We start from the raw sequence: 114009 nt of genomic DNA on the forward strand, positions 1-114009 counted from the left end.
GGCGTGAACTGCCTCCAAAAGAAGTGTGTTTCTCAGGCGGCCGAGCCGCACCTCAAGAAACCCCAGCGCCTGCGGAGCGTGCCTACTCGCCCCGCGGGGCAAGCACCTCGTTCGCGATGCTTTGCTGTTTCGGGGCCACCCTCAGTACCCGTATTCGCGCCGCGCCGCCTCAGGCGTCAGCAGCCCATCGGCCACGTCGCGCTCCACCAGCGCGCGGTCGCGAGTGCGCGGGTCGCCCATGCCCCCGCCGCCCGGCAGCTTGAGGACGAGATGGCGCCCCTTAGGGACAATCTGAAAGCCCTTAGTCCGCAGCACCGTGCCGTTGGGGTCGTTGAGCCCGACCCAGCCCCCAGCCCCATTGCCGCCGCCCTGCCTGCCCTTCGGCGGGTTCGCGACGCGGTCGAAGATGGCGTTCACCGCGAACTCGGCATCGTTCTTCGCGCTGATCTCCATGATCTGGCCAAAGCCACCGCGCGTGCGACCGGGGCCCGCGGAGTCTGGACGGAGCTCCTTGCGCCAGAAGATGACAGGGGCGACGTTCTCCGTTGCCTCCACGGGCATGGTCCGGACGCCGGAAGGGAAGGCGATCCCATCCAGCCCGTCCTTACCGGGCCGGGCGCCCGTGCCGCCGCTATTGAAGGTAATGATCTCGAAATCATCGACCTCGGCCGCTTGGCCGCTCACCTGGGCACCGCCGCGCAAGGGCGGGTTCCACAGGGCGGAGGAGCCTTCGGCATTGACCCGGTCTGGCACGAAACCTTCGAGGCAGCCCATCATCAGGTCCGGCAGAAGCTGGCCGACCACGTGGCGCACGCTGACGGGGTAGGGCCGCGGTGCATTGAGGATGCAGCCCTCGGGGATGGACATGCGGAAGGGCAGAAGGCTCGCCCAGTTATTGGGAATCTCGGGCGCCACCACGCACTTGATGCCGAAGCAGGAATAGGCCCGGCAATAGGCGGGCGGGACGTTGATGCCGCGGGTAGACAGGCCGGATGTGCCCGCGAAGTCCACCTCGATCCCGTCTTCCTTCACCTCCATCGCCGCCTTCAGCGTCACCGGCGCCTCGTAGCCGTCGGAGCGGATCTCGGCCGAATGGCGGCCGAGCGGCAACTTGGCGATCTCGGACAGGGTGGCGCGCAGGCTGCTCTCGAAGATGAAGTTCGCGAGGTCGTCCAGCGAGTCCATGCGGTACTCGGCCATCATCTCGGCAAGGCGACGGGCGCCCGCGTCGTTGCAGGCGCAGAGTGAGTAAACGTCGCCCTCCAGCTCCACTGGCGTACGCGACCCCGCACGAAGGATGTCGAAGAAAGTCTCGTTTGCGCGACCTTCGTCGAAGCACTTTACGATCGGAATATAGAGCCCTTCCTCGAAGACGCTCCGTCCCTCGGGGCCCATACCAAGGCCGCCAATGTCGATGATATGTGCCGTGTTGGCGAAGAGCCCGATGATCTTCCCATCATGGAAGGCGGGCGTCACCACCGTCAGGTCGTGCAGGTGCCCGGTGCCGAGCCAGGGATCGTTGGTGATGTAGTGGTCGCCCGGCTTCATGATGTGAGCGGGGAACTTTGCCAGGAAATGCCCCACCGACTCCGCCATGGAGTTCACGTGGCCCGGCGTGCCGGTGACGGCCTGCGCCATCATCCGGCCCTGCAGGTCGAAGATGCCTGCGGAGAGGTCGCCCGCCTCGCGCACCGTGGTGCTAAAGGCGGTGCGGATCATGGTCTGCGCCTGCTCCTCTACCACCGCGATCAGGCGGTTCCACTGGATCTGGCGGTTGATGGCCTGCATCGCGTCCATCACGCGGCCTCCTTCACGAGTTCCAGGTACCCCAGCCCATCCATCCGGCAGGTCCAACCTGGCCCCACCAGCGTGCTCGTCTCCGCCTCTGCCACGATGCAGGGGCCTGTCACGACAGCGCCCGGCGCCATGGCAGTGCGATCGTAGATGGCCCAGTCCGCCACCTGCCCGGACGCCGTGTCGCGCACGCGCTGCGTCCGGATCGGCGCCGGGCCGGGCGCGTCGGTGACTTCGGCGGCGGGCAGCACCTTCTCTATCACGGTCGCGACGGTGACGGCGAAGCTGAGAACCTCAACGTCGCTGCCGGGCACCGGGCGGTCGTAGAAGCGCGCATACTCCGCATCATAGGCCGCGCGGATGGAAGCAACGTCCTCCGAAGTCAGTTCGCGCGTGGGCAAGGGAACCGCGATCTCATGTCCCTGCCCCACATAGCGCATATAGGCGATCCGGGCTTCGGTCGTCTCGGCGCCGAAGCTGCCCTGCGCCACGACGGAGGACGCCTCGGCCGCCATGTCCGCCAGCAGCGCGTTCACTCCCACGAGGTCGAAGGACGCAAAGCGCGTGTAGAGGCTTCGCACCACCTCATACGCGACCGGGGCGCGCAGGAAGCCGATGGCGCTGCCCACCCCGGCCCCGCTGGGCACCAGGATGCGGTCCACGCCGATCTTCTCGGCCACGCGGCAGCCATGCACCGGGCCACCACCGCCAAAGGCGATGATGGCGCGGCCCTCATAGGATTTCGCGCTCTCGATGGCATGGACGCGGGCGGCGTTGGCCATGTTCTCGTCCACCACCTCGACGATGCCGAGGGCAGCCATGCCGGGCTCCAGGCCCAGCCCCTGCCCCACATTCGTCGTGACCGCGGCCTCGCTGGCCTTCACATCCAGACGCAGGCTGCCGCCCGCGAAGCTTTCCGGATCGTAGCGGCCGAGCAGGAGGTTCGCGTCCGTCACGGCCGGGCTGGTGCCGCCGCGGCCATAGCAGGCCGGGCCTGGGTCGGCGCCCGCGCTTTCCGGCCCGACCTGGATGCGGCCCAGGCTGTCGAGATGGGCGAGCGATCCGCCGCCCGCGCCGATCTCAACCATCTCGATCACAGGGATGCGGAGCGGCAGGCCGGAGCCCTTGCGGAAGCGCCCGACCCGCGCGACCTCGAAGGTGCGGCTGGCCTGGGGCGCGAAATTGTCGATCAGGCAGACCTTGGCCGTGGTCCCGCCCATGTCGAAGGACAGGACGTGGCTCAACCCGCGCTGCCGGGCCACATGGGCGGAGAAGATCGCTCCGCCCGCCGGGCCGGATTCGACGAGGCGGATCGGGAAGCGCGCGGCGGTGGCGATCGTGGTCAGCCCCCCGCCCGACAGCATCAGGAAGAGCGGCGCCGTCATGCCCATTGCGCGCAGCCCGTCCTCCAGCCGGCCCAGGTAGCTGGCCATCAGCGGCTGGACATAGGCATTGGCGGCGGTGGTGGAGAAGCGCTCCCATTCCCGCATCTCCGGGCTCACCTCGGAGGAGAGAGAGACGGGAATTCCGGGCAGCTCCTCGGCCAGGATGGCGGCGGCGCGGCGCTCATGCGCCGGGTTCACGAAGGCGTGGAGGAAGCCGACGGCAATGGCTTCGATCGACTCCTTGCGCAGCACGGGCACCAGGGCGCGCAGCGCCGCCTCGTCCAGCGGGCGCAGCACCTTGCCGGTGTTGTCCAGCCGCTCCGGAACCGGCAAACGCCAGCGGCGCGGCACGAGCGGTTCCGGCAGGCTGATGTTGAGGTCGTACTGGTCGTAGCGGCTCTCATTGCCGAGAGCCAGGACGTCACGGAATCCCTCCGTGGTGATCAGCGCCGTCCGCGCACCCTTGCGCTCGATCAGCGCATTGGTCGCGAGAGTCGTGCCGTGGATCACCAGCGACAAATCGCCGGCCGCAAGCCCGGCCTTCTCCAGCACCACGCGCACCCCTTCCAGCACGCCCTGCTCGGGCGCACGGGGTGTGGTGAGGACCTTAGCCGTCCAGCGCTGGTGGTGCTCCTCGCCGGTCCGTGCCTCCAGCGCCACGTCGGTGAAAGTGCCGCCGATATCGGCGGCGAGGCGCACGTCGCTCACCATCCGCGGACGATCCCCCCGTCCACGCGCAGGATCGAGCCGGTGATGTAGGCCGCCTGCTCGGAGCACAGGAAGGCCACCATGGGACCGTATTCCGCGGGGTCGCCATAGCGGCCGGCGGGGATGGTCTTCGAGCGTTCGGCGATCACCTCGTCCACGCTCTTGCCTTGGCGCTTGGCAAGGCCGCTTGCCGTCTCGATCGAGCGGTCGGTGCGGATCGCGCCGGGGGCGACGATGTTGCAGGTGACGCCCTCATGCGCGACCTCGGCGCTGAGCGTCTTCATCCAGCCCATCAGCGCGGCGCGTAGCGTGTTGGACAGCACCAGGTTGGGCAGGGGCTGCACCATGCCGGTGGACCCGACATTGATGATGCGTCCCCATTTCTGGGCCCGCATGCCGGGCAGCACCGCATTGGCGACGCGGATGGGCGACAGGACGATGCGCTGGAACCAGGTGGCGAGAAGCTCCTCCGTCACCTCCAGCGCCGTGCCTGGGGGCGGGCCGCCATGGTTCTGCAGCAGGATGTCCACCCCGCCCATGGCGTCCTGCGCACCCTTCGCCAAGGCGTCCATCTGGGCGCCGTCCGCCACGTCGGCGACAATGCCGACGGCGCTGGAGGCGCCACGTGCCTTCAACTCGCCGCAAACGGCGTCCAGCGCCGCCTGATCGCGGCCGGAGATGACGAGGTGTGCGCCCTCCGCGGCCAGAGCGTCGGCCACGGAGCGGCCCAGCCCCTTCGAGGCGCCCATTACCAGCGCGCGGCGGTTCTTCAGTCGCAGGTCCATGCCCGTTGCTCCCGGAATCTCTGGCGGCGGGGACCGTGCCGCCCCTGGCCCCCTCTGTCCAGCCGGGTCTGCGGATGTATACGGCAGGGACATCCAAGGAGCGTCCCCCATGCCGAAGCCCGTCCTGCTCGTGACCCGAAAGCTGCCCGACCAGATCGAGGCCCTGGCCGCGGAGCGCTTCGATGCGCGGCTGAACCCCCAGGATGAACCCTGGTTCCGCGACGGCGCAGAGATCGCACGGCGGGTGGCAGAATGCGGCGCAGCGGGCATCCTCTGCGCGGCGGGCGACCCGCTGAACGGCGCCGCCATTGCTGCCCTGCCCGCCTCGGTCAAGGCCATCGCCACCTTCAGCGTCGGCTATGACCACATCGATGTGATGGCGGCGCGCGAGCGCGGCATCACCGTCACCAACACGCCGGAGGTGCTGAGCTTCGCCACGGCCGAGACCGCCATGACTCTGATGCTAATGGCCGCCCGCCGCGCAGGCGAGGGCGAGCGCATGGTCCGCGCGGGCAAGTGGGAAGGCTGGGCCCCGACCCAGCTGATGGGCGTCACGCTGGAAGGCAAGAAGCTCGGCATCCTCGGCATGGGGCGGATCGGGCGGGAACTGGCGCAGATGGCACGCGGCTTCCGGATGGAAATTCACTACCGCGACATCAATCGCCTCCCGGCCGATCTGGAACAGGGCGCGATCTACCACGACAATGACGACAGCTTCCTGGCCGCGATCGACGTGATCTCCATGCATGTGCCGGGCGGCGACGCCACGCGGAAATGGCTGAACAAGGACCGGCTGTCCAAGATGAAGCGCGGCGCGCTGGTGGTGAACAGCGGCCGCGGCGGCAGCGTGGACGACGCTGCGCTGGTGGAAGCGCTGAAATCCGGCAAGATTCGCGGTGCGGGGCTCGACGTGTACGAGGGTGAGCCGAAGGTCTTCGAGGGATATATGAAGCTAGAGAACGTGGCGCTGCTGCCGCACCTGGGCAGCGCGACCATCGAGACGCGCGATGCCATGGGCCGGCGCGCGCTGGAGAATCTGGAGGCGGTGCTGATCAAGGGCAGCCCGGCCCCGCATGAGGTCCGCTAGGCGCTGCGGACCTGACGGAGGAAATCGGCGGATTTTTGCTCCAGCTGCGCCGCTTCCCCCGACAACTCACCCGAAGCGGTGAGCATCTCGCCTGCGGCGCGGCCGTTCTCGCCGGCCGCAGTGCGGACATCCTCGATCCGCCGGGCCACGGTGCCCGTGCCCTCCGCCACCAGTGCCGCGGACCGCGCGATCTCTCGGGTCGCGGCGCCCTGCTCCTCCACCGCGGCGGCGATGGCGGTGGTCACCTCGTTCATCCGTTCGATGATGCCGGAGATGTTGCGCAGCGCACCCACCGCTTCCTGGGTGGTGCCCTGGATGCCGCCGATCTGCGCGGCAATTTCCTCCGTGGCCTTTGCGGTCTGGGCGGCGAGATTCTTCACCTCGCTCGCCACCACGGCGAACCCCTTCCTTGCCTCGCCGGCCCGTGCCGCCTCGATGGTCGCATTGAGTGCGAGAAGGTTGGTCTGGCCCGCGATGTCGCAGATCAGCCGGACGACATCTCCGATCTTGGCCGCGGCCTGGGCGAGGCCCTGAACCGTGCCGTCCGTGGCCCGCGCTTCGGCAGCGGCGGCCCGCGCAACCTCGGCGCCCTCGGCGCCTTGGCGGGTGATCTCGGCGACGCTGGCCGCCAGTTCCTCCGCGCTGGCCGCGACAGCCTGCACATCGGCCCTTGCGCGGCCCGATGCCTCGGCCACCGCGTCAGCCTCGCGCCCGGAATGTTCGGCGAAGTGGGACAGGCTGCGGGCGGGTTCCTGCATGCGCCCGGCTGCGGCGGAGACCCGGCCCACCACCTGGCCGACCTCCTCCTCGAAGCGGTCCGCTAGGCGCGCCTGCGCCGTCACCTCGGTCCAGAGCATCATCGGGCCGACGTAATGACCCTGCCCGTCGCGGATGGCACTGACCTGGATGTCCACCACCTCGCGTCCCACCAGGATCGGGGCACGGTGGGGCAGCTTGTCCGGATCGGCGAGGACGGCGCGGATGTGCTCCGGCTTCTCATGGAAGCAGTCCAGGCTCTTCCCAACCGGCTCGCCAGCCAGGGCCGGAAGGCCTTCGGACGCCCTCTGCAGCGAGGCGCGAGCCTGGGGGTTCACGTATTGGATGCGGAACTCGCCGGATGGCTCAGCCATCATCACGCCGACGCTCATCTGCTCCAGCATCTGGGACTGGGCGAAGGCGCGATTCACGGTCGCGCGAAGCTCCTCCAGTGCCTGGGCGATGCGGCCGATCTCGTCCGTGCGGTCGCGGTCGCCCACCGGCTTCGAGGCTTCTCCGGCCGCGATGGAGCGGACGGCGTCCGCCAGCCGGCGAAGTGGCGTACCGATCGCGCGCGAGGTGAGCCAGGAGGAGAGCAGGAGGATTGCCGCCACCACGCCGCCCACCATCCAGACGGAGCGGATCATCCCCGACATCGCGACCGTCGCTTCGGCGGCGCGGGCCTCGGCGGCCGCTGCGAGGTGCCCGTTGGCCTGTTCGCTCACGGTCAGAAGACGTTCGCGCGCCGGTTGGATCGTGCCGGTGCGGATCTCCAGCACCCGGCTGGCCAGGGCGAGCATCGCTTCCGCCTCGCGTGCTAGCGTCTAGCCCGTGTCGGCGAGCCGGCGCATGTCCGACTGAAGCGGCCCCTCGGAGACGGAGACGAGGCGGCGGGCATGGACCCTGCCTTGCGCGACCGCCCGCCGCACGCGCGTAGCAGCCTGCGGGTCATCGGTCGACAGGAAGCGCTGGATGCCCAGCCGCGTCTCATTCACCGACGCGACAAAGGTGTTGAGGATGTCGCGGACTTCCTCCCGCGCGTCGCCATTCAAGGTGAACGGTAGGTTGGCGGAGGCCGACTCCAGCGCTTGGTCGAAGAGCGGGAAGGCGGGGAAAAACCCGCGGTCGCGGCGCGACACCGTCTCGATCCGCGTCTCGACGCCGCTGGTGAAGGCACCCGCGAGGGATTGCAGCTCCATCCGCGCAGCGGCCAAGGCGCTGCCCGCTTGGCCTTCGCCCGCGGCGCGTAACGCATTCTCCATATGGGCCCCGGCCGCCTCCATCGCATTCCGGAGGGCCTCCGCCTCACGGAAGATGGTTTCGGGACTTTGCGCAATGAGGATGCCCCGCCAGGCAGTGTTCGCCGCCATGGCCTCCCGCACCATGGCGGCGGCGGATTGCTGCGCGCCCACGGCGGCGCGCTCGCCCGACTGGGCCTCGGCGGCACGCCGCCCTTCCTGCACGACGAGGAATACGAGCGTGCCGAGCAGGGCCATGGCCACGGCGGCACTGACGGCGAGCTTGCTCGCGACGGACAGGTTGCGAAGGAATCTCATGCGGACCTTCTCTGGTGCTGTGCCGCACAGGATGCGGCGGCAAGCTTAAGGTCCGGTGAAGCCTCGACAGGGCCGAGGGTGCGCCGCATAAGCGTGAAAGCCGAAACTGGGGGAACCCAAGCATGTTCTTCGACTTCGAGGCGCTTCCCGCTGCCGATCGCTACAAGCTCGTCGTCTCGACCGTCGTGCCCCGCCCCGTCGCCTGGGTGGTGAGCCAGGACGAGGCGGGCGTCCTGAATGCCGCCCCCTATTCCTTTTTCAATGCGCTGACGGATGATCCCGTCGTGATCGCCATTGGCTGCGGCCCCCGGCCGGACGGAGCGCGTAAGGACACGCTTGGCAATATCCGCGCGACCGGCGAGTTCGTCGTCAACCTCGTCAACGAAGCGACGGTGGAGCGGATGAACATCACCGCCATCGATTTCGGCCCTGAGGTGAATGAGCTCGAGGAGGCCGGGCTGACGACGACCGCATCCTCGAAGGTTAAGCCGCCGCGCATCACCGAAAGCCCGGTGGCGCTGGAGTGCAAGACCTTTCAGCTGATCACGGTCGGGCATCACACCATCGTGCTCGGCCAGGTTCTTGCGATGCACATCGCCGACGAGGCCATGCTGGATGTCGAGCGGAAGTATGTGGACACCCCGAAGCTCGGCCTGGTCGGGCGCATGCATGGCCGCGGCTGGTATGCCCGGACCACGGACCGGGTCGAAGTTCCACGGATTGCGCTGAAGGACTGGCAGTCCCGCAAGGGCGAGTGACGCGAGCTTCGGGGCCGGTCGTTCCCTCCGGCCCCGTCCCGCGCTATAGCGCGGCTGAATGCGAATGCTTCTCAATCACGGACGATGAGCTCAGCGCTGCGTCCTTTGTCGCGCCAGCGGCGGCCGCTGCTGCCCTTGCTGGCGGCGGCGTTGCTGCTCCTGCCGATTGCGGCGGTGCTCGTCTCCGCCACGACTCCGACCGGGGCGGTCTGGTCGCATATCGCGCACACCTTCCTGCCAGAGATGCTGGGCAACACGGCCCTGCTTGGCATGCTGGTGGTTGTCCTGGCGGGGGCGACCGGGGCGGTGACGGCCTGGCTGGTCACGGCTTGCCGCTTCCCCGGGCGCGACGGACTGCAGGTGATGCTGCTGCTGCCAATGGCCATGCCCGCCTATGTCGCCGGATATGCCTGGACTTGGCTGATGGACGTGTCCGGTCCGGTGCAGTTCGCGCTGCGCGGAGCCACCGGCCTCTCCTACGGCGCCTATTGGTTCCCCGAGATGCGTTCCCTGCCCGGCGCGGCCCTCGTGCTTGCCATGGTGCTATACCCTTACGTCTTCCTGCTGTGCCGCGCCGCCTTCCTGGCGCAGAGCACCTGCTTGGTGGAGGTGTCGCGGACGCTGGGTCATTCGCTCGGCCGCACCTTCCTGTCGGTCGCCCTGCCGCTGGCGCGCCCTGCACTGGTGGGGGCCAGCGGCCTCGTGCTGATGGAGACGCTGGCGGATTTCGGGACGGTGCAGCATTTCGGCATCCGGACCTTCACGACCGGCATCTACGAGGCGTGGTTCGGCATGGCAGATCGCGGCGCCGCCTCGCAGCTCGCGGCGGCGCTTTTGTTCTGCGTGGCCCTACTCCTGGCGCTGGAGCAGGCGACGCGCGGCGGCCGGCGCTTCCACCCCATGACGACGCGTCATGCGCCGTTCCAGCCCGTCCCCCTGCATGGCGCGAAGGCAGCTCTAGCCGGTATCGCCTGCCTGCTCCCGGTGCTGCTGGGCTTCGCGGTCCCGGCAGGGGCGCTGCTGGCCCTGATGGTGGAGGCGGGTGATCCGCTTGCTCCCTCGCGCTTCCTGCCCTTCCTGACCAACTCGCTGACCCTGGCCGGCATCACCGCAGCCTTCGCCGTACTGATCGCATCCTGGCTTGCCTGGTCGGCGCGGCTATCGGGCGGGAGAATGGCGCGGCTGGCCGGACGGGCGGCGGGGCTCGGTTATGCCATCCCTGGGTCAGTGATCGCCGTCGGGGTGCTGGTGCCCTTTGGCCTGTTCGACAACGCATTGGATGCCTGGATGCGCGCGCGCTTCGGCGTTTCCACCGGCCTGCTGCTCTCGGGCACGCTGGCGGCGCTGGTCTTCGCCTATCTGGTGCGGTTCCTGGGCGTCGCGCTTTCGGCGGTGGAATCCGGGCTGGCGCGGTTGAAGCCGACTCTGGGAATGGCAGCTCGCACCCTGGGCTGCGCCCCTGGCGAGGCGGTACGGCGCGTGGAGATCCCGCTGACGCGCGGTGCCCTACTGACAGCCGGAATCCTGGTCTTCGTCGATACGATGAAGGAATTGCCGGCGACGCTGATCGTGCGGCCCTTCGATTTCGATACGCTGGCGGTCCGGGTCTACAATCTCGCGAGCGACGAACGATTGGCCGAGGCTTCCACCTCGGCCCTTCTGATCGTCTTTGCGGGTCTGCTTCCCGTCATCGCGCTGACCCGGGCGATGCGGAAACACTGATCTCTCAGTCTGCGTGCTGGTCCGGTGCGGGGGCGGAGTTCAGCTGGATGTAGCGCGGCAGGCCGATCTGCTCGATCAGCGTAAATTGCGCGTGGAGGAAGTCCTCGTGCTTCTCCTCATCCGCCAGGATGCGCAGGAGCAGGTCGCGGGAGACGTAGTCGCGGACCGACTCGCAATAGGCGATGCCCTCGCGCAAATCCTCCATCGCCTTTTCTTCGATCTTCTGGTCGGCCTCCAGCACCTCACGCACATTCTGGCCGATCAGGATGTGGTTGAGGCGCTGCACGTTGGGCACGCCGTCGAGGAAGAGGATGCGCTGGATGAGGTCATCCGCGTGCTTCATCTCCTCGATGCTTTCCTCGTACTCGTGCTTGCCGAGGAGGGTGACGCCCCAGTGGTTCAGCATCCGGGCGTGCAGGAAGTACTGGTTGATGGCCGTCAGCTCGTTGGTGAGCTGTGTGTTCAGGTGCTCGATGACCTTGGGGTCGCTCTTGGGCATCGCATGGGTCCCTTCCGTTCAGGCGGCCTTGGCCGACTCATCCCGGATCATGGACAGGATCGTGCCGGTGCAGCAACCGCATTGGGCGGATTTCCCGCAGGCGCAGTAGACATCCTTGGGACGGTCCGCGCCGCCGGCGATGGCGGCGCGGATATCCTTGTCGGTCATGGCATTGCAGATGCAGACGACCACGCGGGCCTACCTCCAGCCGGCGCGCTGCATCACGCGCAGCGCTTCGGGGGCATTGGCCAGCAGCTTGGCGCCATCTGGCGTCTCGGCCTTGAAGCGGCCGAGGGAGACCAGGAAGGGATGCGTCTCCGCCTCGGTCGCGGCCGGGTATTCCATGTTGCCAAGGGCGAAGATGCGCTGCGCGTCCGGAGTGGTCAGGAAGTCCAGGAAGCGACGGGCGTTCTCGGCATTCGGGGCGGTGCGCACCAGGGCGGCGCCGCTGATGTTCACATGGGTTCCGCGGTCGCCCTGGTTCGGGAAGATCACGGCCACGCGGCCGGCCAGTTCCCTGTCCTCGGCACGCTGCGAATTGTTCAGCAGCCCTAGGTAGTAGGTGTTGGCCAGGGCGATGCGCCCCTGCCCAGCCAGCATGGCGCGGATCTGGTCCGTGTCGCCGCCAGAGGGCGGGCGGGCCAGGTTCGCTGCGACGCCTCGCGCCCAGGCCTCGGTCGCCGCCTCGCCATTCGCCGCCAGGAAGGAGGAAGCGAGGGCGATGTTGTAGCCATTGCCGGAGGAGCGGATCAGGAACTGGCCGCGGAAGCGGGGGTCGGCCATGTCCTCATAGCGAGCGAGGCCCTCGGGCGCGCCGCGGGCGCGGTCGTACATCAGCACGCGGGCACGGCGGGACACGGCGAACCACATCCCCTCCGGTCCGATCAGCTCCGCCGGGATGCGGCTGGAGATGGCGTCGGAGCGGACCGGTTGGGTCAGGCCCATCTCGGCCGCGCGGGCGAGGCGCGAGGCGTCCACCGTCAGGATCACGTCGGCCGGAGAATTGGCGCCCTCGGCGCGGATACGCTCCAGGAGCTGGTCCGCATTGGCCTCGATCAGGCGGATGCGGATGCCGGATTGCTGCGCGAAGGTCTCGTAGAGCGCTCGGTCGCTGTCGTAGTGTCGCGAGGAGTAGAGGTTCACCACCCTCTCTTGCGCGGAGGCGAGGCGCGGGGCGGCCAGAGCGGCCGGAATGGCGGCGAGTAGGCTACGGCGAAGCATCGAATCCCTCCCGGGGAACGCGTCGCCATAGCGTATGCCGAGATTGCGAAGCGTTCGCAAGTGGAAATGCGAAAGATTCGCAATCTCATAGGGGCAGGCTAATCCGGGATGGTCGCCATCAGAGTTTCCAATCGGTCCGCCTCGCTGGCCGGCTTGTCGCGGCGGATGCGGGCGATGCGGGGAAAGCGCAGCGCGACGCCGGATTTGTGCCGGCCGGAGCGCTGGGCCGCATCGAAGGCGACTTCCAGGACCAGCTCCTTCTCAACCTCCCGCACCGGGCCGAAGCGTGCCGTGGTGTTGTTGCGGATCCAGCGGTCCAGCCACAGCAGTTCCTCGTCCGTATAGCCGCTATAGGCCTTGCCGATAGGCACCAACTCCTCCCCCCGCCAGAGGCCGAAGGTGAAGTCGCTATAGAAGGAGGACCGCTTGCCGTGGCCGCGCTGGGCATACATCAGCACGGCATCAATGGTCAGCGGGTCCCGCTTCCATTTCCACCACAGCCCCTTCACCCGGCCGGGGACATAGGCACTGTCGGCGCGCTTCAGCATCAGCCCTTCGATGGACGCCGCCCGCGCCCCGTCGCGGATCGCTGCCAGCTCCTCCATCGAGGAGAACGGGATCAGCGGCGACACATCCATCAACGGAGGGCGCTCCCGCGCGAACCAGGCCTCCAGCCGTGCCCGCCGCGCGTCGAAGGGCAGGCTACGCAGGTCCTCCTCCCCGTCCATGAGGATGTCGTAAAGGCGGATCATGGCCGGGTGCTGCTGCTGCAGCTTGGCGCCTGGCGCCTTGCGGTTCAGCCGCTGCTGGAGATCGGCGAAAGGTGCGACCTCGCCCTCCCGCACCACGAGCAGCTCCCCGTCTAGCACGGCGTGGAAGGTCAGGGACGGCGCGAGATCCGGAAAAGAGGCGGACACGTCCTCGCCACCGCGGGACCAGAGCCGTGCCCCGCCGGGGCCGCTCGTCACCTGGACGCGGATGCCGTCCCATTTCCATTCCGCCCGCCAGTCCGCGGCATGGAGGGCGGCGAAATCCTTCTCTTCCAGCGGATGCGCCAGCATCAGCGGGCGGAAGACAGGGGCACCATTCGGGTCGGGGCGCGGCCCCTTCCCTTCCAGCCAGCGGAAGAGCGGGATGTAGGGCGGGGCGACGCCGTGCCAGACCTCCTCGATCTCATCCAGCGCGGTGCCCGACCATTCGGCCAGCGCCGTCTTCGCCAAGCGGGCCGAGGCGCCGACGCGCAGTCCGCCCGTCACCAGCTTGATGAGGGCGAAGCGGGCGGAGGCATCGAGCACGTCCAGCCAGGAGGCGATGAGTTCCGGAAGATCGGCCTTGGAGGTGAGTTCCAGCAGCTCCACCACCTCGGCGAGGCCGGGGGGTGGCTGGTTGGCACCGGGGCGCTCGGGCCAGATCAGCGCCACCGTCTCGGCGAAGTCGCCGACGTAATCATGGGAGAGGGCCAGCAGCGTCGGATCGGTCCGGCCCGCGACGAGGTCCCGAACCAGGGCGGGCTTCGCCGTCTTCAGCGCCAACTCTCCCGCCAGGGCGGCGAGCCCGACGCCGCGATCCGGGTCCGGCGCGGTGGCGAACCAGTGGCGCAGCAGGCGCAGCTTGCCGTTGCGTGAAGGGGTGTAGACCAAGGATTCCAGTAGGGAAGCGAAGAGCTTGACGCTCATTCCCCACCTCCCGGCTCATCCTCGATCTCATCGTCGCCCAGCCCGACGAGGTGCAGGGCACGGCCGCGCTGACCGCGCTGGGCCAGAGCGTGGATCAGCGCCTCATCGCGACCATGGGTGATCCAGATTTCCGGCGCCTGGACCTCGGCGCAGGTGTCCAACAACTCGTCCCAATCGGCGTGGTCGCTGATGACCAGCGGCAGTTCCACCCCGCCCTGGCGCGCGCGTTGCCGGACCCGCATCCAACCGGAGGCGAGGCAGGGCACCGGCTCCGCAAGGCGCCGGGCCCAGCGATCCTGGATGGCGGAGGGCGGCGCCAGGACGATGTTCCCCACGAATAGCGCCTTGTTGGCGACCGTCGCCGGTTCCAGCGGGCCGAGTGGCACGCCCAACTCCTCGTAGAGGCGGCACAGCTTCATCAAGGCCCCGTGCAGCGGCACCGGGCGATCCCATCCGGCCTCGCGCAGCAGGGCGATCAGGCGTTGCGCCTTGCCCAGCGCGTAGCAGCCGATGACATGCGTCCGCTCCGGGAAGAGCGCGACCGAGTGGAGCAGCTTGCCGATCTCCTCCGCCGGGTCGGGATGGCGGAAGACCGGGAGGGCGAAGGTCGCCTCGGTGACGAAGACGTCGCAGGGCACCGGCTCGAAGGGGGCACAGGTCGGATCGGAGCGGCGCTTGTAGTCACCGCTCACCACGGCGCGGCTGCCTTTCCACTCCATTACCACCTGGGCCGAGCCGAGCACATGGCCCGCAGGGCGCAGCGTCACGCGGACGCCGTTGATCTCCAGGACCTCCCCATAGGGAATTTCCTGCTGGACGCGCCCTGCCCTGTCCTTGCCCATTCGGGCACGCATGATTACCAACGTCTCGTGCGTCGCCAGCACGGCGCCGTGGTCGGGGCGGGCGTGATCGCTGTGGCCATGGGTGATGACGGCGCGCGGCACGGGCCGGACCGGGTCCACGAAGAAATCGCCCGGCTTGCAGTAGAGGCCTTCGGGCCGGGTGCAGAGCCAGGTTTCGGGATGGGGTGACAGCATGTGATAGGGTGAATGCGCCTTTGCCGCCCTCGGTTCCCCGCCTATATCGTGGCGGTGCCCGGAACATTGCCCGAACGTTTTGAGAGTTGGTTCGCGGCTCGCGGCTGGCAAGCCCGGCCACACCAGCTTGCCATGGTCGAGGCAGCCCAGGCCGGCCGCTCGGCGCTGCTGATCGCCCCGACAGGCGGCGGCAAGACCCTGGCCGGCTTCCTGCCCAGCCTGATCGAGCTCGCCGAGACGCCCGCTGAGGGGCTGCACACCGTCTATGTCTCACCCCTCAAAGCGCTGGCGGTAGACATCGCCCGCAACCTGTCCGCCCCGATCGAGGAGCTTTCGCTGCCTATCCGGGTCGAGGCGCGAACCGGCGACACGCCCGCAAACCGCCGTGCCCGGCAGCGCGCCGCCCCGCCACAAATCCTGCTGACCACGCCGGAAAGCCTCACTCTTCTCCTTTCCCTGCCCGAGGCGAGGGAGATGTTCGGTGGACTACGCCGCGTGGTGGTGGACGAGGCGCACGCCCTGGCCGGCACCAAGCGCGGCGACCAATTGTCTCTCTGCCTTGCCCGGCTGGAGAGCATCGCCCCCGACATGGCCGTCGCGGGGCTTTCGGCAACGGTGAACCACCCTGACGCGCTGCGGGAGTGGCTGCGGCCGGGCGGCGACGTGACGCTGGTGCGCGGCGCGGGTGGCGCACCGCCGGAGATCGGCGTCCAGCTTCCCGCCGGACGGCTCCCCTGGGGTGGCCACATGGGCCTCGCCAGCGCACCGGAGATCATGGCGCGCATCGCCCAAGCCGGCGTGACGATCGTCTTCGTCAACACCCGCGCCCAGGCCGAGCTGGTTTTCGCCGCGCTGTGGCGGCTGAACGATGCGGCGCTGCCCATCGCCCTGCATCACGGCTCGCTCACCATCGAGCAACGGCGGAAGGTCGAGGCGGCGATGGCGGCCGGGACGCTGCGCGCCGTGGTGGCAACAGCCTCCTTGGACCTTGGGATCGACTGGGGCGCGGTGGATCAGGTGATCCAGGTCGGCGCCCCCAAGGGTGTCGCGCGCCTCCTGCAGCGCGTGGGCCGCGCCAATCACCGCATGGACGAGCCGAGCCGCGCCTTCCTCGTCCCCGCCAACCGCTTCGAGGTGATCGAATGCCGCGCCGCCATCGAGGCCGTCGCCGCCGGGGAGTTGGATGGCGATCCGCCGCGGCCTGGTGGGCTGGATGTTCTGGCGCAGCACGTGCTGGCGATGGCGTGTCACGCGCCCTTTCACCCCGACGCGCTCTATGAGGAAGTGCGGCGCGCCGGCGCCTATGCCGAACTTTCGCGGCGCGACTTCGACGATGTCGTCCGCTTCGCCGAGGATGGCGGCTATGCCCTGCGCTCCTACGATCGCTGGCGGCGGCTGTTCCGCGATGCGGAAGGCCTCTACCACATCCGCGGCGATGGGGTGGCGCGCATCGTGCGGATGAACCTCGGGACCATCGTGGACACGCCGCTGCTCAAGGTACGGATGCGCGGCGGGCCGATGCTTGGCGAGGTGGAGGAGTGGTTCATCACCACCCTCGTTCCCGGTGACGCCTTTCTTTTCGCCGGGCAGGTTCTGCGTTTCGAGGGGATGAATGGCGTCGTGGCCGAGGTGTCGCGCGGCAGCGCCAGCGATGCGCGCGTGCCGACCTACGCCGGCGCGAAGCTGCCGCTTTCCACGCATCTTGCGGCGCGTGTGCGCACCATCCTGAACGACCCGAAGCGCTGGCGCGAACTTCCCAGCGAAGTACAGGACTGGCTGCGGCTGCAATCGCTCCGCTCCCGCCTGCCGGGAAGCGATGACCTGCTGGTGGAGAGTTTCCCGCGCGGCGGGCGCTGGTTCATGGTCGCCTATGGCTTCGAGGGGCGCCTGGCGCACCAGACCCTCGGGATGCTGGCGACGCGGCGGATGGAGCGTCTGGGCTGGGGGCCGCTCGGCTACGTCGCCACCGACTACGTCCTTGCCGCCTGGATGGCATTCGAGCCGGGCGACGCCGCGGAGATCTTCACCGAGGACCTCCTCGGCGAGGAACTCGAGGAGTGGATTGCGGAATCCTCGATGCTCCGCCGCACCTTCCGCAACATCGCCACCGTGGCCGGACTGATCGAGAAGAACCATCCGGGCCAGGAGAAGACCCGACGGCAGATGACCGTGAACAGCGACCTGATTTACGACGTGCTACGCAAGCACGAGCCCGACCATATCCTTCTGCGCGCCACCCGCGCCGAAGCCGCATCTGGTCTCACCGACGTGGCACGCATTGCCGCGCTCCTGAGCCGAGTGAAGGGGCGCGTCGTGCATCGCCGCCTCCGGCGCGTCTCACCCCTCGCGGTGCCGGCGTTGATCGAACAGGGGCGCGAATGGGTGCCGGGCGGGGCAGAAGACGACATCCTGGCCGAGGCCGCCGCCCTGGTGAACGATGTGACGGACGGCGCCGAGCGCTTCAACGAGACGCTGGCGGAGCTGACCGATGAGATCCAGGTCCGTCCGGCCGTGGATCAGGACCGGTCCCGCTTCGGGCGACCTGAGCGCCGCCGCCAGGCCAGGAGGCGAGCATGATCGCGGCGCCCGTCCACCTGCTGGGGGAGCGGCTGATGCTCTGCCCCTCCGGCGCGCTGCACTGGCCCGCTGAGCGCACGCTGGTCGTCGCCGATCTCCATCTGGAGAAGGGCAGCGCCTTCGCTTCGCGCGGCGCCATGCTGCCGCCCTACGACACGCGCGAGACTCTGCAACGCCTCTCCCTCGCCATCAGGCGCCATGGCGCGAAGCGTTTGGTCCTGCTGGGCGACAGCTTCCACGACGGCGCGGCGGCAGGGCGGATGGCGCCCGAGGATCGCTCGGCCCTGGAACGCCTCTGCGCGGGTCTGGAGGAATGCATCTGGGTGTCGGGGAATCACGACGCGGAGCACGGCGTGGCGGAATGGCGGCGCCGCAAGCTGGTCTTTCGCCACATCGCCAGCGATGTGGCGCGGAGCGAGGCGGAACTCAGCGGCCATTTTCACCCGAAGGCGACCATGCCGACGCGGATCGGCGGCATCACCCGCCCGTGCTTCCTCTTGTGCGCGAACCGTCTCGTCCTGCCTGCCTTCGGCGCATTCACGGGTGGGTTGAACGTGCTGGACCCGGCCATGGCAGGAATCGCGCGGAATGCCGTGCGCGTCTTCCTGATCGGCGACGCGCGGCTGCATTCCGCGCCCTTCGATGCGCTGCGACGGGCGGCCGCCTGACCGCCCGCCGCGACGCGATTACTGGATCAGCGCGACGTCGATGGGCAGGACGACGCCGTTGCTGGCGATCATCTCCGGCACCAGGAAGCGCGTGGGGCGCAGCTCGGCATTCACGCCGCCGACGCCGAAGCCCGTGTCGCTGATGATGCGCGTGCGATACTCCTGGCCGGGCTGCGACGCGACCTCGACGACGTTGCCGTTCAGGGTGCGCAGCTGCGTGCTGGTGCTGGCCAGCTGCGCCAGAGTGTAGCGGCCCGGGATGATGTGCAGGTCCACGAAGGCCATCAGGCGCAGGCGGTCGCCTTGCTGGATGTTGCCTTCGTTCTGCTCCGTGTTCTCGGTGCCCATCCAGTTCTGGCGCAGCCCGGCGGGAATGCGGCCGATCGCGTCGTCGGTCGGGGCCAGCAGGGTGAAGGGACCGGCACCGCGCAGGTCCTCGACACGGCCGGCAAGGCGCGCCAAGGTGATGAAACGATTGAAGTTCCCAGCTGCCGCAAGCGTATCGATCACGTTCAGCGAGGAGGCCCGGGACTGGCTGCCGATGACGGGCATATTGCTCGCGTTCTGGGCTAGGGCGGGCGTGGCAAGCAGGGCGGCGCCAGCGCCCAGTAGGGCGCGACGTGAACGGATGATCATGGTATTCGCTCCTTGATCAGAGATCGTGTCGCCCGAACGTGAGGGAATCCCTTGCGGTTTCAGTCTTTCCGCGCGCGGCCTGCGCCACTAAATCGCATGCATGACCGCTCCGGCCCTCATTTGGTTCAGGCAGGACCTGCGCCTGGCCGATCATCCTGCCCTGGAAGCGGCCCGCCGGAAGCCCATTCTCCCTGTCTTCCTGCTCGACGATGCGGCTGCTGGCGCATGGCGTGCGGGTGGCGCAGCGCGCTGGTGGCTGCACCATTCCCTCGTCGCGCTCGACGCTTCCCTGCGGGCGCGCGGCGTCGCCCTGCACCTTGCGCGCGGCCGGGCGGAGGAGGTGATCCCGGCTCTCGCCGCGCGCATCGGCGCAAAGGAGGTGCATGCGGGACGCCTCCATGAACCCTGGGCGAGGAAGCGGGACGCGGAGGTGGCGGAGCGGCTGCGCGCCGAGGGAGGCGAGCTCCTTCTCCACTCCTCCGCCCTGCTGCATGACCCACGCACACTGCGAAGCGGCCTGGGCCGACCCTATGCTGCCTTCACCCCCTTCGCGCGCGCCATCTTCGGAAAGGGCGAGCCGCCTCCTCCCCTTCCCGTCCCTGACAAATTGTCAGGCCCAGAACTGCCCGGGCTGGCCCTCGATGCGCTCGAATTGCTCCCATCGGATGGACCGACCTGGTGGCAGGGCATGGAAGAAGCCTGGCGCCCGGGCGAGGCAGGGGCGCAGTCGCGCCTCGCCCGGTTCATGGCGGACGGATTGTGCGGCTACAGCGAGGGCCGCGACCGCCCTGCCATCGAAGGAACCGCCCGACTGTCGCCGTATCTGCGCTGGGGCGAGGTGTCGCCGCGCCAGGCATGGCATGCCGCCCGCGCCGCGGGGGCCGAGGGAGACCACGCCTTCCTGAAGGAACTGCTCTGGCGCGACTTCTCGTATCACCTGCTCTGGCACCGGCCCGAAATGCCCGAGGCACCGCTGGACCGACGCTTCGCCGCCTTTCCTGCGGTCCGTGACCGGCGCCTGCTCCGGCTCTGGCAGCGCGGCCGCACCGGTTTTCCGCTGGTGGACGCGGGGATGCGCCAGCTTTGGCACATAGGCTGGATGCACAACCGGGTGCGGATGATCGCGGCCTCCGTACTGGTGAAGCATCTGCTCCAGCCCTGGCAGGATGGGGCGGCCTGGTTCTGGGACACGCTGGTGGATGCCGACCTCGCCTCCAACAGCGCCTCCTGGCAGTGGGTGGCCGGTAGCGGCGCCGACGCTTCACCCTTCTTCCGCGTCTTCAACCCGGTACTGCAGGGCGAGCGCTTTGATCCGGAGGGCGAGTACATCCGCCGCTGGGTGCCGGAGCTTGCCGAGGTGCCACGCCGCTTCGTCCATCGCCCCTGGGAGATGCCAGGCGGCCCGCCCGCCCCCTACCCCGCGCCCCTCGTGGCGCCCGAGGAGGGGCGCCGTCGCGCACTCGACGCCTTCGCGCGCATGCGAGCAACGGAGGCCGCGTGATCGAGGAGCTCCGCCAGCGAGGGTTCACGGGGATCCGTGCCGTCGGCGACGTGCATGGCGAGGCATCGCAGTTCCGCGCCGCGATCGAGGGCGCGCGCGAGGCGCGGCTCTTCGTCGTGCAGCTTGGCGACCTGACCGATTACGGCCCTGATGGGGCGGAGGCGCTGCGCCTCGCCTTCGGGATGATGGACCGCAAGGAAGGCCTGTTCCTGCTGGGCAACCACGACCACAAGCTGCGCCGAGCCCTGGATGGCGCACGGGTCCGCTCCCCTGCCGAGGCGATCCCGCGCACCCTGGCGCAGCTGGGTGAAGCACCGGACGGCATCGCCCTTGCGACCCGCGCCCTGGAGGAGATCGGGCGCGCACCGGCTTGGCTGCGGGCAGGGCCGCTGCTCTTCGTCCATGCCGCCTTCCATCGCACCATGCTGCTGACTCCCCCGCCGCCGGATGCGGGGCGCCGCCGACCCGACCCCGTACTGTCGCGGGCGCTGTTCGGGCAGGTGACAGGCCGCACCTTGCCCAGCGGCTATCCGGAACGTCTGGTGCTCTGGGTGGATTCCATCCCGCGCGGCCTCACCGTTGTGGTCGGGCATGACCCGCGCTCCCGCGACGGGCGGCCGTTGCGCGTCACCGGCCGCTTGGGGGGCGAGGCGGTGTTCCTGGACACAGGCGCCGGCAAGGGCGGGCACCTCTCCTGGATGGATTTCCCGTTCTAGCCGGCCTCGGCCCAGAGCGCGGGGTTCGCCAGCACCTCGGCGCAGGCCTCCGCGATGGAGGCCAGCAGCCTCTCGCCCTTCTCAGGACTGGCGACGCGGGCATCACCGATGACGCCGCTCTTGCTCGCCTCGCGGAAGGAACGGCGCATGAGCAGGCCGGGAGGCTGGCCCGGCACGCGAGTGGAAGCCGGCCCATGCGCATCGGGCAGGCGTTCCTGCCGCACGCCCTCGGGAAGAATGTGCCAGACGAGGCTCGTTTCCGCCTCGCAGGCGTGCATCAGCCCTGGCTGGCGCTCCAGGTGCGGCGCGATGGCCTCGGGCACCAGGTGCCAATAGGTGCATCCCGCGACGCGGATGTTGAAGGCGACGGCCAGTTCCGTCGCAGCGGTGCCGATCGCCTCGCTGTTGCCGCCATGGCCGTTGAGAAGCAGGACCCGGCGGAACCCGGCCCGCGCGGCACTGCCGACGATGCCGCGCAGCAGGGCCTGGAAGGTGGCGCTGTCCAGCGTCACCGTCCCACCAAAGGCCATGTGATGCTCGGCGAGGCCGGTCCAGACGACCGGCGCCACGACGCTGTCCGTTCCACGCCCGCGCAGGCGTCGCGCGGTTTCCAGCGCCACCGTCCCGGCCAGCAGGATGTCCGTGCCGGTGATGAGGTGTGGCCCGTGCTGTTCCAGCGAGGCGACCGGCAGGATCAACAGCGCACCGCCCGCGGCCCTGGCGCCGAGTTCGGCCGCCGTCAGCTTCATCCATTCCAGTGGCGCGTCCATAGTGCCTCCCCCTCGCTGCGCGGCGATTGGAGGGACAGCGCCGCCTCGGGTCAAGCGAAGGGCTGGTAGATCACCCGGCTGCCGTCATCGCCGACCGTGCTGAAGCCGGTCCAGACGCCGTCGCGCGAGAAGAGGCATTCCGCCTCGACCTCGCCGGTGCAGGCAATGGCGAAGCCCCCGTCCGGCAGGGCTCGCCGCGACCACCGCAAATCCATGATATGCCCAGTGGTGGTCCCGAAGATCGGCACGGCTCCGCCCAGCCGCGACGGGTCCCACCAGGAGAGCGGCGCCGCATTGGCCGGCAGCCGGCCCTGTCCCTGCGGCCCCTGCACCAGCACGCCGTCGGGCGTCACGCGGGCCGACACTTCCACGATGCGACCATTCCGATTGAGGTGCGATTCGACGGAACGGAAACGCCATCCATCCGTCACTTCCGTGTAGCGATGCTCGAAACGATACACGACGACCCCCAGGACGCGGGGCGTGACCAGCACCTCCGAGCGCGTGACACGGTGCCCCCCCTGCTCACTCACGCGCACCTCATGGGTGCCGATGTCGGTGCCGTTGCGGGTCACGCGGAAGCGCCAGCCGCTGGCAGGCGCCGGCTGCGCGGACGCCGCGGCGGGAGCCATGGCAAGGAGGGCGAGGGTGCGGCGGGACATGTCCATCACGCGGGGGAGGATACAGAAGGCGGCGCGCCTCCGGAACCGCGCCGGGGCGACAAGCCGTTCGCCCCATGCCATCATCGTTGCCGATGCGCCAACTCCTGCTGCTTCGCCATGCCAAGTCCTCCTGGGATGAGGCCACACTGTCCGACCATGCGCGACCGCTGAATGCGCGCGGGAAGCGCGCCGCCGCTGCGATGGCGGAACGGATGCGTGGGCTGGATCTTTCACCGGATGTGGTGCTGGTTTCCTCCGCACGGAGGACGCTGCAGACGCTGGAGGCGTTGCAGCCGATCGAGGGCGCGCCGATCGTCGAGGTGATGGACGCGCTCTACCTCGCCCCCTGGGCGGTGCTGCTGGACAAGCTCCACACCGTGCCCGAGACGGCGCGCTCCGTGCTGCTGATCGCGCACAACCCGGGGCTGCATGATCTCGCCCTGGCCCTGACCGGGGCCGGCAATGCGGGCGGCGAGATGGCGCAGCGCCTTTCGGAGGCCTACCCCACCGGCGCCTTGGCCGAGTTTTCCGTCGCCTCGCGCTGGCGCGACCTTGGGGAAGGTGGCGGGCGGCTCGTCCGGTTCCTATGCCCGCGCGACCTGCCGGAGGAAGCGGCCTGATCCTCGCCTTCGCCCTCCCACCGGGGGCCAGGCGTCCCCTCCATCCGCTTCTCGCCGCGCTTCCCACCTTCCGCCGGGAGAGCGTGACCTTCTTCCGTGCCGAGGATGGCGCCGTGATCGAGCGCCGACGCGGTGTGTGCCGGCTCCATCAACCGCTGGACCCGGGGCCTCTGCCTGGCGCCTTTGCGTCAGGGACGCCTTGCGCGCCGCCTCCACCCGATGCGGTGCCCTTGGCCCGCTTCGCCGCCCGCCGCGCGGAGCTTGCGGAGGGAATTTCCTGGCTTGAAGGCCGCATGGAGGCGGATGGCCGCCGGCATCGCATCGCCCTCTTGCTCCTTGAGGGCGAGGATGCCCTGCGTCTGGCCGCCATGCTGGCCGACGACCTGCCCCTCCTACCCGCCCGCGCCAGCCTCGCCGAAGAAGCACTGGCGCTCGTGGAGCAGCGGCCTCCGCGCGCGCGTGCGTCCGGCGCGCCCATCCTCCAGGGCGCGGAGACCGCCGAGTCAGCGCTGCGCCGAGCGACGGCGCATCTGCTGGAAGCCTTGATGGCGGAGGTGCCCTGCTGCGACCTCGCCCAAGGGCCGCGTGGCGTCCATCAGTCTCGTGTGGCGCTGCGACGCATGCGCTCCTTTCTCAAGCTGTTCCGGCCCGAGGGAGCAGCATGGTCGGAATGGGACGGCTCGCTGCGCGATCTCGCCGAGATCCTGGGTCGTGCCCGCGACTGGGACGTCTTCCTGTCCGGCATCGCGGTCGGCACTGCTCAGGCGCTGGGGGATGACCGTCGCCTTCGCGGCCTCCTCCGCGCCGCCGAGGCCGAGCGGCGAGCCGCTTATGGGGTGTTGTCCGTTTTTCTCGCGGGGCCTGAGTTCCGCCGCCTGCTGGTCGAAGGGATGCGCCTCGCCGCCTCACCCGCGGAAGCGGAGACACCTCTCTCCCCCCTCGCCACTCGTCTCCTCCGCAAGCGGTGGCGTCGCCTGAAGCGTGCCGGTGTGCGGATGGAGGAGCTCGACGCGAAGGGCCTGCACGAGATGCGCCTGGATGCGAAGCGCCTTCGCTACGCTGCCGAACCCTTCGCGGCACTGTTCCATGGGCGGGGGGCGAAGCGCTTCAACCGTCGGCTCGCCGCCTTGCAGGACGCGCTTGGCCTCGCAAACGACGCGGCCGTCGCACGTCACCTCGCGGCCGCTCTTGCCGGGCGCGGCGCGGGCGGCTTCGCGATCGGCACGGTCACTGGCTACGCCGCGGGTCGGGCCGAAGGCTCACGTCTTGCCTCGCTCGCAGCGTGGCGCGAGCTGCGCCGGACGCCTCGATTCTGGCGAGGCACAAACGTGGCCGATTCGTAACATACGGTAATCTCCGGGTTGCTCGCCGCATGTCGAAGGTTTAACCGTGAGCCATGCGACAGCGCCGCATCTTCAAGCCCGCCCGATCCGAATCCCGGCTGGGCCGCGCGGCCCTTGTCGGCATCGCTGCCCTCGCTGGCGCAGTGCTGGCGGGAATCGGTTTGCCGTCAGACCTCATGGGCTCCGCTCCACGCAATGCGGACTGGCACTCCCCGGCCTCCGAGATCCGCATCCTGGACGGCGACACGTTGCGCCTCGGCGAGCGGACGCTCCGCCTGCACGGCATCGCCGCCCCCGAGCGCGGACAGTCATGCACCGACGCCAGCGGCCGCCTGTATGACTGCGGCACCGCCGCCGCAGCAGAGCTGGCGCGCTTGGTCCAGGAGCGTGCCGTGGAATGCCGCGTGCAGGGACGCGACCGATTCGGGAGGGCGCTTGGGCTCTGCCAGGCCGGGGGTGCGGAGTTGAACGCCTCAATGGTCGCGAATGGCTGGGCGCTCGCAGATGCGGACAGCCTACCTGCCTTGGTTCCGCTTGAGGCTGAGGCCCGCGCTGCGCAGCGCGGACTTTGGGCTGGAGGATTCGAACCCCCCGCGCACTGGCGTCGCTGAGGATCCATTTCGCAGCAATTGCTGAGGCGGCTGCGCCTGCTCGTTACCCCTCTCGTGCCGGTTCCTCTCCGGGGCGTTTTGCGCCGTATCTGGGTGGATTACGTGCTCGGTCTGAAGGTTGATCCCGCCGTCGCCCTGCCCGAGCATGTGGAACGCGAGTTCCGCTCCTTCGCGGAATGGAAGGATTTCCTGGCGGAGAACGAGGTACTGGTCTCGCGCGCAAGGATGGAGTCCATCATCGCCCATGCGCGGCGTCGCGGCATCCATTCCACGCTGCTCGGCCGCCTGCCCCCGAGCGCCGTCGAGCTGCGCGGCCTGAACATCAGGGAGGAGTTCCTGGCCGGCGGTTTCAGTCCCCGGCTCCGCGCAGTCATGGAGCGCGTGCTGAACCATCCGCGCGGGGGAAAGAATTGGGACCTCCGCATCCACGCACATGAAGCGCTGACCAACTTTGCCCTGCTGCTCCGCGGGCGCTACGCGCGCTGCCTCTGCTCCGAATACGCAGGGTCAGAGGAGGAGGCGCGGAAGCTTCATCCCATCCCCTCGATTGACATCACCCGGTCCGGCCTTCCCGACGCTTCCTTCGACCTCATCGTGAGCAACGAGGTGTTGGAGCACGTGCCGGACCTCGACGCTGCGCTCCGCGACATGGCCCGCATCCTGGCCCCGGGTGGCCGCCTGATCGCAACCTTTCCAGTGGGCGAGGAGACAACCGACCAGCGCGCGGCGATGGAGGGCGGGACGATCCGCCACCTTGCCCAGCCCGAGTACCACGGCAACCCACTGGACCCGGAGGGCGGCTCGCTCGTCTTCCAAATCCCGGGCTGGGATATCCTCGACCAGGCGAAGCGCGCCGGGTTCCGTGACCCGCGCTTCGTCTTCATCTCCTCCCACTGGCAGGGCATGACCGCCAACGACCCGGCGGGGGTACTCGTCTTCGAGGCGGAGCGATAGGCCGCCGCCGGGGGGGCCAATGGACAAGTCTCCCACGGCGCTTATCTTGCGTTGCACAAGGATTGCCCGCCCGGCGGGCCCGCACTCGATGTCTCAAGGAAGGTCGCCCGCACCATGAGCCAAGCCTCTTCGATCACGATCACGCTGGAGGGTACCAACTCCTCCGCGTCCATGCCGCTGCTGACGGGCACGCTCGGGCCGCAGGTGGCGGATATCCGCAAGCTCTACAACCAGCTCGGCGTCTTCACCTACGATCCCGGCTACGGCACGACGGCGAGTTGCGAAAGCAAGATCACCTATATCGATGGCGACGAGGGCGTGCTGCTCTATCGCGGCTACCCGATCGAGCAGCTCGCCGAAAAGAGCGACTTCATCGAGGTCTGCTACCTGCTGATGTACGGGGAGCTGCCGACCCGCACCCAGCTGGACAAGTTCCGTGACGGCGTGACGCGCCACACTATGGTGCATGAGCAGATCCGCCGCTTCTTCGACGGCTTCCGCCGCGACGCGCACCCGATGGCGATTATGTGCGGCGTGGTCGGCGCGCTGGCGGCCTTCTACCACGACAATCTCGACATCAACGACCCGCACCAGCGCGAGATCGCGGCGTTCCGCCTGATCGCCAAGGTGCCGACCATCGCGGCCATGGCCTACAAGTACGCGCTGGGCCAACCCTTCGTGTATCCGCGGAACGACCTCAGCTACGCGGCGAACTTCCTGCACATGCTGAATGCCGTGCCGGCCGAGCCCTACAATGTCTCGCCGGTGCTGGAGCGGGCGATGGACCGCATCCTGGTCCTGCACGCCGACCACGAGCAGAATGCCTCCACCTCGACCGTGCGCCTTGCGGGATCCACCGGCGCCAATCCCTTTGCCTGCATCGCCGCCGGCATCGCCGCCCTGTGGGGTCCCGCCCATGGCGGTGCGAACGAGGCGGTGTTGAAGATGCTGGATGAGATCGGGACGCCCGAGAACATCCCGAGCTTCATCGAGAAGGTGAAGGACAAGAACAGCAACGTGAAGCTCATGGGCTTCGGGCACCGGGTCTACAAGAACTTCGACCCGCGCGCGAAGATCATGAAGGAAACCTGCCACGAGGTGTTGGGCGAACTCGGGATCAAGGATGAGCCGTTGCTCGACATGGCGATGGAGATGGAGCGCATCGCCCTGACGGATGACTACTTCGTCAGCCGCAAGCTCTACCCGAATGTAGATTTCTATTCGGGCATCATCCTCAAGGCCATGGGCATCCCGACCAGCATGTTCACGGTGATCTTCGCGGTGGCGCGCACGGTGGGCTGGGTGAGCCAGTGGAAGGAGATGATCGAGGATCCGTCGCAGCGCATCGGCCGCCCGCGGCAGATCTACACGGGCGCCGCCTCGCGCGACTACCGCGCCGTGGACTCGCGCTGAAGGGCGCTTCCTGCAAGGGCGTTCTTCCCGGGATACTTGACAGACGGGCCGTCCCGCTTTCCCTTTTGGGGAGGACGGGGCGGTCCCTGACGCGCGCGTCCCGACTTCCTCCAGGAACTTCATGATCGACGCATCCCTGCCCGTGGCGAGAAATGGCGTCCCGACCGGCATCGCGGCGCTGGACGATATCCTGGCCGGCGGATACGAGGCCGGCCGCGTCCATCTGATCGAAGGCCGCCCCGGCTCCGGCAAGACCACGCTCGCGCTGCAGTTCCTGCTCGCGGCGCGCGAGCGGGGAGAACGCGCCCTCTACATCACGTTGTCAGAGAGCATCGACGAATTGCGGCAGTCTGCCGCGACCCATGGCTGGGATCTCGAAGGCATCGACCTCTTCGAACTGGTTCCCGCGGAGCTGAGCCTCGACCCTTCGCGCGAGCAATCGGTCGTCTACGCCTCCGACCTGGAGTTGGGCGAGACGGTGAGCCTGGTCATGGAAGCGGTGCAAAGGGTCCAGCCGCACTGCATCGTCTTCGACAGCCTTTCCGACATCCGGCTCCTCGCCGCCACCTCGCTGCGCTACCGACGGCAGGTGCTGGCACTCAAGCACTTTTTCTCACGCAATGGCGCCACCACCCTCTTCGTGGATGATCTGACGGAGGAGATGGACGACGCCAACCTCCACAGCCTCGTCCATGGCGTGATCCGGCTGGAGCAGTTGACCATCGCTTTCGGAGCAGAGCGCCGCAGGCTTCGCGTGCACAAGATGCGTGGGCGCGCGTTCCGCGGCGGCTTCCATGACTACGTCATCCGCCGAGGCGGGCTGCAGGTCTTCACTCGGCTTGTTGCGGCCGACCACATGCCCCGGTCCGAGGATGAGGAGGAGTCGGTGCCCAGCGGCATCATCGAGCTCGACCGCATGCTGGGCGGCGGGCTCGAGCGCGGCACCTCCTCGCTCATCATGGGGCCGGCCGGATCGGGCAAGTCCACCCTCGCTCTGCAATACGCGATGACCGCGGTGAAGCGAAACGAACGGGCGATCTTCCTCTCCTTCGACGAGACGCGGCGCAACTTCCTCCGCCGGGCGAACGGGCTAGGCATCCGCCCCGATCAGGTGCCCGAATCGCTCTTCGCATTCCAGCAGGTGGACCCGGCGGAGCTTTCGCCCGGAGAGCTGTCCGGCCTCGTCCGCGCCGAGGTTCTGGATCGCGGGACACGGGTCGTGGTGCTGGACAGCCTGTCGGGCTACCAGCATGCGATGCCGGAGGAGCAGTTCATGCTGCTCCAGATGCACGAGCTGCTGACCTTCCTGAATCAGCGCGGCGTGCTCACGATCCTCGTGCTGGCGCAGCATGGTCTCGTGGGCCCGATGCAAACGCCCGTGGATCTCACCTACCTGTCCGACACCGTCCTCCTGCTGCGCTTCTTCGAGGCAGCGGCGGAGATGCGCCGCGCCATATCGGTGCTGAAGAAGCGCACGGGCGGGCATGAATCGACGATCCGCGAGTATCGCATCGACGCGCAGGGCATCCGTGTTGGCGAACCGCTCCGGCAGTTCTCGGGCGTCCTCACCGGCGTGCCTTCCTACGCCGGACAAGCCCGGGATCTGCTCGTGGACCGCGACGGCTGAAATGGCGGCCCGGCTCGGCATTCTGGCGCCAGTGGGCCGCGACTCGCAGGTGGTTTCCGACATCCTGTCTGGCGTAGGCATTGACAACGTCGTCGCGCCGGATGCCCCTTCGCTCGTCGCCCTGCTCCGGCGGCGCGAGGTTGGAGCCGTCATCGTCGCCGAGGAGGCGATGGACCAGGATGCGCTCGCGCTCCTCGAGGGGTGGCTCCGGCACCAGCCGCCCTGGTCCGACCTTCCCGTCATCCTGCTGACCCTCCGGCGCGAGGCAACGCTGCCGCGCTCCCACTTGGCCGAGCGGCTCGGGAATGTGACGCTGCTGGAGCGGCCGCTGCTGCCGGTCACGCTAGTTTCTTCGGCCCGCGCCGCACTCCGCGCACGTGCCCGCCAGCACGAGGCCGAGCGGCAGGTGGCGCGCCTGGCCGTGCAAGGCGCGCAGCTTCGCGAGGAACGCGACCGCACCCGCCGCTACCTGGAGGTCGCGGGCGTGATGCTGCTCGTGCTTGATGGGCGCGGCCGCGTCGCGGAGATCAATCCCAAGGGCGTCGAGATCCTCGGGCACCGCTCGGCGGAAGACCTGCTTGGCAAGGACTGGTTCGAGGCTGCGGTGCCGCCGCACCACCGGCAGGCATGGCGCGACACCTTTCAGCGCCTGATCTCCGGAGAGGAGCTGGACATTGCCTACCAGGAGAACGAGGTGCTGCGCGCGGATGGCAGCACGCGGGTCGTCGCCTGGCGCAACGCCGTACTGCGGGAGCCGGATGGGCGCTTCGCTGGGCTGCTTTCCTCCGGTGAGGACATCACCGAGCGCCGGGCGGCAGCGGAGGCGTTGCACGACCTGAACACGACGCTGGAAGCGCGGGTCGAGGAGCGCACCCTGGCCCTCGCCACGAGCGAAACTCGGTTTCGCGGCATCTTCGACTCCTCCTTCCAGATCGCGGCCCTGCTTTCCACCGACGGCACGGTGCAGGAGGTGAATCGCACCGCCCTTGCCTGGGGCGGGCTGGCGGCGACGGATGTGGTGGGCCGGCCGATCTGGCTGAGCCCCCTCGCGGCTCATGATGCGGCCCTGGCGGAAACCCTGCGCGCCGATGTAGCGCGTGCCGCCGCCGGCGAGACGGTGCGGCGCGAGATCGAGATGCGCGGCGCCGGCGAAAGCCGGGCCTTGCTGGATTTCTCGCTGAAGCCGCTGACCGACGAGGTGGGCTGCGTCGTCTCCCTCGTCGCAGAGGGGCGCGACGTGACGGAACTCCGCACCGCCCTGGCGCAGTTGCACGAGACGGCGAAGATCGAGACGCTGGGCCAGCTGACTGGCGGCGTGGCGCATGACTTCAACAACCTGCTGACGCCGATCATCGGCGCGCTCGATCTCCTCCGCACCCGCCATGAGGTAGATGCGCGTTCGGTGAAGCTGATCGGCGGCGCATTGCAAAGCGCCGAGCGTGCAGCGCTCCTGGTCCAGCGGCTGCTGAGCTTCGCCCGGCGGCAGCACCTGGAAGCAAGGCCAGTGGATATCGGCGCGCTGGTGGAGGGGATGCGCGACCTCGTCCAGCGCTCCATCGGTCCGCACATCACGGTCTCGGTCTCGGTGGAGCCAAATCTTGCTCCGGCTCGTGCCGACCCGAACCAGCTGGAACTTGCCGTGCTCAACCTAGCGGTGAATGCGCGCGACGCCATGTCGGGGGGAGGCCGGCTCGATCTGCGGGCGGAGGTGGTGGAGGCGCCGCCACGGCACGGCGGGCTGCCGCCCGGTTCCTATGTCCGGCTCTCGGTCAGCGACACCGGAACCGGCATGGACAGCGCCACTCTGGCGCGCGCGATCGAGCCCTTCTTCACAACCAAGGGGCCAGGCAAGGGCACCGGGCTCGGCCTCTCGATGGTGCACGGGCTCGCGGCCCAGCTGGGCGGCGCGCTCCGGCTCCGCAGCGCCCCCGGTGAGGGCACGACGGCGGAGCTGTGGCTGCCCGTGGCGGCTGGGGAGGCGGAAGCACGGCGCGGCGGGACCGATGCCCCCGTGCCGCAGCCGAGCCGCGCCGCCGTGCTGCTGGTGGATGACGAGGAGCTGGTCCGCGCCGCGACGGCGGACATGCTGCGGGAGATGGGACACACCGTCACCGAGGCCTCGTCTGTCCATGCGGCCCTGGACCTGCTGCGCGGCGACACGAAGCTGGACCTGCTGGTGAGCGACTACCTGATGCCGCAGATGCGCGGCAGCGCTCTGATTGCCGAGGCCCGGCGTTTGCGGCCCGACCTGCCTGCCCTGCTCATCACCGGCTATTCCACCCTCGGCGAGGGCGAGGCACAGTCCCTGCCCCGCCTCGCCAAGCCCTTCCGCCATGGTGACCTGGCGCGGGAGGTGGCGCGGCTGCTGCAGGGCGGCGCTGTGGTCAGCCTGGCCGGGCATCGCGCCGCGAAGGCCTGACCTTCCGGCCCTTCCTGCGTTGGCAGGGCGATGCGGTTCCTTCTGCTCCTTGTGGTCCTTGCGGGGCTGGGCTGGCTGGGCCTTCGCGTGCTGCCGCCGCAATGGAACCCGCGCACGCCGCTCGACCTGCGCGCGCCGCCGAACCTGCTGACGCCGCTGAAGCTGGCGTGGCTCTCGCGCGACCCTGCCGCCTGCTTTGCGGCTTTCGAGAACTCGGGGATCACGGCCATCCGCGTGCCCGACCGGCCATCGGAGGTGGGATGCGCGGTGGAAAGCGCCGTGCGCCTGCCGGGTCCGGTCGCGGCCAACCCCGCTGCGCCAACCGTGACCTGTCGCGTCGCCGCCGCGTGGGTGCTCTGGGAGCGCCACGGGCTTCAGCCTGCCGCGCGGCGCCATATGGGAAGCGAGGTCGTCTCCGTGCGCCATCTCGGCACCTGGAACTGCCGCAACGTGAACCACGCGGCCAGCGGGCGCCGATCGGAACACGCCACGGCCAATGCCATCGACATCGCCGGCTTCCGTCTGGCCGATGGGCGCGAGGTGACGCTGCTGCGCGGCTGGACGGGCCCGCCAGAGCAGGCCGCCTTTCTGCGCGCGGCGCGCGACGGCGCCTGTCGCTCCTTCTCGGTGGTGCTAGGGCCGGATCGCGACGCGGCGCATCGCGATCATTTTCATCTCGACATGGGCACGTGGCGCGCCTGCCGCTGAGGCAGGCAGGGCCAACCCTCCCGGCATCGGCGCGTTACGCGCCGGAAAGCTGGGATTGATGGCGCCACTCTTCACCCCTCGCGCCGATGCGCGGCTTCGGCTCGCGCTCGTCGTCGCGGCGCTCCTCGCCGTGCTCGCCCTGGCGCTCGGCTATGCCTGGGCGCGCTCCGGCTCGACATGGGCCATCGGAAAACCGACGGAGCAGCCCATCCCTTTCAGCCACGCCGTCCATGCGGGCCAGCTTGGGCTCGATTGCGGCTTCTGCCACAGCAACGCGGCGCGTGGTGCCAGTGCGGGGATGCCTTCCGGCGAGCTGTGCCTGGGCTGCCACCAGCGTGTCTGGAACGTCACCGCGCAATTCGCGCCCGTCCAGGCAGCAGTGGATACGGGGATGGCGACGCAATGGGCCTCGGTGCACCGCTTGCCTGACCATGTCCGCTTCCACCACGCGGCGCACCTCGCTGCGGGCATGACCTGCGCGACCTGCCATGGCGCGGTGGAGACGATGCCACGAACGGTTCGCGCGGAGACGCTCTCCATGGGCTGGTGCCTCGATTGCCACCGTGACCCGCGATCGCGCGGGCTGACGCCCGTGGGCCTCGGCGCGCAGCCATATGTACATGCCGGGGTCGAGGTTCCTCCCCTCACCCGCTGCACGGTCTGCCACAAGTGAGCGGCGGCGCGACACGGCGCGATGCGCTGCGGGTGATGGGCGCGTCGATCGCGCTCTCCGCCCTCGCTGGATGCGATGAGCCGGACGAGTTCGGCCATCCGCTGCACGGGCGCGGTCGTGGCGTCGCCTCGGAGGATGCGGTCTTCGCCACCACGCTGGAGCTCGACGGGCTGGGGCGGGGAGTCCTGGTCCGGACGCGCGGCGGACACCCGATCAAGGTTGAGGGTAATCCTCGCCATCCCGCCAGCCTAGGTGCGAGCGACGTCTTCCTGGAATCGGCGCCGCTGTCGCTGCACGCACCCGAGCGCTCGCGGCAGGCGCTGCAACATGGCCGCCCAGCGGCGCCAGGCGCTTCGCGGGATGCCTTCAACGGGCTGCGCGGCGAGGGGCTGCGCATCGTCACTGGCCCCCTTTCCTCCCCGACCCTGCGACGTCTGGTGGCCGAGGCGCTGGCGGCAAATCCCGGCAGCACGTGGCATGTCCACGACCCGATGGCAGACCCGGCCTCCCAGGCGGCCGCCCTCGCCGCCTTCGGGGAGGCGGTGGAGGTGCTGCCCGACCTGCGGGCCGCAAGGACCATGCTGTGCCTGGGCGCCGACCCGCTTGGCCATGGGCCGGCGCAGCTGGCCCTGGCAAGGGCATGGCAGGCGGGGCGGCCGCGGCTCCTGGTCGCCGAGGCGAGCCCGAGCCTGACCGGAGCCCGCGCCGACCGCCGCCTTGCCCTGCACCCGGCGGAGTTCGAGCCACTTGCCCGCGCCATCGCAACGGAACTTGGCGTCGCGGGCCTGGTGGCCGGCGCTGCGCATCCTGCCGCCGCCTCCTTGGCGGCGTCGCTGCGCGAGGCAGGGTCCGAGGCGCTGATCCTGACGGGGCGTGGCCAGTCCGCCGCCGTGCATGCCATCGCCCACGCGATCAACGCGCATCTCGGCAGCCGCGCGCTGCGCTTCGTCCCCGCACCAGCCGCGGGCGGTGCCGAGATGGCGCCCTTGGAAGAGGCGATGCGCGCGAACGAGGTGAGCCGTCTTCTCCTGCTCGACGTGAATCCCGCGCATGATCGGGCAGGCTTCGCCGCGGCGATGGGGCGCGTTGTCCATTCGGTGCATATCGCGGAACGGGTGGACGAGACGGGCCGCGTGGCAAGCTGGCACCTCCCTCTCAACCATCCGCTGGAAAGCTGGGGCGATTCCCGCGCCTTCGACGGCACGCCGAGCATCCGGCAGCCTGTTGCGCGCAGTCCCGGTGGTGAGGTGATGGGCGCCGTCGAGGCGTTGCTCGCTCTGCTGGGCTGGGAGGGCACTGGCCGCGACGCGGTGCGCGAAACGTGGCGCGGCGCATGGGGCGAGGGGGATTTCGAGTCGAAATGGGAAGAGGCGCTGGAAGCCGGCGTGGCCGGCGAATCCGTGCCCGCCGCATCCCTCGCCCTCCGCGCTGATTGGGACCTGCCCGGCCGTCCGATCCCTCCCGGCCTCGCCGCACATTTCGCGCCGGACCCACATCTGCGTGCCGGAGCCTTCGCCCATGAGGCTTGGCTGCAGGAATTGCCGCGCCCCCTGACCCGCCTGTCCTGGGGCAACGCCGCGCTCGTCGCGCCGGAAACCGCGGCGCGCCTGGGCCTCGCACCAGGCGACGAGGTGGAATTGAGCCTGGGCGGCGAAAGCCTTCGAGCCCCGGTGCTGCCACTAGCCGGGCAGGCGGTGGATTGCGTGACGCTGCCCCTCGGCTTCGGGCGACGCGCTGGCGGGCCGGTCGGTGAAGGTCGCGGCTTCCATGCGGCCGCACTGCGCCCGGCCGATGGCGCCTGGGTCGTGCCGGACCTCACTCTCCGCCCCACCGGGCGCCGCGTCGCGCTCATCGCGCGGGAATCCCAGCCGGGGCTTGAGCCCGACGCGGCCAAGGTCATCGGGCCGGGCGAGCGGCTGCCACCCTTCGCGCCGACACCGTCCCTGCACCAGCCCTGGTCCTATCCCGGCGCGGCCTGGGCGATGGCGATCGACCTCGACGCCTGCATCGGCTGCAACGCATGCGCCATCGCCTGCCAGGCCGAGAACAACGTGCCGGTGGTGGGCCCTGAGGACATGGCGCGCGGCCGCGGTCTTCACTGGCTGCGCGTGGAGAAGCACGATCGGCCTGAGGATCGCTCTGTCTTCCAGCCCGTGCCCTGCATGCATTGCGAGAAGGCGCCGTGCGAGCCGGTCTGCCCGGTGAACGCCACGCTGCATGACCATGAGGGGCTGAACGCCATGGTCTATCCGCGCTGCATCGGCACGCGGACCTGCTCCAACAACTGCCCCTACAAGGTGCGGCGCTTCAACTTCGAGGATCATCGCCGCCGCGTGGATACCCCGGCGCGGAACCCCGATGTGGCGCTGCGGCCGCGCGGCGTGATGGAGAAATGCACCTACTGCACGCACCGCATCCAGGCGGCGCGCGCCGAGGGGCGGCTCGACACGGTCGAGACGGCGTGTGCGCGGGCCTGTCCGACGCGAGCCATCCTCTTTGGCGACCTCAACGAACCTCAAAGCGATGTTGCGCGCGCCCGCCAGGATCCGCGTTCCTACCTGATGCTGGAGCAGCTTGGGACAAGGCCGCGCACCTCCTACCTCGCCCGTGTCGAGGAGGGGGGCGCGTGAGCACGGACACGCCTCCCCCCTCAACCGCGCGCGTCGCGGAGGCTGCGCTGCGGCCGCTCGGCTGGGGCGGCTGGCTCGGCTTCGCCTTGGCCGGGACTGGGGTGGTAGTGCTCGCCATCGCGGTGGCGCGGCTGCTCTGGGTCGGCATCGGCGTCTGGGGCAACAACATCCCACATGTCTGGGGCTTCGACCTGATCGCCTATGCGTGGTGGATCGGCGTTGCGAATGCCGCGAGCCTCTTCGCCGCCGTGCTGGTCCTGCGGCGGCACGGATTGCGGACGGCGGTGAACCGTTTCGCCGAGGCCGCCGCGTTGGCCGCGGTGCTGGCGGCGGCGCTCTATCCCATCCTGCATCTCGGTCGGCCGTGGCTATTCTACTGGACGCTGCCCTACCCCAGCACCTGGGGGCTGTGGCCGCAATTCGGTTCGACCCTCGTCTGGGATTTCTGGGGCATCAGCGCGCATGTGCTCGTCACCTCGATGTTCTGGTATGTCGGGCTGATCCCTGACCTCGCAACGCTGCGCGACCGGGCGGCGCGGCGTGGCCGAATAGGCCTAGCCCGCGCCTACGGGCTGCCGGCGCTGGGCTGGCGCGGGTCGGTCGCGCATTGGCATCGCCATCAGGCCGCCTACCGCATGGTCGCCGCGCTGGTGCTGCCGCTGCTGCTCTCGGCACAGACGGTGGTGGCGCTGGAATTCGCTGTCACCGTGGTGGCCGACTGGCACCAAGCGCGGCTGCCCCTGCATTTCATCGCCACCGGCCTCCCTTCGGGCCTCGGAATCGTGCTCGCCCTCGCCGTCGCGCTGCGGCATGGGCTGTCGCTGCGCGAGTTCGTGGACCGCGGTGACATGGATCTGCTGGCGCGGCTCCTCGCCGCCGCCGGCATCGCCGCGCTCCTCGCCTGGATGCATGAGGCGGGGACAGCATTACTGCAAGAGGATGGGACGACGCGCGACGCCTTCCTGGTCCGGCTTGCTGGGCCGGCCTGGTGGATCGCGGTGGTCATGAGTGGCCTCCTCCCGCAGCTTTTTTGGTGGCAGAAGTTGCGCCGTGACCTGATCTTTGTGCCCATCGGACTGCTCGCCGCGGCGGGGGTGTGGCTCGATCGCTGGTCGCTGGTGGTGGATGGGGTCTCCCGGCCCCGCGTTCCATTCCCGGTCACGGCCTATGCGCCGAGCGGCGACGAATGGGCCCTTCTGCTGGGCAGCGCGTCGTTCTTCGCCTTTGCCCTGCTGTGCTTCGGCCGCTTCCTGCCGGCCGTGTCCATGTTCGAGACACGGCACGAGGAAAGCGAGCAGGAGCTGGAGGAGGAGGAGCGGTGAAGCGCGTCCTCGGCGCCGCCCTCTACTGGTTGCTGCGGCGCCCGCGCGCGGCGGAGGTCGTTCTGCCGCCACGTGGCGCCGGCACTATCGCCGAGTTCCACGATGCTGATGCGCTGACCGAAGCCGTGCGCGCCGCTCGCGCCGAGGGCTGGACCCGCTTCGAGGCCTATGCGCCACATCCCGTTCCCGATGCGGCGGAGGCAATGGGCATCCATGCCGCGCCGGTCGGCTGGATCGCGGCCGGGGCGGGCGTCGCCGCCATGGCGGGCGCCTATGGGCTGACCATGTACCTGTCGGTCGTGGACTATCCGGTGAATGTGGGAGGGCGCCCGCCACATGCCTGGCCGGTCTACCTGCCAGCGGCCTACATCGTTGGCGTGCTGGTCGCCGCGCTGGCGGCGCTGCTCTCCATGTTGTGGCTGAACGGCCTTCCGCGCCTGCACCATCCGGTCTTCGCCGCGCGCGGCTTCCTGAGAGCTAGTGAGGACCGGTTCTTCCTCTGGATCAGCCCGGACGACCCGATGCACACGCCGGAGGGCGCGCAGCGCTTCCTCCGGTCCCAGGCACCGCTGCGCGTCAGCGAGGTGCCGCCCTCGTGAGACCCGCAGCGCTGCCCTTCCTAATGCTGCTCGCGGCCTGCGATGGCTGGGTGGAAAGCCCGCGCCCACCCCCGCCCATTCCCGCGCCGGAGGGCAGCGTGGCGCAAGGTGCCGCCGCGCGCCGCGCCGCCCTGGCCCCGCCTGGCCCCCCAGTGGACGAGGCGCTGCTGCGCGAGGGGGCGGAATTATTCCGCGTCTTCTGCGCCCCCTGCCACGGCCCATCCGGCGCGGGAGATGGCGTCGTGACGCGCCACGGCCATCCGCCCATCCCGCCCCTGCCTCGCGACGCATTGCAGAGCATGGCGGCACTTCAGTCCAATCTCGCCGGTGCGCATCCGGTCGAGGGGCGGCTGGACCCACGCCAGCGATGGGCCGTTTCGCGCTTCGTGGAGCGCCTGCCGTGAGCGCCCTGGCCGAGACCTGGCTGCTCCTCTTTCTGCTCGCCGCCGGAATTGGGCTAGGGGCCGCGCTGGCCATGACGATAGGACGGTTGCTGAAGGAATCCTGGCTCGATCCTCTCCGCCCTACCCTGGCGCCGCTGGCGCGCTGGGCGCCGCTGGCAGCGCTGCTGCTGGCGCTGCCCATGCGTATCCTGGCGCCCTACATTTGGCCGTGGGGGAACGATCCCCGCGAGGCTATGGAAGACCCTACCGTGGTCTGGATCGCCTCGCTCGCCATCCTGTCGCTCTGGGCCGGGCTGGGTTGGCTCCTGGCGCGCCCTGCGGCCGGGCGCGGCAGTGCGGGCATGGCCCTGGCTGTGCTGTTCATCACGGGTGCGATTGCGATGGAGGAATGGGCGCTTTCGCGCGATGCCGCTTGGACGGGGAGCGTGCAGGGCGTTGCCCAAATGACCGAGCAGGTCGCCTTCGTGCTGGCCCTGGCCACGCTGCTGGCGATGCGTCGCGGAGAACCATCGGAACCCGAGGCGCGGACCGGGCTGGAACGCGCGCTGTTGAGCATCGCCTTGGGCGTGTTGTGGCTGTGGTTCACGCAATATGTCGTGGTCTACTATGCCGATATTCCCGCGGAAGCCGCCTGGTACATGCGGAGGAGCGATGGCGCATGGGCTTGGCTGAAGGTCGGATGGCTCCTGCCGACGCTGCTTGGCGCGGTCGGGCTGGCCATCGTTCCGCAGTGGCGTGACTGGCGCTTCAAGCTGGTGGCTCGGCTTCTGCTGCTTCAGCATCCCGTCCACCTCTTCTGGGTGGTGCGGCCGGAGGCACCGCCAGGCGCAGTCTCCCCGGTGCTCGATCTGGTGGTGGTGGCGGCGCTGCTTGCGGGTTCCTTCCTCATGCTGCGGCGGGCCTGACGCAACGGGAAGCCTCGCCTCCCCGTTCCGCCGCCATGGATGCTGCTGCCTCTGATCCACGCCGCGCCCTACCTGCGCTGCACCGCCTGCTTGCCATGCCAGAGTGCGAGATCCTGGTGCACGTGCGCGGGCGCGACCCTGTGGCGGACGCCATGCGGAAAGAGCTGGCGGCGCTTCGCAAAGCGGGAGAGAGCTTCGATGCGCGGCAGTTCTTCGCCGCGTTGGAAGCGCGCCTCGGAGCAGCGGAGGGCGTGCGCCGCGTGCTCAACGCGACCGGGGTGGTGCTGCACACCAATCTGGGCCGCGCCCCGCTCGCTGGCCCTGCCATCGCCGCGATGACGGAAGTCGCGCGCGGCTATTGCTCGCTGGAGATGGACCTGGAGTCCGGCCGGCGCGGCGACCGCTTCGGCGGGGCGACGGCATTGCTGCGCGAGCTGACGGGATGCGAGACGGCGCTGGTGGTCAATAACGGCGCCGCTGCCGTGCTTCTGGCGCTATCCGCTGTCGCTTCGGGCGGCGAGGCAATCGTGTCGCGCGGCGAGCTGGTCGAGATCGGCGGCGGGTTCCGCATTCCCGAGGTCGTCGCGCAGGGAGGTGCGCGCCTCGTCGAGGTCGGCACCACCAACCGCACGCGCCTGCCGGATTATGAACACGCAATCGGACCTGACGCGCGGGTGATCTTGCGGGTCCACCCATCGAACTACCGAATCCTTGGTTTTACCGAGGCGCCCGAGCCCGCCCGCCTCGCTGCGCTGGCGCGCGAGCGGGGCCTCGTCTCCGTCGAGGATCTCGGAAGCGGCGCGCTGCTCGATCTCGCACGTGTTGGGCTGCCAGGCGAACGTGGGCTGCGCCAGGCGGTGGCCGACGGCTTCGACCTCGTCGCGGCCAGCGGCGACAAGCTGCTAGGTGGGCCGCAGGCGGGGCTGCTCCTGGGCCGGGAGGATGCGATCGCGCGCTGCGCGCGGCACCCGTTGATGCGCGCCCTGCGTCCGGACAAGGCGACGCTGGCCGCGTTGGAAGCGACGCTGCGCTTGCACCGCGACCCGGAACTAGCCCTGCGCGAGGTGCCGGCGCTGCGGATGATGGCAGAAGGAGCGGAAAGCCTGTCCCGGCGGGCCCAAACCCTTCTGACCCTTCTGCCCGAAGCGGCGCGGGCGGAGGCTGTGGCAGGGGACTCGCTCGTGGGGGGCGGTGCCCTACCGCTGGCGCGGCTTCCCACCACCCTCGTCGCACTGCACCCCGAGAACATGACGGCAGAGGAGCTTGCAGCCAGGCTGCGCCGGTCACGTCCACCCCTCGTCGCGCGGCTCGAACGAGGACGGCTGCTTCTCGACCCACGCACCCTCGCCGAGGGTGAGATTGGCGACGCGGCGCGCGCGGTGGCGGAGGCCCTTGCATGAGGCGTGCCCTGATCGGCGTGCTGGGCCACGTGGACCACGGAAAGACGGCACTGGTGCGCACGCTGACCGGCACCGACACCGACCGTCTGCCGGAGGAGAAGCGGCGCGGCATCTCCATCCTGCCCGGCTATGCGCGGCTGGAGGGCGAAGGGGCCGAACTCGATCTCGTGGATTTGCCGGGTCATGAGCGCTTCGTGCGCGCCATGGCGGCAGGCGCCTCCGCCATGCGCGCCGCGCTTCTGGTCGTGGATGCGCGCGAAGGCCCGCGCACCCAGACGCACGAACATGCAGGCATCGCCGCGCTGCTCGGCGTGCGCCGCGGCGTGGTCGCCGTCACGCGCACCGACCTTGCAGGCGGTGGTGAAGTGGCAGCGGCGACCGAGGGAGCACGTGCCCTTCTGGCTCAGCTCGGCCTGGGTGACTGGCCATGCCTGCCGTGTTCTGCCGTTTCAGGTGCGGGCTTGGCTGCGCTGCGCGCGGCGCTGATCGACCTCGCGGAGCCGGAAGTGACTGGCGAGGCAGGGCAAGCCTGGATGCCACTGGATCGTGCCTTCCATCGGCCCGGGGCGGGGCTGGTTGTCACGGGCGCGCTGCGGGCAGGCCGCCTGATGCCCGGTGACACAGTGGAGATCTGGCCCGGCCCACGCCACGCCACCATCCGCGCCCTGCAAAGCCATGGGCGGGTGCTGGAGGAAGCCGGGCCGGGACGGCGCCTCGCCGTAGCGCTGAAGGGCGACGCGGCGGGACCGGGGGATGCGCTTGCATCCCCCGGGTTTTTGGCTGCGTCCCCGATGCTGGATGCCTGGGTGACAGTGTTGCCCGATGTCCCTCGCGCCCTGCGGCGGGAGGAGTTCCGCCTGCTCTGCGGCACGGCGGAATGCGGTGTGCGGCTGCGCCTGCTGGATCGTGCGGAACTGTCCCCGGGCGAAAGCGGCGCGGCGCAGCTTCAGCCGGATGTTTCCCTCGCCCTGCCAGTACGGGCACGCTTCCTCCTGCGCCTGCCGCTTCCGGTTGGAACCGTGGCTGGTGGGGTGGTGCTCGATCCGGAAGCGCCACGCCACCGGGGGCGAGATGCGGCGCTGCTGCAATCCCTTGCGGCGCTGCGACCAGAACAGGCGGCGCAGCGTGTCCTGGAGGCTGCCGGTCCGCGCGGCTTGCCCACGGACCGCCTGCGCCGCCTCGCCGGAGGCCGATTGCCAGAGGGCGCGGTGGCGCTCACCGGCGGCCTCTCGCTGGCCGACTCAGTGCTGGCTGAGCTGGAGACGGCGCTGCGCGAGGCGGCGCGCGACGCGATTGCACGCAACACGCTGGGACCGGGGCCGGAAGCGCGCGCCCTCCTGCGCACCGCCCTCCCCGTCGGCGCGCCCGGCGAGGCCGTGGCAGCGCGCCTCATCGCCCGCGGCGTCCTGCGCCTCGTATCCGGCCGCTTCGCCCTGCCCGGCGGGGCTGCGCTGGGCGAAGCGGAACATCGCCTGTTGCGCGAGGTGGAGGCGGCATTCCGCAACGCCTCGCTTTCGCCGCCCGAGCCGGCCGCCGTGGCGGCGGGTGACCGGGTGCGGATGTCAGCGATCCGGCACCTGCTGGCGCAGGGCATCCTCTTCCGTGCCGCCGATGCCGTGCAGAAGCGCGAATGGATCTTTCACCGCGATGCGCTGGCCGAAGCGAGGCGCCGCCTTGCCCCTGCCCTGTCTGCTTCGACCGAAGGGCTGACCGTCTCCGATTGCGACAAGCTGCTCGGCATCACGCGGCGCCACGGCGTGCCGCTGCTCGAAAGGCTGGATGCGGAGGGCTTCACGCGGCGCGTAGGAGACCGGCGCCGCCTCAGTTCCGAGCCGGAAGGCGAGGCAGGGCCTCGGCCTCGTCACGCGTCAGCGGAAGGATGACGCGGCCCTGGCGGTTGCTCACCTGCTGGAACGGGACCAGCACGGCACCGTCCTCCATCTCGATCAGCAGGCCCATCGGCACCCCATCGCGGTTCGTCACAACGCGCCGGATCAGGCCGATGCGCGCACCGTCCGAGGCAAAGGCCTCACGCCCCACGAAGGCCGCTGGATCCGGCGGCTGCTGCGCAAGGACCGGCAGCGTCATCACCGCCGCGCCGAAACCCCAACTCAGCAGCGACGTTGCCAAGATGGAGGCGATTGGGGCCTGGTGGCCCCCACGGTCTTCAAAACCGCAGGCCCGCCGATGGCGGGCGGTGGGTTCGATTCCCATCCGCTTCCGCCACATCATGCTTCATCATCCTTCTTCAGGCGGAGATAGGCGAACCAGTATGCCGCGCCGACCAGCACGCCGCCAACGATATTGCCGAGCGTCACCGGGATAAGGTTGCGGACGAGGCCTTCCAGGCTCGCATCGGGATATTCCGCGGGGGTAAGGCCCGTTGTTTCCCAGAAATCCGAACCCGAAAGGTCGCGCACACCCCAGCCCAGCGGGATCAGCGACATGTTCGCCACCGAGTGCTCGGTGTTCAGCGCAACGAAGGCCGCGATGGGCGGAATGATGACGAGGATCTTGTCCGTCGCGCTGCGCGCGCCCCAGGCCATCCACACACCGAGGCAGACCAGCGAATTGGCGAGGATGCCGCTGACGAAAGCCTTTCCAAATGGGAGTTCACCCTTCGCCTGCGCGGTCTTCATCGCTGCCGCCCCAAAGGCGCCGTCGCCGGACATGGCAAGCCCCGCGCCCAGCGCCAGCGCCACGGCGAGGAGCGAGCCGATGAGGTTTGTCACATAGGCCAGCACCCAGGCCCGAGCGACATCTCCCAGGCTCGCGCGGTCCTCCGCCCAGGCCACCACCAGCAGCGTGTTGCCAGTGAAAAGCTCGGCGCCGCTCACCACCACGAGGATCAGGCCCAGGGTGAAGACCAGCCCGGCCAGGAGCCGCGACACGCCATAGGGCATCGCTTCCTCCCCGCCCGACAGCGCCACGGTCGCAAGCAGGCCGCCAAAGCCGATATAGAGCCCAGCGAGGATCCCAAGCGTCGCGAGCACCCGGAAGTCCAGATGCGCCTTTTTTGCCGTCTTCTTCGTGGCGGTCTCGGCGATCTTCTCGGGCGGGCGGACCTCCGTCTCGGGGGCCTCGGCCATCTCAGCCTCCCTTTAGGAGGTCGCGCGCCTTTTCCAGCCGCCCGGGACGGAACCCCGCCACCGGAAGCGCACCGGACCAGGTGAGCGCCAGCGCCGAGTTCACCCGGCGCAGATCCTCCTCGACCGCCTCCCCGGCACGGCGACGGCGCACTAGCTCGTCTCGCAAGCTGGACAGCGCCAGCAATGCATCGCGCGCCTTGTCCATCGTGCAGGGGCGCGGTTCGTCTGCGAGGTGGTCCAGTGCAGCACGGGCCTCGGCTGCGTTCATCGCCGCACCTCACGCGCGAAGCCGAGGGAGTCGAGCGGGCGCTTCGCGCTCTCGTCACCTGCGCGCAGCACCGCCTGGCGCAGCAGCGCGCTGCCGATCAGGATTGCGGCGGAGGCCAGGGCTGGACGGCCCAGGGCGCGCAGCACGAGAGGCGCGGCGATGCCCAGCGCCTGGGCGCCCGCCTTGTGCAGCAGCGCGGGCGGACCCTTCTTGAGCGGCGCCGAGACGCCGGCGCGGCGCTGCGCGTCGGAGAGCATCATCGAAGCCGCCGTCTCGGCCCCCAGCGCGGCGGCCGAAAGCCGCTCCAGGCGCCGCGCGCTTTCGACCTTGCCGGCGCTCCGCTGGAGCAGCGCCATCGCCGCCGCGCCGCCCGCCATGGAGGAGGCGGCGAACTGCGCAGCCAGCGGCGCCCGGGCTGCGGCCCAGAGGGGGTTCGAGGTCGTGGAAAGCAGTGTCGCCGTATAGCTCGCCGCCCCTGCCCCGGCGAGGCTCGCCGGAATCTGCGCGAGGTCGGCGGCGCGACGCCAGCCCATGCGTTCCGCGCCCCAGGCCGCGAAGCTGGCCGCGCCGAAGGCGGTCAGCACCCAGGAGCCCCAGGACATCGGCGATTGCGGGCGCACGATGCGCAGCATGTTGTACCAGCGCTTTGGCGTCTTCAGGTGCCCAATGAGAATGGCCGGGGCGATGATGGACCCGGCAAAGGCAAGCGCACGGGCGCGCGAGGCCAAGCCGTCCCGATCCTCTGGATCCTCGGTGCGCGAGATGCCAGCGAGCAGCTGCGCCGCGCCCGCCACGCCCTGGACGGCGATGTAGGTCGCGACCTTCCAGTCGAACTCCGCGGGCTTGAGCGTCGGGCGGCCATGATAGGTCTCACCCTGCCAGGGCTCGGGCAGCGGGACCGGAGCCATCGCGTTCATCGCCGGCTCCCAAGGCCGAAGACCAGCGCAGCGGCTGCCAGACCTGCCAGAGTTCCCAGTCCGGCAAGCAGGGAGGGCTGCGCGCGCGGCGCCGGACGCACCGGCTCGGAAGGCAGGCCATGCACCTCCGGACGTTCGGTCAGCAGGAAGAAGGCATTGAGCTTCTTGATGCCGTGCGTCGCGCCAGGAGTGCCGGGCGCGCCGTAGAGATAGGCGCGGTCCTGGCCCATCTCGTGCAGGTGCTCCACCCGCTGATGCGCGCGAGGGATCAGGTCCTCCAGTGCGCCGAACTGGATCGAATCCGTGGGGCATGCCTTGGCGCAGGCAGGCTCCATCCCGCCCTTCATCCGGTCGTGGCAGAGGGTGCATTTATGCGCCTTGCCGTCGGCCTTGGAGACCTCCACCACGCCGAATGGGCAGGCCGGGACGCAATAGGCGCAGCCATTGCAGATGTCCTGCTGCACTACGACCGTGTCGAACTCGGTGCGGAACAGGGCACCGGTCGGACAGGCTTCCAGGCAGGGCGCCGGGTCGCAATGCTTGCAGACGTCGCTGAACATGATCCAGTTGGACTGGAAGGGCTTCATCTCGCCTGGGCGATCGTCCAGCCGCTCTACGAAGCCGACATGGCGCCAGGTCTCGGCGCCCAGCGCGCCGGTGTTGTCGTAGGAATGGCCGGACAGGCGCATGTCGCCATCGGCCGGCAGGCCGTTCCACTCCTTGCAGGCCACCTCGCAGGCCTTGCAGCCGATGCAGAGCGTCGTGTCGGTGAAGAAGCCATAGGAACGGCCAGGCTCGATCCGCGCGCCGGCGGTGCGCTCGGCCTCCTGCGCGCCCCGGTTGATCAGCCCGCCATCCATGTCACGTCGCCTCCCTGCGCGGCCTTTGCACGCGACTCAGCCTTCCTGGCCGCAACGCGCAGGCAAGCGACTTGTTCTCGTGCATCCCCGTATTCGCGTCGCCGACCACGGCGGTCAGCACGTTGGCGACGTCGCCCGTGGCGAAGCCGGACCAGCCGAAGTGCCAGGGCAGCGCCAATTGATGGCACTCGCGGCCGTCTGGCAGGCGGAAGGGCCGCAGGCGGGACGTCACCATTGCCCTGGTCTCGATCTCGCCGCGCTCGGTCGAGAGCACGACCCAGTCGCCCATGCGGATGCCGATTCTGCCTGCCAGCTCCACCGGGATCTCGCAGAACATCTCGGGCTGGAGTTCGGCGGTGGTGGTGACGATGCGCGTCGGAGTGCCGCCCGAATGGTGCTCGGTGAGGCGGAAGGTTGTCAGCATGTGCGGGTAGCGCGGGTCCGCTGGCGGGGCAAGGCGATTATCGTGCTGGTCCCAGCGCTTGGCCGCCGGGCTGGACGACATTCCGGGATGCAGTGGGTTGGTGGCCGGCGTCTCGACTGACTCGTAATGCTCCGGCAGCGGGCCGTCCTTCATGCCGGAGGGGGAAAACAGCGCGGCGCGACCATCTGCGATCATGATGAAGGGGTCGGAGCCGCTATGGGCTTCCATCCCCTTGGGCTTCTTCGACCAGTCGGGCTCGAAGTCAGGGCGCTTATCCTTGGGGAAATCGGGCACGTCGGGCCCGGACCACTCGCTCTTCTCCTCGTCCCAGGTGATCAGCTTCTTGCGTTCCGACCAGGGGCGGCCGTCAGGGTCGGCGCTGGCCCGATTGTTCAGCGTGCGGCGGTTGGCCGGCCAGGCGAAGCCCCAGCCGAGATGCGTGCCCGGCCCCTCGGGTCCGTCCGCCTTGCGGCTGCGGGCGAGGTTCTTCCCCGGTTCCGGAAAGACCCCGAGGTAGATCCACGTCCCACAGGCGGTGGAGCCGTCCTCCTTTAGGTCCTTGAAGTCGGATAGGAGCTTTCCGTCGGCGCAGCGATAGCCGTTGATCTCGCAAAGAACCGCTTCGGCGTCCGGCTCGTCCTCCTCGTCGCGTGGGTAGTTCCAGCGCAGGTTGAGGATCGCCTTGTCCTCGGGCCTCGTGCTGCCCGCATAGAGCTTGCGGATGCGCCGCCCCAGCTCGTCCACGAACCAGAGCTCCGAGGTGGAATCGCCCGGCGCGTCCACCACCTTGTCGTGCCACTGCACAAGACGGTGCGTGTTGGTGAAGCTGCCTGCCTTCTCGCCAGACAGGGCACCGGGCATGAGGAACACCTCGGTCCCGATCTCCTCTGGCCGCATTTCGCCGTCGCGGATCAGGTGGCCATCGCGCCAGAAGGTCGCCGTGTCGGTCTCGGCGATGTCACGCACCACCAGCCAGTCCAGCTTGGCGAGGCCGCGCTGCACGAGCTTGGAGTTGGAGCCGCCCACCGCCGGGTTCTGCCCCATGACGAAGAGCCCGCGGATCACGCCATTGTCCATCGCGAGACTGATGGGGAGCATGCTGTGGTCGCCGACAATGCGCGCGAGCCAGTCATAGCCCCAGCCATTCGCCTCGGAGGCTTCGCCGCCATAGTAGGCGCGCAACAGCGAGACGGCGTATTTCGGGAACTCGGCCCACCATCCCGTCGGTGCGGTCTCGACCTTCAGGTACTCTTCCAGCGTCCCATGCGGGCGCAGCGCATGCGGCTGTGGCAGGTAGCCAGGCAGCATGTCGTAGAGCGTCGCGATGTCGGTCGAGCCCTGGATGGAAGTGTGGCCACGCAGGGCGAGCATTCCCGCGCCCGGTCGACCCACATTTCCCAGCAGCCCCATCAGGATCGCGCCGGCGCGGATGATCTGTGCACCGACCGTATGGTGGTTCCAGCCGACGGCGTAGCAGATGGCACCCGTACGCTCGCGGCCCGAATTGCGCGCCATCGCCTCGCACACCTTGATGAACAGGTCGCGCGGACAGCCGGTGATGCGCTCCACCATCTCCGGCGTGTAGCGGGCGAAATGCCGTCGCATGATCTGGTAGACGCAGTTCGGGTGCTGCAGCGTCTCGTCACGCGGAGGAGGACCGTCGCGCATGTGCGACACACGCTCTGCGAAGTCTCCGCCCGTCTCCATCCACGCCTCGGCGAGCGGGGACGGCACGGTGAGGCCCTTGTACTGCCAGGTTTCCGTGCTGTAGCGCGTCTCCTCCTTGTTCCATCCGGAGAAAGTGCCGTCGCCCTCCGGGCCCGCGAACCCGTCCTCGATGATGGTGGCGATGTTGGTGTAGGGGATCGCCCACTCGCGGAACCAGAGGTCGTTCTCCAGCAGGTAGTGGATGATGCCGCCCAGGAAGGCGATGTCCGTCCCCGCACGGATCGGCGCGTAGATGTCGCACATGGCCGAAGTACGGGTGAAGCGCGGGTCCACATGGATCAGCGTCGCACCGCGGAGCTTGGCCTGCATCGCGAAGCGGAAGGCGATCGGATGATTCTCGGCCATGTTGGAGCCCATCACGAGCACCACGTCGGAGCGCGCGAGGTCCCACTGGGGCATCGTCGCCGCGCCCCGGCCGAAGGTGGTGCCCAGACTGGGCACCGAATTGTTGTGTCAGACCCTGGCCTGGTTCTCGACGAAGACCATCCCGAGGCCGCCGGTGAAGAGCTTCTTGATCAGATAGTTCTCTTCATTGTCTAGCGTGGCCCCGCCAAGCGAACCGATGGCCATGGTGTGATTGAGGCGTGTCCCGTCCGGGGCATCGCCTACGAAGCTTTCGTCTCGGGTCTGCTTGGTGAGGTGCGCGATGCGGTCCATCGCCCAGTCGAGCGACACCTCGCGCCATTCTGTCGCATGGGGCGCACGATGCAGCACACGGTCCAGGCGCATAGGGCTGGTCATCAGCCCCATCGTCGCCGCGCCCTTGGGGCAGAGCGTGCCTTGGTTGATCGGGCTGGCGGGGTCGCCCTCCACCGCGATGGGCCGGCGGTCCTTGGCGTAGATCAGTTGGGCGCAGCCGACGGCGCAGTAGGGGCAGATGGAGGTTCCGACGGAATCCGCCTTCTCCGTTCGCGGACGGCCGCTTCGCGCCATGGCCGCTTCTGCAGCCTCGCGCCGGTGGTCCTGCCCGGCCATCTGCCGGGGAACGGACCACTCGCGCAGGAACTCGGCAGCGCGGTCGGGGATGGTGCGGCGGGGCATGGCGTGCCTCCTCAAAGGCGCTCGACGCGATGGGCCTTGCCGGACACGAGGCCCGGCGCCGGTTCCCATTCAACGCCAACGCGGCGATGCAGCAGCGGTGGCAGGTCCTGCGGCTCAATCGGGGCGGAGGGCGACAGGGCCAGCGTCAGGCCGCGCCCATCATCGCGCAGCAGCCTGAAGCGGCCCTCCTGGACGAGCAGCACGGTCCCTGTCGAATAGTTCATCGCGCGGGCAACGGGCGGCGGCGACGCCGGGTTGCAGACGGATGCGAGGAGCGCCCTCGATCGCGTGCCCAATGATGCGCGCTTCGATCCCGGCATCGCGAAGGGCGTCCGCGCAACGCTCGGCTGCCTCCGCGGGGAGGCCGGCGACGAGCCCGCCCGAGGTCTGCGGGTCCAGCATCAGCGCGAGGCGTTCCGGCGGAGCCTCACCATCCACCTGAGCGAGCGCGGCCTGGTTTGCCGAGTGCAACGTGCTGCGGATGCCTGCAACCAGCGCCTCAAGTGCCCCGGGCAGGGCTGGGGACGCCTGGGGATCCAAGACGGCGCCGCAGCCCGATGCCGTCAGCATTTCCCCCAGATGGCCCAGCAGGCCAAAGCCGGTCACATCCGCAGCCGCCCTGGCGCCATGAGCGCGCAGGATGCGGGCAGCCGGCATCGGGTCCGCCTGCATCTGCGCCCAGCACGCGGCGAGGTCGGCGCCACGCGCCTGCCCCATCATCGCGGCGGCCATGACCACCCCCGTGCCGAGGCGCCGCGTTAGCAGGAGCACGTCACCCGGCCGCAGCGCGCCACGCCGCAGCGTCGTGCCTTCCGGCGCATCGCCTGTCACGCTGAAACCGATCATGGCTTGCGCAGCCTCGGCACTGTGGCCGCCCAGCAATGGCACGCCGGCCGGTCCGAGCACGGACTGCGCGCCATGCAGCAACTGGAACAGATCACCTTCCTGCACCGTGGGGGCGGCGTCTGGCAGCGCCACCAGGGCCAGGGCTGCGCGCGGCTCCGCGCCCATGGCGGCAAGGTCGCCCAAAGCATGAGCGGCGGCGATGCGCCCGGCCACCCAGGGGTCCTCCACCGGGGGGCGGAACAGATCCACGCTCTGCACCGCCTCGCCGCGCAGGGGCGGAAGGGTGGCTGCATCCTCGGCGGGGCCGGCCGGCGCGCCGCCTAGGCGCGACAGCGCGGCGCGCAGCACGGAGGGTGCCAGCTTGGCGCCGCAGCCTTCGCAACGCATCGCCATCGGCGCGGGGGTGGCCTCCATCGGTGTGGGGGGAAGCTGGCGGAAGGAGTTCAGCCAGGCGCGGTCGATCCGGTCCTTCCAGCGCAGCGCCCAGCGCCCGCGCAGCGCGAAGCCGCCCCAGATCGCGATCGCCTCGTCACCCGCCTGCAACAGGGCAAGGCTGCGGCGCTGTGGCCGAAAGGGCCGCGTCGCGTGTCCCTCCACCAAAGCGCGGATATTCTCGGCAAGCGGCGTGCCCTGCCGGACGGAGTAGACACCGTTGCGAGGGCGCTGCTCCCCCTCGACCGAGGCGATATCCCCGGCGAGAAAGATCCGCTCCTCCCCCACGGCACGAAGATCGAGCGCCACCAGGAACCACCCCTCGCCGTCACGGCGCAGGCCGGAGGCGGCCAGCCATGCAGGCGGCGCGGCGCCTGCCGCCCAGAGGCACAGGTCGAAGGGCACCGACGCGCCGTCCTCCAGCACCAGCCGCGCCGGCTCGACGCGCGAAGCCCGCGTGTCGAGGTGGCGCACGCAGGCCCGGCGCAACGACGCCTCGACGAGGCGCAATCCTAGCGGCCTTCCCGGCGAAACCAGGGTGATCGAAGCCCCGTCGCCCAGGCGCGACCGCGCCGCCAGCGCAGCCTCCACCCCCGCGGCGCCACCGCCGGCCACGACGACACTCCGCCCTGGCCGCAGCGCCGCCTCCCAACCTTTGAGAAAGCGACCGAGGGGCTTCAGCGGAAGCGCGTTGGCCTCGGCGCCCGGCACGGTGGCCATTGCGGCGCCGGGACATAGCGACAGCACGTCCCATCGCAATGGTGGGCGCTCTCGCAGCACCACCTCGCGCGCCGCCCGGTCCAACCCGGTGGCCTCCGCCAGGATGAGCCGCGCACCGGCGCTGCGCGCGAGCCGCGCGAGGTCCAGCATCGCCTCCTCGCGCCGCCAGCGCCCTGCCATTACCGCAGGCACCGCACCCGAATAGGGTTGCTCCGCTTCCGGCACGATCAGGGACAGTCGGGCAAAGGGCGGCAGCGGCCGCATGGCGAAGCGGCGCAGCGCCACGAGATGTGCCGCGCCAGCTCCCACCAGAACGACATCGTACCGGATCATTTCCTGCGCAGCCCTCCCGCGCCTTCCGCGTTGCCACAACGCCAAGGTGCAGCGAAAGGCCGAAGCGTGCCGCCTCTTCCTATCCCGTATTGCGGCGCGCCGCCCGTGCCGGGGGCCGTGTCGTGGAACGCCGATGCGGCAATTTCGGTGGCCATCCTGGGCCTTGTCGCGCTGGGGTGGCGCCGTTCGCCGAACCGCGTGGCGCTCCTTTTGGGCTCGGGGCTCGTCGCTCTCGCCCTGCTGTCACCGCTCTGCTCGCTCGCCGTGGCGCTGTTCTCGGCGCGGGTCGCGCAGCACATGGCGCTTGTGCTGACCGCGGCGCCGCTGCTGGCGGTCGGGCTTCGGGCCCGCGCGCCTTCGGCGCCGGTGGCCGCCTCCGTCTTCGCGGCGGTGCTGTGGCTGTGGCACCTCCCCGCGCCCTATGGCTGGACCTTCACCTCCGATCTGGCGTGGTGGGCGTCGCACCTCTCGCTGCTGGTGGCGGCGGTGTGGCTCTGGCAGGCGCTGCTGCAGGCGCGGCCAGAGTCGGCGCTGGCCGCGGGCATCGTGACCGCCGCGCAAATGGGCGTGCTTGGCGCCTTCCTCACCTTCGCACCCCGCCCCCTCTATTGGCCGCATGCCATCACCACTCGGCCCTGGGGGTTCTCGGCGCTGGAGGACCAGCAGCTGGGCGGACTCCTGATGTGGGTGCCCGGCGGCGTGCTCTTCGCTGCGCTGGCTCTCGCCGCCGTGGCACGGGCGCTGCGCGAGGCGCGGCCGGCGGGATGAAGCGCCTCCTGCCGCTTCTCCTGCTCGCTGGCTGTTCCGGCCCGCAAACCCCGCTTGACGCGTGGGGGCCGCAGGCGGATCGCATCGCCACGCTCACCTGGCTGCTCTTCAGCGGCGGTGGGGTGATCCTGACGATCGTGGTGGTGGCCATCACCCTCGCGCTCTGGGCGCCGTCCTCTTGGCGGAAGCGCATGGGCAATATCCGCTTCGTGATCGGCATGGGCATCATCTTCCCAGTTGTGACGCTGACCGCCCTGCTCGCCCACTCCCTCGGCGTTTCGCGCGCCCTCGTCACCTCTGGCGGGGAAGAGCCGATGCGCATCGAGATCGTCGGCCGGCAGTATTGGTGGGAGATGCGCTACCTCGACACCGGCGCCGTCACCGCCAACGAGTTGCGCCTGCCGCGGGGGCGGGAGGTAGAGTTGATCCTGACCTCGGCCGACGTCATCCACTCGGTCTGGATCCCCAATCTGCACGGCAAGCTGGATATGATCCCCGGCAAGGCCAACGTGCTTCGCCTGCGCGCCGACCGCGTGGGCGAGCTGCGCGGACAATGCACCGAGTTCTGCGGCGAGCAGCATACGCTGATGGCCTTCCCCGTCGTCGTGCACGAGCCGCCTGAGTTCGAGGCATGGCTCGAGCGGCAAATCGCCCCCATCCCTGCCCCCGCCACACCGGAACTGGAAGCCGGGATGCGCGTCTTCGGTGCGGCCGGATGCGGCGCCTGTCATGCGGTGCGGGGGACCGAATGGCGGGCGCGCATCGCGCCCGACCTGTCGCGCCTTGGCTCGCGTCTCACCCTTGCCGGCGGGGCGCTGCCCAATAACCTCGGCAACCTTGCGGGATGGATTGCCGCCCCGCAGGACATCAAGCCGGGGAACCACATGCCCGCCTTTGCGCGCTCGCTCTCGGGCGAGGAGATCCTCGCCCTTTCCACCTGGCTGGACTCGCTGCGGTGACGACGCCGAACCCCCTGCCCCGACCGCCAGAGGAGCTCGAACGTCTCAAGGCCGCGTGGGAGCGGCCGCGCGGCTGGCGCGCCTTCACCGACATCAACAACAACATCATCGGCCCGCTCTTCATCGCGACGGCGCTGCTCTTTCTCACCCTCGCCGGGCTGCTGGGCGTCATCATTCGGCTGCAGCTCGCCTGGCCGGGCCTCGAGATCGTCAGCGCAGCCGCGTACAATCAGATCTTCACCATGCACGGCACGGTGATGATGTTCCTTTTCGCCGTGCCGGCGGTCGAGGCGGTCGGCATCACGCTGCTTCCGTCCATGCTCGGCTCGCGGGAGATGCCAACGCCGCGCCTTGGCGCCTATGCCTATTGGATCTACCTGATCGGCGGCTTGTCCTTCTACGCCTCGCTCTTCTTCGACGCGGCACCCGATGGCGGCTGGTTCATGTATCCGCCGCTGACGAGCAAGGAGAACTCGCCCGGCATCAACACCGACATGTACCTGCTGGGCATCGGCTTCATCGAGATTTCCGCCATCGCGGGCGCGATCGAGTTGATCGTCGGCATCCTCCGCTGCCGCACGCCGGGCATGACGCTTGGCCGGATGCCGATCTTCGCCTGGGCGATGCTGGTTTTCGCCGGGATGGTCATCATTGCTTTCCCGGCGGTCATCATCGCTTCGACGCTGCTGGAGCTGGAGCGCGCCTTCGACTGGCCCTTCTTCCTGCCTGAGCGTGGCGGCGACCCGCTCCTGTGGCAACACCTGTTCTGGTTCTTCGGCCATCCGGAAGTCTACGTCATCTTCCTGCCCGCCGCCGGAATGGTGTCCATGATCGTGCCGGCGATGGCGCGCACGCCGCTGCTGGCGCATTCGCTGGTGTTGCTGGCGCTGGTGGCGACCGCCTTCCTGTCCTTCGGCCTGTGGGTCCACCACATGTACACGGTCGGCATCCCGGCGATGAGCCTCGCCTTCTTCGCCGCCGCCGGCTTCGCCGTCTCCATCCCGTCGGGGCTCCAGGTCTTTGCCTGGATCGGAACGCTCGCCTCTGGAGAGAAGGCGCGGCTGAACGCGGCGGGGCTCTTCGTGCTGGGGTTCCTGTTCATCTTCACGCTGGGCGGGCTGACAGGCGTCATGGTTTCGGTCACGCCCTTCGACTGGCAGGCGCACGACACCTACTTCATCGTGGCACACCTGCATTACGTGCTGATCGGCGGCATGGTGTTCCCGCTTCTCGCGGCGCTCTACCACTGGGCGCCTTCGGTCGGGACGCCGCTTTCGGAACGCCTGGGTAAGTGGGCCTTCTGGCTGCTCTTCCTCGGCACCAACCTCACCTTCTTCCCCATGCACATCTCGGGATTCCTGGGGATGCCGCGGCGCATCTACACCTACCCTGCGGGGCTGGGGCTGGAGATCTGGAACCTGCTTTCCACCCTTGGCGCGCTCACCGTGCTCGTGGGAGGCATCATCCTGATCTACGACATCGCCCGGAACTTCCGGCTCAGCCAGAGCGGCAACGAGAATCTGTGGGATGCCGGAACGCTCGAGTGGATGGAGAACGGCAATTACGGTCCACGCAGCCAGCCTCATGTCGCTTCGCGCTATCCGCTCTGGCAGCAGCCGGGCCTGCAGGAAGAGGCCGAGGCCGGTGGGCATTTCCTGCCGATGAGTCTCACCGGCCAGCGGGAAACATTGGTCGTCACCGCGTCCTCCGCCGTCCCGCAGTATGTCGCCGTGCTGCCGGGCCCAGGCTACGCCCATATCGTCGCGGCGGTCGGCACAGCGGGGATGTTCCTGTGCCTCGCGGTGGAGGCGCTGGTGCCGGCGGCAGGCTTCGCAGCCATCGGGCTTGGCGGCTTCCTGCACTGGCTTTGGACCAGCACGGATCTTGGCCCGCTGGAACCACGCGAGGGAGATATCGGCGGCGGTATCGTCCTGCCCACCTATGCGACCGGACCGGTCACGGTTTCCTGGTGGGCCGTATCGACCCTGCTGGTGGTCGCCGGCTCGGCCTGGGCCTGCCTGGCCGGGAGCTACCTGTTCCTGTGGCTGGTGAATGGCGACGCGCGCTGGGCCGAGCGGGGGCCGGAGCTCGGCTGGGGCGTCGCGGCGCTGCTGTCCTATGCCGCCGCGGCCGCTGCGATCCTCTGGGCCCGTCGCAAGCTGACCGTGGGTGGTCGCCTGCCCTCCCTGCTGGTCATCCCTGCGATCGTGCTGCTCGCTGCCGGCGTGACGGGCGAGGCGCTGGCGCTCTGGGAGGCGGGGTTGCGCCCGCGTGAGCACGTCCATTCCTCCACCTCATTCTCCCTTGTCGCGTTCCAGGGGGTGCATGTCGCGGTCTCGGCCCTGATGCTTGGCTACACGGTGGCGCGTGCCTGGGCCGGCATGCTGAACGGCGAACGGCGCCTCGTCTTCGACAATTCGATGCTGTTCTCCCTCTACACCTGCGCCCAGGGGGCGGCGGGGGTCGTGCTGCTGCACGGCTTCCCGAGGCTGCTGTGATCGGCGGCGCAGCCAAGGCGCTGCGCCCGGCACTGCCCCTTTTGCTGTGGGGGGCGCATTTCGGCGTGATCTATGCCACCCACGCTTTCGCCTGCGAACGGAGCTTCGACGAAGCCCGCGTGATGGGCGTGCCGTTCGTCCAGGCCCTGGTCGGAGGGGCGACGGTGCTGGCGCTTCTCGGTCTCGCCCTGCTGGCCTGGGCACCCCTGGCCCGGATGGGCTTGCCGGAGGCCGATGGCGGGGAGGAGGAGCCGCGCTTCCGCCTCTGGTTCCTCTTCGCGGCCTGCTGCGCCTCGGCCCTCGCCATCCTGTTCCAGGCCACGCCCGCCTTCGTCCTGCCGGCCTGCTGAGGCGCCCCCTGGAAATCCGGCGCCCCAGGCCATAGACGGAGCCGCATGAACGCCCCCGCCACCCCCGTCGCCGCCGAGGCCGCCCGGCGCCGCACCTTCGCGATCATCGCCCACCCCGACGCCGGCAAGACCACCCTTACCGAAAAGCTCCTGCTGAAGGGCGGCGCCATCCAGTTGGCCGGGCAGGTCCGTGCCAAGGGCGAGGGCCGCCGCACCCGCTCCGACTGGATGAAGATCGAGCAGGAGCGCGGCATCTCTGTCGCGACCTCGGTCATGACCTTCGAGCGGGACGGGCTGGTCTTCAACCTCCTCGACACGCCGGGCCACGAGGACTTCTCCGAGGATACCTACCGCACCCTCTCCGCCGTGGACGCGGCCGTGATGGTGCTGGACGCTGCCAAGGGTATCGAGAGCCAGACCCGCAAGCTCTTCGAAGTGTGCCGGCTGCGCGACATTCCCATCGTGACCTTCATCAACAAGATGGATCGCGAGGGACGCGATCCGCTCGACCTGCTAGACGAGATCGAGAAGACCCTCGCCCTCGACGTCACCCCGGCCGCCTGGCCAATTGGCGCCGGACGCGACTTCCGCGGCGTAATGGATTTGCGCGAACCCTCCCTGCGCCTGCTGCGCGAGGGCGGTGACATCCACCTGCCGATTGCCGGCTTGGACGACCCGGCGTTGGAACGGGAAGTTCCGCAGCACGCCGCCACGCTTCGCGAGCAGGTGGAACTCGTGCAGGGCGGCTTTCCGGAATTCGACGCGGAGGCCTTCCTGCATGGCACGCTGACGCCGGTCTTCTTCGGCTCCGCGCTGCGCGACTTCGGGGTGGGGCATCTGCTGGACGGGCTGGCCGGGATGGCGCCCCCTCCCGGCCGCCGCGCCGCCGACGCCCGAACGGTGGAGCCCGGCGAGCCGAAGCTCACCGGCTTCGTTTTCAAGGTCCAGGCCAACATGGACCCGCAGCACCGCGACCGCGTTGCCTTCCTCCGGATCTGCTCCGGCCGACTGGAGAAGGGCATGCGCCTCGCCCAGGTGCGCACCGGCAAGCAGGTGCCGGTCAATGCGCCGCTCTTCTTCTTTGCGAAGGACCGGCAGGTGGCGGAGGAAGCGTGGCCCGGCGACGTGGTGGGCATCGCCAACCACGGCACGCTGCGGATCGGCGACACGCTGACCGAGGGCGAGCCCATCAACTTCCGTGGTGTCCCCTCCTTCGCACCCGAGCATCTGCGCCGGCCGAGGCTGGAGGACCCCATGCTGGCCAAGAAGCTCAAGAAGGCGCTGGAGGAACTGGCCGACGAGGGCGTGGTGCAGCTTTTCCGCCCGCTGGACGGCTCCCCGCCGATCGTCGGCGTGGTCGGGCTGCTGCAGGTGGACGTGCTCGGCAGCCGAGTGAAAGCCGAGTACGGCGTGCCCGTCGGCTTCGAGAACGTGCAGTGGGAGATGCTGCGCTGGGTGACCGGCGAGGACCGCGCCGCGATCGAGCGTTTCACACGCGTCCATCGGGCCGATTGCGCCGAGGACCATGACGGCGAACTCGTGGCGCTCTTCACCTCTGACTGGCGCCGCCGCCGCGCCGAGGACGAATGGCCCATGCTGCGCTTCCACGCCGTGCGTGAGCAGCACGCGCTGGAAGGCAATTGAGGATGGCGCGGCCGCGCCTCCTCGTCCTGTCGCTGGGTGGGACGATCACCATGATGCCGGGCGCCGGCCCGGGCCTGAACCCGACCCTGGGTGCGGCGGAACTCGTCGCCGCTGTGCCGGGGCTAGGCGAGGTGGCGGAGATCATCGCCGAGTCCCCGGCGCGGGTGGCGAGCCCTTCTCTGGAGCCTTCCACCCTGCTCGCCGTGGCGCGGCGCATCGCAGCGGAGGATTGCGACGGTGCTGTCGTCATCCAGGGCACGGACACGATCGAGGAAAGCGCCTTCCTGCTGGACCTGCTGGTCCCTGGTGACCGACCGGTGGTCGTGACCGGCGCGATGCGTGGCGCGGCGGCGCCGGGCGCCGATGGTCCCGCGAATCTGTTGGCCGCGGCTGTCGTCGCGGCTTCGCCCGAGGCGCGCGGCCTCGGCACGCTTGCCGTGCTAAACGACCAGATCCACGCGGCGCGCTTCGTCCGCAAGGGTCACAGCGCCCTGCCTTCCGCGTTCGAATCCCCCCTTTCGGGGCCACTGGGCTTCGTCGCGGAAGGACAAGCACGAATCCTTTCCCGGGTGTCTCGCCATCCGACAGTGACCATTCCGGACGGCGAATGGCCGCAGGTCGCGATCCTCGGCTGGGGCATGGGCGAGGAGGGGCGGCTTCTCCCTGCACTGCAAGACCTGGGCTACCGGGGCGCGGTGGTGGACGGGATGGGGGCCGGGCACGTCCCGGCCCCAGCCGCCGCGAAGCTCGGAACACTGGCCAGCGAGATGCCCGTGGCGCTCTGCTCGCGCTGCTTCGCGGGTCCGGTCTTCACCGGCACCTATGGCTATGCGGGAGCGGAGATGGATCTCCTGGCGCGCGGCCTGATCTCTGCGGGGACGCTCCCAGCCGCGAAGGCCCGGCTTTTGCTGGCCCTCGCCCTCGCGTCAGGATTGGACCCGGCCGCCTGCTTCGCCGAATACGGCTGACCCCCGCGGCCGGCCCGGCCGTCAGGGAACGGGGGCGAGCAACGCCGCCAGCGCGGCAAGAAGCTGCGGCGCGGTGTAGGGCTTCGACAGGACGGGCCTTGCGCGGTGCTGGTCGGGGATGTCGCCGGGATGCAGTCCGGTTGCCAGCACGAAGGGAATGCCGTGCGCGGCGAGCAGGTCCGCGACGTTGTAGCCGCTCTCCCCGTTCCGCAGACGCACGTCCACGAGCGCGGCCTCCGGCGCCTCATCCTCGATCGCGCTGCGTGCCGCCGAAACCGTCGCGGCGGGACCGAGCGGGATCGCCCCCGCATCGCCCAGCGTCATCTCTGCAAACATCGCGATGAGGGGTTCGTCCTCCACCAGGAGGATGCGCCGGCCGCTCAGTGGCTGTTCAGTCATAAGGCCCTCCCCCTCTGGCGAGTCATGCAGCGTCCCGATAGCGACCGGAGCCCGCGGATGCAATCATGCGCGCATCGTCCCTCATGCATAAGCTTCCGCTGGCGGTAAAGTTGCGTTTCTTCTAAACCCCTCGGACAGCGCAGCGTTCGCCTTCCAACACGGGAGAATGACGGGATGTCGATGCCTCAATTGTCCGTCGCTGTCTTCGCCTACAACGAGGAAAACGGCATCGGTGCTTGCCTCGATGCGATTGGTGCCTGCGCGCAGGAAGCGCAGGTGACGGTTCATGTGCTCATCAACGGCTGCACCGATGGCACCGAGGCCTCGGTGCGCGCATACAAGCCAAGCGGATTCGAGGTGGTTCCGGTGGTGATCCGGCGGGGCGACAAGTCCAACGCCTGGAATCATTACGTGCACGAGGTCGCGCCCCTGGAATCGGCGACGCATGTCTTCACAGACGGCGATTGCCGCATGGTGCCGGGCACGCTGCGCGGCTTCCTGTCCTCCTTCGGTCGTCACCCGGAAGCGATGGGCTGCGCGGCGCTGCCAGTTTCCGGGCGATCCCAGACCGAGTTCCGCGCGAAGCTGGCGCGCGGCCGCGAAATGGCCGGCAATCTCTATGCGCTGCGCAGCGAGGCGGTGCGCCGCTTCCGCGAGATAGGGGTACGCCTGCCCTTCGGCATGTTCGGCGAAGACGGCCTCGTCACCATGCTGGTGAAGCATGACCTGGATCCGCGCTCCCCGCGGCGTGAGGAGCGCATTGCGGTGAGCGAAGAGGGCGGCTTCGCCTTCGAGCCGCTTTCGCCCCTCTCACTGCGCGACCTCAAGACTTACCGTAACCGGAAGATGCGCTACGCGGTGCGGCGACAGCAGGCCAACATGCTTTATCCGCTGTTGTTCGAGCATGGCGTTTCCGCCATGCCGGAGCACGTGGTGGATCTCTACCGCGCCCGTCACGCGGCGATGGAGATGGGCTGGAATGGGCTTAGCACCTATTTCGACTGGAAGGCGCGGCGCCGGATCGAGCGTGACCTACGCGCAGATGACAGCGTGAAGCAGGCGGAGCGCGCCCACCTCTACAGCTGAGGCTGGCGTCACGCTGCCAGCGCGGCGCGTGACATCAGCAGGCGCTCGATCAACGCCTCGTGCGCGCTGAACATCCGCTCCTGATCCAGGTCGCGCTCCGCGACCACGCGGTTGGCTTGGCCCAGTTGGCGGCGAAGCGCCGCATCGCAAAGCAAGGGGCGCAGCGCTGCGGCCAGCGCCGCGTCGTCGCAAGGGGCGAGGAAACGCTCCTGCTCCGGCGGTAGCATCCGGCGCACGTCACCCACTGCAGTGGACGCCACCGGCAGGCCGGAGGCCATGGCCTCCATCACGGAGAAGGGCATTTGCTCCGTGTCCGAAGAGAGGGCGAAGACATCCATCTCACGGTAGGCAGCGGCCGGGTCGGGCATGTGGCCGGCGAAACGCGTCCGTTCCGTCAGGCCAAACTCCGCAGCCAAGGCTTCGAGCCCTTTGCGCTCCTCACCCTCGCCCACGATGAGCAGGTGGAAACCGAGTCCCTCCCGCGCCAGCTGGGCGCTGGCGCGCAGCAGGCGGCCGATATTCTTCTCCGCACGGAGCGCGGCGACCGTGCCGATCACGGGGACGCCGTCACTCCCTGCCCCATCTGGTGCGAAACGCGCGAGGTCCAGCCCATTCGGGATCAGGTGCGTCCGCGATTCCGGCAGCCGCCACAGGCGGCGCGACGCTTCAAGCAGAGTGGCCGAGGGCAGCACCGTTTCCGCCCTGCGCAGCACGAGACGCCGGGTCCAGACGCGCCGCGCCTTCTGGCCGTGCGCCTCATCCGGGCCAAAGCCGTCTTCCATGTGGATATGCGGAATGCCCCCCGGAACTGCGTTCGCCATCGCCCATTCGATGCTGCCCCAGTTCGAGGTGAGCAGCAGGTCGGGACGCACGGAGCGGAGCAAGGCACGGATGCGCTGGAGGCGTTGTGGCAGCGAACCCTCGGCAGTGAAGGGAACCCGCTCCCAGGACACGTCCGGCGCCAGGCGCTCGGCGCACTCCATACGGCCGTTCAGCGAGACGATGACGTGGCGCCAGCGCGGTCCCATGCGATTGGCCAGCATGGCGAAGCGCACCTGCGCCCCACCCACCGCAAAGCCGGGAAAGACGTGAAGCAGCAGTGGCGCCTTCACAGGAGAAGCCCCTCGGCTAGGGCCGCGACCCGGCGCGCATTGCCTTCCCAGGTGAGATCGCGGGCAATCACCTCGCGTCGTGCCGCGCGGCCCAGGGAGTCGCGCAAGGCCGGATCGGCCGCGAGGCGTGCGAGCGCCTTCCAAAGCCCCTCCGGATCGGAAGGATCGAAGAGCAGCGCGTTGCGCCCGTGCTCCAGCACCTCCCGGATATTGGGCTGGTCGGGTGCGACGATGGCGCGGCCTGCGGCCATGTATTCGAAGACCTTCAGCGGCGAGCAGTAGGGCACGGCCGCAGGTTGCAGTGCCACGTCGAAGCCGGCCACCAGCGATGGAACCTCGTGGCGCTGCGCCAGGCCGGTGAAGCGCACACGCTCCGCGATGCCCAGTTCGCGCGCCAGCGCCTCCAGCCCGGGCCGCGCCGGCCCCTCGCCCACCACCGTCAGGGCCAGCGGCACCTCGCCGCGCCAATCCGCGATGCCACGTACAACCTTGTCCAGCCCGTGCCAGTCGCGCACGAAGCCGACGAAGCCAAGGACCACCTCCTGTCCCGGCACACGCGGCACGGGCTCCGGGAACTCCTCCAGGTGGATGCCGTTCGGGATGACGTGGATGCGGTCGCGCGGCACGCCCGCTGCCTCCACGTGCTCCGCCAGCACGCCCGTGACCGGCAGAACGGCGTCGGCCGCGCGCCAGGCGCTGTTCTCGCTCCAGCGCGCCAATCCATTGAGGGCGAGGTTGCCGAACCGCGCGCGCTCCTCGGCAAGGGGGGCATTCACCTCCAGCAGGAACGGCAGGCGAAGGCGACGTGCCAGCCAAGCGCCAGCAAGGAAATGGAGGTTATAGCGCTCGTAGATGACGTCGGGCCGGAACTCCCGCGCAGCGGCCAGAAGGCGCGCATGGGCAGGCAGGCTGTAGCCGAGCTCCGCCACCTCTGCGACGGCTGCGGGCAGGGCGCGGCGCAGGCCGGAGATCCAGCTGCTTTCGCCGCCCAGCTCCGCCCGGTCATAGGCGGCCGGGCCGACGACGCGCACCTCATGCCCTTCCTGCCGCAGCGCCTGCACCAGCGCGTCCAGATGCACCCCCTGCCCGTCCCGAGACTGGATGCGGTGGCTGTAGAGGATGCGAAGCTTGCGCGGCGCCGCATCCGCCGACGACGCGGCCTCCAGCGCCGCACTCATGCGAAGGACCGGCGGAGCCGGGACGCCGTGGCACGCGCCAGGGCCAGCAGACCCGCCGGATGGCGCGCGGAGGCGAGCACCGCACCTTCACGCTGGCGCCGCGTTCCGACCCACAATTGCTTGTAGGCGTCGTCGCCCCGCCCGAAATCTACCTCCCGCACCCCATCCTCCGTCAGCAGATGCTCCATCATCCGCGCCGTCAGCACCGTGCCGGGCGAGTGCTCGCGCGCCGCCTCGGCATGATGGAGCTTGGGCAAGGTGGCGCGCCGCCGCCCGCCCGGCGCGTCCAGGAGCCAGTATTGTGCCGCAATGGGCCATCCATCCGCACTGCGCCGCAAAATGCCGAGGCGCAAGGCGCCAAGAGGCGCCGCAGCGCGCATCAGCGCCGCATCAAGCCCGGGCGCCGGTTCGGCCGGCTTCCAGGAAACGGCGCGCACCGCCTCAAAGGCCGCGATCCCAGCCTCAAGCGAAGGTCCTGGCCGATCCACGAACTCAAAGACAACGCGTGATGTCGACTTGCGGCGAATCGTTGTGCGCAAGTTCCCGGGGCGCGTCTCAAGCCACGCATCCCAGGTGATGCCGGGTGGGAGGACGTCATGCCAATTGCCGAAGTGGCGGTAGGGCAGCACGAGGAGCCCCCCTTCCCGCGCCCCTTGCAGCAATGACGCCGTGCCCGGCTCCTTCGGGTCCAGGGCATCCAGGCGCAGCGGCGCCGACCAGCGGCGGGCGCCGGCGAGGTCGAGACCAGCCTCCCGTGCCGCACCGGGGCCAAGCGGGCGCCAGTCGAGCGTGTAGGGCGTGGAGAGCGATGACAATCCGCCCGCTCCGCGCATCAGCGGCAGCAAAATGCCAGCCGCCTCATCCACGGCCAGGACGAGCTTCGTGCCAAGCGGGCGCGCATGGGCTAGCAGCGTGTCGAACCACAGCCGCGAGGCGAAGATATCCTCCTCGTCGAGAAAGGCATCGCACCAGCAGGGCAGGAAGGGCGATTCCACCTCGACGACGCGCAGCTTTCGCGTGCTGGACGGGGCGGGCGCAGGTAATGGCGCGGCCAGGACGCTGCTCACGATGCGCCTCCGTCACGGACAGCATAGACGGCACGCCCGAGCATCTCGCGCAGGGCATACCAGGAATCCAGAAGGTGGTCCGGGCGCGGAACCCAGTCCCCGGCTGTTGTGCCGTCGGCTGGAAGTTGCCGCCGCACCGGGGCGGGGTGCGTCTGCATTCCGGCGCGCACGAAGGAATCGCGTGCGCGCGGCATGTGCCAGCCATGGGTGACAAGAAGCACGGTATCCAAACCCTCCCGCTTCAGCAACGCTGCGCTGGCCCTTGCGTTGCTCGCCGTGTCTCCGGCTTCGTGCTCCTCCCAACGAACCGGGATCCCAAAGTCGCGGCCCAGACTCCGCGCCATCAGCGTGGCGATGGGAGGGGTGTTGGGCGAAACGACTCCCCCGGTGACCAGAACCGGCAATTCCGTCGCCCTGTGCAGCCCCGCGCCGGCCCGCAGCCTTTCCAGCGTCAGCGTACCCACCTCGGGCCCCTCCACCCCACGCGCAGCCTCGGCGCCCAGCACCACGATGGCGCCGGGCGGCGTCTCCGGCACGGGTCTCTTGTCGCGCGACGCGACGACCAGCAGCCAAGTGGAGGTGAAGGGCATCGCGAGGATCAGCACCGCCCCTGCGCAGGCGGCGGCAGCGATGCGAGCACCCCGGCGGCCCCACAAGGCAAGCAGGGCAGCCAAGAGCACAAACCCCAGCGGCGGCAGGACCAGCGCGGTAAGCGCGGCCTGGAGCGACACGTTACTCGGCCGCCAGGGCCGGCTCGGGGCGCATTGCGGCACCTTGGCGGATCTCGCGCCACCTCGCGGGACGCCCGCCGATCTCCTCACGGAAGAAGGCATAGAAGGCGTCCAGCCAACGCAGCAGGCGCGTCACATCCTCCTCCGTGCGCGCATAGGGCGTGTTGCCCGGCGCCAGCGACGGCGAGTGGTAGGTCAGCACAAAGACACGATGACCGCGCGTGCGCATCGCACGGACGAGACGCTTGGCCTCATCAAGGGTGATGCCCTCGGGGGAAAGGCGGATGCGCTCCATCAGGCCGAAGCGAGCCGCCATCCCGGCCAGGATCTCCGAGCGCGAGCGGTAGAGACGGCGCGCCAGCTCTGGATGCGCGGCGCTTCCGACCAGTGCGGCGGAGACCGGCAGGCCAAGCAGCGTCCGCTCACGGTCCAGCCAGCGTGGGCGGGCGTCCAAAGCCCAATGCGAGCCTTCGGCCAGCCCCTCGGCTGGCCAGCAGGGCGTCAGGCTGCTGTCGCACTCATAGCCAAGCTGCTTGATGATGTCCGCCGTGCGGGAGCCGGGTCCGAAGCGCCCGGTGCGCCAGATGCGCGGATGGATCCCGAACGCATCCTGCAACGCGCCGGTCAGGCGCTTCGCCTTCTCGATCTGCAGCGCCAGGGGCAGGTTGCCGGTATAGCTGTTACGCTCGCTCAGTTCCTCATCGAAGGGCGGGGTAACCCAGGGGTGAAGCTGGGCGCCGAGTTCGGCATGCCCGCCCTGCAGAAGCTCGCGCAGCGGCGCGGCGCCTTCATCCTGCGTGGCGACGGGGTAGTCGGTCAGGTAGACCGGGATGACGCCATGCTTCTCGAAGACCCGGTGCGCGAGGTGCTGGCGGCCCATGGAAGACACATCCATGGCATCGCGCCGGAATGGCCCCGTCCAGTCGAACGCCTCCTCCGCATCCACGGTCGTGATCAGGAGAGGCGGCCCGTCGCTGCCCACATCGAGTGGTGCGTGGAAGCTTGGATCGGTGACGGAGGCAGTCGCGGGCAGGCTCGGCATTGGCTCGCCTTCTTCGATGCGGTGGGACAAACCGTAGGCTTCAAGATACCGTGCGGCAATCGAATCCATCCCGAAACGGGTTCGCGCCAGGACGCGGCCCGTGTCGCCCAGCCGTCGGCGTAGCGTCGGATCCTCGACGAGGCGCTGGGCGAGAGGCATGTATTCGGCATCCTCTTCGAACAGGAAGCCGGTTTCTCCTGGGAGGATGAAATCCTCGTTCACCCCTGGCAGGCGCCGCGCCACAACTGGCAGGCCATGCGCCATGGCCTCCGGGACGGCCGTGCCGAACCCCTCGCGGCGTGATGCGAAGACGAACATGTCAGCGCACCCGAACCAGGGATGCGGATCACGCTGCTCGCCGACCAGGCGCACTCGATCCGCCACGCCCAGCGCAGCGGCACGGGAACGCAAGGCAGCGACATACTCCGGTTCCAGCTCCGGTCCGACGAGGATGAGGTGTGCCTTTGGCCCAAGAGCAGGCATCGCCTCCACCAATGTCGCCTGGTCCTTGCGGGCGCAGATCCCGCCCACGGAAATCAGCGCGACGTCCTCCTCGCCCAGCCCGAGCTCGGCGCGCATTCGTTCGCGCTCCTCCGGGTCAGGATCCCTTGTGGTGATGCCGCAGGGGATCAGATGGCACCGCTCTGGCGTGGCACCGGCCCCGAGCGTTTCTGCCTGGAGCTTGGGAGAGATGGAGACGAAGCCGTCGAACAGGCGGAAGCCCTGCCGCGCGAAGGGGCGAGACACAGCACGGTAGCCGCGCAGCAGCGCCGGGAGGCTGTCATCCAGCGTGGCAGAGAGGAGGAGGCGCCGCCCCGCGAGGCGCGTCAGCAGGGGCGACACGAACCAGCGATCGGCGTGGGTGCGGAAATGCACCACGTCGAAGCGCGGCAGATGACGCATGAACCAGGCGCCCAAGGCCGCCTCCCGCTGAACATGCCCAGTCGGGCCGTCGCAAAGATAATGCACCGCGGAAAGGCCCGGCCCTACTTCTATTTCCTCGGCAGGGCGGGGTGTGTGGGTAACCAGGAGCTCATGCTCCACGCCGGGCGCGATCTCGCGCATTACGGCGGAGCAGCGCTCCAGAAAGACCCCTTCCCCCGTGAAATCCGGACGGAAGAGCTTGAGGACATGGAGGACCCGATTCGTCATGGTGCAATTGCCGGAGTGGGAAGCTGCATGGGACCACGCCCAAAGCCGTCGCGGTAGCTCTGAACGAGCTCACGGTCACTGATCGGCGCGCCGTCGCGCTTACGACCGAAGAACCAGCACCCCGCCGCGGCATCGCCCCGGTCTGGCAGGAAGCGGTCGAGCTTGCGGAGGGTTGCCGAGACGAGCAAGCCAAAGGCCCGCCCGAGCCGTCGCAGTAGGCGCGATTGGGCGCTGCCGATCGTGGCCATGAGCACGAGCCCAAGGCTGCTGCCGACACCGAGGGCGGGACCCGCAGCCACCTCGTCATAGGCGCGGAACAGGCGGCGGTGCCCGATGGGCGTGAAGCGTGTGAAGTCATAGGCGCCCATATGCACGGGCTGGAGAAAAGGCGTGACCGCATAGACGTGGCCATCCTTCGCAAGCACCCGCGTCATCTCGGCCACCACGCGCTGCGGGTCCGCCACGTGTTCCAGCACGGCCACGGCGACGACGAGGTCGAACCGCCCGTCCGGAAAAGGCAGCGAGTGCGCGTCCGCGATGGCATGCACACCGTCGGCAAAAGCCACATCCGTGTTCAGGACCTCCGCGATATCCTCGCCAAGGCGCAACCCACCCGAGCCGATGACCAGCACGCGAGGGCGCTCGTGCAGCGCAGCAACATAGGCGATCGCCTCCTCGGCACTGGGGTAGTGCAGCGAGCTGCTCACGTCGGCGACGCGGCGGGCCACCCGCCGGACGCGGCGGCGGATCCCGATCGTGCGGTCATCCGCGCGGCCGTAGCTGGCGCCACGAAACGCGTCCGGGCTGCTGTAGTCGGCTATCGCGAATACCGAACGTTCGTCGTCGATGAGAACGGGGACGCCATTCACGACCGGATATGCGCTGCCGCACTTGGTGCAGCGCAGGGTGCCCGTTCCTGTGAGCACTTCGCCGTCACGAGGGCAGGTCAGGGGCACGCCCCTCAGCGTAGCCGGTTCTAGCTTCATCGCGGTGTTCATGCCGTCACGAAACGGTTGCGCAGCCGTTGCAGGCCACTGGTGAACAGTGAAAGGAGTCGCTGCTCGGCCCCTGGCGGGCGGCCCTGAATCCACCACAGCAGGAGCTGTGTCGTGACGTGCACCACCGCACCCGGCGCGACCAGCATCACAGTGCGCATCAGCGCGCCCACCACGTCAGGCGATGTCGCTGGAAGAGCATCGCGCAGCAGCGTTACCGCCACGTACATCACCAGTGCCGCGATGGATGGACGCCATGCCTGCTCGCCGACTGCAACCAAATTATGACCCAGCAGACGTCCCGCCTGCCAGTGCCAGACCAGCGCATTCATGATTGCGGTGGCGACCATCATCAAGAGGAGGCCGACCGCACCGCTATAGACCGCACCCAGAATGATGATGGGCAAGCGAAGCAGGGACATCGTGACATAGGTCGCAACCAGCCGCCCCATCTCATCCAGCACGGTAAAGACGCCGTGGGTGAAGTGCGCCTTGCTGTCGGCGAAGGCAAAGAGCGCGCAGAGCGCAATCAGCGGTGCGGTGCCAACCCAGTTCGGCCCCAGCGCGACCACCTGGATCTCCGGCGCCAAGATGGCGATTCCGACGGTCAGAGGCAGCAACAAACTGAACAAGAGGCCGAAACCGTCGAGGAACTGGCGCCGCAGGCGATCCCGGTCATGCGCGACCTTGGCGTAGCCGGAATAGATAGGCTGGCGAACCGGCACGGCCAACTCCGTCACGGGGGTCGCGGCAATCTGGTACGAGACGTTGTAGGCACCCACGGCGGGCAGCCCGACCAGCCGCCCCAGAACCAGGGTCGGTGCGTGCAGGTCCACGATCAGGCATGCATTGCATGCCAAGGTCCATTTCGAGAAGGACAGAAATTCGCGCCAGGACGCAAGGGAAAGCCGTGGCCGGTAGGGAGCGATGATGTATCCGGTGGGGATCGTGATCGCCTTCGCGAGGAGGTTGCCGAGAACCAAGCACCAGTAGGACCCGGTGGCGAAGGCAATGACGATCGTCAGCAGGAAGGCCGCGAACTTCGTCAGCACCTGCAAGCGCACCAGGAGGTCAAAGCGGAACTCACGCTGCAGCCGAAACAGCCCAGGGCTTTGCAGGCTCTCCAACGCGACCGCGAGGCCGATTGTCATCAACAGCGGCGCGATGCGTTCGTCACCGAGAAGCTCCGCCTGCCAGTGGGCGGAGAGCGCAACAAGGCCGCCGAGCAATCCGCTGCGGATCAGGTTCATGGTCCAGGCAGTGTCATAGTCGGACCGTGTCACGTCCTTCTTGCGGACGATCACGAGCCCATAGGCCGTCATGGTCAGCAAGTCCGCCACGACGAAGGCAGCGGAGGCCAGTGCCACGAGGCCGAAATCGGCAGGCATCAACAGTCGTGCCAGGATGAGCGTTGAAACGATGCTGATGCAGCGCACGGCGAACCGCCCTGCGATCATTACCGCAGCGCTGAGTGCAATCTTCCGTCCGAGGGGTTCCGCGCTCATGCCGCCGCACGCTCCTGTGCCTGCGCGAGGCCCGCCTCGCGGGCAAGCCATGCCTCAAGCACCAAGATCTGCCAGATCGGCTGCGAGTGATCTGCCGCGCCAGCCTCGTGCTCCGCAACGAGGCGCTGTGCCTCGCCAAGGTCGAGGAGGCCACTGTCGCCCAGCGCGCCACGTCGCAGGCGCGACCCGATCTCGCCGGCGCGCCGCCTGAACTGCCCCGCGATCTCGGCGGCAAAGCCCTGCTTGCGGGCCCAGAGCAGATCATGTGGAAGATCGGCTGCCATAGCGCGGCGCAGCACATGCTTGCCGAAGCGACCGCGCAGCTTTTCGCTCGCCGGAAGGGAGAGGCCCCACTCGACAAGGCGGTGGTCCAGGAAGGGGGCGCGCAGCTCCAGCGAATGCGCCATGGAGGCGCGGTCGGTCTTCACCAGGATGTCCCCGGGAAGATAGGTGAGGATGTCCGTGCGCTGCGCCGCAAGCAGCGGGTCATCTGGATCGGCTTCTGCCATTGCCTCGACGAAGCGCTGGGACGGATCGTGCCCGTCCAGGGCCGTCCGCATCCGGGGCGAGAGCAGAGCCCGCCGCCTTGCGTCGCGCAGCTTGGAGACGCTGCCGTAATAGCCAAGCGCGCTATCCAGGCTCAATTCGGTCAAGGTGGACTTGGCCCGCAGCCAGCGGGGTGCTCCCGCGAGAGTCGGATACCAGGCGGCAAGCCGTCCAATCACCGTCCGGCGCATCCCTGGTGGAATGTTGGCACGCACGGCCTCCACCAGCGAATGGAAGCGGTAGCGCCGGTAGCCCCCAAGTACCTCGTCGCCCCCGTCCCCGGACAGGGCGCCCTTCACGTGGTGGCGCGCAAGGCGGCAAACGGCGAGGGTCGGGACGGCTGAATGGTCGCCGAAAGGCTCGCCATAGACTTCGGCGACGCGCGAGGCCGCGGCGAGGTAGTCCTGCTCACCCTCTTCGGCCTGGTGGGTGGTGCCGAAGCGCCCGGCAAGCGCGGCCGCCGCCGGGCGCTCGTCGCCGGGTCCCGGGAAGCCGATGGTAAAGGTGGATAGCCCGACTTCCCGTGACGCCAAGGCGACGACGGAGGCTGAGTCCACGCCCCCTGACAGGAAGGCGCCAATCGGGACATCGGCCATCAGCTGCAGGTGCACTGCATCCGTCAGCCGTGCTCGAAGCTCGGCCGCAGCGTCGGCCGCGCCAGCGACGGCGTAGGCTGGTGGACGCCAATAGGGTCGCGGCTCAGGGAGCGTCGTCTCACCCCGCCGAAGGAGAACGAAATGCGCGGCTGGGAGGCGGCGGATCGCAGCGTAGGCTGTGGCAGGGTCTGGGATGTAGCCGAGCGCCAGGAAATCCTCGATCGCCACCGGATCCTTGCGGCGATCCACACCGGGAAGCGTCAAAAGCGCGGCGATCTCGGACGCAAAGGCAATGGTTCCATCCGGTAGAGCCGTCCAATGCAGCGGCTTCTCGCCCAGCCGGTCACGGGCGAGCAACATTTCCCCACGCGTCCGGTCCCACAGCGCAAAAGCATACATGCCTTGCAATCGGTCGAGCAGTCCAACGCCCCACTCGCGCCAGCCGGTCAGAAGGATTTCGGTGTCGGAGCGCGTACGGTGGTGATGGCCAGCGGCCTCCAAGGCCTCGCGCAACGCAACGTGATTATAGATCTCGCCGTTGAACGTAACGACAACCGCACCATCCGCGGTTGTCATGGGCTGTGCCCCGCCCTCGAGGTCCACGAAGGACAGTCGCCGATGGCCGAAACCAAGATGCGGCTCGACATGGAAACCATCACCATCCGGCCCCCGGTGCGCGAGGGCCGCCGCCATCCGCCGCAAAGACACAACCTCAGGCGTGGCTGCGCTGAACGGCTGGAAGAGGCCGAGAATGCCACACATCAGGCGACCCCTTCGCAATCATACGTATGTTGCGAATCAAGCATAGCAGCCAGAAATGCTCCGTCAGTGAAAAGTGATTTGCACAACCTTGCCTTGCATGGTAAGGATGCATCTCGCCGCCATCGAGGGGTTTCTGAGGCTATGGAGAGGGTCGAACACAAGCTGATCTCCCCTTCCGCACACGCGGAAGTTGCCGAGGCTGGTTGGCCGTCGCGCCTTCCGTGGCCTGTCGCGGTGCTGTTCATCTTTACCCTTGGCATTGCCCTGTGGTGGGGCGTGTTCCGCCTGACCAGCGCACTCCTCGCCTGAGAGCCGCTGCCCTCAGTTCTTGCATGCGCCATCAAGCTTAAACTCCCGTGTCTGCTCGCTAAACGCACTTACCCGTCTATGGGATGCATAGTTGGAAGGTTTATCAGGCAGGCACAATAGAAAGTGTCGGCTGGCGCGCTCTGCTTACGGCATCAATGTTAGGGGCGCCGCTGTTGAGAAACCAGGAATAGGCGCTTCGGGACGCCCGCGTATCCAAGATCTCAACCAATGCTGCCAGCGACTGTAACGCCCAGCGCCCGTAATCGCCGCGGCTCTTTTCCCATCCCTCGCCATTGGAAAGGCCGCGCGCGACCGTTTCGCGGCCGATCTCGGCCCAGCTGCGATAAGGTGCGGCGTTTGGTGGAGCGATGGCGATATTATAGGCACAGCCATCGTGTGGGTTGAAACCCCGCTCCCGCGCCAGGAACCGGCCGGCCAGGAAATTCTCCATCCAGGAAAGGACGGCCCGGGCGTCCGCATTGCCGCGCCGTGCCGCCATAGCCGTACTCGAGGCGAAATGGTCCTGCTGCCATGGAGGGAGCATGCCAGGTGTGCCGTATTCGCCAGGGATCCAGCCATGTGCCTCGCCCTGCATAGCCGTCCATTCCGGCAACATGCGGCGTAGCCAAGCCCAGTTCGCCGTGGAAACGTCGCCAACCCAGCCCGCCTGATCCCCCAACGCCCATGCAGCATTGTCAACCTGACGCATGGACCACGCAGCGGAACGGACCTGCCCGCGCGCGACGATGTTGACGTCTGGCAGCCCGCCCTCCCGCCGCACACCAGGCCAAGTGCTGATCACGGAGTGGTGGGCCTGCGCCTCGAGGTTGTCCAGGAAGGCACGCCGGCCAGTCAGCACCCAGGGCAGGAAAGACAGGTCGGGCTGATGCGCGCGGTCAGGAGACCAGCCATGGTCATTTCCAACCGGGAAGGTCAGGCCATGTGGCGGTGTCGCGCGCGTATCGGTCCAGAAACCCGGCCGCCGGCGCGTGTCGATCCAGCCGCCCTGTGGATCCCGGAAATGCCAGGGCACCGCGCCTGCCGCCTCCGCCTGCCCCAGCGCAAAGCGCGCCGCGCGACGATCCTGGCTGACGATCCAGGCCGCCACCGGCAGGGGTGCAGGGCCGATATCGGCGCGCCCACCTGTTGTCGGCATGCGCTGAGTGATGCCACGCGGGTCGAGCGGTACGGTCCAGGAGGGCGCGGCCATGGCACGAGCAAATCCGTCCAATATCTGAGGAGCTACCCCAGGGGCGACATCGTAGCGATGCGCGGCACCCGCGTCCGCCAAGTAGGATGGATCGAACCGGATATGCGCCGCGATGGGCCGCGTCGAAACCAGCCGCCCCCATCCTGAATAAGGATGGTGCCGCGCAACCCGGCCCGCCATCGCTTCCCGTCCGTCCAGGCTGACGCGAATTTCGTAGTTTGCGTACTCCACACCTGGGCGAAGCGCGATGTCGTTCCGGAACCAGGCATCCAGCACCAATGCCCCGTCGGCATGGAGGGCGACGTCGAGCACGAGGCGCAGCGAGGTGGCGCCCCCTGCGGCCCCGGCTGGGACCTCTGCCTCGACACGCTTTCGCGCCACCAGAGGACCGGACTGCCACCTTCCTTGCCCGGCCAGCGCGTCCACCGCGAAGCCTCCAACCTCGACCCTGGCGGATCGGCCCTCCGCCATGCGTGCCGGATCGATTTGCGTCTCGGTCTGGCCTCCAGCCAGCAGGGCAACGGGAAGGCTCTGCCCCTGTCGGAGCGCCGGAATGCGCAGCGCAATCACCGCATGCCGGACCGACCCGTCGGGATGTCGCGCTGTGACATCCATCTGCGTGGGCAAGGCTCCAGCGCCGCCGGCGTCGGCCCGAAGCGATGCACCGCGCGCAATGTCGCCCGCGCGGAAAGGATGGCCGAAGGTCAGGACCCCCTCAGCGCTCGGCCCCTCAAGCGTGACAGTGGGGCGAGGGCCGCCGGATGCAGCGACGCGGCGGACTGAGCCTGTCTGTGCCTCGGCCGAGCAGGCGCCGAGAAGGAGGGGAAGGGCGCGACGCGCGATCATCGGCTGAGCACCCGGCGAAACACTTGGACTTGGCCGGCTGATACTTCGCGCCATCCAAAGCCCTCCGCATGGGCGCGTGTCCCGGCGCGGTCCGGACGGGCCAGCACGCGCCGCAAGGCAGCGGCGATGGCGGAGGGAGTAGCCTCGTCGATCACCTCGCCAGCCGCCTCGGCACTGACCGCCTCTCGCGCGCCCCAGGCCGGCGTGCTGACGACCGGCGTACCGCACGCCATGGACTCCAGGAGCACGTTGGCCCAGCCCTCGCGAGAGGAAGCCAGGACCATCGCATCCGCCGCGCCGTAGTAGCGCGGCAGCTCGCCATGCGGGACCGGCCCAAGCAAGCGGACCCGGTTGGAAACATCGAACCGAGCGGCAAGCGCTTCAAGCGCCGCGCGTTCCGGCCCCTCCCCGGCGATCCAGAGCTGGACGCCCGGAAGGTCCTTCAAGGCCTCGATCGTCAGGTGGTGTCGCTTGCGTTCGATCAGCAGGCCGACAGCGAGGATTAGCGTGCCCTCCACGCCGAGTTCGCGGCGCAACGCATCGCGATCGGCAGGCGGCTCGAACCGCTCGAGCTCCACCCCGTTGCGCAGCACCGTCACCTTCTCATCTGGCGCACCGAGCGCGAGAAGGCCTCGCTTCAGGTCGGCGCTGACGGCGATCAGCGCATCGCAGTCCTGGATCGCGCGCTGGATCAGGCGGCGCGGCATCGCATGGTCGGGCAGTTGCGAGACGTCGGAGCCGCGCGCGGTGATGACCACTGGCCGGCCGAACTCGCGCGCCAGCCAAGTGGCGGCGACGCCGTCCGGATAGAGGTAGTGTGCATCGATCACGTCGAAGCCGATGCCCGCCTGGATCATCCGCGTCACCTCCTTCCGCGCGGCGCGGTAGAGCGCCCATGGGTTGGTGACCATGCCGAGGCGCGGCAGCGCCGGGTAGCGCGGGTGCCGAACCGGAAGCCCATGCCGGACTTCATCGCGCGGGACGGCGGCAGTGCGCCCCCAGCGCGGGAAGAACGGTGCCAGCGCCTCGGGGAACCACGGGACGGGGGCAAGAACCTGCGCCTCAACGCCCTCGTCGGCGACGAGATGCCTCAGCCTGTTCTCGACGAAGACGCCATGATTGGGCGTGGCGGCGTTCGGGTATAGGGTGCTGAACACCAGCAGGCGCGGCAGGCTTTGCTGCGGCGGCACGGCGGAGGCGCTGTTGCGCGGCAGGGTCAGAAGCGGCATGTCCGGCATCGTCGTCGTCCCGCATGTCGAAGGGGGATGGGTAGCGTCGGCTGATCGAGGGCACGCCCGCCCAGAGGGCGAGCCACACGGCCCCAATCAGCATGGCGAGGAAGTAAATTCCCTGCATCGGTCAAGCCGCCTGTGCCCTGGCGCGCCAACCGCCCGTGGCGACGGTCCGCGCGTGTTCGGCCTCCTGCCGCACCTCCATCCGGACCACGGCCCGCGCAGCAGCAACGACGACAAGAAGCGTCCAGAAGTAATCCCAGTACGAAAGTGACAGGAAAGTTCCACCAACCATGTAGGCGACGATCGAAACCTGTGACATTCGCGCGAGGTCCCAGGCCCAGCGCAACTTCGGCTGCCCGCGTGCGATGGCAGCGAGGCGGAGTGTTTGCCATATCCCCGCGACCAGCAAGGCAACCCACAGCCCGAAGCCGACCCAGCCATGCTCACCCAGCACCTCGAACCAGATTGAATGGGTGGCGCGCGCCGGTACGCCCGGGGTCAGGCGGTCCACGATGTCCTGCTGATGAACCGCGCGGAAACCGCCGCCGGTGAACGGCCGCTGCCGCGCCAACTCATAGGCCGTCAGCCAGATGCGGATCCGCCCGGTGGCCGAGGCGTCCTCCTCGTAGTTCTGCATCGTCTCCATGCGGTCCACCCAGGACTGGGGCATGAAGGCGATGCCGCCCGCGACCACCGTGGCGATAACGATTCCTGAGATCACCTTGCCGCGCGACCGAACCCACAGCACGCCACCCGTAGCGACCAACGCCACGAGCGCCCCGCGCGATTGCGACCCGAGCACTGCGACAAGGGTGAATCCCATGGCGGCGAGCAGGCCGATCCGGATCAACCGATGCTTTGAGTGGAGGCGCAGCCAGTTCATCAGCGGAATGGAGATCAGCATGCCAACCGCAAGATGATTGCGATCCTGGATCATTGTCTGCGCGGGACCGAGCACGATGTGCCCGCCACCTGTGAACAACGTGAATATGCCGCCGCGCACGCCGAAATAGCCGAGGGAAAGCACCATCATCCAGACCATGGCGTGGATCCGGTCCCGGCTGGTGAGTAGCGCAGCGGTGAGCAACAAGCCAAGGGTGACCTTCATCACGCGGTCCCACATCGGCCAGACCGCCTCGGGAGGAGCAAGGGCAACCGCCGAGGTGAAGGTGATCCAGGCGAGGAAGGCGACCAGGAGCACCGTGACAGAATTGATCGCCGCCCGCCTCGGCTCGCCGGCCAGGACGCAGCCCACCAACGTCGCCATGAAGGCGAGCATGGCCCACGGCAGGTTCTGCACAGCACCCCAGACCAGCTGGTGCGGATTCATGAAGGAAATCCACGACCAGATCAGAACCCCGGCGAAGGGGCTGACGGTCGCGAGTACGAGCCAGGGCGCGCAGACCAGGAGGAAGGCGAGGTCACGCAAGGGTTAGCGGCCTCCGCCCAGCCGGGCGAGGAGACGCTCGCCCTCGGCGCGCTCCGGGAAGCTGGGGGTGCGGAGCGCGGCGGTGAGCTGCCGGCGCGCCTCGTCCCTCTCACCGACCTCGGCCAGCACCGCGGCATAGCGGACGCCCATGCCGGGGCTCGGCGGGTTTCCGTCCGGGTAGGCGTGGCGGAGGACCTGCAACGCGCGGCGGGCATCGCCCGAGCGCAAGAGAATGAGGCCGAGCGTGTCTCCAACCTCCGGACGCGGCGCCAAGGCAAAGGCACGTTCGGCCATCGGCCGCGCGCGATTCAGGGATTCCCGGTCACCGCGCTGCGCCAGAACCCAGGCGAAGTCGTTCAACACCCCACCGTCATTGGGCAAGAGGCGGAGCAGCGTTTCCAGCTTCCGCTCCGCATCGGCGGTACGGTTCGCCTGGAGGTCGAGACGCGCCGAGGTCGCGAGCACAGCCGGGCTCTCGGGCGAACGTTCGAGCCAGGCCTGCAAGGCACGGCGCGCCTCCTCAGGCTGTCCGGCGCCGAGATGCGCGGCGGCAAGACGCAGGGCCAGAGGCTCGGTCGGACCTTCCGAATAGGCGGACGAGAAGGCGCGCGCGGCCTCGGCGTGGCGGTTCTGCGCCATCAGGAAGTCGCCGCGCAGCCAAGCGCCGGCCGGCAATGAACCCGGGCGCCTGGCGAGGCGATCCGCCATGGCGAGAGCGGCATCGGGACCGCCGGCCTGCTGGGCGATCATCACGGACGTCCCAAGCAGCAGCGGATCGTTGGGGGTCAGGCGCAGCCCCTCCTCGATCACGTTTTCCGCCTCCCGGTGCTCGTCGCGACGGGACAGGAGGAGCGCAAGCTGACGGCGTGCCGCCGCGCTGTTCGGCTGCTCCGCGACTGCGGCACGGGACGCTGTTTCCGCGTCTGCCCAGGCGCCGCGTGCCGCATGGGCCTCGACCTGCATAAGGCGCAAGGCGGGATTGGTGATGCGCGGACGCAGCGCCTCATGATCGAGCACGGCAGAGGCCGCGGCCGGGTCACCCGCTGCGAGCAAGGCCCGCGCGGTCGTGCCGGCAATGATAGGTGATCCCGGGTGCGCCTGCTGCGCCGCACGAAGCGCGGCAAGGGCCTCGTTGCCCGGCCGGGCGGCACGCAGCAGGAGCCCCGCGGCTTGCGCGTTCTCCGGATCCGCGGCCAGCACCTCGCTGAGGTAACGCGCGAGGTCGGCGATGCGATTCTCGCTGCCCGCGATGCGCGCGAGGCCCAGCCGCGCGCCGATCGAGTTCGGGTTGGACTGGAGTGCGGCCTCCAGCACCTGACGGGCCCCGGCTATGTCGAGCCGCATCGCGCGGATCGAGCCCTCCGCCAGCATCGCAACTTCGGTGCGGCGCTGTTCCGGCGTAAGGCGGGCGAGTTCTGACTCGGCCGCCTCCGGTTCGCCACGCGAGATCGCCGCCAATGCGAGCATCTGACGGGCCGCCGGATCGTCCCTGCCGCCGGCCAGCGCGGCCTGAGCCGCTTCGGCCATGCCGGCATAGTCACCGAGGGAAAGGCGAATGGCAGCAAGACGCGATTGCAGCGCTGCGTTGCCGGGCTGTGCTTCGGCAGCCGCGCGGAAAGCCTGTTCCGCCTGGCGGCGGCGGCCCTCGCTGAAGTGGATCTCGCCCAGACGAGCCAGGGTCTCGGGATCGCGTCCGCCCTGCTGCGCATAAGCGGCCAAGGTGGCGGCCGCGTCTCGGTTCGCGCCGCGCTTGGCCTGGAGTGAGGCCAGGAGCCGCACGCCGCGCACGTCGAGCGGACGACGCGCAACAGCGCGGGCCGCCGCCTCTTCTGCCTGGGCGTCCTGCCCAAGCTGCGCCTTCACCGTAGCGAAGGCGAGAAGCCCGTCCGACGTGTTCTGCAGGGTTGTCTGGCCCAGCCGGGTGAGCGCAGTGTCCGCCGCACGCCAATCCTGAGTGGCAACGTAGATCAGCGCCTGGATGTAATTCGCCGATGCAAGGCCGGGCGCGTTGCGGAGCGTCACCTCCACATCTGAACGCGCGCCATCAATGTCGTTGTGACGCAGCCGCACTTCCGCCCGCTGGACTCGCGCCAGGGGATGGCCTGGCGCGATCTCCAGGGCGCGGTCCAGAAGCTCGCCCGCGCGCTGCACATCGCCCTTGCTGTAGGCAATGCCTGCGCGCCGCAGCAACGCCTGGACCGAGCGCCCGTCGGCGGCAACCGCGGCATCGGCTTCGCGCTCCGCGAGGGCCTCGTCGCCCTGTACCTGTGCCACCGCCGAGAGGGCAAGATGCGGCTCGACCGCCCTGGGGTCGGCCTCTATGCCCGCTTCCGCCGCGGCCTTCGCCTCGGCCCTCTGCTCCAAGGAGAGGTGCGCAAGCGCACGGCCGGCATAGATCTGCGCCGCCACGTCGCGTGGGACAGAGGCGTCCGGCACGGGGAACTCGCGCAGGAGGTCGCGGGTGCGGCCCAGCGCCAACTGCGCGCGGATGCGCAGAGCCGTCGCATCCGCACGGTCATAACCGGCGGCAAGGGCCGCGCGAGCCTCGCGATCCGCCGTGTCCGGATCGCCCAGTTCGAGCGAGATCTGCGCCAGTGCGGCTCGCACCGCGCCGTCATTGGGAGTGGACCGCGCGGCATTTCGCAGCTCGATCTGCGCAGTGCGGAGGTCGCCGCGCGCTTCAGCGGCACGGGCGCGCTCCATCGTCGCATGTGCCGGTTGCGCGGCAAGCAGCGCGAGAAGGGCAAGTGTGGGGGCCAGGGGCTTACGCATGAGTGGCTCCTAATCCGCTTCCGCGCGAGAGCGCGGCACCGGGATTCCATGGGTGGCCAGAAGGCCGTAGAGGGTCGGCCGGCTCACTCCGAGCAAGCGTGCCGCCTCGGAAAGTGAGTTTCCTGAGCGCGACAGGGCGCGCTCGATCGCCTCGCGCTCCGCCCGGCCGCGCGCAACGCGCAGGTCCAGAGCATCGTCAGAGGGGGCCTCAGGCGCGGTCAATTCCAGATCCGCAGCGGTGACCAATGTCCCGTCGGCCATCAGCGAGGCACGCCGCACACGGTTCTCCAGTTCCCGCACATTGCCAGGCCAGCGATGCGCGGCCAGCGCCTCGGTCGCCGAGGCATCGAAGCCGCGCACCTTCAGCCCATGCTCCTTGCTGAAGCGCGCCAGGAAATGCCGAGCGAGGAGGAGAGCGTCGCCTGCGCGGTCCCGGAGGGGCGGAATGCGAACGGGAACGCCGTTCAAACGGTGCAGCAGGTCGCCCCGGAAGCCGCCATTCTCCGACTCCGCTTCCAGATCCCGGTTGGTGGCGGACACGATGCGGACATCGACCCGGATGGGCGCGCGGCCGCCGATCCGCTCGACCACCTGTTCCTGCAGGACTCGCAGCAGCTTGGCCTGGAGCGAAACCGGCATCTCGCCGATCTCGTCAAGGAAGAGCGTGCCACCATTCGCCTGCTCGAACCGCCCCTGGACTTGCTTCACGGCACCGGTGAAGGCGCCGCGCTCGTGGCCGAAGAGTTCGGCCTCCAGCAAATTCTCGGGGATGGCGGCGCAGTTGATGGCGATGAAGGGCTTCTTAGCCCGCGGCCCCATGGTGTGTAGGGCGCGCGCCAGCGCCTCCTTTCCCGTGCCGCTCTCGCCGAGGAGCAGGACGGGCACGGAGACGGAGGCAAGGCGCTCGACCAGGCGACACGCCTTTAGCATCCCCTCATCGGCGGTGATGATGCCTTCGATGGGCGAAGGGCGCGGGGTCGCGGCGAGGCGCCGGTTCTCCTCCTCCAGCGCCCGCAGGCGAAGGGCACGGTCCAGGATCGCCTGCAGCACCGCCGGATCCACCGGCTTCTCATGAAAATCGTAGGCGCCGAGCGCGACGGCGCGCAGTGCGTTGGCGCGCTGGCCCTGGCCCGTCGCCACGACCACGGGCAGTTCGGCCCATTCGCGTTTGATCGCCTCCAGCGTAGCGAAGCCCTCGGCCACGCCTTCGGCATCAGGCGGCAGGCCGAGATCCAGAAGAACCACATCCGGCGTCTCGCGGCGCACGGCCGCCAGGGCCTGGGTTCGGTCTCCCGCCAGCGAAACCTTCAGCGCGGGAAAGGCCCAACGATACTGGGCAGCGAGACCGGGATCGTCCTCGACCACCAAGAGCTTCGGCTTGCTCATGCCGCCTCCACCGCGCGCGAGAGCGGTAGGGTAATCCGGATGTGAGTCCCCTCCCCCAGGCGGCTCTCGGCGGTCAACTCTCCGCCCGCCTCGCGCACCAGTTCGCGCGCCTGCCAGGCACCGATACCACTGCCCTTCGGCTTGGTGGTGGCAAGGGGACGGAACAGCCCGTCACGCAGGAACGCCTCGCTCATGCCCTCTCCCTCATCGGCAATTACAATCTCCAACATGTCTCCAACGCATTGGAAGGCCATTTGGATGACCTTCTCGGCATGAGAAGCTTCAGCAGCGTTTCGAAGCAGATGGGTTAGGACTGTCGAGAAAGCCTCCTCTGCCATCGGAACTGGCGGAAACCGGCCTTCCGCCTTGATTTCTACCGGGTGGCCCAGGCCGCTCGCCACCGCCTGGGCCACGCCGAGAGGGTCGCCGGTCCCGGCTGCCTCCCCTGCCGCCTCGTCCCGCCGTAGCCGGGCGATCAGGGCGTCGATTCGCTGCGCAGCGCCACGCACGGTCAGAAGCATGTCGTGCTGGAACTCCGGGTCGTCCATGTGGGCCTCGGCGTTGGCCAATACCATGGAAAGCTGGGACGAGACGGTCTTCACATCATGGGCGACAAAGGCAAAGCGCCGGGCATAGTCGGCGATGCGTCGCCCCTCGGCCAGCCGCTCCGCCGCGCGTCGCTCGGCGAGGAACATCGCCACCTCCCGCCCCAGCGTCAGGAGGAGCTCTGCCATCTCCTCCTCTAAAGGGTGCGGAGCGCGCGGGGGAGCGAGCAGGATGGCGCCGAGCAGCCCCTCCGCGTGGTGCATCAGAGGCACGGCAACCCAATAGGCGGCAGGCTGTGGCAGGATGACAACTTCCCCGGCCGTGAGCCGCGCAAGGACGGGGTCCCCCTCTTCCAGCCGATCCGGTCCCTCGGAATGGTTCCACTCGGCCTCGCGCAGCAGATCGGGTCCTGAGTCGCGCAGCAGCAGCGTCCCCGCCGGGACATCCACCGGGTCGGCAATGGCGCGGATCGCTCGGATATTCGGTGCCGCCGCGCTGCCAGGGCCCGACAGTGTGGCCACGGCGCGCAGCCATTCGCGCCGGTAGTCGTAGCGCGCTGCCAGGAAATGCCGCGCCACCCACCGATGGATGCGCGACCGTACGGAGCGTGCGGAGAGCAGGACCGCGAGGGCCAAGGTGGCGCCCGCCAGGATGGCGACCTGCGCCGCGCCTCCCCACTCCGTGTCCATGCTCTGGAGGATGCTGCCGACCGCCCCCGCTCCCAGAAGGAAGGCACCCGCGACCAAGAGGGTCGCGCCATGGAAGGCCACCTCATGGGATGGGGTGGCGCGGGCCCAGCGCCGGTCGCGCCGCGCCGCCAGAACGAGGAGCGGCAAGGCGAGTGCCGCGAGCAGTGCCCGCCCCGCGACGAGGCGCGCATCGACCCCGCCCGAGAGCGCGGCGATGCTGTACAGCATGACATCGAAGGCCCCTAGCCCGCCCAGGGCAATCGCGGGAGGCCAGAGATGCCAGCCTGCGGCCTCGCCGCTGTTGCGTGCAAGGTTCTCGGCGATGAGCACAAGCAACAGCGCCAGGGCAAGCCGCGTGTGTGGTGCCAGGTCGCCCAGGAGCGGCACGAGCGGAAGCGCCGCGGCCAGCGCTGCCGACAAGACCAGAACGAGGGCGATCGCAAAGCCGCGAACCACCGACCCGGTCCCGAGGCGCCAATGGAGCAGGAGCAGCACGCCTCCCCAGACGCCGGAACGCAACACCTCCAGCAGCCCCGCGGAGCCCCCCAGCGGGTTGTCAGGATTGAGAACGACGGCGCCTGCCCAGATCGCGGCAGCGATGCCGGCCGCGAAAGGCGGCCAGATGTGACGGCCCCGTCCAGCGGCGAGAGCTCCCAGCGCGACCACGGCGGCGGCCAGGGCCGCGACGCCGTGAAGCGTGGCGATCACGGCACGAAGGGGGCTTTCGCCCCCTTCCGGTAAGCCCCCACGCTATACCCCGGCAGCATGGTTACCTGGACCCCTCCTGGAACAGCACCACCCGCACAGTCGAGATGATGATGAGCAAATCCAGGAACAGCGAGCGTCGCTTCACATAATAAAGGTCGAAGGCCAGCTTGCGCCGGGCGTCCTCCACGGAGGCGCCGTAGGGGTAGTTCACCTGGGCCCAGCCGGTGATGCCGGGCTTCACCACGTGGCGGGCCTCGTAATGCGGGATCTGGAGCGCCAGATCCTCAACGAAGCCCGGCCGTTCCGGCCTCGGACCGACGAAGGCCATATGGCCGAGCAGGACGTTGAAGACCTGCGGAATCTCGTCGATGCGGGTCAGGCGAAGGAAGCGGCCGGTCCGGGTCACGCGGGAGTCACCCTTCTGCGCCCACACAGGAGCCCCCGCCACCTCGGCGTCCTGCCGCATGGAACGGAACTTGAAGAGGGTGAAGATGCGGCCATCCTTGCCGACACGCTCCTGCCGGTAGAAGACGGGGCCGGGGCTGTCGAGCTTGATGGCGATGGCGGCCAGGATCAGGATCGGCAGGGTGAAGAGCAGGAGGGCGAGGCTCAGCGTCACGTCCAGCGCGCGGCGCACCCCCGCCTCCAGCATCCCCTCATGCCGCTGATCGAGGCCGGCAAGCCAGCCGGTCGGCAGCGACGCAATGTCGACCTCGGCCGAGCAGCATTCCAGCCACTCCGCCTCGCTCATTACCCGCACATTCGCCGCGGCGAGGCGAACCCGCGTCGTCACGGCCAGTTCGCACGGGTCACGGACCACCACGGTGGAGGCGCGCAGCGTGCGCAGCCGCTCCGGGGTCAATTCGGCGTCGAGCGTGGAGCCAGCGTGCAGGACCGTCGCAACCGCGGGCGGCAGGCGCTGCGGCATGGGCGACGGATCGGACCCTACCAGCACCACCCGGCCGTTCAGCATCCCCCTGCGTGCCGCCGCGGCAAAAAGCAGGCGGGACGAGATCACGGCCGCGACGAACGCCCCGACGAACCCGGCCTGTGCCCAGAGCGAAAGGGAAGCGCCTGAAGCCGCATTCATCTCAGGGAACAGGAACTCACCCACAACAATGAAGGCGATACCCGCCAGGACGGCTGAGGCCGCGACGCGGTTGGCACGCAGCCAGCAACGAGGGGAATACAGCCCCGTCGCGCCACCTGCCAGGCTGGTACAGGCGGTAAACAATGCCGCGATGGCAAGGAGTTGGACATGGCTCAGTGCCGCACCTTCAGGAATCCCCCAAAGGAGGATCAGGTAGAAGGCCCCCAATGAGGCAGCAGCCTCCAGGGCGAACAGGGACAACAGCGACGAGGGGATGCTGTGCCCGAACAGATTGGTCATGTGAGCGCTCTCCGGCAGACGGGCTTCTGGGGGGGGTCCCGGTCGGTTTGACGCCTGGACAATACAACATCCGTGGCCACGGTTGCCAACGATTGCTAGGATTTTGGCAAGCTTTAAAAATTTGTGCGTTCAAGGCAATAGAAAACATTCTTTATGATATGTTTCGGTTAGTTTAATGATAAAAGTCCAAAAAACCTACATTATCATAATGTGAACCTTGGATTTTTGAGATTACGTCCTCTAGCAACCTTCGAGCGCGCGCAGAGTTGCGCAGGTTAGAGTGTTGAACGCACTTATGATCGGGAGAACCGGGATGGAGAGGCAGAATAATATGCGGGGTGTCATGCTGCGCGGCATGGCGCTGGCAGCGCTGCTGGGAGTGGTTGCGTGCACGGAACGGCCGGCGGCGCAATTCGCAGCTCGCGACGCCGCGCCGGCGCAGGACAGCGAAAACTATCAGATCGGGCCTGGCGATACGCTCGGCATTTTTGTTTATCGCGCCCCCGACCTTTCGGTCGAAATCCCTGTGCGGCCTGATGGGCGCATTTCTATCCCCCTCGCCCCCGACGTGCCGGCTGCGGGCAAGACGCCCAGCCAGCTGGCGCGCGACCTCGAGCAACGCCTGGCTCGTTACGTTCGTGAGCCGAACGTGACGGTGATGGTGCGCCAGTTCTTCGGCCCGCCATGCGCGCATGGTGCGGGTGGTTGGCGAAGCCGCCGAGCCCGTCGCCATTCCCTACCGCGACGGCATGACAGTCCTCGACGTGATGATCGCCACACGCGGCCTGACGCGCTTCGCGGCAGGCAACCGGGCGGAGCTGGTCCGCCGCGATCCCGTCACCGGCGCCGCACGGACCGAACGCGTCCGGCTGAACGACCTGCTCCGGAATGGCGACATGACCCAGGATCTGCCAATGCGTCCCGGCGACACCCTCATCATCCCGCAGAGCTGGTTCTGATGTCGCCTGTCGCAGATCTCCGGCGTTACGCCGCCGCCGCATGGAAGCGGCGATGGCCGGCCCTGCTGGTCGCATGGGTCGTTGCCATCCTCGGTTGGGTCGGCGTGGCCGCCCTTCCCGATCGTTACGAAAGCAGCGCGCGCATCTATGCCGATGCTGACGCCATCCTGGGCCAGACGCTCCGCGGCATCGCCGTGGACGGCGCCACGGCTGCGCAGGTGGAAACGCTGCAACGGACTCTGCTCGCGCGGCCCAACCTCGAGCGCGTCATAGCTCGGACCGATCTGGGCTTACGTGTCACGAGCGAGCGCGACCGCGAAGCGATGGTCGCCGAGCTTACGAAGAACATCCGCATCACGCCGCAGGCCCGGAACCTGTTCCGCGTTGAATACACGGACAGCCAGCCGGCCATCGCGCGCGCTGTGGTGCAGACTGTGCTGGACCTGTTCATGGAGCGCGTGTCGGGCAATGACCGCGAGCAGATGCAGAACGCGCGCGCCTTCGTGAACCAGCAGGTCACCGCATACGAGGCACAGCTGCGCGATGCGGAGCGCCGCCGCGCCGAGTTCCGCTCACGCTACGTAGACCTGATCCCGAACGAGACGACCGGTGGCGCGTCGCGCTTTGAATCAGCACGCCAGCGCCTGAACGAGCTGCGCGGCGAGTTGCAGGATACGGAAATGCGGCGCGACATCATCCGCCGCCAGGTGGAGCAGACACCCCGGACCCTGCCGGCGGACGTGGTAGCACGCGGCGGCGGCAATGCCGGCCCGCTCGCTGCCGCCGAGCAGGAGTTGCGGCAGCTGCAGACCCGCTACACCGACCAGCACCCGGCCATCGCCATGCAGCGTGCGATCGTGGCAGACCTGCGCCGGTCCGGCGGCGGAGCTGGCGGCCCCGTGCGGGGCGAGCCTCGCCCGAACCCCGCCTTTGAGTCGCTGCAGACGCGCCTCGTCGATGCGGAAGGCGACATCGCTTCGTTGCGCCGGCGCATCGCCGCCGAGACGCAGGAAGTTGAGCGGCTGGAAGCGCTGGCGCGCGGTGCGCCGCAGCTTCTCGCCCAGATGACGGACCTGGACCGCGACTACGGCATCCTCCGCCGTTCCTACGAGGAGCTGCTGCAGCGGCGTGAGTCCCTGCAGATTGCTGGCGCAGCGCGCACAGGCGCGGATCAGGTGCGCCTCGACATCATCGAGCCGCCCACCCTGCCGGTCGCTCCGACCGGGCCGAACCGTCCGCTCTTCGCTGCGGGCGCGCTCGTGGTCGCGCTGGGCGCTGGTGCGGCAGTCGCCGTGCTGTTGAGCCTGATGGACACCAGCATCTACAGCCTGCGTGAGTTGCGCGATCTGGGTCTGCCGGTGCTGGGTGCGGTCTCGCCTGCACGGCCAAAGCGTCGCCTCCTGCCCACGGCTGCCTTCGCGGGAGCGCTATCCTTGCTCTTCGTTTGCTTCGCTGGGGTCGCTGCGGGCGGCGCCGAAATCCTTCGAAAGGTGCTCGCATGACCGAACCCCCCCGCCGGCACCTTGCCGAACGCGCTATTCAGGCCCTCGGCGGCCTGAATGCCCCCGGCGCCGCCCCGCTTCCGGGTGCCATCAGCCCGCCTCCCGCGCCACCCGGCGCGGAGCAGCGGGCCCGGCCGATCACCGATGCACTGCTTCGCTCGGGGCCGGAGGTACTGGAGGCTCCCCGCATGCCGGAGGCGCGCCCTGCGGCTCCAGGCCCTTCTTCGTCACCTCCGATCCCCCTCGCGCGGCTGCATGGGGCCGGGTTGATCGCGCACGTCCAAGGCAGAAACAGGCTTTTCGAAGAGATCGCCGTGGTGCAGGATCAGGTGGTTCGGACAGTGCATGCCACTGCGACCACGGGGGGGCGCCATCCGCGCCTGGTGGCGGTGACGAGTACCCTTCCGGGCGAGGGGAAGACATTCATGGCCTTGAATATCGCCGCCGCGATGGCCGCCGCACGGGCCCAGCCCGTGATGCTGCTGGACGCGGACGGGAAGAACGGCTCGCTTTCGGAGCTGCTCGAGTGCAAGGATCGGCCCGGCATTGCCGAGCTCGCCGCGAATCCGGACCGCCCAGTTGGACCCTGCGTGGTACCGACCGAGCGTGACCGGCTCTGCGTCTTGCCCTTCGGCCAAGGCCGTCCTTCTGGCGCTGCCATCGCTTCCGCGGCGCTGCGCGTGGCCGAGAGCCATCCCCGCCACATCGTGATCCTCGACCTGCCCCCTGCCCTTTCAACCAGCGAGGCCAGTGCTCTCGCGCCTGTCGTCGGACAGGTGGTGATGGTGGTGGAGGCGGAGCGGACCCAGCGTGGCCAGCTTGAGGCGGCGCTGGATCTCCTGGACGCTTGCCCCACTGTTCAGCTCGTGCTGAATCGCGCCCGGCCGGGAGATGAGCGTTTTGGAGCCTATGGTTACGACGGGTAAGCCAGCGCGCCGTTTCGGGCGGGGGCTTGCGGCGGCAGCGCTGGTGGCGCTGCCCGCCGCGAATGCGGATGCACAGGATGTCGGCAGCGCGCTCACTGTCGCGCCCGATTTCCTTTCGGGACTCGAAACCCCCGGTGCGGTGGGCTTGCCCCCTCGCACCGCGCCAGCGGGTCCCTTCGGCGTCAGCCCTGCCCCGCGCAGTCCGGTGGATACGGGCGCCGCCGCGACCGAACGGCCCGGCGACATGGCGGTTCGCCTCAGCCCGTTCTTCAGCGACTCGCTGGGAACGCCAAATCCCCCAAGTCAGCTTCCTGAGGGACGGTCCTGGGTCGTCAGGCCCTTCATCGATGCCCGCGCCCTCATCACGGATAACAGCTACACGAACACCAGGTCGGGCAAGCGTGGTGAGGTCATTGCCACCATCACGCCTGGCGTCTCGGCCAGCGCCGAGACGGCGCGCATCCGCGGCCGCGCCTTTTATGCCCCATCCTTTGTCGGCTACCTCGATCAGCGTGAGCAGAGCCGGATTGACCACCGCTTCCTAGGCGATGCGACCATCCAGCTCGTTCCCGGGTCAGTCTTCCTCGACCTGAGGGGCTACGGGACTATTTCGCCGATCGCGAGTGGCTTCACGAACAGTGATACGGCCAACCTGCCTCGTCGGGCCGTTGCACAGACGTACAGCTTCTCGGTTTCACCCTATCTCCTGCATCGCTTCGGCACCCAGGCAGCGGTCGCCGCGGGCTACCTGTTCCAGTATGTCGAGCGGCAGGGCAGCCAGGCGTCGATCCGGCCGGACGGAGTGCCGTTCTATGCTCCGGGCAACATGATCTCGAATACGGTGTTTGGAACCCTCCGGACCGGCGAGGACTCTGGCCCGCTTGCCGCCGAGTTGCGCCTGCGCGGCACGATGTTCGATGGCGCGGGTTCGCTCAATGGTGCGCATCGCGCTTCCGCTGTCGTTGAGGCGCGCTATGCCTTGCGCAACAACCTGTTCGCCATCGTCGAGGGCGGATACGAGTCGATCCATTACAGCTCCGCCCCTCCTATTCGCATCGACGAGCCGGTCTGGGGCGTGGGCGTGCGTTGGGACCCAAGCCCCAACAGCATGATCATCGCGCGGTACCGGCGCCGCGAAGGCGTAACCACCCCGACACTGGAAGCGAGGATCGCGCTCACCCCCCGCACCACGGTCTTCATGCGCTATGATGACGGGATCGCCACGCCCCTGCAGCGCACGGCTGACGTTCTGCAGACGATCACGGTCGATGAGAACAACCAGCCTGTGGACCGGCTAAGTGGTGCTCCGCAGCCCGATTTTGCCGGCGCTACCGTGCTGGGCCTGCAAAGCGGCGTCTACCGCATTCGCCGCGGCCAGGCCTCGATCATCCATCGCCGGGATCGCGACAGCTTCTACTTCGCCTTCCGGCATGAGAACCGGCGTGTCCTCGCGAATGACCCGGGTCTCGTTGCCTTCGGCCAGACCTCGAATACCTTCGACCTGACCTACAGCCGGGCGGTGAATCCAGTGACGACCTTCACAGCTGGCGCGAGCTATTCGCTCTATGAATCGCCGAGCACGCCGGGCCAGAACTCGAGCTGGCTGCTGCGCGCTTCATTCCGCCGCACTTTCTCCGAAACTTTATCGGGAACCATCGAATATCAGTTGTCTGATCGGCGAACCACGCTCGCTGATTCGAACGTCCCAATTTCGCAAACTCGGCGCGGTTTGCGAAACGCAATCATACTTTCCTTGCGCAAGACTTTCTGAAGCCAGCAGAATAGCGGAAACTCTCCCCTCATTGGGACGTTTCCATAGCGGCATGCTTATCGAACATTACGGGCTCCGCGCCCACCCCTTCCTGATGACGCCCGACGCCCGGCTGTTCTACGCGAGCGCCGGGCATGCACGGGCCTATGCCCACTTGGCCTACGGCCTCGCCCAGCGGGAGGGGTTCGTGGTCGTGACTGGAGAGGTGGGGGCAGGAAAGACCACCTTGGTCGAGCGACTTTGCATGGAGCTCGACCCCAATCTCTTTGCCGTCGGGCGCATCGTCACCTCGCAGCTTGAGAGCGAGGACCTCCTGCGGCTCGTCGCGGATAGCTTCGGCGTTCCAATCGAGGGAGGCAAAGCGCAGCTTCTCACCGGCATCACGCGCGCGCTACGCACCGGCGGCGAAGCCGGGCGGCGGCACGTGCTGATCGTAGACGAGGCTCAGGCACTTTCGCATGGCGCGCTGGAGGAGCTTCGCATGCTTTCCAACGTGACCGAGAACGGGCGTGCCTTCCTGCAAACCGTGCTGCTCGGCCAGCCGCAGCTGCGGCAGCTGCTCGCACGGCCGGACCTCGAGCAGCTTCGCCAGCGCATCCTGGCTTCCTACCACCTCCAGCCTCTCTCCTCCGACGAGACGCGTGCCTATGTCGAACACCGGCTGCGCGCGGTGGGCTGGCAGGGCCGCCCCGCTTGGGGTGATGGGACACTGGAAGCCATTCATCACCACACGGGCGGCGTGCCGCGCCGGATCAACCGCCTCTGCTCGCGCGTACTCCTCGCCGGCGCGCTAGAGGGGGCCGAGGTGCTGGAACTCGACCTCGTCGAGTCCACGGCCCAGGAACTTGAGGAAGACCTCGGCGTCGTCACTCCTGTCCCGGATTCCGCAATGGCCCGCGCCGAGGCGGCGCCCCTGCACGCGCCGCGTGCCGCCGAGCCTCGTCCCATCCCACAGCCGCTCCCGACGGCTCGGCATGAGGAAGTTCCTCCGCCACAGCCCGAACCCCGCGCGCATCACTACGAAGCGGAGCCGCCCCACCTGACGCGGGAGGCGCAGACCTACGTCCCCCAGCATGGGCATCGCGAGCACGCCCATGCCAGCGCCGCCGACGACCCTCGCATCGCCGCCATCACCGACCAGTTGGACACGCTGACCCGCGTCGCCGCGCGCCAGGAACGAGTGGTGGACCGCCTCATCAACCTGTTCGCGCGCCGCCGGACGGGGCGATGAGTTCGTTGAACGACCGCCGCGCCGCCATGCGCCCGCGCAACGCCATGAGCGTGGATGTGGAGGACTGGTTCCAGGTCCAGGCATTTGCTGGCACCCTGCGCCGCGATGCATGGGACGAATACGACCGCCGCGTCGAAGCGAGCACGGATCGCGTCCTTTCGCTGTTTGCCGCGCATTCGGTGCGCGCGACCTTCTTCACCCTAGGCTGGGTCGCGGACCGCCATCCCGCGCTGATTCGACGCATCGTGGCCGCAGGGCACGAACTCGCGAGCCATGGCTATGGGCATGAGCAGGTTTCCGTGATTGGCGAGGCCGCATTCCGTGCCGATATCCGTCGCGCGAAGCATGCGCTGGAGGATGCAGGCGGCGTCGAGGTGCATGGCTATCGCGCCCCAACATTTTCCATCGGCGCACGCACGCCCTGGGCGCATGCGATCCTCGCCGAGGAAGGGCATCGCTATTCCTCCTCGATCTTTCCGGTGCGGCACGACCTTTACGGCGCGCCCGATGCACCGCGGGGGCCGCATCGCCCGCGCCCCGATGGCGTGATCGAGTTGCCGATGACGACTGTGCGCCTTGCCAGCCGGAATCTCCCCTGCGCGGGTGGCGGCTGGTTCCGTCTCCTGCCCTATGGCGCGTTCCGCACCGGGTTGCGCCTAGTCAATGGTCGCGAGGGACAGCGCGGCGTCTTCTACTTCCACCCATGGGAGGTGGATCCGGGCCAGCCTCGCGTCAGCGCGGCGCCGCGCCTGTCGCGCTTCCGCCATTACACCGGGCTCGCGCGCATGGAAGGCAAGCTGGCGCGGTTGCTGGGTGATTTCGCCTGGGGCCGCATGGATGAGGTCTTCGCGGAAGAGATCGCTGCATGAGCATCAAAATCCGTGAGATGGACGCGGCGAGCGCGCCAGCATGGGACGCGTTCGTCCATTCGCGTCCTGAGGCCACGTTCTTCCATCTCTCACCCTGGGCGAAGGTGATCCGCCACAGCTTTGGCCACGCCACCCACTACGCGATGGCGGAACAGGATGGTGCCGTGGTCGGCGTGCTGCCGCTCGCGCGGATGCGCACGCGCCTGTTTGGTGACACGCTCGCTTCCACCCCGTTCTGCGTCTATGGCGGCACCGTCGCTGCGTCGCCCGAAGCCGCGAAGGCACTGGAAGACCACGCGGTCGCGCTGCGGAACCGGATCGGCTCGCCGGTGCTGGAGTTCCGCAGGCTGGAAGCGGCGGATGAGGGCTGGGATGAGCGACCTGCGCTCTACTACACCTTCCGCAAGCCCATCTCCGTTTCCGGTGATGACGCGAAGGACATGGAGCGCAACATCCCACGCAAGCAGCGCGCCGAAGTCCGCAAGGGCTTCAAGCGTGGGCTTTCCTCCACCAGTGACTCGAACGTGGACGCGCTGCACGCCGTCTATGCCGAAAGCGTCCGCAATCTCGGCTCGCCGGTCTTCCCGAAGCGCTACTTCCGCAACCTGATGGAAGCCTTCCCGGACGCGCACGACGTCACCACGGTCTGGCATGAAGGGCGTCCCGTGGCTTCCGTCCTGTCCTTCCACTTCCGCGATCAGGTTCTGCCCTACTACGGCGGAGGAACGCGCGAGGCACGCGGGCTTTCGGCCAGCGAGGTGATGTACTGGGAGGTGATGCGGCGCGCAGGGAATGAGCGTGGCGCGAAGCTGTTCGATTTCGGGCGCTCGAAATCCGGGACCGGCGCCTTCGACTACAAGAAGAACTGGGGCTTCACGCCGGAGCCGCTGAACTACTGCTACCGCCTCGCGCCCGGCGCGCGCATTCCGGACAACAACCCGAACAACCCGAAGTATCGGCTATTCATCAAGGCCTGGAAGAAGCTGCCCATCCCGGTTGCCAACACGGTTGGCCCCTACCTTGTTCGAGGGCTGGGCTGATGGGACGGCTGCTCTTCCTTGCCCACCGCATTCCCTTCCCGCCCCAGAAGGGCGAGAAGATCCGTGCCTTCCACATGCTGGCGCATCTATCGCGCCGCCATGAGGTCGAGCTGGGCTGCCTCGTGGACGACCCGGCCGACATGGCGCACGTCGAGGCACTGCGCGAATGGTGCTCCCATGTCGAGGCGCATCCCATCCCGCGTGGCCCGGCCGCCGCCCTCCGCGCCGTGCCGCGCTTCCGCCCTGGCGAGCCCCTGTCCCTGGCGTGGTTCCGGCATCCGTCCCTTTCCGCCTGGGTAGAGGAAGGGCTGGAGTCGCGGCGATGGAGCAGGGCGCTCGTCTACTCTTCCGCCGTCGCGCCGCTGCTGATGACGCCCGCCGCACAGCAAGCGCAGATGCGTCGGGTGCTCGACTTCGTGGACGTGGATTCGGCGAAGTGGCGGGCGTATGCCGCCGAAACCTCCGGCCCGATGAGATGGGTCTATGCACGGGAAGCCGAGACCCTGCTGCGCTTCGAGCGTCGCGCCGCCCTGGCCTTCGATTGCTCGATCTTCGTGTCGGAGGAGGAAGCGCGCTGTTTCGCTGCCCTGGCGCCGGAGACCGCGTCCCGGCTTGACCACGTGGACAACGGCGTCGAACTGGCCCGCTTTGACCCAGAGATCGAGCACCCGGACCCCTACCCCGCCGGCCCGCCGGTGCTGGTCTTCACCGGCACCATGGATTACCGCCCGAACGTGGACGCGGTGACCTGGTTCGCAGAGGAAGCCCTGCCCCTCCTGCCCGGCCTGCGCTTCGCGATCGTCGGCGCCAATCCGGCCCCAACGGTGCGCGCGCTGGAGCGGATCCCGGGCGTGATCGTCACCGGCTCGGTGCCGGACATCCGGCCCTATATCGCCCATGCCGCCGCGGCGGTCGCGCCGCTTCGCATCGCGCGCGGAATCCAGAACAAGGTACTGGAGGCGATGGCAATGGCCAAGCCAATCATCTGCACTCCGCAAGCCTTCGAGGGCGTGCGTGCCGTCGCAGGGCGTGACGCGCTTATCGCGCCCGACGCGGCAGGATTGGCCGCAGCGGTGCGCGCGGTGCTGGACGGGCACCACCCAACGCTGGGCGAGGCGGCCCGCGCCGCCGTGCTGGCCGCGCATGATTGGAAGGCGACGCTACGCCGCCTGGATGCAGTGATGGAGACCCGAGGACCGCCCCTGGGCCTCGCGGCCTAGGGGCGGTCCCTCTCTGGGCCGCTCAGCTGTCGGCGCGGATGTTGTTATCAGTAATCACCTTGCCCCACTTCGCGATCTCACCCTCGATGAAGCGGGCGCATTCCTCGGGGCCGGCGGCGGAGATGTCGCAGCCCTGCTCCTCGATGCGGTTCTTCACGTCGGCCTCGTTCAGCACGCGGTGCAGTGCCTCGTGCATCCGGCGCACCAGCGGCTCCGGCGTGCCGGCGCGGCCGAGCATGGCCCACCAGGTCGGCGCCTCGAAGTCGCCGAAGCCCTGCTGCTGGAAGGAACGGGTATTTGGCACGTGTCGCGTTTCGCCGCGCGTGGTGACGCCGAGGGGGCGCAGCACGCCGGAGCGGATGTGCTGCGACACGATCACGACATTCGTCATGAACAGCGGCACGTGGCCGGCCACCGCGTCCTGCACGGCCGGGCCACCGCCGCGATACGGCACGTGGACGATCTTGAAGTCCCCCTGCTGCTGCAACAGCGTCGTCGAGACGTGGGCGAGGCCGCCAACTCCCGAGGTCGCGTAGTTCAGCGTGTCCGGGGCGCGCTTCGCGGCGTCCACCACCTCCTGGAAGTTGCGGAACGGCGTGGATTGGTGCGCGACCATGACCAGCGGCCCCGTGGCGACGAGCGTCGTCGGCACGAAGGCTTCCATGGTGCGGAAGGGCAGCCGCATCACGGTCTCGTTGGTCGCCTGCGTGTCGTAGACCAGGACCCAGGTCGAACCGTCGGCCGGGGCGCGCGACGCCTCGATCGCACCCGTTGCGCCGCTGGCGCCGCCACGGTTGTCGATGACGATGGGGCGGCCCAGCACTTCCGCCAGACGGGCCTGGAACAGACGCGCCACCGTGTCGGTGGAGCCGCCCGGCGGCCAGGGCACGATGAGCCGCAGCGGCCGGTCGGGGAAGTTCTGCGCCCGCAGCACGGAGGGGGCGAGAAGCCCCGACCCAGCGAGCGCCATGAGATGGCGCCGATTCATTTCGTTTCTCCCTGGAGAAGTCATTCGTTCCGACGAATGCTCAGGTTTAACGTTTCTTGCAACCCGGCGTTCAGGCCACGCCTCACCCCGCGAAGGGGTCGCGCAGTGCGATTGTGTCGTCGCGGTCGGGGCTGGTGCTCAGCATCATCACCGGCGCCTCCACCAGCTCCTCGATGCGTCGGATATACTTCACCGCCTGGGCCGGAAGCTCGGCATAGGAGCGCGCCCCCATGGTCGAGCCGGTCCAGCCTTCAATGGTCTCGAAGACCGGCTCCGCCGCGGCCTGGGCGCGCATGGCGGGAGGCAGACGGCGCATCTCCTCGCCATTCACGCGGTAGCCGACGCAGATCTTCAGCTCCGGCAGCCCGTCGAGCACGTCCAGCTTGGTAAGAACCAAGCCCTGCACGCCACCGAGCTTTACGGCCTGGCGCACCATGGCGGCGTCGAACCAGCCGCAGCGGCGCGGGCGGCCCGTCACCGTGCCGAACTCGCGCCCCCGCTCGCCGAGGCGCCGGCCGATCTCGTCATCCAGCTCGCTTGGGAAGGGGCCGGAGCCGACGCGCGTCGTGTAGGCCTTAGCGATACCGAGGACGAGGCCGATCGCATCCGGCCCGATGCCGGAGCCTGCGGCGGCATTGCCAGCCACCGTGTTTGAGGAGGTGACGTAGGGATAGGTGCCGTGGTCCACGTCCAGCATCACGGCCTGCGCACCCTCGAAGAGGATGCGCCGCCCGTCCCGCCGCGCCTCGTCCAGCCGTTCCCAGACCGGCTCGCTGTAGGGGAGGAGCTGCGGCGCCAGCGCCAGCAGCTTGTCCAGCAGGTCACGCTTGGAGAATTCCTGCGCGCCCAGGCCCCGCAGCAGCGAGTTGTGGTGCAGCAGCAGCTCGTCGAGCTTGGCCGACAGCGTCTCCGGCTCCGCGAGATCGCAGAGGCGGATGGCGCGGCGGCCCACCTTGTCCTCGTAGGCTGGGCCGATGCCGCGCCCGGTGGTGCCGATCTTGTCCTCGCCGCGCGCGGCCTCGCGCGCGCGGTCCAGTGCGGGGTGCAGCGGAAGGATCAACGGCACGTTGTCGGCGATGCGCAGATTGTGCGGCCCCACATCGAGCCCCTGCCCGCGCACCTTGGCGATCTCGCTGAGCAGCGCATCCGGGTCCAGCACCACACCATTGCCGATGACACCAAGCTTGCCGCGCACCACGCCGGAGGGAAGCAGCGAGAGCTTGTAGGTCTGATCGCCCACCACCAGCGTATGCCCCGCATTATGGCCACCCTGGAAGCGCACGACGATGTCGGCCCGGCTGGCGAGCCAGTCCACCACCTTCCCCTTGCCTTCGTCGCCCCACTGGGCGCCGATCACCGCGACATTGGCCATCACACGGTCTCCGTGGTCTTGAGGGGGATGGCGGCCTCGCCGTCCCATTCGTGGGTGCAGCGCAGGGCGGCTGCCGTGTCGGTGGCGGAAAGCGCAGCGACAGTGGCGAAGCCCGCCTCGCGCAGGCGCTCGCCCGCCTCGGTGGCGGTGCCGAGCGGCAGGAAGCAACGATTGCGGCGTGCGCCCGATGGCACGGCGCGCAGCACCGCATCGGCATAGAGCGTCATGCCCGTGGCCGGCTCGTCATGCGCCGCGAGGCAGCGTCCGCCGCGTGCCAATTCCCCGGTCATGCCAGGGCCAAACAGGGTGAAGGCGACGCCGACGTGATACTGGAAGCCCCGGAACTCTACTGGATCCAGGGTGATGTGCAGTCCAGGCGCACGCGCGGCGATGGCCCGCACGACGGACAGCGCGTTCTCGGCGATGGGGCGGGCGGATTCAGGAAGGCGCGCCGGGTCCAGCACCGCCACCGCCTCCCGCGCCGGGCCGGCGGCGGCAAGGAACTCGGGCAGCAGGGCGGCGATGGGGCCGCGCCCCTCGACCAGCGCGGTCACGGCGGCGGCGTCCTTGCGGTCCAGCGCGCGGGCGAGGCGCCCGGCCAGGGGCTCGGCGATGCCGGCCGCCTCGATCAGCGCCTGGGCCATGCGCGGCAAGCCCACATCCAGCGAGATGCCCTCGATGCCGAGGCGCGACACGGCTTCGACCGCCACCACCGCCACTTCCGCATCGGCCTCGGGGGCCGCGCCGCCGATCAGCTCGATGCCCGCCTGGCGAAGCTGCCGCGCCGGAGCCAGTTCCGAGCCGCGCACGCGCAGCACCTGCCCGGCGTAGCACAGGCGCAGCGGGCGCCCCTGCCCCGCCATGCGCGTGGCCGCGATGCGGGCGACCTGTGGCGTCATATCGGCCCGCAGCCCCATCATGCGCTGGCTGACCGGGTCCATGAGGCGGAAGGTCTGCTCGGCCACGGCGGCGCCGGAGCCGGCCAGCAGCCCTTCCTCGAACTCCAGCAGCGGCGGTGTGACGCGCTCGTATCCATGGCGGGCGAAGCTCTCCATCAGCGCCTCGACCAGCATGGCTTCCCGCTCCGCCTCGGGCGGCAGCAGGTCCATGAGTCCCGCGGGGAGCAGGGCGGGGTTGGGGGCTTCGCTCATCACGGGCCGCTGTGTGGCAGGGCCGGGCGGGTGCGACAAGACAGGCGCGCGGCGCCTTCCCCGTGCATGATGCGCCGATGAAGACCCGATTCCTCCCTTTCCTCCTTCTCGCCGCCTGTGCCCAGGACCCGGTGACGGACTATCTCGGCGGCTTCGGTGACCCGATCCGGGGCGCCGCGCTCTATGCGCCGCGCAACCTCGGAGACACCTCCATCTATGCCGGCGACCCGGCCGGGGCGGCGATGGCCGCGGCGCAGATGGAGTTCCTCGCGCGGTCCTTCACGACCGACCCGGTGCGCGGCCCGTCCATGAGCCCCACGCTTCAACCCATGCTGGATGCAGGGCGCGACGAGATGCGCGGCTATCTGGGGATCGCCCCAGGCGCACCCGACCAGGTGACCGAACGCCGCCTGCGCGGCGCCTCCGAGGCGCTGCGCGCGGGGGATGAGGCGGCAGCCCGGGCGGCGCTTTCCGAGCCCAGCATCTTCACGGCCGGTGCCGCGGGCACGCTGGGGCGCCTCGCCGCCATGCCTGCGCTGCCCCGGGTGCGCGAGGCGGCCGGCGCCGTGAACGCCGAACTCGCGCGGCTCGACCGGCCTAGCCGCTTCCGCTGAGCGCCGGTTTCGCTTGCCGCCGCGCGGCGCCCCGGCGCAGCATCGCAAGCGACAGAAAGAGGAACGCACCATGGAAACGACGGTCGAAATGGTGAAATGCGCGTGCAGCGACTGCGTCTGCGTGGTCGGCACCGCGAAGGCCATCAAGCGCGACGGGCGGTTCTACTGCTCCGATGCCTGCGCCGACCATCACCCGGACGGCGCGGGGTGCCACCACGCCGGCTGCGAGTGCCACGGCTGACGGGTCAGGCTCCGCTCGCCACCCTCCAGGCTTCATCCAGCCAGGGCAACAGGGCGCGCACGTCCGAGGTTTCGACCGTGGCACCACACCAGATGCGCAGGCCCGGCGGCGCATCGCGGTAGGAGGCTGCGTCCAGGGCGACGCCCTGCTCCTCCAGCCATACGGCCATTCGCTTGGCCGTCGCAGCCTGCTTCCCTTCCTCCAGCGCGCGGAAGCGCAGGCAGACCGAGGTGCAGGAGCGCGTTTCGGGAATCTCGGCCAGGAAGCGGGCCCAAGGGCTCTGCGCCTCCCATTCCGCCACGGCGGCGAGGTTGGCTTCGCTGCGGGCGATCAGGCCCCGCAGGCCTCCTACCGACTCCGCCCAGCGCAGCCCATCCAGCGCATCCTCGACGCAGAGCATGGAGGGGGTGTTGATCGTATCCCCCTTCCACACGCCCTCGTTCAGCCGGAAGATCTTGGGCATGGGCCAGGACGGCTTCTGCGCCACCAGCCGTGCCTGGGCGCGGGGCGACAGTGCCAGCATCCCATGAGCCGCTTCGCCCCCCAGCACCTTCTGCCAGGACCAGGTCACGACATCGAGCTTGTGCCACGGCAGTTCCATGGCGAAGGCCGCGCTGGTGGCGTCGCAGATGGTCAGCCCCTCGCGCGCATCGCTGATCCAGTCGCCATTGGGCAGGCGCACGCCGCTGGTGGTGCCGTTCCAGACGAAGACGCAGTCGCGCGCCGGATCCACGCGGGACAGGTCGGGCAGCTGGCCATAGGGCGCTTCGATGATCCGCAGGTCGGCGAGCCGCAACTCGCGCTGCGCATCGCGCGCCCACTCGGCGGAGAAGCTTTCCCAGGACAGCACGTCCACGCCGCGCGGACCGAGCAGGTTCCACATCGCCATCTCGACCGCCCCGGTGTCGGAGGCAGGGACGATACCCAGCACCCAGCCTTCCGGCATCTCCAGGATCCGTCGCGACAGCTCGATTACCTCCCGCAGCCTCTCGCGCGAGGGCGCGGCGCGGTGGGAACGGCCGGTCAGCGCGCCTTCAAGCGCGGCCAGGGACCAGCCGGGCCGCTTGGCACAGGGGCCGGAGGAAAAGCAGGGATTGGCGGGCTTCTGCATGGCGGAGGGTCGTGCCACGCGCGCGCCGCGCTGCCAACCGCCCCTTCCCCGCAGGGCTTGCCCGGCGCAGCATAGGCGCATGGATGCGCTGGACCGCTTCTGCCATGCCTTGCCCAAGGTGGAATTGCATGTCCACCTGCTGGGCGCCGTGCTCCGCCCCACCTTCGCGGAGTTCGCGACCCGCGCAGGGATGGGCGAGGCAGAGACCGAGGCGCTCTACTCCCGCGACGCAAAGCCGAAGGGCGTCCTGCACATTCTGCGCGCGCTTGAGCAACGGCTGTTGCGCCGCCCTGCCGACCTACACCGCATCACCTATGAGCATCTGGCCGAGGCGGCGTCACACAATGTCCGCCACTCGGAGATCTTCTGGAACCCGACCGGCACCGCACATCTCTTCTCCTATCGCGAGGGCGCCGAGGCCATCCTCGCCGGCTTCGCCGACGCCGCGATCGAGTTCGGCGTCTCGGCGTTGCTAATCCCCGCCATCGATCGCGAAGACACGCCGGAGCGAGCGGTGGAGATGGTGGAGTGGATGATCGCGCATCGGCGTGACGCCATCATCGGCCTGGGCATCGACTACCGGGAGCCGGACGGCCCGCCCGAGCGGTTCTGGAAGTCGTTCCGGATGGCGAAGCAGGCGGGGTTCCGCATCACCGCCCATGCGGGGGAGTTCGGCTGCCACCCCCGCAACATCGAGACGGCAGTGGATCTTTGCGGCGCCGAGCGGCTGGACCACGGCTACACCGTGCTCGAGGACCCTGCCCTCGCCCGCCGCCTCGCCGATGCGGGGATGATCTTCACCGTGGTGCCGACCAACTCCTACTACCTCCGCACCTTGCCGCCGGAGCGATGGGCGCTCGATCACCCCATCCCGCGCATGCCCGAGGCCGGGCTGCTGATCCACCCGAACACGGACGACCCGCCCCTGCACCGCGTCACCCCAATGCGATGCTGGCGCATGATGGCGGAGGATTTCGGATTCGGGCGGGATGCGTTGCGCGGCTTCACGCTGAACGGCATCGCCGGCTCCTTCCTGCCGGACGCGGCGAAGCGCCATTTGTCCACCGCTTTCGCACAGGAATTCGACGCGCTGGAGTTCCCCGCCGCATGATCCCCCGCCGCAGCCTCGCCCTACTCCCCCTCGCCGCCCCTGCCCTCGCCCAGACCGCCTTCCCGGCGCGCCCACTGACGTTGATTGTGCCCTTCGCAGCGGGCGGCAATGTGGACACGGTGGCGCGCATCGCCGCCGGCATGATGGGGCGGAGCCTCGGGCAATCCGTGGTGGTGGAGAACGTCCCGGGCGCCGGCGGCACTATCGGCACGGAGCGCGCAGCGCGCGCGGCGCCGGATGGGCACACGCTGCTGCTGGGCGTGGAAAGCCCGCTTGCCATTGCGCCCAGCGTGATGCCCGCTGCCGTGCGCTATCAGCCGGCGGCGGATTTCGCGCCGCTCGCCATGCTCGCCTCGCTTCCGTTGGTACTGATCGCCCGGCCCGACCTGCCGGCCCGCGATCTGGAGGGATTCGTCCAGTTGGCGAAACGGGCCGCGAACCCACTGACCTACGGCACCTCGGGCATCGGCACCTCACTGCACCTCTGGGCGGAGACTCTGGCGCAGCGGGCGGATCTGAAGCTGGAGCACGTGCCCTACCGCATTGCTGCGCAGATTTCGCAGGACGTGCTGGCGGGACGGCTGGACCTCGCGGTGCTGACGCTGACCAGCGCGGCGCCGCTGGTGCGGGATGGAAGGGCGCGCGGCCTCGCCATCTCCGCCTCGCGCGAGCATCCGTCGCTGCTCGGCGTGCCGCCCCTTGCGAGCCTTCCTGCCCTCGCGGGGACGGAGATGCTAGCGTGGCAGGGCGTGCTGGCCCCCGCGCGCACCCCCGCCGGCATCACGGATCGGCTGGTGACGGCACTGGATGCCCTGCACGACGACCCGGAATTCCTGCGCCAGCTGGAGCTTGTGGGTATGACGCCCTGGCGCCTGACGCCCGAAGCCTTCGCCCGCCTGATCGCAGAGGATTCCGCGCGCTACGGCGCCGTAGCGCGCGCCGCGAATATCCGCATCGAATAGCCGCGCCTACGCCACCCGCACGGCGTGGTTGAGCGGCCCATGGCCACCGCCATAGCCGGGCGCAGCCTCGATGGCCGCGCGCACGTAGCGCCGCCCGCGCGCGACCGCCTCGACCAGGCCCAAGCCCTGAGCGAGCCCGGCGGCGATGGCGCTGGCCAGGGTGCAGCCCGTGCCATGGGTATGGCGGGTGTCGATCCGCGCATCCTCGAAGCGCGTCACACCTTCCGGCGTGGCGAGGATGTCCACGAGGCGGTTACCCTCCATGTGGCCGCCCTTCAGAAGCACTGCCGGCACGCCGAGCGTCAGCATCGTCTCCGCTGCCGCGCGCATCTCCGTCTCGTCGCGAATCTCGCGGCCGGACAGCACCTCGGCCTCAGGGATATTGGGGGTGATGAGAGTGGCCAGCGGCAGGAGGCGGCGCTTCAGCGTCTCGACCGCATCGGCAGCGAGAAGGCGGTGACCGCCCTTCGCCACCATCACCGGATCGGCCACAAGCGGAACGCCGGGCGCGCGCGAGGCCACCTCGTCGCACACCGCCTCGATCGTTGGGCTGTCGTGCAGCATGCCGGTCTTCACCGCATCGGCACCAAGATCGTCCAGCACAGAGGCGATCTGCGCACGGATGAAGCCGGGCTCGATCCCAAGAACACCCTGCACGCCGAGCGTGTTCTGCGCCGTCAGCGCCGTGATGGCCGTCATGGCGAAGCCGTCCAGCGCCGTGACGGCCTTGATGTCGGCCTGGATGCCCGCGCCGCCGCCGGAATCGCTGCCGGCGCAGATCAGCACACGTCCCTTCACGCGGCGATGCCGCGGCGGATCGCACCGGCGAGGCGATCCGTCACCTCATTCACCATCGCCTCTTCCTCGGCCTCCGCCATCACGCGGATCACTGGCTCGGTCCCGCTGGCGCGGATCAGCACGCGACCCCGCTCTCCCAGCTTCTCCTCCTCGGCCTTGATGGCATCGCGCACCTCCTCCCGGTCCAAGGGAGAGATGCCCGAGTGGCGGATATTCACGAGTTTCTGCGGCAGGGGCGCGAAACGGCGGCAGACCTCGCTGGCCGGGCGCTTCTTGTCCACCAGCACGGCCAGCACCTGCAGCGCGGCAACCAGCCCATCGCCGGTGGTGCCGAAATCGCTCATGATCATGTGGCCCGACTGCTCACCACCGAGGTTGCAGCCAAGCTCGCGCATCTTTTCGCCGACATAGCGGTCGCCCACGGCGGTGCGGTGCAGGGCGAGGCCCTGGCCGCGCAGGAAGCGCTCCAGCCCCATGTTGCTCATCACCGTGGCCACGACGCACTGGTTGCGCAGCCGCCCGTCGCGCTTCCAGCTTTCCGCGATGAGGGCGAGGATCTGGTCGCCGTCGATCACCGTCCCGTCCTCATCCACCAGCACCACGCGGTCAGCATCCCCGTCCAGCGCGATGCCAAGGTCGGCGCGTCGCTCACGCACCAGCTCGGCCAGGGCGGCGGGGGCGGTGGAACCTACGTTGCGGTTGATGTTGAACCCGTCCGGCGCGACGCCCACGCTCACTACCTCGGCGCCCAGTTCCCAAAGCACGGTCGGGGCCACCTTGTAGGCGGCGCCATGGGCGCAGTCGACGACGACGCGCAGCCCTTCCAGCGTCAGGCCGCGCGGAAAGGACTGCTTTGCCGCCTCGATGTAGCGTCCGGGCGCGTCCTCGAGCCGTGATGCGCGGCCGAGCCGCGACGGGGCGACGAGGCTGCGCGACAGGTCTCCGGCCATGAGCGATTCGATCGCGGCTTCCTGCTCGTCCGACAGCTTGAGGCCGTCCGGGCCGAACAGCTTGATGCCGTTATCCTCATAGGGGTTGTGCGAGGCGGAAATCATCACGCCGAGATCGGCCCGCAGCGAGCGGGTCAGCTGCGCGATAGCCGGAGTCGGCAGGGGGCCGACGATCACGACATCCATGCCGGCGGAGACGAAGCCCGCCGTCAGCGCCGGCTCCAGCATATAGCCCGACAGGCGCGTATCCTTGCCGATCACCACGCGATGCCGGTGCGTTCCCCGATTGAAGAAATGTCCTGCCGCTTGGCCAAGGCGCAGTGCAGTCCCCGGATCCATAGGCGCCCGGTTGGCGGTGCCACGGATTCCATCCGTGCCGAAGAGGCGCCGCGTGGCGCCCGTCTCGCTGCTCATTCGATCATCCTGGCACTGAAAGATTTTCATTGCGTTGCTAATTTACTGACGGTGTGGACACAACCGTCGCGTGCGTTCAGGCTGCCACTTATGACCACGCCGCGCCGCCGTGCCGAAAGCTTCTGCGCCCGCTTCGGCCTTCGTATTCCCATTCTCCAAGCCCCCATGGCCAGTGCTTCTCCGCCAGCGCTGGCCGCCGCCGTCTCTAACGCTGGCGGAATGGGAGGGTTGGGGGCGCTGATGTCCGATCCTGCCGGAATTTCCGCCTGGGCCGCCGATTTCCGGGGGCGATCCAATGGCGCCTTCCAGGTCAATCTCTGGATCCCGGACCCGCCTCCCCCGCGCGACGCCAAGCGCGAGGAGAATGCGCGCCGCACTCTGGCCGCCCTCGGGCCCGAACCACCCGAGGCCGGGGATGGTCCCTGGACCATCGACTTCGCGGCGCAATGCGAAGCTCTGCTCACGGCCCGCCCACCCGTCGTCTCCAGCATCATGGGCGTGTTTGAGTCTTCCTTGGTCCAGGAAATGAAGGCACGCGGTATTCTTTGGATCTGCAACGCCACGACGCTGGAGGAGGCCCGCGCGGCGGAAGCAGCCGGTGCTGATGCGGTGGTCGCACAGGGGGCGGAGGCTGGCGGCCACCGCGGCGCCTTCGATCCAAGCCGGGCCGAGGCGCAGAATATCGGCCTCTTCGCCCTGGTTCCCCGCTTCGCAGATGCGCTTTCCATCCCGGTCATTGCAGCGGGCGGCGTGATGGATGGGCGTGGCGTCGCGGCGGCGCTCCTCCTCGGCGCCAGCGCCGTGCAGATGGGCACCGCCTTCCTCCGCTGCCCGGAGGCCTCCATTGCCCCAGGCTATGCCCGTGCATTGGCTGAGGCGGGGCCAGAGGACACAGTGCTGACGCGCGCTTTCTCGGGCCGCCTTGCACGCTCCGTCGCCAATGCGGCCACGCGCGCATTCGAGGAAACGGAGCCCGCCCCCTACCCCATCCAGCGCCACCTCTCCGGGCCGATGCGCGCGGAGGCGACGAAGGCCGACGATCCCTCGCGGATGCAGCTCTGGGCCGGCCAGGGCGTCGCCCTATCCCGCGCCGAACCTGCGGCCGAACTCGCCCGGCGCGTCTGGGCGGAGGCGGAGGCCCTGCTTCCCTGACTCCGGACCCCACACCTAGGCTGCGCCGCGGCGACGGACAGGGGCTTTGATGGACCGCTTCTTCGGGCTGAGCGAGAACAACACCAGCCTGCGACAGGAGGCCCTGGCAGGCGCCACGACCTTCCTGACCATGGCCTATATCCTGATCGTGAACCCCGGCATCCTTGCCGCCGCGGGGATCGATCACGGGGCGGCCTTCGTCGCCACCTGCTTGGCGGCTGCCATCGGCTCGGCGCTGATGGGGCTGCTGGCGAACTACCCCATCGCCATGGCGCCGGGCATGGGGATCAACGCCTACTTCGCCTTCGGCGTGGTCGCCGCCCTGGGCATCTCATGGCAGGTCGCGCTGGGGACGGTGTTCGTCTCCGGCATCCTCTTCTTTCTCATCTCGGTCCTGCGCGTGCGGGAATGGCTGATCGGTGGCATCCCGCTGGGCCTCAAGCTCGGCATTGCGGCCGGGATCGGCGCCTTCCTGGGGCTGATTGGCCTGCAGAATCTCGGCTTGGTGGTGGACCATCCCGTGACGCTGGTGGCGCTGGGGCGGTTCACGACCCCTGTGCTGCTCGGCTCGGCGGGGCTACTGCTGATCGCGGCGCTTTCGGCGCGTCGGGTGCCAGGCGCCATCCTGATCGGAATCCTCGTCACCGCTCTGGCCGGGCTGCCCTTCGGCCTGACGGAGTTCAAGGGCATCGCGGCCATGCCGCCCTCCCTGGCGCCCACCTTCCTGCAACTCGACATCGCGGGTGCGCTGCAGGTCGGGCTGCTTGGGGTCGTCTTCACCTTCTTTCTCGTGGACCTGCTCGACAATGCCGGCACGCTGATCGCCACCACCCATCGTGCGGGGCTGATGCGCCCGGACGGGTCCATCCCAAATCTTGGCCGCGCGCTGGTGGCGGATTCCGGCGGGGTGATGATCGGCGCCGCCCTCGGCACCTCCCCCACGGTCAGCTACATCGAGAGCGCTTCGGGCATTCAACAGGGCGGACGCACTGGGCTGACCGCCATCGTGGTCGGCGGGTTCTTTCTGCTCGCATTGTTCTTCGCGCCACTTGCAGCCTCCATCCCACCCTTCGCGACCGCACCCGCCCTGATCTTCGTCGCGGCGCTCATGGCGCAGGCGCTGCGCGCCGTGGACTGGGAGGATGAAACCGAATACCTGCCCGCGGTGCTGACGACGCTGACAATGCCCTTCACCTTCAGCATCTCCGCCGGCATCGGGATCGGCTTCATTGCCTATGCCGCCCTCAAGCTCCTCGCAGGCCGCGCCGGGGAGGTGCACGGGGCGGTGTGGGTGCTGGCCGCGCTGTGCGTGGTCAAGTTCGCCATCGGCTGAGATGCGAAGCCCCGCTGCCTTCGCCCCTCTGCGGCACCCAGTCTTTCGGGCGCTGTGGCTCGCAAATCTCGCGAGCAACACGGGGCTGTTCATCCAGAACACAGCGGCGGGCTGGCTGATGACCTCGCTCGACGGGCGGCCCATCATGGTCAGCCTCGTCCAGGCCTCTTCCATGCTGCCGGTTTTCCTGCTCGCCCTGCCGGCCGGCGCCCTCGCCGACATCATGGACCGGCGGCATTTCCTGATTGCCGCCCAGCTCTGGATGACGGCGATCTCCTTCCTTCTCTGCCTGCTCACCTTTAGGGACGCGCTCGGTCCCTGGGGGCTGATCGCCCTCACCTTTGCGCTGGGCGCAGGGCTCGCCATGAGCTTTCCGGCCTGGGCCGCCACGACGCCTGAGATCGTCCCGCGTGAGGATCTCGTCGGAGCCATCGCGCTGAACGGCATCGGCTTCAACCTCACCCGCGCCGTCGGCCCGGCCCTGGGCGGGCTGGTGATCGGCTGGGCCGGGGTGGGCGCCGCCTTCCTGCTGAACGCGCTCTGCATCCTCGTGCTGGTCGCGGTGCTTCTGGGCTGGCAGCGCGAATCCGTCCCCTCCCGCCTCCCGCGTGAGCGGATGCTGCCGGCGATGCGCGCCGGGACACGCTACGTCCTCGCCACTCCGGCCATGCATGCGGCCATCATCCGCGCCGTCACCTTCTTCCTGTTCTCCTCCGCCGTCTGGGGCCTGCTTCCCTTGGTCGTGCGCGAGGAGCTGGGCCTGGGGCCCGAGGCCTTCGGCATCCTGCTGGGCTGCATGGGGGCGGGGGCGGTCTGCGCCGGGCTCTTCCTGCCGCGTGCCCGCGCCCTGACCGACCGGGGCGGGCTGGTCATGTTTTCCTCGCTGCTCGGTGCGGCCGCCATGGCGCTGCTCGGGCTTGTGCCGCACTGGTCCGCCGCTGCCTTGGCCATGGTGATCTATGGCATCGCCTGGATCTCCGCTGCCTCCACGCTCCAGGCCGCCGCGCAGATGGCCGCATCTGCGTGGGTACGCGCGCGGGCCATCGGCATCTATCAGATGAGCTTCTTCGGTGCCCTGGCCCTCGGCTCCGCGCTGTCGGGCTTGCTAGCCGGGCGGGTGGGGGTGCCACTCGCCATGACGGTGTTCGCCGGATGCGCAGCATTGGGAGCCTTGCTGGTGCGGCGCTGGCCGCTGGACCCGCCCACGGTCGCCCCCGCCCCGGAAGCCACCCTGGCCCGCCCGGAGCCCCCGGCGCCGGAACTGCGCGGCCTGCTGCATGGCGGGGACCGCCGGCTGATGGAGGTGGTGCGCTACCGCATCCCGCCTGAGCGCCGAGCGTCCTTCCTGGCCGCGATGGAGCAGGTGCGCCTCGTCCGGCTGCGAGGCGGAGCGGCAAGCTGGCGCCTCTATGAGGACGTGGCCCACCCCGAGCGCTGGGTGGAACTCTGGACCATCGAGAGCTGGGCCGAGCATCTCCGCGAGGCTTCGCGCCTCACCGAGGAGGACCGGGCGGTCCTCGCCCGCGCCACATTGCTGCATGAGGGAGACGGCCCGCCCGAGGCCGCGCGCTACGTCAATGTCCGTTCCTGACTCCGACTCCGACGACGTCCGTAAGGACCCTGAAAAGCGCCAATTCCCATTGCCTTCGCCCCCTCCGGACCCTATTTTCCCGGCAGGGGATAGCGAACACAACATGAACGATCTTTTCGGAGGAGGCCGGGTCAAGCCGGCTGCGACCTCCTATACCGCTGCGGATATCGAGGTGCTGGAGGGGCTGGAGCCTGTCCGGCGCCGCCCAGGCATGTATATCGGCGGGACGGACGAGAATGCCCTCCACCACCTCGCCGCCGAGATCATCGACAACGCTATGGACGAGGCGGTGGCAGGCCATGCCGACCGCATCGAAGTCGTGCTGGAGGACGGGAACTTCCTGTCCGTGCGCGACAACGGCCGCGGCATCCCGGTAGACCCGCACCCCAAGTTCCCGAAGCTGTCCGCGCTGGAGGTGATCCTCACCACGCTGCATTCCGGCGGCAAATTCAGCGGCAAGGCCTATGACACCTCGGGCGGCCTGCACGGTGTCGGCTCCAGCGTGGTGAACGCGCTTTCCGAGACCATGGAGGTCGAGGTGGCGCGCGGCGGCACGTTGTTCCGCCAGACCTATAGCCGCGGCAAGCCGACCACGAAGTTGAAGCGCGAGGGCGAGGTACGGAACCGGCGCGGCACCACCATCCGCTTCCGCCCGGACCCCGACATCTTCGGCCGCCTCCAGTTCCGCGCCGACCGCCTGTTCCGGCTTTGCCGGTCCAAGGCCTACCTGTATCGCGGGGTCGAGATCCGCTGGCGCTGCTCCCCGGCGCTGGTCGCAGGCACCGACACTCCTGCCGAGGCGACGCTGCACTTCCCCGGCGGCTTGTCGGACTTCCTCGCCACCGCCATCGAGGGCAAGGCCACCGTCGTCCCCGCTCCCTTCGCCGGCACGGGTGAGTTCCCGGACTCGGTGGGGCGCTGCGAATGGGCGGTCACCTGGCTCGATGGCGGCGAGGGGTTCCTCTCCACCTATGCCAACACCATCCCGACCCCCCAGGGCGGTACCCATGAAGCCGGGCTGCGCAATGCCTTGGTGAAGGGGCTGCGCGCCTATGGTGAGATGAAGAAGGAGCGCCGCGCGGGCAACGTCACCGCCGAGGATCTGTTCGGCGGCATGGCCGGGATGCTCTCTGTCTTCATCCGCGACCCGCAGTTCCAGGGCCAGACCAAGGACAAGCTGACCAGCGGCGACGCGCAGAAGCTGACCGAAGCCGCGATCCGCGACCATTTCGACCATTGGCTCGCGGGCGCGCCGGCCCTGGCCGACAACCTCCTTGCCTGGGCGATCGAGCGGGCCGAGGAGCGGATGCGCCGCCGTGCCGAGAAGGACACGCCACGCAAGACCGCCACACGCAAGCTGCGCCTGCCGGGCAAGCTGGCGGATTGCTCAAAAGAATCCTCGCAAGGCACTGAAATCTTTCTGGTGGAGGGCGACAGCGCCGGCGGTTCTGCCAAGCAGGCCCGCGACCGCGAGACCCAGGCGGTGCTGCCGCTGCGTGGCAAGATCCTCAACGTCGCCTCAGCTTCCGCCGAGAAGCTGCGGCAGAATCAGGAATTGCGCGACCTCATCGAGGCACTGGGCTGTGGCGTAGGCGACCGCTTCGACATCGCCCGCCTACGCTATGGCCGTGTCGTCATCATGACCGACGCGGACGTGGACGGTGCGCATATCGCTGCCCTGCTGATGACCTTCTTCTACAAGGAGCTTCCGGAGCTGGTACGCCAAGGGAAGGTGTTCCTGGCGCAGCCGCCGCTCTACCGTCTCCAGTCCGGTGGCAAGTCCGTCTATGCGATGGACGACGCAGATCTGGAGCGCCAGCGCAAGAAGCACTTCAAGGCCAACCAGAAGGTCGAAGTCAGCCGATTCAAAGGCTTGGGCGAAATGCCTCCCGCCCTGCTTCGGGAAACGACGATGCAGCCGGCGCGCCGCACCCTGCTCAAGGTGGTGCTCCCGCCAGAGGAGCGGGCCCGTACGGCGGAACTGATGGAGGCGCTGATGGGCCGCCGGCCTGAGCTGCGCTTCCGCTTCATCCAGGAGAACGCGGCGAGCCTGGATGTTGAGGCGGTGGACGCCTGACCTTCGGCGGCGAGGACGGATCATCCGTCAACGCCGCCAGCACTGCTCCCTCGTCCGGACGCAGCCCATTTGTGGGGGTGGCGTCCAGGTCCAGCCGCCACTCGTCGCGGGCGAAGCGCTCAAGCACCTCAGGGTGGATGTAGCACTGGCGGCAGACGGAAGGCGTGTTACCCAGCCGCGCGGCCACCTTCGCCACCGCGTCGCGGATGCGGCGCTTCGCCTCGGTCGCGCTGCCGAAACTCCCCTGCTCCGCGAGGTGAAGGCCGCACAGCACCGTCCCTGCCCAGGTGCGGAAGTCCTTGGCGGTGATCTCCTCGCCGGAAATCTCTCGCAGGTAATCATTCACCTCGCCGGAGGAGATGCCGTGGACCTCCCCCGCCTCATCCTGCCAGGAGAAGAGTTCCTGGCCCGGCAGGTCCTGCAATTCCCGCACCACGCGGGTCACGCGCCTGTCCTCCACGCGCAGCTTCCAGACACGGCCGCTCTTGCCGGGGAAGCGGAAGCGCAGTGCGCCACCCTCCACCGCCACATGGCGGTTTCGTAGGGTGGTCAGGCCGAAGGAACCGTTCTCCCGCGCATAGTCCTCGTTGCCGATGCGGATCAGGGTAGTGTCGAGCAATCGCACGATCACGGCCAGCACCTTTTCCCGTGTCAGGGACTGTCGGCGCAGGGCCGCATCTACATGCGCGCGGATTCCCGGCAATGCGGCGGCGAAGCTGGCCATTCGGTGGTACTTCGTCGCATCCCGGTGCGCACGCCAGCGCGGGTGGTAGCGGTACTGCTTGCGTCCGCGCGCATCGCACCCGGTTGCCTGGAGGTGGCCCAGCGGATCGGGGCAGATCCAGACCTCGGTATAGGCAGGCGGAATGGCGAGGGCTGCGATGCGTGCCAGTGTCTCCCGGTCCCGCACCGCGGCGCCCGAGGGCGCGCGGTAGCGGAAGCCGCGCCCATGGCGCAGCCGGACGATGCCTGGAAGCGCATCACTACTGTGGCGCAGTCCGGCTTCGCGCGCGGCTGCCTCGCTCGGTGCCAGCTCTTTCATCCCTGCGGGGATGAAGCCGCAGCGGGCCGCACGGTTGCGGCGTCAGCCCTCGATGACCGGTCCCTTGCGCGCCGCCGCCTCGGCAAGGCGCCCGTACGCATCCACCGGCAGGATCACGAAGGCGTCCTGCCCGTTGCGGGTCAGCACCAGCGGGCCGCGCAGCGCAGCATCCACGAGCTGCGGCAGGGTTTGCTCCATCAGCGTCATCTCGGCGCGCGGCAGCCCCTCCAGCCCGGGCGCCTGCCCACCATCCAGCGGGATGGGGCCATCAATCACAGCGGCTTGTTCGCCCGCTCCATCAGCCGGGCGAAGAAGCTGGGTTTCTTCTCAGGCTTGGGCGCCGCCGACGCGGCGGGGAGCTCGGCGGCCGCGCGCTTCTCCTTGTCGCGCAGCCACGCATCCAGGCTCATCCCGGCCTTCTGCGCGCGCTTCTGCTCATAGGCCCGCTGGCCGGGCGTCAGCTTGGTGCTTTCCATGGGCCACCATCTGCTCCCCGTGCGCGCTTGCGGCAAGGGAGGGAAACCCCCAAACACGAAGCATGGACGCGAAGGTCAAGGCGCATATCTGGGTCTCCATGGCGGTGCGCATGTCGGACATGGCTGGCCGACCTGCCGCTATCCTCCGCAAGGGAGATGCGGATTCGGGCGGCGTGCTTTGCCTGCTGCGCGGTCGAGATGGCTTCGTCGTGCTCGCTCAAGCGCGCGACGTCGAAGGCCGCCCCGCCTGGATCCGTGGCACTGGCGCCGCGCCGGTCGAGGAAGCGGACGCCAACGCCTATGTGGACCGCCAGGTGAAGCGCGACCCGGACCTCTGGGTGGTGGAGTTCGAGGCGCCCGACCTCAAGCCCCCCTTCGAGGCGCGGTTGCTCTGACCCCGGCGCGCATCGCCCGCCGCAAGTAGTCCACAAGGTGGGCTTCGCGACCGAATAGTGGTTCGAAGTCTGGCAGAGCGAGCTTTCGCCAAGCCTAGGACCGGTGCCTACTGGGCAAAGATCGGCGCTCCCTTTCCCCAGCGCACGCTAGACCTCCTGACGGCGCTGCCGTCGCCTGACTCAGGCTGCGCTGCGCCGCGTGCCATAGCCGTGCGGATGGGCCATGTGCCACTTCCAAGCCGTCTCGACGATCTGGTCCAGATCGGCAAAGCGCGGCCGCCACGCCGTCTCCGCCATCATCCGCTCAGAGGAGGCGACGAGCACGGGCGGGTCCCCTGCCCGGCGCGGCCCGTTCTCGTAAGGGACCTTCTGGCCCGAGACGCGCTCCACCGCCGCGATCACCTCGCGCACCGAATGGCCGCGCCCGTTCCCGAGATTGTAGCGCACCGAGCCCTGGTCGAGGCGCGGCAGCACCGCGACATGCGCCGCCGCCAGGTCCATGACATGCACATAGTCGCGCACCGCCGTCCCGTCCGGCGTGTCGTAATCCGTGCCGAAGACATGCAGCGGCGGCAACTGCCCGAGGGTCGCGAGGATGGCGCGCGGGATCAGGTGCGTCTCCGGATCATGGTCCTCGCCGCAGCGCCCCGCCGGGTCGGCGCCGGCGGCGTTGAAGTAGCGCAGGCAGGCGGAACGCAGCCCGTGCGCCCCCTCCGCCCAGGCGAGCGCCTGCTCCATCATCAGCTTCGAGAGGCCATAGGGATTGACCGGAATGGTTGGCGTATCCTCGGTGATCGGGACGTCGCGCGGGATGCCGAACACCGCGGCGGTGGAGGACAGCACGTAGCGGGCGCATCCTGCCTTCACCGCCGCCTCGGCCAAGTTGATGCTGTTCGACAGGTTCTCCCGGCAGTAGCGCAGGGGTTCCTTCATGCTGTCGCCCACCAGCGACAGCGCGGCGAGGTGGAAGACCGCGTCGAACTTCCAGGCGGCGAAGACCTCGTCCAAGGCCTTGCGGTCCGCCAGCGAGGCCTGAACGAAGGGGACGCCCGGCTGCAGCGAGCCGCCATGGCCGGTGGACAGGTCATCCAGCACCACCACCTCGTCGCCCTGGTCGAGCAAGGTCAGGACCACATGGCTGCCGACATAGCCGGCTCCGCCTGAAACGAGGTAACGCGCCATCTTGGTTCCTTCCTGCGAAGCGCCTGCACGGTGGAAACCATGCGGAAGCGTAAAAGTCACGGAAGCAGGAGAAGCCCCGCCCCCGCCAAAAGCATCAACGTCCCGGCCGCGTCGAGGAGGCGCAGCCTGTCCCCTTCCGCGGAGGCGGCCCAAAGCAGCGCGGCAACCACATAAAACCCGCCATAGGCGGCAAAGGCCCGCCCGGCGGTCAGTGTCGGTGCGAGGGCGAGGAGCCCCGCGAAGCCCGCGAGGCAGGGCGCGCCCGGCAGCAGCCACCAAGCGCTCGCCCCCTCGCGCAGCACCGCCCAGACGGCGAAGCAGCCCAGGATCTCCAGCAGGGCTGCAGCCGGAAGGGCGAGCAGCGCCGCCACGCGGCCTTAAAGCCCCCGGAGCGCGGCGCAGACCCGTGCCACCTCCTCGTCGGTAATCTCCGGGTACATGGGCAGGGAGAAGACTTCCTGCGCCGCCTTGGCGGTTTCAGCGCAGCCGGCGGGGCCCAGGGCGACACGCCGGGCATAGGCGGGCTGCTCGTGCACCGGCACCGGATAGTGGATGCCGGTGCCGATCCCCTGCTCCTTCAGCCGCGCCATCAGCGCGTCGCGCTCGGCGTGGCGCAGCACGTAGAGGTGATAGACATGCTCTGCGCCCGGGCGGCGGAAAGGGGGCGTGAGCCCGGTTCCCGCCAGCGCCGCGTCATAGGCGGCGGCGATCTCGCGACGCCGGGCATTCTGGCGGTCCAGGTGCTTCAGCTTCACGCGCAGCACGGCGGCCTGGACCTCGTCCAGCCGGGAATTCACGCCGATGAGGTCGCTGATGTAGCGCCGCTTCCAGCCATATTGCCGGATGGCGGCGATGCGATCCGCCAACTCCGGGTCGCGCGTCGCCAGGATGCCGCCGTCGCCCAGCGCGCCCAGATTCTTGGTCGGGTAGAGGCTGAAGGCGGCCGCATCGCCCAGGGTGCCGAGCATCTGCCCGTCGAGCCGCGCGCCGTGGCACTGGGCGCAATCCTCGATCAGCATCACCCCGGCGTCGCGGCACGCCTCCAGCATGGGCTTCAGATGCACGGCCTGGCCGTAGATGTGCACCGGGATCACGGCGCGGATCGGCGGCAGGCCGGGCGGCGGGTCCTCCAGCACGGCGCGGAGCTCGTCAGGGTCCATGGTGTAGGTGTCGGGGTCGATGTCGAGCAGCAGCGGCGTGGCGCCCGTCATCTCGATCGCCGCCACCGTTGCCACGGCCGTGTGTGACACGGTGACCACCGTGCTGCCCTCGCCGATGCCCATGCCACGCAGGATGAGCATGAGCGCATCGGTGCCGTTGGCGCAGCCCACCGCGCGGGGCAACCCGACCCATTCGGCGAATTCCCGCTCGAAGGCCTCTCCCTCCTTGCCGAGGATGTACCAGCCGCTTTCCAGCGCGCGGGACAGGGCGGCGTCGATCTCGGACTTCAGGGCGCGATAGCCCGCTCCTGGGTCGGCGAAGGGCAGCATGGTCGGTGCGGCGGACATGGGCGTTTCCCGTGAAAGCTCAGAAGACGTAATCGGCGAGGCGGTTGCGGTACCAGTCGAGCGAGCGCCGCAGCCCCTGATCCAGGGAGACCTGCGCCGTCCATCCGGTCGCGTTGCGGAAGGCGTTGTCGTTGGCGGCGTAGGAGCCGATGTCGATGGGCGCGCGGTCGGCCGGGAATTCGCGCGTCGTGAAGCTTCCCTGCCCGTCATTGGCGGCGATGATGCGCTCGGCCAGCTCCAGCAGGGAGACGGGCGGCGCGCCGCCCAGGTTGAAGACCTGCCCGGCGACGCCCGGGCGGTCCGCCTGCTCCGCCGCGACCAGGAAGGCATTGGTCACGTCGTCCACATAGGCCAGATCGCGAAGCTGCGCCCCGCCCCAGACCTCGAAGGGCTCGTTTTCCAGGAGGCGCCGGATCCAGATGCCCAGGAAGGTCTGGCGCGCATCGGCGATGCGGAGCCGCGGGCCGTAGCAATTCGTGAGGCGTAGGGAGACGACCGGGCGGCCCAGCACGCGATTCTCCAGCATCCAATACTGCTCCCCAGCCCATTTCGACACGCCATTGGCGTCGGGCGGGTTCACCGGGTGCATCTCATCCACCGGCAAGGCGATCGGGCGGCCGTAGAACTGGCGTGTCGAGGCATGGACGACTCGCGCCCCCGGCGCCGCCTCGCGCATCACCTGGATGAGGCGGACCTGCGCCACGGCATTGATGGCGATGTCGGCCACCGGGTCACGCTGCCCACCCATATGGCTGGTCTGTGCCGCCATGTTGAACAGCACATCGGCGTCCTGGCAGAGCGAGTGCAGCTCCGTGTCGCGGATGTCGCCGCGCACCAGCAGCACGCCCGCGCCTTCCAGATTTGCGGGGTTGGCTCCGCCCTCGGGCAGCATCGCATCCAGCGCAGTGACCCGCGCCCCCAGCCCGGCCAGGGCATGGCACAAATTGGAGCCGAGGAACCCCGCCCCGCCTGTCACCAGCACCCGCTTCCGCTTCCAGAACTCCGAATCCATTCAGTTCACCTGATCCTGCGCTGCCATCATCACCCGTGATTTGCGGCGGAACTGCGCCACTTCCCTGTCCGAGCCGCGGCGCGTCAGCCGGGCACCGCCGCCACGCCGGTGATCTCCACCTTCCAGGAAGGGTCCACCAGCGGGGCCTGGATGGTCATGCGCGCGGGCTTCGCCGAGGGATCGAGCCAGGAGCCCCAGGCGCGGTTCATGGCCGGCGCATCGCCGATATCGGCCAGCACGACCGTCACGCTCAGCAGGCGTGACTTGTCGGTCCCGGCCTCGGCCAGCAGGGCGTCGATCTGGCGCAGCACATCGGCGGTCTGCGCCTCGGCA

General features: G+C 69.0%; 98 protein-coding genes, 1 tRNA gene and 1 pseudogene (1 of these 100 cut by a window edge). 49 read left to right on the forward strand and 51 right to left on the reverse strand.

What is annotated here, in order from left to right; all coding sequences use genetic code 11:
- Window positions 1-141: 141 nt before the first annotated feature.
- The 3 genes from JTJ31_RS02195 to JTJ31_RS02205 are packed head-to-tail and all read right to left on the reverse strand — an operon-like array spanning window position 142 to window position 4672.
- Window positions 142-1797, reverse strand: coding sequence for a hydantoinase B/oxoprolinase family protein (locus JTJ31_RS02195; protein WP_207536946.1), 1656 nt, complete (start codon window positions 1795-1797; stop codon window positions 142-144).
- Window positions 1797-3890 carry a hydantoinase/oxoprolinase family protein gene (locus JTJ31_RS02200; RefSeq protein ID WP_207536947.1) on the reverse strand — a complete coding sequence of 698 codons (2094 nt, stop codon included), beginning with the start codon at window positions 3888-3890 and terminating at the stop codon, window positions 1797-1799. Before JTJ31_RS02200 ends, JTJ31_RS02195 begins: the two co-directional genes overlap by 1 nt.
- Window positions 3884-4672 (reverse strand): SDR family oxidoreductase, encoded by a 789-nt coding sequence (locus tag JTJ31_RS02205; protein ID WP_207536948.1) that lies wholly within the window; start codon window positions 4670-4672, stop codon window positions 3884-3886. Before JTJ31_RS02205 ends, JTJ31_RS02200 begins: the two co-directional genes overlap by 7 nt.
- A 109-nt stretch (window positions 4673-4781) precedes the next feature.
- Between JTJ31_RS02205 and JTJ31_RS02210 the strand changes: the two genes are divergently transcribed.
- A complete protein-coding gene (locus JTJ31_RS02210; protein WP_207536949.1) occupies window positions 4782-5759 on the forward strand; it encodes a 2-hydroxyacid dehydrogenase in 978 nt (325 codons plus the stop codon).
- Here the strand turns inward: JTJ31_RS02210 and JTJ31_RS02215 are convergent.
- Together JTJ31_RS02215 and JTJ31_RS02220 are read right to left on the reverse strand one after the other, a co-directional pair.
- Window positions 5756-7315, reverse strand: coding sequence for a methyl-accepting chemotaxis protein (locus JTJ31_RS02215; RefSeq protein WP_207536950.1), 1560 nt, complete (start codon window positions 7313-7315; stop codon window positions 5756-5758). The two genes, JTJ31_RS02210 and JTJ31_RS02215, sit on opposite strands and share 4 nt — an antisense overlap.
- Window positions 7316-7339: 24 nt before the next feature.
- A complete protein-coding gene (locus JTJ31_RS02220) occupies window positions 7340-8071 on the reverse strand; it encodes a hypothetical protein (protein ID WP_207536951.1) in 732 nt (243 codons plus the stop codon).
- A gap of 122 nt (window positions 8072-8193) precedes the next feature.
- Between JTJ31_RS02220 and JTJ31_RS02225 the strand changes: the two genes are divergently transcribed.
- Both JTJ31_RS02225 and JTJ31_RS02230 read left to right on the forward strand, forming a co-directional pair.
- Window positions 8194-8829 (forward strand): flavin reductase family protein, encoded by a 636-nt coding sequence (locus JTJ31_RS02225; protein WP_207536952.1) that lies wholly within the window; start codon window positions 8194-8196, stop codon window positions 8827-8829.
- An 84-nt stretch (window positions 8830-8913) separates the two neighbouring features.
- The gene (locus JTJ31_RS02230; RefSeq protein ID WP_207536953.1) at window positions 8914-10551 is read left to right on the forward strand and encodes an ABC transporter permease; all 1638 of its coding nucleotides are present in this window, start codon (window positions 8914-8916) and stop codon (window positions 10549-10551) included.
- A gap of 4 nt (window positions 10552-10555) precedes the next feature.
- Here JTJ31_RS02230 and bfr read toward each other — a convergent pair whose 3' ends face one another.
- The 5 genes from bfr to JTJ31_RS02255 all read right to left on the reverse strand — a co-directional run bounded on the left by bfr (window position 10556) and on the right by JTJ31_RS02255 (window position 14984).
- Window positions 10556-11050, reverse strand: coding sequence for a bacterioferritin (bfr, locus tag JTJ31_RS02235; RefSeq protein ID WP_207536954.1), 495 nt, complete (start codon window positions 11048-11050; stop codon window positions 10556-10558).
- 18 nt (window positions 11051-11068) lie between these two features.
- Window positions 11069-11242 (reverse strand): (2Fe-2S)-binding protein, encoded by a 174-nt coding sequence (locus JTJ31_RS02240; protein ID WP_207536955.1) that lies wholly within the window; start codon window positions 11240-11242, stop codon window positions 11069-11071.
- Between the two features lie 6 nt (window positions 11243-11248).
- Complete coding sequence (locus JTJ31_RS02245; RefSeq protein ID WP_207536956.1) at window positions 11249-12271, reverse strand: extracellular solute-binding protein; 1023 nt, start codon at window positions 12269-12271, stop codon at window positions 11249-11251.
- A gap of 98 nt (window positions 12272-12369) precedes the next feature.
- The gene (locus JTJ31_RS02250; RefSeq protein WP_207536957.1) at window positions 12370-13947 is read right to left on the reverse strand and encodes a cisplatin damage response ATP-dependent DNA ligase; all 1578 of its coding nucleotides are present in this window, start codon (window positions 13945-13947) and stop codon (window positions 12370-12372) included.
- On the reverse strand, window positions 13944-14984 hold the full coding sequence (locus tag JTJ31_RS02255; RefSeq protein WP_207536958.1) for a ligase-associated DNA damage response exonuclease: 1041 nt from the start codon (window positions 14982-14984) through the stop codon (window positions 13944-13946). The genes JTJ31_RS02250 and JTJ31_RS02255 overlap by 4 nt, the downstream gene beginning before the upstream one ends.
- Window positions 14985-15116: 132 nt before the next feature.
- On the opposite strand from JTJ31_RS02255, the gene JTJ31_RS02260 reads away from it, so the two are divergent.
- On the forward strand, window positions 15117-17561 hold the full coding sequence (locus tag JTJ31_RS02260) for a ligase-associated DNA damage response DEXH box helicase (RefSeq protein ID WP_236019772.1): 2445 nt from the start codon (window positions 15117-15119) through the stop codon (window positions 17559-17561).
- Window positions 17558-18229: a ligase-associated DNA damage response endonuclease PdeM gene (gene pdeM, locus JTJ31_RS02265; RefSeq protein WP_207536960.1), complete on the forward strand. Its 672-nt coding sequence runs from the start codon at window positions 17558-17560 to the stop codon at window positions 18227-18229. Before JTJ31_RS02260 ends, pdeM begins: the two co-directional genes overlap by 4 nt.
- An 18-nt stretch (window positions 18230-18247) precedes the next feature.
- On the opposite strand, the gene JTJ31_RS02270 is transcribed toward pdeM, so the two are convergent.
- Window positions 18248-18865 carry a fasciclin domain-containing protein gene (locus JTJ31_RS02270; protein WP_207536961.1) on the reverse strand — a complete coding sequence of 206 codons (618 nt, stop codon included), beginning with the start codon at window positions 18863-18865 and terminating at the stop codon, window positions 18248-18250.
- 100 nt (window positions 18866-18965) lie between these two features.
- Between JTJ31_RS02270 and JTJ31_RS02275 the strand changes: the two genes are divergently transcribed.
- Window positions 18966-20366 (forward strand): cryptochrome/photolyase family protein, encoded by a 1401-nt coding sequence (locus tag JTJ31_RS02275; RefSeq protein WP_207536962.1) that lies wholly within the window; start codon window positions 18966-18968, stop codon window positions 20364-20366.
- A complete protein-coding gene (locus JTJ31_RS02280) occupies window positions 20363-21082 on the forward strand; it encodes a metallophosphoesterase (RefSeq protein ID WP_207536963.1) in 720 nt (239 codons plus the stop codon). Before JTJ31_RS02275 ends, JTJ31_RS02280 begins: the two co-directional genes overlap by 4 nt.
- On the opposite strand, the gene JTJ31_RS02285 is transcribed toward JTJ31_RS02280, so the two are convergent.
- Window positions 21079-21852 (reverse strand): creatininase family protein, encoded by a 774-nt coding sequence (locus JTJ31_RS02285; protein WP_207536964.1) that lies wholly within the window; start codon window positions 21850-21852, stop codon window positions 21079-21081. The two genes, JTJ31_RS02280 and JTJ31_RS02285, sit on opposite strands and share 4 nt — an antisense overlap.
- Window positions 21853-21902: 50 nt before the next feature.
- A complete protein-coding gene (locus tag JTJ31_RS02290; protein WP_207536965.1) occupies window positions 21903-22514 on the reverse strand; it encodes a DUF6134 family protein in 612 nt (203 codons plus the stop codon).
- Window positions 22515-22606: 92 nt separating this feature from the next.
- Here JTJ31_RS02290 and JTJ31_RS02295 point away from each other — a divergent pair, with 92 nt between their 5' ends.
- From JTJ31_RS02295 to JTJ31_RS02370, 16 genes are all read left to right on the forward strand, one after another.
- Complete coding sequence (locus tag JTJ31_RS02295; RefSeq protein WP_207536966.1) at window positions 22607-23134, forward strand: SixA phosphatase family protein; 528 nt, start codon at window positions 22607-22609, stop codon at window positions 23132-23134.
- Between the two features lie 83 nt (window positions 23135-23217).
- On the forward strand, window positions 23218-24477 hold the full coding sequence (locus JTJ31_RS24440; protein WP_207536967.1) for a CYTH and CHAD domain-containing protein: 1260 nt from the start codon (window positions 23218-23220) through the stop codon (window positions 24475-24477).
- A 53-nt stretch (window positions 24478-24530) separates the two neighbouring features.
- On the forward strand, window positions 24531-25088 hold the full coding sequence (locus tag JTJ31_RS02305; RefSeq protein WP_207536968.1) for a thermonuclease family protein: 558 nt from the start codon (window positions 24531-24533) through the stop codon (window positions 25086-25088).
- Between the two features lie 18 nt (window positions 25089-25106).
- Window positions 25107-26042 (forward strand): class I SAM-dependent methyltransferase, encoded by a 936-nt coding sequence (locus JTJ31_RS24445; RefSeq protein ID WP_236019773.1) that lies wholly within the window; start codon window positions 25107-25109, stop codon window positions 26040-26042.
- A 114-nt stretch (window positions 26043-26156) separates the two neighbouring features.
- Window positions 26157-27455: a citrate synthase gene (gene gltA / locus JTJ31_RS02315; RefSeq protein WP_207536969.1), complete on the forward strand. Its 1299-nt coding sequence runs from the start codon at window positions 26157-26159 to the stop codon at window positions 27453-27455.
- 121 nt (window positions 27456-27576) lie between these two features.
- Window positions 27577-29082: an ATPase domain-containing protein gene (locus JTJ31_RS02320; protein WP_207536970.1), complete on the forward strand. Its 1506-nt coding sequence runs from the start codon at window positions 27577-27579 to the stop codon at window positions 29080-29082.
- Window position 29083: 1 nt separating this feature from the next.
- Entirely contained in the window at window positions 29084-31501 is a 2418-nt protein-coding gene (locus JTJ31_RS02325; protein WP_207536971.1) for a hybrid sensor histidine kinase/response regulator, read from the forward strand.
- Between the two features lie 30 nt (window positions 31502-31531).
- On the forward strand, window positions 31532-32209 hold the full coding sequence (locus JTJ31_RS02330; RefSeq protein ID WP_207536972.1) for an extensin-like domain-containing protein: 678 nt from the start codon (window positions 31532-31534) through the stop codon (window positions 32207-32209).
- Between the two features lie 58 nt (window positions 32210-32267).
- On the forward strand, window positions 32268-32882 hold the full coding sequence (locus JTJ31_RS02335) for a cytochrome c3 family protein (protein WP_207536973.1): 615 nt from the start codon (window positions 32268-32270) through the stop codon (window positions 32880-32882).
- Window positions 32879-35512 carry a 4Fe-4S dicluster domain-containing protein gene (locus tag JTJ31_RS25150; RefSeq protein WP_207536974.1) on the forward strand — a complete coding sequence of 878 codons (2634 nt, stop codon included), beginning with the start codon at window positions 32879-32881 and terminating at the stop codon, window positions 35510-35512. Before JTJ31_RS02335 ends, JTJ31_RS25150 begins: the two co-directional genes overlap by 4 nt.
- A complete protein-coding gene (gene nrfD, locus JTJ31_RS02345; protein ID WP_207536975.1) occupies window positions 35509-36834 on the forward strand; it encodes an NrfD/PsrC family molybdoenzyme membrane anchor subunit in 1326 nt (441 codons plus the stop codon). The genes JTJ31_RS25150 and nrfD (JTJ31_RS02345) overlap by 4 nt, the downstream gene beginning before the upstream one ends.
- Window positions 36831-37433 (forward strand): DUF3341 domain-containing protein, encoded by a 603-nt coding sequence (locus JTJ31_RS02350; protein ID WP_207536976.1) that lies wholly within the window; start codon window positions 36831-36833, stop codon window positions 37431-37433. Before nrfD (JTJ31_RS02345) ends, JTJ31_RS02350 begins: the two co-directional genes overlap by 4 nt.
- Window positions 37430-37837: a c-type cytochrome gene (locus tag JTJ31_RS02355; RefSeq protein WP_207536977.1), complete on the forward strand. Its 408-nt coding sequence runs from the start codon at window positions 37430-37432 to the stop codon at window positions 37835-37837. Before JTJ31_RS02350 ends, JTJ31_RS02355 begins: the two co-directional genes overlap by 4 nt.
- Entirely contained in the window at window positions 37834-38742 is a 909-nt protein-coding gene (locus tag JTJ31_RS02360; protein ID WP_207536978.1) for a hypothetical protein, read from the forward strand. The genes JTJ31_RS02355 and JTJ31_RS02360 overlap by 4 nt, the downstream gene beginning before the upstream one ends.
- A 35-nt stretch (window positions 38743-38777) precedes the next feature.
- On the forward strand, window positions 38778-40142 hold the full coding sequence (selA, locus tag JTJ31_RS02365; RefSeq protein WP_207536979.1) for an L-seryl-tRNA(Sec) selenium transferase: 1365 nt from the start codon (window positions 38778-38780) through the stop codon (window positions 40140-40142).
- On the forward strand, window positions 40139-42025 hold the full coding sequence (locus JTJ31_RS02370) for a selenocysteine-specific translation elongation factor (protein ID WP_207536980.1): 1887 nt from the start codon (window positions 40139-40141) through the stop codon (window positions 42023-42025). The genes selA and JTJ31_RS02370 overlap by 4 nt, the downstream gene beginning before the upstream one ends.
- Here the strand turns inward: JTJ31_RS02370 and JTJ31_RS02375 are convergent.
- Complete coding sequence (locus tag JTJ31_RS02375; RefSeq protein WP_207536981.1) at window positions 41964-42230, reverse strand: PRC-barrel domain-containing protein; 267 nt, start codon at window positions 42228-42230, stop codon at window positions 41964-41966. The genes JTJ31_RS02370 and JTJ31_RS02375 overlap by 62 nt on opposite strands.
- A gap of 45 nt (window positions 42231-42275) precedes the next feature.
- Here JTJ31_RS02375 and JTJ31_RS02380 point away from each other — a divergent pair.
- Window positions 42276-42368, forward strand: a tRNA-Sec gene (locus JTJ31_RS02380).
- 2 nt (window positions 42369-42370) lie between these two features.
- Here the strand turns inward: JTJ31_RS02380 and JTJ31_RS02385 are convergent.
- From JTJ31_RS02385 to selD, 7 genes are all read right to left on the reverse strand, one after another.
- Window positions 42371-43231, reverse strand: coding sequence for a formate/nitrite transporter family protein (locus JTJ31_RS02385; protein WP_207536982.1), 861 nt, complete (start codon window positions 43229-43231; stop codon window positions 42371-42373).
- Window position 43232: 1 nt separating this feature from the next.
- Window positions 43233-43499: a hypothetical protein gene (locus JTJ31_RS02390; RefSeq protein WP_207536983.1), complete on the reverse strand. Its 267-nt coding sequence runs from the start codon at window positions 43497-43499 to the stop codon at window positions 43233-43235.
- Window positions 43496-44416, reverse strand: a complete 921-nt coding sequence (gene nrfD, locus JTJ31_RS02395) for an NrfD/PsrC family molybdoenzyme membrane anchor subunit (protein WP_207536984.1) — start codon at window positions 44414-44416, stop codon at window positions 43496-43498. The genes JTJ31_RS02390 and nrfD (JTJ31_RS02395) overlap by 4 nt, the downstream gene beginning before the upstream one ends.
- Window positions 44413-45276, reverse strand: a complete 864-nt coding sequence (locus JTJ31_RS02400) for a 4Fe-4S dicluster domain-containing protein (RefSeq protein WP_207536985.1) — start codon at window positions 45274-45276, stop codon at window positions 44413-44415. Before JTJ31_RS02400 ends, nrfD (JTJ31_RS02395) begins: the two co-directional genes overlap by 4 nt.
- A gap of 1 nt (window position 45277) precedes the next feature.
- A complete protein-coding gene (locus JTJ31_RS02405; RefSeq protein WP_408015378.1) occupies window positions 45278-48403 on the reverse strand; it encodes a molybdopterin-dependent oxidoreductase in 3126 nt (1041 codons plus the stop codon).
- A gap of 77 nt (window positions 48404-48480) precedes the next feature.
- Window positions 48481-48672 carry a hypothetical protein gene (locus tag JTJ31_RS02415; RefSeq protein ID WP_207536988.1) on the reverse strand — a complete coding sequence of 64 codons (192 nt, stop codon included), beginning with the start codon at window positions 48670-48672 and terminating at the stop codon, window positions 48481-48483.
- Complete coding sequence (gene selD / locus JTJ31_RS02420; RefSeq protein WP_207536989.1) at window positions 48629-50800, reverse strand: selenide, water dikinase SelD; 2172 nt, start codon at window positions 50798-50800, stop codon at window positions 48629-48631. The genes JTJ31_RS02415 and selD overlap by 44 nt, the downstream gene beginning before the upstream one ends.
- A 66-nt stretch (window positions 50801-50866) precedes the next feature.
- On the opposite strand from selD, the gene JTJ31_RS02425 reads away from it, so the two are divergent.
- From JTJ31_RS02425 to JTJ31_RS02450, 6 genes are read left to right on the forward strand one after another with little or no spacing between them, the layout of a single operon-like run.
- Entirely contained in the window at window positions 50867-51568 is a 702-nt protein-coding gene (locus tag JTJ31_RS02425; RefSeq protein ID WP_207536990.1) for a cytochrome c oxidase assembly protein, read from the forward strand.
- Entirely contained in the window at window positions 51565-52527 is a 963-nt protein-coding gene (locus tag JTJ31_RS02430; protein ID WP_207536991.1) for a cytochrome c oxidase subunit II, read from the forward strand. The genes JTJ31_RS02425 and JTJ31_RS02430 overlap by 4 nt, the downstream gene beginning before the upstream one ends.
- On the forward strand, window positions 52524-55025 hold the full coding sequence (locus tag JTJ31_RS02435; RefSeq protein WP_328805648.1) for a cbb3-type cytochrome c oxidase subunit I: 2502 nt from the start codon (window positions 52524-52526) through the stop codon (window positions 55023-55025). The genes JTJ31_RS02430 and JTJ31_RS02435 overlap by 4 nt, the downstream gene beginning before the upstream one ends.
- Window positions 55022-55375, forward strand: a complete 354-nt coding sequence (locus tag JTJ31_RS02440; RefSeq protein WP_207536993.1) for a hypothetical protein — start codon at window positions 55022-55024, stop codon at window positions 55373-55375. Before JTJ31_RS02435 ends, JTJ31_RS02440 begins: the two co-directional genes overlap by 4 nt.
- Window positions 55376-55420: 45 nt before the next feature.
- Entirely contained in the window at window positions 55421-57019 is a 1599-nt protein-coding gene (locus JTJ31_RS02445; RefSeq protein ID WP_207536994.1) for a peptide chain release factor 3, read from the forward strand.
- A gap of 2 nt (window positions 57020-57021) precedes the next feature.
- On the forward strand, window positions 57022-57987 hold the full coding sequence (locus JTJ31_RS02450) for an asparaginase (RefSeq protein ID WP_207536995.1): 966 nt from the start codon (window positions 57022-57024) through the stop codon (window positions 57985-57987).
- Between the two features lie 21 nt (window positions 57988-58008).
- Here JTJ31_RS02450 and JTJ31_RS02455 read toward each other — a convergent pair whose 3' ends face one another.
- Window positions 58009-58386, reverse strand: coding sequence for a response regulator (locus tag JTJ31_RS02455; protein ID WP_207536996.1), 378 nt, complete (start codon window positions 58384-58386; stop codon window positions 58009-58011).
- 174 nt (window positions 58387-58560) lie between these two features.
- Here JTJ31_RS02455 and JTJ31_RS02460 point away from each other — a divergent pair, with 174 nt between their 5' ends.
- Window positions 58561-59472: a glycosyltransferase family 2 protein gene (locus JTJ31_RS02460; RefSeq protein ID WP_207536997.1), complete on the forward strand. Its 912-nt coding sequence runs from the start codon at window positions 58561-58563 to the stop codon at window positions 59470-59472.
- A gap of 8 nt (window positions 59473-59480) precedes the next feature.
- Here the strand turns inward: JTJ31_RS02460 and JTJ31_RS02465 are convergent, their stop codons facing one another.
- The 15 genes from JTJ31_RS02465 to JTJ31_RS02535 form a co-directional block, all read right to left on the reverse strand.
- The gene (locus JTJ31_RS02465) at window positions 59481-60584 is read right to left on the reverse strand and encodes a glycosyltransferase (protein WP_207536998.1); all 1104 of its coding nucleotides are present in this window, start codon (window positions 60582-60584) and stop codon (window positions 59481-59483) included.
- The gene (locus JTJ31_RS02470; protein WP_207536999.1) at window positions 60581-61762 is read right to left on the reverse strand and encodes a glycosyltransferase family 4 protein; all 1182 of its coding nucleotides are present in this window, start codon (window positions 61760-61762) and stop codon (window positions 60581-60583) included. The genes JTJ31_RS02465 and JTJ31_RS02470 overlap by 4 nt, the downstream gene beginning before the upstream one ends.
- The gene (locus JTJ31_RS02475; protein WP_207537000.1) at window positions 61759-62829 is read right to left on the reverse strand and encodes a GNAT family N-acetyltransferase; all 1071 of its coding nucleotides are present in this window, start codon (window positions 62827-62829) and stop codon (window positions 61759-61761) included. The genes JTJ31_RS02470 and JTJ31_RS02475 overlap by 4 nt, the downstream gene beginning before the upstream one ends.
- The gene (locus JTJ31_RS02480; protein ID WP_207537001.1) at window positions 62826-63560 is read right to left on the reverse strand and encodes a YdcF family protein; all 735 of its coding nucleotides are present in this window, start codon (window positions 63558-63560) and stop codon (window positions 62826-62828) included. The genes JTJ31_RS02475 and JTJ31_RS02480 overlap by 4 nt, the downstream gene beginning before the upstream one ends.
- 1 nt (window position 63561) lies before the next feature.
- On the reverse strand, window positions 63562-65754 hold the full coding sequence (locus tag JTJ31_RS02485) for a glycosyltransferase (protein WP_207537002.1): 2193 nt from the start codon (window positions 65752-65754) through the stop codon (window positions 63562-63564).
- The gene (locus JTJ31_RS02490; protein WP_207537003.1) at window positions 65751-66752 is read right to left on the reverse strand and encodes a methyltransferase domain-containing protein; all 1002 of its coding nucleotides are present in this window, start codon (window positions 66750-66752) and stop codon (window positions 65751-65753) included. Before JTJ31_RS02490 ends, JTJ31_RS02485 begins: the two co-directional genes overlap by 4 nt.
- Window positions 66749-68254, reverse strand: coding sequence for an oligosaccharide flippase family protein (locus JTJ31_RS02495; RefSeq protein ID WP_207537004.1), 1506 nt, complete (start codon window positions 68252-68254; stop codon window positions 66749-66751). Before JTJ31_RS02495 ends, JTJ31_RS02490 begins: the two co-directional genes overlap by 4 nt.
- Window positions 68251-70158 carry an asparagine synthase (glutamine-hydrolyzing) gene (gene asnB / locus JTJ31_RS02500; RefSeq protein WP_207537005.1) on the reverse strand — a complete coding sequence of 636 codons (1908 nt, stop codon included), beginning with the start codon at window positions 70156-70158 and terminating at the stop codon, window positions 68251-68253. Before asnB ends, JTJ31_RS02495 begins: the two co-directional genes overlap by 4 nt.
- Window positions 70159-70570: 412 nt before the next feature.
- Entirely contained in the window at window positions 70571-72523 is a 1953-nt protein-coding gene (locus tag JTJ31_RS02505) for an RIFT barrel domain-containing protein (protein ID WP_207537006.1), read from the reverse strand.
- Window positions 72520-73752 carry a glycosyltransferase family 4 protein gene (locus JTJ31_RS02510; RefSeq protein ID WP_207537007.1) on the reverse strand — a complete coding sequence of 411 codons (1233 nt, stop codon included), beginning with the start codon at window positions 73750-73752 and terminating at the stop codon, window positions 72520-72522. The genes JTJ31_RS02505 and JTJ31_RS02510 overlap by 4 nt, the downstream gene beginning before the upstream one ends.
- A gap of 130 nt (window positions 73753-73882) precedes the next feature.
- Window positions 73883-75187, reverse strand: coding sequence for a putative O-glycosylation ligase, exosortase A system-associated (locus tag JTJ31_RS02515; RefSeq protein WP_207537008.1), 1305 nt, complete (start codon window positions 75185-75187; stop codon window positions 73883-73885).
- 3 nt (window positions 75188-75190) lie between these two features.
- Window positions 75191-77959 carry an XrtA/PEP-CTERM system TPR-repeat protein PrsT gene (prsT, locus tag JTJ31_RS02520; protein ID WP_207537009.1) on the reverse strand — a complete coding sequence of 923 codons (2769 nt, stop codon included), beginning with the start codon at window positions 77957-77959 and terminating at the stop codon, window positions 75191-75193.
- Window positions 77960-77968: 9 nt separating this feature from the next.
- The gene (prsR, locus tag JTJ31_RS02525) at window positions 77969-79345 is read right to left on the reverse strand and encodes a PEP-CTERM-box response regulator transcription factor (protein ID WP_207537010.1); all 1377 of its coding nucleotides are present in this window, start codon (window positions 79343-79345) and stop codon (window positions 77969-77971) included.
- The gene (gene prsK, locus JTJ31_RS25155) at window positions 79342-81288 is read right to left on the reverse strand and encodes an XrtA/PEP-CTERM system histidine kinase PrsK (RefSeq protein WP_207537011.1); all 1947 of its coding nucleotides are present in this window, start codon (window positions 81286-81288) and stop codon (window positions 79342-79344) included. Before prsK ends, prsR begins: the two co-directional genes overlap by 4 nt.
- A 61-nt stretch (window positions 81289-81349) precedes the next feature.
- On the reverse strand, window positions 81350-82678 hold the full coding sequence (locus JTJ31_RS02535; protein ID WP_207537012.1) for an exopolysaccharide biosynthesis polyprenyl glycosylphosphotransferase: 1329 nt from the start codon (window positions 82676-82678) through the stop codon (window positions 81350-81352).
- Window positions 82679-83033: 355 nt separating this feature from the next.
- On the opposite strand from JTJ31_RS02535, the pseudogene JTJ31_RS24460 reads away from it, so the two are divergent.
- The 9 genes and pseudogenes from JTJ31_RS24460 to JTJ31_RS02575 all read left to right on the forward strand — a co-directional run.
- A pseudogene (locus JTJ31_RS24460) lies at window positions 83034-83282 on the forward strand (polysaccharide biosynthesis/export family protein); the annotation flags it as partial.
- A gap of 97 nt (window positions 83283-83379) precedes the next feature.
- Window positions 83380-83637 carry a hypothetical protein gene (locus tag JTJ31_RS24465; RefSeq protein WP_328805660.1) on the forward strand — a complete coding sequence of 86 codons (258 nt, stop codon included), beginning with the start codon at window positions 83380-83382 and terminating at the stop codon, window positions 83635-83637.
- On the forward strand, window positions 83637-85139 hold the full coding sequence (locus JTJ31_RS02545; protein WP_207537013.1) for an XrtA system polysaccharide chain length determinant: 1503 nt from the start codon (window positions 83637-83639) through the stop codon (window positions 85137-85139). The genes JTJ31_RS24465 and JTJ31_RS02545 overlap by 1 nt, the downstream gene beginning before the upstream one ends.
- 425 nt (window positions 85140-85564) lie before the next feature.
- Window positions 85565-86065 carry a tyrosine-protein kinase family protein gene (locus JTJ31_RS02550; RefSeq protein ID WP_207537014.1) on the forward strand — a complete coding sequence of 167 codons (501 nt, stop codon included), beginning with the start codon at window positions 85565-85567 and terminating at the stop codon, window positions 86063-86065.
- Window positions 86066-86108: 43 nt separating this feature from the next.
- A complete protein-coding gene (locus JTJ31_RS02555; protein WP_207537015.1) occupies window positions 86109-87836 on the forward strand; it encodes a TIGR03016 family PEP-CTERM system-associated outer membrane protein in 1728 nt (575 codons plus the stop codon).
- A gap of 52 nt (window positions 87837-87888) precedes the next feature.
- Window positions 87889-89067 carry an ExeA family protein gene (locus tag JTJ31_RS02560; protein WP_207537016.1) on the forward strand — a complete coding sequence of 393 codons (1179 nt, stop codon included), beginning with the start codon at window positions 87889-87891 and terminating at the stop codon, window positions 89065-89067.
- Entirely contained in the window at window positions 89064-89936 is an 873-nt protein-coding gene (locus tag JTJ31_RS02565) for an XrtA system polysaccharide deacetylase (RefSeq protein WP_236019776.1), read from the forward strand. The genes JTJ31_RS02560 and JTJ31_RS02565 overlap by 4 nt, the downstream gene beginning before the upstream one ends.
- Window positions 89933-90976 carry a FemAB family XrtA/PEP-CTERM system-associated protein gene (locus JTJ31_RS02570; protein ID WP_207537017.1) on the forward strand — a complete coding sequence of 348 codons (1044 nt, stop codon included), beginning with the start codon at window positions 89933-89935 and terminating at the stop codon, window positions 90974-90976. Before JTJ31_RS02565 ends, JTJ31_RS02570 begins: the two co-directional genes overlap by 4 nt.
- The gene (locus JTJ31_RS02575) at window positions 90976-92196 is read left to right on the forward strand and encodes a TIGR03087 family PEP-CTERM/XrtA system glycosyltransferase (protein ID WP_207537018.1); all 1221 of its coding nucleotides are present in this window, start codon (window positions 90976-90978) and stop codon (window positions 92194-92196) included. Before JTJ31_RS02570 ends, JTJ31_RS02575 begins: the two co-directional genes overlap by 1 nt.
- Before the next feature lie 22 nt (window positions 92197-92218).
- On the opposite strand, the gene JTJ31_RS02580 is transcribed toward JTJ31_RS02575, so the two are convergent.
- The 3 genes from JTJ31_RS02580 to JTJ31_RS02590 form a co-directional block, all read right to left on the reverse strand.
- Window positions 92219-93184, reverse strand: a complete 966-nt coding sequence (locus JTJ31_RS02580; protein WP_236019777.1) for a Bug family tripartite tricarboxylate transporter substrate binding protein — start codon at window positions 93182-93184, stop codon at window positions 92219-92221.
- Window positions 93185-93266: 82 nt separating this feature from the next.
- Complete coding sequence (locus JTJ31_RS02585) at window positions 93267-94556, reverse strand: adenylosuccinate synthase (RefSeq protein WP_207537019.1); 1290 nt, start codon at window positions 94554-94556, stop codon at window positions 93267-93269.
- Window positions 94556-95707 (reverse strand): ATP phosphoribosyltransferase regulatory subunit, encoded by a 1152-nt coding sequence (locus tag JTJ31_RS02590; protein ID WP_236019778.1) that lies wholly within the window; start codon window positions 95705-95707, stop codon window positions 94556-94558. Before JTJ31_RS02590 ends, JTJ31_RS02585 begins: the two co-directional genes overlap by 1 nt.
- A gap of 77 nt (window positions 95708-95784) precedes the next feature.
- Between JTJ31_RS02590 and JTJ31_RS02595 the strand changes: the two genes are divergently transcribed.
- Both JTJ31_RS02595 and JTJ31_RS02600 read left to right on the forward strand, forming a co-directional pair.
- On the forward strand, window positions 95785-96321 hold the full coding sequence (locus tag JTJ31_RS02595) for a hypothetical protein (RefSeq protein ID WP_207537021.1): 537 nt from the start codon (window positions 95785-95787) through the stop codon (window positions 96319-96321).
- A 70-nt stretch (window positions 96322-96391) separates the two neighbouring features.
- Window positions 96392-96562, forward strand: a complete 171-nt coding sequence (locus JTJ31_RS02600) for a metallothionein (RefSeq protein WP_207537022.1) — start codon at window positions 96392-96394, stop codon at window positions 96560-96562.
- 4 nt (window positions 96563-96566) lie between these two features.
- Here JTJ31_RS02600 and JTJ31_RS02605 read toward each other — a convergent pair whose 3' ends face one another.
- On the reverse strand, window positions 96567-97673 hold the full coding sequence (locus tag JTJ31_RS02605; RefSeq protein WP_207537303.1) for a phosphoserine transaminase: 1107 nt from the start codon (window positions 97671-97673) through the stop codon (window positions 96567-96569).
- 79 nt (window positions 97674-97752) lie between these two features.
- Here JTJ31_RS02605 and JTJ31_RS02610 point away from each other — a divergent pair, with 79 nt between their 5' ends.
- Together JTJ31_RS02610 and JTJ31_RS02615 are read left to right on the forward strand one after the other, a co-directional pair.
- Window positions 97753-98784, forward strand: coding sequence for an adenosine deaminase family protein (locus tag JTJ31_RS02610; protein WP_207537023.1), 1032 nt, complete (start codon window positions 97753-97755; stop codon window positions 98782-98784).
- Window positions 98781-99746, forward strand: a complete 966-nt coding sequence (locus JTJ31_RS02615) for a Bug family tripartite tricarboxylate transporter substrate binding protein (protein ID WP_207537024.1) — start codon at window positions 98781-98783, stop codon at window positions 99744-99746. Before JTJ31_RS02610 ends, JTJ31_RS02615 begins: the two co-directional genes overlap by 4 nt.
- A 6-nt stretch (window positions 99747-99752) precedes the next feature.
- Here the strand turns inward: JTJ31_RS02615 and thiD are convergent, their stop codons facing one another.
- Both thiD and glmM read right to left on the reverse strand, forming a co-directional pair.
- On the reverse strand, window positions 99753-100544 hold the full coding sequence (gene thiD, locus JTJ31_RS02620) for a bifunctional hydroxymethylpyrimidine kinase/phosphomethylpyrimidine kinase (protein ID WP_207537025.1): 792 nt from the start codon (window positions 100542-100544) through the stop codon (window positions 99753-99755).
- A complete protein-coding gene (gene glmM, locus JTJ31_RS02625; RefSeq protein ID WP_207537026.1) occupies window positions 100541-101908 on the reverse strand; it encodes a phosphoglucosamine mutase in 1368 nt (455 codons plus the stop codon). The genes thiD and glmM overlap by 4 nt, the downstream gene beginning before the upstream one ends.
- A gap of 90 nt (window positions 101909-101998) precedes the next feature.
- Here glmM and JTJ31_RS02630 point away from each other — a divergent pair, with 90 nt between their 5' ends.
- The 4 genes from JTJ31_RS02630 (at window position 101999) to parE (ending at window position 108061) form a co-directional block, all read left to right on the forward strand.
- Window positions 101999-103060, forward strand: coding sequence for an NAD(P)H-dependent flavin oxidoreductase (locus tag JTJ31_RS02630; RefSeq protein ID WP_207537027.1), 1062 nt, complete (start codon window positions 101999-102001; stop codon window positions 103058-103060).
- 49 nt (window positions 103061-103109) lie between these two features.
- Window positions 103110-104393, forward strand: coding sequence for an NCS2 family permease (locus JTJ31_RS02635; protein ID WP_207537028.1), 1284 nt, complete (start codon window positions 103110-103112; stop codon window positions 104391-104393).
- Window position 104394: 1 nt separating this feature from the next.
- A complete protein-coding gene (locus JTJ31_RS02640; RefSeq protein ID WP_207537029.1) occupies window positions 104395-105984 on the forward strand; it encodes an MFS transporter in 1590 nt (529 codons plus the stop codon).
- Window positions 105985-106087: 103 nt separating this feature from the next.
- Window positions 106088-108061: a DNA topoisomerase IV subunit B gene (parE, locus tag JTJ31_RS02645; protein ID WP_207537030.1), complete on the forward strand. Its 1974-nt coding sequence runs from the start codon at window positions 106088-106090 to the stop codon at window positions 108059-108061.
- Here parE and JTJ31_RS02650 read toward each other — a convergent pair.
- Genes JTJ31_RS02650 through JTJ31_RS02660 form a run of 3 tightly spaced genes read right to left on the reverse strand, consistent with a single transcriptional unit; the run spans window position 108012 to window position 109579 of the window.
- Complete coding sequence (locus JTJ31_RS02650; protein ID WP_207537031.1) at window positions 108012-109103, reverse strand: DNA topoisomerase IB; 1092 nt, start codon at window positions 109101-109103, stop codon at window positions 108012-108014. The two genes, parE and JTJ31_RS02650, sit on opposite strands and share 50 nt — an antisense overlap.
- A gap of 42 nt (window positions 109104-109145) precedes the next feature.
- Window positions 109146-109379, reverse strand: coding sequence for a type II toxin-antitoxin system Phd/YefM family antitoxin (locus JTJ31_RS02655; RefSeq protein WP_207537032.1), 234 nt, complete (start codon window positions 109377-109379; stop codon window positions 109146-109148).
- Window positions 109376-109579: a hypothetical protein gene (locus JTJ31_RS02660; protein WP_207537033.1), complete on the reverse strand. Its 204-nt coding sequence runs from the start codon at window positions 109577-109579 to the stop codon at window positions 109376-109378. The genes JTJ31_RS02655 and JTJ31_RS02660 overlap by 4 nt, the downstream gene beginning before the upstream one ends.
- A gap of 62 nt (window positions 109580-109641) precedes the next feature.
- Here JTJ31_RS02660 and JTJ31_RS02665 point away from each other — a divergent pair, with 62 nt between their 5' ends.
- Window positions 109642-109974 carry a DUF1491 family protein gene (locus JTJ31_RS02665; RefSeq protein ID WP_207537034.1) on the forward strand — a complete coding sequence of 111 codons (333 nt, stop codon included), beginning with the start codon at window positions 109642-109644 and terminating at the stop codon, window positions 109972-109974.
- A 180-nt stretch (window positions 109975-110154) separates the two neighbouring features.
- Here the strand turns inward: JTJ31_RS02665 and galE are convergent, their stop codons facing one another.
- From galE to JTJ31_RS02690, 5 genes are all read right to left on the reverse strand, one after another.
- Entirely contained in the window at window positions 110155-111156 is a 1002-nt protein-coding gene (galE, locus tag JTJ31_RS02670) for a UDP-glucose 4-epimerase GalE (protein ID WP_207537035.1), read from the reverse strand.
- A 56-nt stretch (window positions 111157-111212) separates the two neighbouring features.
- Entirely contained in the window at window positions 111213-111527 is a 315-nt protein-coding gene (locus tag JTJ31_RS02675) for a YnfA family protein (protein WP_207537036.1), read from the reverse strand.
- Between the two features lie 6 nt (window positions 111528-111533).
- Window positions 111534-112664 (reverse strand): DegT/DnrJ/EryC1/StrS family aminotransferase, encoded by a 1131-nt coding sequence (locus tag JTJ31_RS02680; protein WP_236019779.1) that lies wholly within the window; start codon window positions 112662-112664, stop codon window positions 111534-111536.
- Between the two features lie 19 nt (window positions 112665-112683).
- A complete protein-coding gene (locus JTJ31_RS02685) occupies window positions 112684-113676 on the reverse strand; it encodes an NAD-dependent epimerase/dehydratase family protein (protein ID WP_207537037.1) in 993 nt (330 codons plus the stop codon).
- A gap of 83 nt (window positions 113677-113759) precedes the next feature.
- Window positions 113760-114009, reverse strand: the 3' portion of a protein-coding gene (locus JTJ31_RS02690; RefSeq protein WP_207537038.1) for a RidA family protein. 101 nt of this gene lie beyond the right edge of the window; 250 of the gene's 351 nt are visible here — the last part of the coding sequence; the start codon falls outside the window, past its right edge; the stop codon is at window positions 113760-113762.

The organism is Sabulicella rubraurantiaca, assembly GCF_017355885.1.
In the GTDB taxonomy this organism is placed as follows: domain Bacteria; phylum Pseudomonadota; class Alphaproteobacteria; order Acetobacterales; family Acetobacteraceae; genus Roseococcus; species Roseococcus rubraurantiacus.

Coding starts and splice junctions, on each gene's coding strand:
- JTJ31_RS02195 (WP_207536946.1), bottom strand. CDS start 1,797: ATGGACGCGATGCAGGCCATCAACCGCCAGATCCAGTGGAACCGCCTG.
- JTJ31_RS02200 (WP_207536947.1), bottom strand. CDS start 3,890: ATGGTGAGCGACGTGCGCCTCGCCGCCGATATCGGCGGCACTTTCACC.
- JTJ31_RS02205 (WP_207536948.1), bottom strand. CDS start 4,672: ATGGACCTGCGACTGAAGAACCGCCGCGCGCTGGTAATGGGCGCCTCG.
- JTJ31_RS02210 (WP_207536949.1), top strand. CDS start 4,782: ATGCCGAAGCCCGTCCTGCTCGTGACCCGAAAGCTGCCCGACCAGATC.
- JTJ31_RS02215 (WP_207536950.1), bottom strand. CDS start 7,315: ATGCTCGCCCTGGCCAGCCGGGTGCTGGAGATCCGCACCGGCACGATC.
- JTJ31_RS02220 (WP_207536951.1), bottom strand. CDS start 8,071: ATGAGATTCCTTCGCAACCTGTCCGTCGCGAGCAAGCTCGCCGTCAGT.
- JTJ31_RS02225 (WP_207536952.1), top strand. CDS start 8,194: ATGTTCTTCGACTTCGAGGCGCTTCCCGCTGCCGATCGCTACAAGCTC.
- JTJ31_RS02230 (WP_207536953.1), top strand. CDS start 8,914: ATGAGCTCAGCGCTGCGTCCTTTGTCGCGCCAGCGGCGGCCGCTGCTG.
- bfr (WP_207536954.1), bottom strand. CDS start 11,050: ATGCCCAAGAGCGACCCCAAGGTCATCGAGCACCTGAACACACAGCTC.
- JTJ31_RS02245 (WP_207536956.1), bottom strand. CDS start 12,271: ATGCTTCGCCGTAGCCTACTCGCCGCCATTCCGGCCGCTCTGGCCGCC.
- JTJ31_RS02250 (WP_207536957.1), bottom strand. CDS start 13,947: ATGAGCGTCAAGCTCTTCGCTTCCCTACTGGAATCCTTGGTCTACACC.
- JTJ31_RS02255 (WP_207536958.1), bottom strand. CDS start 14,984: ATGCTGTCACCCCATCCCGAAACCTGGCTCTGCACCCGGCCCGAAGGC.
- JTJ31_RS02260 (WP_236019772.1), top strand. CDS start 15,117: ATGGTCGAGGCAGCCCAGGCCGGCCGCTCGGCGCTGCTGATCGCCCCG.
- pdeM (WP_207536960.1), top strand. CDS start 17,558: ATGATCGCGGCGCCCGTCCACCTGCTGGGGGAGCGGCTGATGCTCTGC.
- JTJ31_RS02270 (WP_207536961.1), bottom strand. CDS start 18,865: ATGATCATCCGTTCACGTCGCGCCCTACTGGGCGCTGGCGCCGCCCTG.
- JTJ31_RS02275 (WP_207536962.1), top strand. CDS start 18,966: ATGACCGCTCCGGCCCTCATTTGGTTCAGGCAGGACCTGCGCCTGGCC.
- JTJ31_RS02285 (WP_207536964.1), bottom strand. CDS start 21,852: ATGGACGCGCCACTGGAATGGATGAAGCTGACGGCGGCCGAACTCGGC.
- JTJ31_RS02290 (WP_207536965.1), bottom strand. CDS start 22,514: ATGTCCCGCCGCACCCTCGCCCTCCTTGCCATGGCTCCCGCCGCGGCG.
- JTJ31_RS02295 (WP_207536966.1), top strand. CDS start 22,607: ATGCGCCAACTCCTGCTGCTTCGCCATGCCAAGTCCTCCTGGGATGAG.
- JTJ31_RS02305 (WP_207536968.1), top strand. CDS start 24,531: ATGCGACAGCGCCGCATCTTCAAGCCCGCCCGATCCGAATCCCGGCTG.
- gltA (WP_207536969.1), top strand. CDS start 26,157: ATGAGCCAAGCCTCTTCGATCACGATCACGCTGGAGGGTACCAACTCC.
- JTJ31_RS02320 (WP_207536970.1), top strand. CDS start 27,577: ATGATCGACGCATCCCTGCCCGTGGCGAGAAATGGCGTCCCGACCGGC.
- JTJ31_RS02325 (WP_207536971.1), top strand. CDS start 29,084: ATGGCGGCCCGGCTCGGCATTCTGGCGCCAGTGGGCCGCGACTCGCAG.
- JTJ31_RS02330 (WP_207536972.1), top strand. CDS start 31,532: ATGCGGTTCCTTCTGCTCCTTGTGGTCCTTGCGGGGCTGGGCTGGCTG.
- JTJ31_RS02335 (WP_207536973.1), top strand. CDS start 32,268: ATGGCGCCACTCTTCACCCCTCGCGCCGATGCGCGGCTTCGGCTCGCG.
- selA (WP_207536979.1), top strand. CDS start 38,778: ATGGATGCTGCTGCCTCTGATCCACGCCGCGCCCTACCTGCGCTGCAC.
- JTJ31_RS02370 (WP_207536980.1), top strand. CDS start 40,139: ATGAGGCGTGCCCTGATCGGCGTGCTGGGCCACGTGGACCACGGAAAG.
- JTJ31_RS02375 (WP_207536981.1), bottom strand. CDS start 42,230: ATGACGCTGCCGGTCCTTGCGCAGCAGCCGCCGGATCCAGCGGCCTTC.
- JTJ31_RS02385 (WP_207536982.1), bottom strand. CDS start 43,231: ATGGCCGAGGCCCCCGAGACGGAGGTCCGCCCGCCCGAGAAGATCGCC.
- JTJ31_RS02390 (WP_207536983.1), bottom strand. CDS start 43,499: ATGAACGCAGCCGAGGCCCGTGCTGCACTGGACCACCTCGCAGACGAA.
- nrfD (WP_207536984.1), bottom strand. CDS start 44,416: ATGAACGCGATGGCTCCGGTCCCGCTGCCCGAGCCCTGGCAGGGTGAG.
- JTJ31_RS02400 (WP_207536985.1), bottom strand. CDS start 45,276: ATGGATGGCGGGCTGATCAACCGGGGCGCGCAGGAGGCCGAGCGCACC.
- selD (WP_207536989.1), bottom strand. CDS start 50,800: ATGATCCGGTACGATGTCGTTCTGGTGGGAGCTGGCGCGGCACATCTC.
- JTJ31_RS02430 (WP_207536991.1), top strand. CDS start 51,565: ATGAAGCGCCTCCTGCCGCTTCTCCTGCTCGCTGGCTGTTCCGGCCCG.
- JTJ31_RS02445 (WP_207536994.1), top strand. CDS start 55,421: ATGAACGCCCCCGCCACCCCCGTCGCCGCCGAGGCCGCCCGGCGCCGC.
- JTJ31_RS02450 (WP_207536995.1), top strand. CDS start 57,022: ATGGCGCGGCCGCGCCTCCTCGTCCTGTCGCTGGGTGGGACGATCACC.
- JTJ31_RS02455 (WP_207536996.1), bottom strand. CDS start 58,386: ATGACTGAACAGCCACTGAGCGGCCGGCGCATCCTCCTGGTGGAGGAC.
- JTJ31_RS02460 (WP_207536997.1), top strand. CDS start 58,561: ATGTCGATGCCTCAATTGTCCGTCGCTGTCTTCGCCTACAACGAGGAA.
- JTJ31_RS02470 (WP_207536999.1), bottom strand. CDS start 61,762: ATGAGTGCGGCGCTGGAGGCCGCGTCGTCGGCGGATGCGGCGCCGCGC.
- JTJ31_RS02485 (WP_207537002.1), bottom strand. CDS start 65,754: ATGACGAATCGGGTCCTCCATGTCCTCAAGCTCTTCCGTCCGGATTTC.
- JTJ31_RS02490 (WP_207537003.1), bottom strand. CDS start 66,752: ATGAACACCGCGATGAAGCTAGAACCGGCTACGCTGAGGGGCGTGCCC.
- JTJ31_RS02495 (WP_207537004.1), bottom strand. CDS start 68,254: ATGAGCGCGGAACCCCTCGGACGGAAGATTGCACTCAGCGCTGCGGTA.
- asnB (WP_207537005.1), bottom strand. CDS start 70,158: ATGTGTGGCATTCTCGGCCTCTTCCAGCCGTTCAGCGCAGCCACGCCT.
- JTJ31_RS02505 (WP_207537006.1), bottom strand. CDS start 72,523: ATGATCGCGCGTCGCGCCCTTCCCCTCCTTCTCGGCGCCTGCTCGGCC.
- JTJ31_RS02510 (WP_207537007.1), bottom strand. CDS start 73,752: ATGCCGCTTCTGACCCTGCCGCGCAACAGCGCCTCCGCCGTGCCGCCG.
- prsT (WP_207537009.1), bottom strand. CDS start 77,959: ATGCGTAAGCCCCTGGCCCCCACACTTGCCCTTCTCGCGCTGCTTGCC.
- prsR (WP_207537010.1), bottom strand. CDS start 79,345: ATGAGCAAGCCGAAGCTCTTGGTGGTCGAGGACGATCCCGGTCTCGCT.
- JTJ31_RS02535 (WP_207537012.1), bottom strand. CDS start 82,678: ATGACCAATCTGTTCGGGCACAGCATCCCCTCGTCGCTGTTGTCCCTG.
- JTJ31_RS02545 (WP_207537013.1), top strand. CDS start 83,637: ATGTCGCCTGTCGCAGATCTCCGGCGTTACGCCGCCGCCGCATGGAAG.
- JTJ31_RS02550 (WP_207537014.1), top strand. CDS start 85,565: ATGGCCTTGAATATCGCCGCCGCGATGGCCGCCGCACGGGCCCAGCCC.
- JTJ31_RS02560 (WP_207537016.1), top strand. CDS start 87,889: ATGCTTATCGAACATTACGGGCTCCGCGCCCACCCCTTCCTGATGACG.
- JTJ31_RS02565 (WP_236019776.1), top strand. CDS start 89,064: ATGAGTTCGTTGAACGACCGCCGCGCCGCCATGCGCCCGCGCAACGCC.
- JTJ31_RS02570 (WP_207537017.1), top strand. CDS start 89,933: ATGAGCATCAAAATCCGTGAGATGGACGCGGCGAGCGCGCCAGCATGG.
- JTJ31_RS02575 (WP_207537018.1), top strand. CDS start 90,976: ATGGGACGGCTGCTCTTCCTTGCCCACCGCATTCCCTTCCCGCCCCAG.
- JTJ31_RS02580 (WP_236019777.1), bottom strand. CDS start 93,184: ATGAATCGGCGCCATCTCATGGCGCTCGCTGGGTCGGGGCTTCTCGCC.
- JTJ31_RS02585 (WP_207537019.1), bottom strand. CDS start 94,556: ATGGCCAATGTCGCGGTGATCGGCGCCCAGTGGGGCGACGAAGGCAAG.
- JTJ31_RS02590 (WP_236019778.1), bottom strand. CDS start 95,707: ATGAGCGAAGCCCCCAACCCCGCCCTGCTCCCCGCGGGACTCATGGAC.
- JTJ31_RS02595 (WP_207537021.1), top strand. CDS start 95,785: ATGAAGACCCGATTCCTCCCTTTCCTCCTTCTCGCCGCCTGTGCCCAG.
- JTJ31_RS02600 (WP_207537022.1), top strand. CDS start 96,392: ATGGAAACGACGGTCGAAATGGTGAAATGCGCGTGCAGCGACTGCGTC.
- JTJ31_RS02605 (WP_207537303.1), bottom strand. CDS start 97,673: ATGCAGAAGCCCGCCAATCCCTGCTTTTCCTCCGGCCCCTGTGCCAAG.
- JTJ31_RS02610 (WP_207537023.1), top strand. CDS start 97,753: ATGGATGCGCTGGACCGCTTCTGCCATGCCTTGCCCAAGGTGGAATTG.
- JTJ31_RS02615 (WP_207537024.1), top strand. CDS start 98,781: ATGATCCCCCGCCGCAGCCTCGCCCTACTCCCCCTCGCCGCCCCTGCC.
- glmM (WP_207537026.1), bottom strand. CDS start 101,908: ATGAGCAGCGAGACGGGCGCCACGCGGCGCCTCTTCGGCACGGATGGA.
- JTJ31_RS02630 (WP_207537027.1), top strand. CDS start 101,999: ATGACCACGCCGCGCCGCCGTGCCGAAAGCTTCTGCGCCCGCTTCGGC.
- JTJ31_RS02635 (WP_207537028.1), top strand. CDS start 103,110: ATGGACCGCTTCTTCGGGCTGAGCGAGAACAACACCAGCCTGCGACAG.
- JTJ31_RS02640 (WP_207537029.1), top strand. CDS start 104,395: ATGCGAAGCCCCGCTGCCTTCGCCCCTCTGCGGCACCCAGTCTTTCGG.
- parE (WP_207537030.1), top strand. CDS start 106,088: ATGAACGATCTTTTCGGAGGAGGCCGGGTCAAGCCGGCTGCGACCTCC.
- JTJ31_RS02650 (WP_207537031.1), bottom strand. CDS start 109,103: ATGAAAGAGCTGGCACCGAGCGAGGCAGCCGCGCGCGAAGCCGGACTG.
- JTJ31_RS02660 (WP_207537033.1), bottom strand. CDS start 109,579: ATGGAAAGCACCAAGCTGACGCCCGGCCAGCGGGCCTATGAGCAGAAG.
- JTJ31_RS02665 (WP_207537034.1), top strand. CDS start 109,642: ATGGACGCGAAGGTCAAGGCGCATATCTGGGTCTCCATGGCGGTGCGC.
- galE (WP_207537035.1), bottom strand. CDS start 111,156: ATGGCGCGTTACCTCGTTTCAGGCGGAGCCGGCTATGTCGGCAGCCAT.
- JTJ31_RS02680 (WP_236019779.1), bottom strand. CDS start 112,664: ATGTCCGCCGCACCGACCATGCTGCCCTTCGCCGACCCAGGAGCGGGC.
- JTJ31_RS02685 (WP_207537037.1), bottom strand. CDS start 113,676: ATGGATTCGGAGTTCTGGAAGCGGAAGCGGGTGCTGGTGACAGGCGGG.